The sequence below is a fragment of the Streptomyces sp. NPDC001270 genome (assembly GCF_042896695.1).
Taxonomy (GTDB): Bacteria; Actinomycetota; Actinomycetes; order Streptomycetales; family Streptomycetaceae; genus Streptomyces.
In genome coordinates this window covers 564,414-678,706 of the sequence record NZ_JBIAXM010000001.1, presented here as the reverse complement: position 1 = coordinate 678,706, position 114,293 = coordinate 564,414, and the positions used below count along the sequence as shown (strand labels likewise).

General features: G+C 70.3%; 101 protein-coding genes and 4 pseudogenes (2 of these 105 cut by a window edge). 39 read left to right on the top strand and 66 right to left on the bottom strand.

From position 1 onward, the window contains the following. From ACFY2B_RS03125 to eccD, 6 genes and pseudogenes are all read right to left on the bottom strand, one after another. A protein-coding gene (locus ACFY2B_RS03125; protein ID WP_390761366.1) for a hypothetical protein crosses the window boundary here: on the bottom strand, nucleotides 1-870 show its 5' portion. It extends 15,900 nt beyond the left edge of the window; only the first 870 of its 16,770 coding nucleotides appear in the window; it begins with the start codon at nucleotides 868-870; its stop codon lies off the left edge, out of view. A gap of 230 nt (nucleotides 871-1,100) precedes the next feature. Then, on the bottom strand, nucleotides 1,101-1,442 hold the full coding sequence (locus ACFY2B_RS03120) for a hypothetical protein (RefSeq protein WP_390761365.1): 342 nt from the start codon (nucleotides 1,440-1,442) through the stop codon (nucleotides 1,101-1,103). Nucleotides 1,443-1,510: 68 nt separating this feature from the next. Beyond that, a complete protein-coding gene (locus tag ACFY2B_RS03115; protein WP_390761364.1) occupies nucleotides 1,511-1,786 on the bottom strand; it encodes a hypothetical protein in 276 nt (91 codons plus the stop codon). A gap of 269 nt (nucleotides 1,787-2,055) precedes the next feature. After that, nucleotides 2,056-2,427, bottom strand: coding sequence for a hypothetical protein (locus tag ACFY2B_RS03110; RefSeq protein ID WP_390761363.1), 372 nt, complete (start codon nucleotides 2,425-2,427; stop codon nucleotides 2,056-2,058). 520 nt (nucleotides 2,428-2,947) lie between these two features. Beyond that, nucleotides 2,948-3,100, bottom strand: a pseudogene (locus ACFY2B_RS03105) (type VII secretion protein EccB); the annotation flags it as partial. A gap of 215 nt (nucleotides 3,101-3,315) precedes the next feature. Beyond that, complete coding sequence (gene eccD, locus ACFY2B_RS03100) at nucleotides 3,316-4,725, bottom strand: type VII secretion integral membrane protein EccD (RefSeq protein ID WP_390761362.1); 1,410 nt, start codon at nucleotides 4,723-4,725, stop codon at nucleotides 3,316-3,318. Between the two features lie 574 nt (nucleotides 4,726-5,299). Here eccD and ACFY2B_RS03095 point away from each other — a divergent pair. Next, nucleotides 5,300-6,247: pseudogene (locus tag ACFY2B_RS03095) on the top strand (AAA family ATPase); the annotation flags it as partial. A 109-nt stretch (nucleotides 6,248-6,356) separates the two neighbouring features. Here the strand turns inward: ACFY2B_RS03095 and ACFY2B_RS03090 are convergent. Both ACFY2B_RS03090 and ACFY2B_RS03085 read right to left on the bottom strand, forming a co-directional pair. Continuing rightward, nucleotides 6,357-6,812: a CAP domain-containing protein gene (locus tag ACFY2B_RS03090; protein WP_390761361.1), complete on the bottom strand. Its 456-nt coding sequence runs from the start codon at nucleotides 6,810-6,812 to the stop codon at nucleotides 6,357-6,359. Nucleotides 6,813-7,653: 841 nt separating this feature from the next. After that, on the bottom strand, nucleotides 7,654-7,968 hold the full coding sequence (locus ACFY2B_RS03085) for a hypothetical protein (protein ID WP_390761360.1): 315 nt from the start codon (nucleotides 7,966-7,968) through the stop codon (nucleotides 7,654-7,656). Nucleotides 7,969-8,030: 62 nt separating this feature from the next. Between ACFY2B_RS03085 and ACFY2B_RS03080 the strand changes: the two genes are divergently transcribed. Beyond that, entirely contained in the window at nucleotides 8,031-8,192 is a 162-nt protein-coding gene (locus ACFY2B_RS03080; RefSeq protein WP_390761359.1) for a hypothetical protein, read from the top strand. A gap of 12 nt (nucleotides 8,193-8,204) precedes the next feature. Then, nucleotides 8,205-9,515, top strand: a complete 1,311-nt coding sequence (locus tag ACFY2B_RS03075; protein ID WP_390761358.1) for a M14 family zinc carboxypeptidase — start codon at nucleotides 8,205-8,207, stop codon at nucleotides 9,513-9,515. Nucleotides 9,516-9,727: 212 nt separating this feature from the next. On the opposite strand, the gene ychF is transcribed toward ACFY2B_RS03075, so the two are convergent. Continuing rightward, nucleotides 9,728-10,816 carry a redox-regulated ATPase YchF gene (ychF, locus tag ACFY2B_RS03070; protein ID WP_390761357.1) on the bottom strand — a complete coding sequence of 363 codons (1,089 nt, stop codon included), beginning with the start codon at nucleotides 10,814-10,816 and terminating at the stop codon, nucleotides 9,728-9,730. Between the two features lie 170 nt (nucleotides 10,817-10,986). Here ychF and ACFY2B_RS03065 point away from each other — a divergent pair, with 170 nt between their 5' ends. Next, a complete protein-coding gene (locus ACFY2B_RS03065) occupies nucleotides 10,987-11,511 on the top strand; it encodes a DUF6542 domain-containing protein (protein ID WP_390761356.1) in 525 nt (174 codons plus the stop codon). A 78-nt stretch (nucleotides 11,512-11,589) separates the two neighbouring features. Here the strand turns inward: ACFY2B_RS03065 and ppgK are convergent, their stop codons facing one another. Further along, a complete protein-coding gene (gene ppgK, locus ACFY2B_RS03060) occupies nucleotides 11,590-12,333 on the bottom strand; it encodes a polyphosphate--glucose phosphotransferase (protein WP_390761355.1) in 744 nt (247 codons plus the stop codon). A 52-nt stretch (nucleotides 12,334-12,385) separates the two neighbouring features. Next, the gene (locus ACFY2B_RS03055) at nucleotides 12,386-13,402 is read right to left on the bottom strand and encodes a 4-hydroxy-3-methylbut-2-enyl diphosphate reductase (RefSeq protein WP_390761354.1); all 1,017 of its coding nucleotides are present in this window, start codon (nucleotides 13,400-13,402) and stop codon (nucleotides 12,386-12,388) included. A gap of 95 nt (nucleotides 13,403-13,497) precedes the next feature. On the opposite strand from ACFY2B_RS03055, the gene xseA reads away from it, so the two are divergent. Together xseA and ACFY2B_RS03045 are read left to right on the top strand one after the other, a co-directional pair. Then, on the top strand, nucleotides 13,498-14,706 hold the full coding sequence (xseA, locus tag ACFY2B_RS03050; RefSeq protein ID WP_390761353.1) for an exodeoxyribonuclease VII large subunit: 1,209 nt from the start codon (nucleotides 13,498-13,500) through the stop codon (nucleotides 14,704-14,706). A 9-nt stretch (nucleotides 14,707-14,715) separates the two neighbouring features. After that, nucleotides 14,716-15,018 (top strand): exodeoxyribonuclease VII small subunit, encoded by a 303-nt coding sequence (locus tag ACFY2B_RS03045; protein ID WP_390761352.1) that lies wholly within the window; start codon nucleotides 14,716-14,718, stop codon nucleotides 15,016-15,018. A 161-nt stretch (nucleotides 15,019-15,179) separates the two neighbouring features. On the opposite strand, the gene ACFY2B_RS03040 is transcribed toward ACFY2B_RS03045, so the two are convergent. Then, a complete protein-coding gene (locus tag ACFY2B_RS03040; protein WP_390761351.1) occupies nucleotides 15,180-15,704 on the bottom strand; it encodes a DUF4245 domain-containing protein in 525 nt (174 codons plus the stop codon). 127 nt (nucleotides 15,705-15,831) lie between these two features. Between ACFY2B_RS03040 and glpX the strand changes: the two genes are divergently transcribed. Next, on the top strand, nucleotides 15,832-16,866 hold the full coding sequence (gene glpX, locus ACFY2B_RS03035; RefSeq protein ID WP_390761350.1) for a class II fructose-bisphosphatase: 1,035 nt from the start codon (nucleotides 15,832-15,834) through the stop codon (nucleotides 16,864-16,866). A gap of 224 nt (nucleotides 16,867-17,090) precedes the next feature. Here glpX and ACFY2B_RS03030 read toward each other — a convergent pair whose 3' ends face one another. Both ACFY2B_RS03030 and ACFY2B_RS03025 read right to left on the bottom strand, forming a co-directional pair. Next, nucleotides 17,091-17,468, bottom strand: a complete 378-nt coding sequence (locus tag ACFY2B_RS03030) for a WhiB family transcriptional regulator (RefSeq protein ID WP_390761349.1) — start codon at nucleotides 17,466-17,468, stop codon at nucleotides 17,091-17,093. 174 nt (nucleotides 17,469-17,642) lie between these two features. Further along, entirely contained in the window at nucleotides 17,643-18,344 is a 702-nt protein-coding gene (locus tag ACFY2B_RS03025) for a DUF1707 domain-containing protein (RefSeq protein ID WP_390761348.1), read from the bottom strand. A 231-nt stretch (nucleotides 18,345-18,575) separates the two neighbouring features. Between ACFY2B_RS03025 and ACFY2B_RS03020 the strand changes: the two genes are divergently transcribed. The 6 genes from ACFY2B_RS03020 to ACFY2B_RS02995 all read left to right on the top strand — a co-directional run bounded on the left by ACFY2B_RS03020 (nucleotide 18,576) and on the right by ACFY2B_RS02995 (nucleotide 27,778). Continuing rightward, nucleotides 18,576-20,243: a fumarate hydratase gene (locus ACFY2B_RS03020; RefSeq protein ID WP_390761347.1), complete on the top strand. Its 1,668-nt coding sequence runs from the start codon at nucleotides 18,576-18,578 to the stop codon at nucleotides 20,241-20,243. A gap of 249 nt (nucleotides 20,244-20,492) precedes the next feature. Continuing rightward, nucleotides 20,493-21,410, top strand: a complete 918-nt coding sequence (locus ACFY2B_RS03015; protein WP_390761346.1) for a hypothetical protein — start codon at nucleotides 20,493-20,495, stop codon at nucleotides 21,408-21,410. A 198-nt stretch (nucleotides 21,411-21,608) separates the two neighbouring features. Beyond that, entirely contained in the window at nucleotides 21,609-23,015 is a 1,407-nt protein-coding gene (locus ACFY2B_RS03010) for a class II fumarate hydratase (protein ID WP_390761345.1), read from the top strand. A 71-nt stretch (nucleotides 23,016-23,086) separates the two neighbouring features. Then, nucleotides 23,087-23,788: a DUF402 domain-containing protein gene (locus tag ACFY2B_RS03005; RefSeq protein ID WP_390761344.1), complete on the top strand. Its 702-nt coding sequence runs from the start codon at nucleotides 23,087-23,089 to the stop codon at nucleotides 23,786-23,788. Nucleotides 23,789-24,083: 295 nt separating this feature from the next. Then, the gene (locus ACFY2B_RS03000) at nucleotides 24,084-26,144 is read left to right on the top strand and encodes a SpoIIE family protein phosphatase (protein ID WP_390761343.1); all 2,061 of its coding nucleotides are present in this window, start codon (nucleotides 24,084-24,086) and stop codon (nucleotides 26,142-26,144) included. 170 nt (nucleotides 26,145-26,314) lie between these two features. After that, the gene (locus ACFY2B_RS02995; RefSeq protein ID WP_390761342.1) at nucleotides 26,315-27,778 is read left to right on the top strand and encodes a catalase; all 1,464 of its coding nucleotides are present in this window, start codon (nucleotides 26,315-26,317) and stop codon (nucleotides 27,776-27,778) included. A 119-nt stretch (nucleotides 27,779-27,897) separates the two neighbouring features. Here ACFY2B_RS02995 and ACFY2B_RS02990 read toward each other — a convergent pair whose 3' ends face one another. Further along, a complete protein-coding gene (locus ACFY2B_RS02990; RefSeq protein WP_390761341.1) occupies nucleotides 27,898-30,198 on the bottom strand; it encodes a transglycosylase domain-containing protein in 2,301 nt (766 codons plus the stop codon). 411 nt (nucleotides 30,199-30,609) lie between these two features. Between ACFY2B_RS02990 and ACFY2B_RS02985 the strand changes: the two genes are divergently transcribed. The 4 genes from ACFY2B_RS02985 (at nucleotide 30,610) to ACFY2B_RS02970 (ending at nucleotide 34,864) form a co-directional block, all read left to right on the top strand. Beyond that, nucleotides 30,610-31,134 carry a PadR family transcriptional regulator gene (locus ACFY2B_RS02985; protein WP_390761340.1) on the top strand — a complete coding sequence of 175 codons (525 nt, stop codon included), beginning with the start codon at nucleotides 30,610-30,612 and terminating at the stop codon, nucleotides 31,132-31,134. After that, nucleotides 31,131-31,823 (top strand): ABC transporter ATP-binding protein, encoded by a 693-nt coding sequence (locus tag ACFY2B_RS02980; protein ID WP_390761339.1) that lies wholly within the window; start codon nucleotides 31,131-31,133, stop codon nucleotides 31,821-31,823. The genes ACFY2B_RS02985 and ACFY2B_RS02980 overlap by 4 nt, the downstream gene beginning before the upstream one ends. Then, entirely contained in the window at nucleotides 31,820-34,159 is a 2,340-nt protein-coding gene (locus ACFY2B_RS02975) for an ABC transporter permease (RefSeq protein WP_390761338.1), read from the top strand. The genes ACFY2B_RS02980 and ACFY2B_RS02975 overlap by 4 nt, the downstream gene beginning before the upstream one ends. Nucleotides 34,160-34,333: 174 nt before the next feature. Beyond that, nucleotides 34,334-34,864, top strand: coding sequence for a carboxymuconolactone decarboxylase family protein (locus ACFY2B_RS02970; protein WP_390761337.1), 531 nt, complete (start codon nucleotides 34,334-34,336; stop codon nucleotides 34,862-34,864). A gap of 221 nt (nucleotides 34,865-35,085) precedes the next feature. Here ACFY2B_RS02970 and ACFY2B_RS02965 read toward each other — a convergent pair whose 3' ends face one another. The 7 genes from ACFY2B_RS02965 to ACFY2B_RS02935 form a co-directional block, all read right to left on the bottom strand. Continuing rightward, nucleotides 35,086-36,417, bottom strand: coding sequence for an AI-2E family transporter (locus ACFY2B_RS02965; protein ID WP_390761336.1), 1,332 nt, complete (start codon nucleotides 36,415-36,417; stop codon nucleotides 35,086-35,088). Between the two features lie 169 nt (nucleotides 36,418-36,586). Then, nucleotides 36,587-37,300, bottom strand: a complete 714-nt coding sequence (locus ACFY2B_RS02960) for a transglycosylase SLT domain-containing protein (RefSeq protein WP_390761335.1) — start codon at nucleotides 37,298-37,300, stop codon at nucleotides 36,587-36,589. Between the two features lie 400 nt (nucleotides 37,301-37,700). Further along, complete coding sequence (locus ACFY2B_RS02955) at nucleotides 37,701-39,026, bottom strand: PhoH family protein (RefSeq protein WP_376535980.1); 1,326 nt, start codon at nucleotides 39,024-39,026, stop codon at nucleotides 37,701-37,703. Between the two features lie 362 nt (nucleotides 39,027-39,388). After that, a complete protein-coding gene (locus ACFY2B_RS02950) occupies nucleotides 39,389-40,162 on the bottom strand; it encodes an isoprenyl transferase (RefSeq protein ID WP_390761334.1) in 774 nt (257 codons plus the stop codon). A 799-nt stretch (nucleotides 40,163-40,961) separates the two neighbouring features. Then, on the bottom strand, nucleotides 40,962-41,828 hold the full coding sequence (locus ACFY2B_RS02945; RefSeq protein ID WP_390761333.1) for a methyltransferase domain-containing protein: 867 nt from the start codon (nucleotides 41,826-41,828) through the stop codon (nucleotides 40,962-40,964). Nucleotides 41,829-41,919: 91 nt separating this feature from the next. Further along, nucleotides 41,920-42,465 (bottom strand): GNAT family N-acetyltransferase, encoded by a 546-nt coding sequence (locus ACFY2B_RS02940; RefSeq protein ID WP_390761332.1) that lies wholly within the window; start codon nucleotides 42,463-42,465, stop codon nucleotides 41,920-41,922. A gap of 132 nt (nucleotides 42,466-42,597) precedes the next feature. After that, on the bottom strand, nucleotides 42,598-43,470 hold the full coding sequence (locus tag ACFY2B_RS02935; RefSeq protein ID WP_390761331.1) for an LLM class flavin-dependent oxidoreductase: 873 nt from the start codon (nucleotides 43,468-43,470) through the stop codon (nucleotides 42,598-42,600). Between the two features lie 328 nt (nucleotides 43,471-43,798). Between ACFY2B_RS02935 and ACFY2B_RS02930 the strand changes: the two genes are divergently transcribed. Continuing rightward, on the top strand, nucleotides 43,799-44,323 hold the full coding sequence (locus ACFY2B_RS02930; protein WP_390761330.1) for a hypothetical protein: 525 nt from the start codon (nucleotides 43,799-43,801) through the stop codon (nucleotides 44,321-44,323). Between the two features lie 117 nt (nucleotides 44,324-44,440). On the opposite strand, the gene ACFY2B_RS02925 is transcribed toward ACFY2B_RS02930, so the two are convergent. The 7 genes from ACFY2B_RS02925 to ACFY2B_RS02895 form a co-directional block, all read right to left on the bottom strand. After that, on the bottom strand, nucleotides 44,441-45,406 hold the full coding sequence (locus tag ACFY2B_RS02925) for a hypothetical protein (protein ID WP_390761329.1): 966 nt from the start codon (nucleotides 45,404-45,406) through the stop codon (nucleotides 44,441-44,443). A 53-nt stretch (nucleotides 45,407-45,459) separates the two neighbouring features. Continuing rightward, complete coding sequence (locus ACFY2B_RS02920; protein WP_390761328.1) at nucleotides 45,460-46,119, bottom strand: hypothetical protein; 660 nt, start codon at nucleotides 46,117-46,119, stop codon at nucleotides 45,460-45,462. Nucleotides 46,120-46,540: 421 nt separating this feature from the next. Then, nucleotides 46,541-47,122, bottom strand: a complete 582-nt coding sequence (locus ACFY2B_RS02915; protein WP_390761327.1) for a hypothetical protein — start codon at nucleotides 47,120-47,122, stop codon at nucleotides 46,541-46,543. Between the two features lie 251 nt (nucleotides 47,123-47,373). After that, the gene (locus ACFY2B_RS02910) at nucleotides 47,374-48,036 is read right to left on the bottom strand and encodes a hypothetical protein (RefSeq protein WP_390761326.1); all 663 of its coding nucleotides are present in this window, start codon (nucleotides 48,034-48,036) and stop codon (nucleotides 47,374-47,376) included. Between the two features lie 14 nt (nucleotides 48,037-48,050). Continuing rightward, nucleotides 48,051-48,422, bottom strand: a complete 372-nt coding sequence (locus tag ACFY2B_RS02905; protein ID WP_390761325.1) for a hypothetical protein — start codon at nucleotides 48,420-48,422, stop codon at nucleotides 48,051-48,053. 137 nt (nucleotides 48,423-48,559) lie between these two features. After that, complete coding sequence (locus ACFY2B_RS02900; protein ID WP_390761536.1) at nucleotides 48,560-49,528, bottom strand: hypothetical protein; 969 nt, start codon at nucleotides 49,526-49,528, stop codon at nucleotides 48,560-48,562. Between the two features lie 71 nt (nucleotides 49,529-49,599). Next, nucleotides 49,600-50,259 (bottom strand): hypothetical protein, encoded by a 660-nt coding sequence (locus ACFY2B_RS02895; RefSeq protein WP_390761324.1) that lies wholly within the window; start codon nucleotides 50,257-50,259, stop codon nucleotides 49,600-49,602. Between the two features lie 274 nt (nucleotides 50,260-50,533). Between ACFY2B_RS02895 and ACFY2B_RS02890 the strand changes: the two genes are divergently transcribed. Next, entirely contained in the window at nucleotides 50,534-50,914 is a 381-nt protein-coding gene (locus tag ACFY2B_RS02890) for a DUF192 domain-containing protein (RefSeq protein WP_390761323.1), read from the top strand. Between the two features lies 1 nt (nucleotide 50,915). On the opposite strand, the gene ACFY2B_RS02885 is transcribed toward ACFY2B_RS02890, so the two are convergent. Further along, nucleotides 50,916-51,440, bottom strand: a complete 525-nt coding sequence (locus tag ACFY2B_RS02885) for an ATP-binding protein (protein ID WP_390761322.1) — start codon at nucleotides 51,438-51,440, stop codon at nucleotides 50,916-50,918. 277 nt (nucleotides 51,441-51,717) lie between these two features. On the opposite strand from ACFY2B_RS02885, the gene ACFY2B_RS02880 reads away from it, so the two are divergent. After that, complete coding sequence (locus ACFY2B_RS02880; RefSeq protein WP_390761321.1) at nucleotides 51,718-52,569, top strand: helix-turn-helix domain-containing protein; 852 nt, start codon at nucleotides 51,718-51,720, stop codon at nucleotides 52,567-52,569. 12 nt (nucleotides 52,570-52,581) lie between these two features. Further along, entirely contained in the window at nucleotides 52,582-52,773 is a 192-nt protein-coding gene (locus ACFY2B_RS02875) for a hypothetical protein (protein WP_390761320.1), read from the top strand. A gap of 19 nt (nucleotides 52,774-52,792) precedes the next feature. Here the strand turns inward: ACFY2B_RS02875 and ACFY2B_RS02870 are convergent, their stop codons facing one another. The 14 genes from ACFY2B_RS02870 to ACFY2B_RS02805 form a co-directional block, all read right to left on the bottom strand. After that, a complete protein-coding gene (locus ACFY2B_RS02870; protein WP_376536008.1) occupies nucleotides 52,793-53,425 on the bottom strand; it encodes an OmpA family protein in 633 nt (210 codons plus the stop codon). A gap of 7 nt (nucleotides 53,426-53,432) precedes the next feature. Continuing rightward, complete coding sequence (locus ACFY2B_RS02865) at nucleotides 53,433-54,014, bottom strand: hypothetical protein (protein WP_390761319.1); 582 nt, start codon at nucleotides 54,012-54,014, stop codon at nucleotides 53,433-53,435. 34 nt (nucleotides 54,015-54,048) lie between these two features. Beyond that, entirely contained in the window at nucleotides 54,049-54,657 is a 609-nt protein-coding gene (locus ACFY2B_RS02860) for a pilus assembly protein TadG-related protein (protein WP_390761535.1), read from the bottom strand. Then, a complete protein-coding gene (locus tag ACFY2B_RS02855) occupies nucleotides 54,654-54,884 on the bottom strand; it encodes a hypothetical protein (RefSeq protein ID WP_376536040.1) in 231 nt (76 codons plus the stop codon). Before ACFY2B_RS02855 ends, ACFY2B_RS02860 begins: the two co-directional genes overlap by 4 nt. A 113-nt stretch (nucleotides 54,885-54,997) precedes the next feature. Continuing rightward, a complete protein-coding gene (locus ACFY2B_RS02850) occupies nucleotides 54,998-55,774 on the bottom strand; it encodes a response regulator (RefSeq protein ID WP_390761318.1) in 777 nt (258 codons plus the stop codon). After that, a complete protein-coding gene (locus ACFY2B_RS02845; RefSeq protein ID WP_390761534.1) occupies nucleotides 55,771-57,198 on the bottom strand; it encodes a sensor histidine kinase in 1,428 nt (475 codons plus the stop codon). Before ACFY2B_RS02845 ends, ACFY2B_RS02850 begins: the two co-directional genes overlap by 4 nt. Before the next feature lie 583 nt (nucleotides 57,199-57,781). Next, nucleotides 57,782-58,669, bottom strand: a complete 888-nt coding sequence (locus ACFY2B_RS02840; protein WP_390761317.1) for a DUF5936 domain-containing protein — start codon at nucleotides 58,667-58,669, stop codon at nucleotides 57,782-57,784. Nucleotides 58,670-58,697: 28 nt separating this feature from the next. Continuing rightward, nucleotides 58,698-59,642: a type II secretion system F family protein gene (locus ACFY2B_RS02835; protein WP_390761316.1), complete on the bottom strand. Its 945-nt coding sequence runs from the start codon at nucleotides 59,640-59,642 to the stop codon at nucleotides 58,698-58,700. Between the two features lie 9 nt (nucleotides 59,643-59,651). After that, entirely contained in the window at nucleotides 59,652-60,989 is a 1,338-nt protein-coding gene (locus ACFY2B_RS02830; RefSeq protein WP_390761315.1) for a CpaF family protein, read from the bottom strand. An 18-nt stretch (nucleotides 60,990-61,007) separates the two neighbouring features. Further along, nucleotides 61,008-61,322, bottom strand: coding sequence for a TadE/TadG family type IV pilus assembly protein (locus ACFY2B_RS02825; protein ID WP_390761533.1), 315 nt, complete (start codon nucleotides 61,320-61,322; stop codon nucleotides 61,008-61,010). A gap of 259 nt (nucleotides 61,323-61,581) precedes the next feature. Further along, nucleotides 61,582-61,977, bottom strand: coding sequence for a TadE family protein (locus ACFY2B_RS02820; protein WP_390761532.1), 396 nt, complete (start codon nucleotides 61,975-61,977; stop codon nucleotides 61,582-61,584). A gap of 241 nt (nucleotides 61,978-62,218) precedes the next feature. Next, the gene (locus ACFY2B_RS02815) at nucleotides 62,219-63,466 is read right to left on the bottom strand and encodes a CpaE family protein (RefSeq protein ID WP_390761314.1); all 1,248 of its coding nucleotides are present in this window, start codon (nucleotides 63,464-63,466) and stop codon (nucleotides 62,219-62,221) included. A 12-nt stretch (nucleotides 63,467-63,478) separates the two neighbouring features. Then, a complete protein-coding gene (gene cpaB, locus ACFY2B_RS02810) occupies nucleotides 63,479-64,180 on the bottom strand; it encodes a Flp pilus assembly protein CpaB (RefSeq protein WP_390761313.1) in 702 nt (233 codons plus the stop codon). Between the two features lie 99 nt (nucleotides 64,181-64,279). Beyond that, on the bottom strand, nucleotides 64,280-65,122 hold the full coding sequence (locus ACFY2B_RS02805) for a hypothetical protein (RefSeq protein WP_390761531.1): 843 nt from the start codon (nucleotides 65,120-65,122) through the stop codon (nucleotides 64,280-64,282). Between the two features lie 337 nt (nucleotides 65,123-65,459). Here ACFY2B_RS02805 and ACFY2B_RS02800 point away from each other — a divergent pair, with 337 nt between their 5' ends. Further along, nucleotides 65,460-67,172 carry a chitinase gene (locus ACFY2B_RS02800; protein WP_390761312.1) on the top strand — a complete coding sequence of 571 codons (1,713 nt, stop codon included), beginning with the start codon at nucleotides 65,460-65,462 and terminating at the stop codon, nucleotides 67,170-67,172. Between the two features lie 137 nt (nucleotides 67,173-67,309). On the opposite strand, the gene ACFY2B_RS02795 is transcribed toward ACFY2B_RS02800, so the two are convergent. From ACFY2B_RS02795 to ACFY2B_RS02780, 4 genes are all read right to left on the bottom strand, one after another. Then, nucleotides 67,310-67,978 (bottom strand): hypothetical protein, encoded by a 669-nt coding sequence (locus ACFY2B_RS02795; RefSeq protein ID WP_390761311.1) that lies wholly within the window; start codon nucleotides 67,976-67,978, stop codon nucleotides 67,310-67,312. Between the two features lie 110 nt (nucleotides 67,979-68,088). Further along, nucleotides 68,089-68,499 carry a RidA family protein gene (locus ACFY2B_RS02790; RefSeq protein ID WP_376536048.1) on the bottom strand — a complete coding sequence of 137 codons (411 nt, stop codon included), beginning with the start codon at nucleotides 68,497-68,499 and terminating at the stop codon, nucleotides 68,089-68,091. Nucleotides 68,500-68,675: 176 nt separating this feature from the next. After that, complete coding sequence (locus tag ACFY2B_RS02785) at nucleotides 68,676-69,434, bottom strand: IclR family transcriptional regulator (RefSeq protein WP_376536030.1); 759 nt, start codon at nucleotides 69,432-69,434, stop codon at nucleotides 68,676-68,678. Then, nucleotides 69,431-70,603: a sugar kinase gene (locus tag ACFY2B_RS02780; RefSeq protein WP_390761310.1), complete on the bottom strand. Its 1,173-nt coding sequence runs from the start codon at nucleotides 70,601-70,603 to the stop codon at nucleotides 69,431-69,433. Before ACFY2B_RS02780 ends, ACFY2B_RS02785 begins: the two co-directional genes overlap by 4 nt. A 137-nt stretch (nucleotides 70,604-70,740) precedes the next feature. Between ACFY2B_RS02780 and ACFY2B_RS02775 the strand changes: the two genes are divergently transcribed. Both ACFY2B_RS02775 and ACFY2B_RS02770 read left to right on the top strand, forming a co-directional pair. Further along, the gene (locus ACFY2B_RS02775) at nucleotides 70,741-72,033 is read left to right on the top strand and encodes an amino acid deaminase (protein ID WP_390761309.1); all 1,293 of its coding nucleotides are present in this window, start codon (nucleotides 70,741-70,743) and stop codon (nucleotides 72,031-72,033) included. 119 nt (nucleotides 72,034-72,152) lie between these two features. Continuing rightward, the gene (locus ACFY2B_RS02770; RefSeq protein WP_390761308.1) at nucleotides 72,153-73,766 is read left to right on the top strand and encodes an amidohydrolase family protein; all 1,614 of its coding nucleotides are present in this window, start codon (nucleotides 72,153-72,155) and stop codon (nucleotides 73,764-73,766) included. 58 nt (nucleotides 73,767-73,824) lie between these two features. On the opposite strand, the gene ACFY2B_RS02765 is transcribed toward ACFY2B_RS02770, so the two are convergent. From ACFY2B_RS02765 to ACFY2B_RS02755, 3 genes are all read right to left on the bottom strand, one after another. Continuing rightward, nucleotides 73,825-74,742, bottom strand: coding sequence for a trypsin-like serine peptidase (locus tag ACFY2B_RS02765; protein ID WP_390761307.1), 918 nt, complete (start codon nucleotides 74,740-74,742; stop codon nucleotides 73,825-73,827). 198 nt (nucleotides 74,743-74,940) lie between these two features. After that, nucleotides 74,941-75,192: a DUF1707 domain-containing protein gene (locus ACFY2B_RS02760; RefSeq protein ID WP_390761306.1), complete on the bottom strand. Its 252-nt coding sequence runs from the start codon at nucleotides 75,190-75,192 to the stop codon at nucleotides 74,941-74,943. 99 nt (nucleotides 75,193-75,291) lie between these two features. After that, nucleotides 75,292-75,807 carry a hypothetical protein gene (locus ACFY2B_RS02755; RefSeq protein ID WP_390761305.1) on the bottom strand — a complete coding sequence of 172 codons (516 nt, stop codon included), beginning with the start codon at nucleotides 75,805-75,807 and terminating at the stop codon, nucleotides 75,292-75,294. Between the two features lie 667 nt (nucleotides 75,808-76,474). Here ACFY2B_RS02755 and ACFY2B_RS02750 point away from each other — a divergent pair. From ACFY2B_RS02750 to ACFY2B_RS02725, 6 genes are all read left to right on the top strand, one after another. Beyond that, complete coding sequence (locus tag ACFY2B_RS02750; RefSeq protein ID WP_390761304.1) at nucleotides 76,475-77,686, top strand: pyridoxal phosphate-dependent aminotransferase; 1,212 nt, start codon at nucleotides 76,475-76,477, stop codon at nucleotides 77,684-77,686. 168 nt (nucleotides 77,687-77,854) lie between these two features. After that, nucleotides 77,855-78,313, top strand: a complete 459-nt coding sequence (locus tag ACFY2B_RS02745; protein WP_390761303.1) for a hypothetical protein — start codon at nucleotides 77,855-77,857, stop codon at nucleotides 78,311-78,313. A 314-nt stretch (nucleotides 78,314-78,627) separates the two neighbouring features. Then, on the top strand, nucleotides 78,628-79,713 hold the full coding sequence (locus ACFY2B_RS02740) for a hypothetical protein (RefSeq protein ID WP_390761302.1): 1,086 nt from the start codon (nucleotides 78,628-78,630) through the stop codon (nucleotides 79,711-79,713). Nucleotides 79,714-79,728: 15 nt separating this feature from the next. Continuing rightward, a complete protein-coding gene (locus ACFY2B_RS02735) occupies nucleotides 79,729-80,904 on the top strand; it encodes a toxic anion resistance protein (protein ID WP_390761301.1) in 1,176 nt (391 codons plus the stop codon). Beyond that, nucleotides 80,904-82,457: a substrate-binding domain-containing protein gene (locus tag ACFY2B_RS02730; protein ID WP_390761530.1), complete on the top strand. Its 1,554-nt coding sequence runs from the start codon at nucleotides 80,904-80,906 to the stop codon at nucleotides 82,455-82,457. The genes ACFY2B_RS02735 and ACFY2B_RS02730 overlap by 1 nt, the downstream gene beginning before the upstream one ends. Further along, nucleotides 82,444-83,055: a hypothetical protein gene (locus ACFY2B_RS02725; protein ID WP_390761300.1), complete on the top strand. Its 612-nt coding sequence runs from the start codon at nucleotides 82,444-82,446 to the stop codon at nucleotides 83,053-83,055. Before ACFY2B_RS02730 ends, ACFY2B_RS02725 begins: the two co-directional genes overlap by 14 nt. Nucleotides 83,056-83,073: 18 nt before the next feature. Here ACFY2B_RS02725 and ACFY2B_RS02720 read toward each other — a convergent pair whose 3' ends face one another. From ACFY2B_RS02720 to ACFY2B_RS02705, 4 genes are all read right to left on the bottom strand, one after another. Further along, the gene (locus ACFY2B_RS02720) at nucleotides 83,074-83,784 is read right to left on the bottom strand and encodes a DUF4232 domain-containing protein (protein WP_390761299.1); all 711 of its coding nucleotides are present in this window, start codon (nucleotides 83,782-83,784) and stop codon (nucleotides 83,074-83,076) included. Between the two features lie 309 nt (nucleotides 83,785-84,093). Next, entirely contained in the window at nucleotides 84,094-84,429 is a 336-nt protein-coding gene (locus tag ACFY2B_RS02715) for an antibiotic biosynthesis monooxygenase family protein (protein WP_376524371.1), read from the bottom strand. A gap of 807 nt (nucleotides 84,430-85,236) precedes the next feature. After that, nucleotides 85,237-86,121 (bottom strand): class I SAM-dependent methyltransferase, encoded by an 885-nt coding sequence (locus ACFY2B_RS02710; RefSeq protein ID WP_390761298.1) that lies wholly within the window; start codon nucleotides 86,119-86,121, stop codon nucleotides 85,237-85,239. 48 nt (nucleotides 86,122-86,169) lie between these two features. Then, entirely contained in the window at nucleotides 86,170-86,913 is a 744-nt protein-coding gene (locus ACFY2B_RS02705; RefSeq protein WP_376524369.1) for a GntR family transcriptional regulator, read from the bottom strand. 258 nt (nucleotides 86,914-87,171) lie between these two features. Between ACFY2B_RS02705 and ACFY2B_RS02700 the strand changes: the two are divergent. Continuing rightward, nucleotides 87,172-87,726: pseudogene (locus ACFY2B_RS02700) on the top strand (DUF6415 family natural product biosynthesis protein). Nucleotides 87,727-88,080: 354 nt separating this feature from the next. Here ACFY2B_RS02700 and ACFY2B_RS02695 read toward each other — a convergent pair. Further along, a complete protein-coding gene (locus ACFY2B_RS02695; protein WP_390761297.1) occupies nucleotides 88,081-89,904 on the bottom strand; it encodes a phosphoenolpyruvate carboxykinase (GTP) in 1,824 nt (607 codons plus the stop codon). Nucleotides 89,905-90,228: 324 nt separating this feature from the next. Here ACFY2B_RS02695 and ACFY2B_RS02690 point away from each other — a divergent pair, with 324 nt between their 5' ends. From ACFY2B_RS02690 to ACFY2B_RS02680, 3 genes are all read left to right on the top strand, one after another. After that, entirely contained in the window at nucleotides 90,229-90,942 is a 714-nt protein-coding gene (locus ACFY2B_RS02690; RefSeq protein WP_390761296.1) for a hemolysin III family protein, read from the top strand. Between the two features lie 332 nt (nucleotides 90,943-91,274). Then, nucleotides 91,275-91,952 (top strand): TetR/AcrR family transcriptional regulator, encoded by a 678-nt coding sequence (locus ACFY2B_RS02685; RefSeq protein ID WP_390761295.1) that lies wholly within the window; start codon nucleotides 91,275-91,277, stop codon nucleotides 91,950-91,952. Nucleotides 91,953-91,985: 33 nt separating this feature from the next. Continuing rightward, nucleotides 91,986-92,726 (top strand): Mut7-C RNAse domain-containing protein, encoded by a 741-nt coding sequence (locus ACFY2B_RS02680; protein ID WP_390761294.1) that lies wholly within the window; start codon nucleotides 91,986-91,988, stop codon nucleotides 92,724-92,726. Here the strand turns inward: ACFY2B_RS02680 and ACFY2B_RS02675 are convergent. The 5 genes from ACFY2B_RS02675 to ACFY2B_RS02655 all read right to left on the bottom strand — a co-directional run bounded on the left by ACFY2B_RS02675 (nucleotide 92,723) and on the right by ACFY2B_RS02655 (nucleotide 101,528). Beyond that, nucleotides 92,723-95,137: a galactose oxidase-like domain-containing protein gene (locus ACFY2B_RS02675; protein WP_390761293.1), complete on the bottom strand. Its 2,415-nt coding sequence runs from the start codon at nucleotides 95,135-95,137 to the stop codon at nucleotides 92,723-92,725. The genes ACFY2B_RS02680 and ACFY2B_RS02675 overlap by 4 nt on opposite strands. Beyond that, nucleotides 95,134-96,342, bottom strand: coding sequence for a glycosyltransferase (locus ACFY2B_RS02670; protein ID WP_390761292.1), 1,209 nt, complete (start codon nucleotides 96,340-96,342; stop codon nucleotides 95,134-95,136). The genes ACFY2B_RS02675 and ACFY2B_RS02670 overlap by 4 nt, the downstream gene beginning before the upstream one ends. Next, nucleotides 96,342-98,027 (bottom strand): ArnT family glycosyltransferase, encoded by a 1,686-nt coding sequence (locus ACFY2B_RS02665; RefSeq protein ID WP_390761291.1) that lies wholly within the window; start codon nucleotides 98,025-98,027, stop codon nucleotides 96,342-96,344. Before ACFY2B_RS02665 ends, ACFY2B_RS02670 begins: the two co-directional genes overlap by 1 nt. Continuing rightward, entirely contained in the window at nucleotides 98,024-99,292 is a 1,269-nt protein-coding gene (locus ACFY2B_RS02660; RefSeq protein ID WP_390761290.1) for a glycosyltransferase, read from the bottom strand. Before ACFY2B_RS02660 ends, ACFY2B_RS02665 begins: the two co-directional genes overlap by 4 nt. Nucleotides 99,293-99,485: 193 nt before the next feature. Next, nucleotides 99,486-101,528 carry a thioredoxin domain-containing protein gene (locus ACFY2B_RS02655; RefSeq protein WP_390761289.1) on the bottom strand — a complete coding sequence of 681 codons (2,043 nt, stop codon included), beginning with the start codon at nucleotides 101,526-101,528 and terminating at the stop codon, nucleotides 99,486-99,488. 365 nt (nucleotides 101,529-101,893) lie between these two features. Here ACFY2B_RS02655 and ACFY2B_RS02650 point away from each other — a divergent pair, with 365 nt between their 5' ends. Beyond that, nucleotides 101,894-105,094 (top strand): tetratricopeptide repeat protein, encoded by a 3,201-nt coding sequence (locus ACFY2B_RS02650; RefSeq protein WP_390761288.1) that lies wholly within the window; start codon nucleotides 101,894-101,896, stop codon nucleotides 105,092-105,094. Nucleotides 105,095-105,100: 6 nt separating this feature from the next. Here the strand turns inward: ACFY2B_RS02650 and ACFY2B_RS02645 are convergent, their stop codons facing one another. Then, nucleotides 105,101-105,334 carry a hypothetical protein gene (locus ACFY2B_RS02645; RefSeq protein ID WP_390761287.1) on the bottom strand — a complete coding sequence of 78 codons (234 nt, stop codon included), beginning with the start codon at nucleotides 105,332-105,334 and terminating at the stop codon, nucleotides 105,101-105,103. 1 nt (nucleotide 105,335) lies between these two features. After that, the gene (mca, locus tag ACFY2B_RS02640; protein ID WP_390761286.1) at nucleotides 105,336-106,217 is read right to left on the bottom strand and encodes a mycothiol conjugate amidase Mca; all 882 of its coding nucleotides are present in this window, start codon (nucleotides 106,215-106,217) and stop codon (nucleotides 105,336-105,338) included. Nucleotides 106,218-106,418: 201 nt separating this feature from the next. Between mca and ACFY2B_RS02635 the strand changes: the two genes are divergently transcribed. Continuing rightward, a complete protein-coding gene (locus ACFY2B_RS02635; RefSeq protein WP_390761285.1) occupies nucleotides 106,419-106,817 on the top strand; it encodes a DUF4307 domain-containing protein in 399 nt (132 codons plus the stop codon). Nucleotides 106,818-106,984: 167 nt separating this feature from the next. Then, nucleotides 106,985-107,485: a transcription elongation factor GreA gene (greA, locus tag ACFY2B_RS02630; protein ID WP_390761284.1), complete on the top strand. Its 501-nt coding sequence runs from the start codon at nucleotides 106,985-106,987 to the stop codon at nucleotides 107,483-107,485. A 1,343-nt stretch (nucleotides 107,486-108,828) separates the two neighbouring features. Here greA and ACFY2B_RS02625 read toward each other — a convergent pair. After that, complete coding sequence (locus tag ACFY2B_RS02625) at nucleotides 108,829-110,343, bottom strand: hypothetical protein (protein WP_390761283.1); 1,515 nt, start codon at nucleotides 110,341-110,343, stop codon at nucleotides 108,829-108,831. Between the two features lie 855 nt (nucleotides 110,344-111,198). Between ACFY2B_RS02625 and ACFY2B_RS02620 the strand changes: the two genes are divergently transcribed. After that, complete coding sequence (locus ACFY2B_RS02620; protein ID WP_390761282.1) at nucleotides 111,199-111,444, top strand: hypothetical protein; 246 nt, start codon at nucleotides 111,199-111,201, stop codon at nucleotides 111,442-111,444. 416 nt (nucleotides 111,445-111,860) lie between these two features. Here the strand turns inward: ACFY2B_RS02620 and ACFY2B_RS02615 are convergent. Continuing rightward, a pseudogene (locus ACFY2B_RS02615) lies at nucleotides 111,861-112,382 on the bottom strand (glycoside hydrolase family 18 protein); the annotation flags it as partial. Nucleotides 112,383-112,590: 208 nt separating this feature from the next. Next, the gene (ilvA, locus tag ACFY2B_RS02610) at nucleotides 112,591-113,820 is read right to left on the bottom strand and encodes a threonine ammonia-lyase (RefSeq protein WP_390761281.1); all 1,230 of its coding nucleotides are present in this window, start codon (nucleotides 113,818-113,820) and stop codon (nucleotides 112,591-112,593) included. Nucleotides 113,821-113,980: 160 nt separating this feature from the next. On the opposite strand from ilvA, the gene ACFY2B_RS02605 reads away from it, so the two are divergent. Continuing rightward, a protein-coding gene (locus ACFY2B_RS02605; protein WP_390761529.1) for a MarR family winged helix-turn-helix transcriptional regulator crosses the window boundary here: on the top strand, nucleotides 113,981-114,293 show its 5' portion. Its footprint extends 194 nt past the window's final position; only the first 313 of its 507 coding nucleotides appear in the window; the start codon lies at nucleotides 113,981-113,983; its stop codon lies off the right edge, out of view.

Sequence of the window (114,293 nt, the reverse complement as noted above, 5' to 3'; positions counted from 1 at the left end):
CCCGCCGCCCGTCACGAGCACGTCGGCGACCTGCCGTACGGCGTCCCGGTAGGGGTCCGTGGCATGCCGGGAGTCGGCGAGCACCGGGTGCAGTTCCAGCGGCAGGACCAGTGCCGCGGCGGTGTCCCACGCGCGGGAGGGATCCTGGGCCGGGTTCCCGTTCGTACGGTCCGGCACGGAGTTCGCGAAGTCCGTGTACGACTCCTGCCACAGCCGCCGTGTCGCGTTGGCCGCGATGACATCGAGCGCCGGCTGCCATGGTCCGGGACGCAGCATGAGCAGCCGGGCCTGCTCGTCGGGGGAGAGCCCGCTGCTCCGCAGGGGAAGCTGAGCGCGTTCGTCGCCGAGCATCGTCGCCTGGGCCCGCAGGTCGTCGCTGACCGGTATCCGAGCGGCATCCAGATCCTCAAGACTGAATGCACCGCTGGTGTCGAGAGAGGGCAGGCCGGCGGTGAGATCCTCGGCCGACACCCGCTGGGCGATCCACCGACGCTGGCCCTCGTCACGGGAGACCGTCGGGACGACGGGCGACCGACCGTCCGGGACGGGGGCGTTCGGGTCGACGCCGAGGTCCCGCAGTCGGTCCTCGATCCCCGCCAGCTCCGCTCGGGCGCGCTCGGCATCGGCGATGGACCGCGTGAGTTCGTCGGCGTCGCGGCTGCTTCCCGCGGTCTCCGTACGGTGCCGCAGTTCCGTGACCGTGTGGACGGAGTCCGCGAACGCACGTACCGCGACGGCGTGTTCGTCGCGCAGGACGGCGATCCGGTCGTCGGCGGTGGTGCCGACGGGCTCGCCACCCGCGATGCGGACATGCCCGTCGGCCTCGTCGGCCTCCGGTGCGCGGGACTTGCCCTTGATTGCCGGGGACATGTTCGAGTCCGGGGTCGGAGACTGCCTCAGGTCCCGACTCTGGTGCTGGTGCTGGTGCTGGCCCGGCCCCTGGCCCCGGCTCTCGTCCTGGCCCGGCCCCTGGTCGGTCTGTGGACCCTGGGGCGATCCGGAGGAGGTTGTCGGAACGTTTATGCGGGGCGTTTCGCCACCGACCGTGGGCTGGCGGCCGTTGACGGTGTCCGTGGTGACTCCGCCCGGGTTCCGGCCGGTCACGGGCGGCTGGTGGATCTGGCCCGGCCCCTGGTTCTGGACCGCGTGGTGACCACGTCCTCGTCGGGCGTCGCCGCGGCCCGGCGGTCGGCCTGCGCGGAGGCCGGGCCGCGCCGCATGGAGGTCCTGCCGACCCGGGGTCCCGGACTGGACCGCTCGCGCTCCGAGGGGGACTCGCCGCCGCCGCGCATGCCGCCCTTCGGCGGCATCATCGGGCTTCCGCCGCCGTTCCCGTTCGGCTGGAGCGCCGTCACGTCGTCGAACATGCCGTTGCGGGAGGGCATCGTGTAGCCGGTGAACGATTCGACGGCTCTGGCCCAGTGATCGGCTTCGTCGGCCATGGGGGGACTCCCGGGTGAGGACCGGTGGGTGTGGGGTGGGGGGAGAGAAGCGGCGGGAGACGGGTGTGTTACTTGTCCTTGCCGCCCTTGTCCCCGTTGTCGCCGCCGGAACCGCCGCTGTCGCCGCCGCCCGTCCCGCCCGTGAAGCCGGAGTCGGACAGGACCTCGGAGAACTTGCCGCCGTCGATGCCGCCCAGGTTGTCGCCCTGGGGCGTGAGCAGCTTCTCGACCGTCGTGACCAGGCCGTCGTGGATCTCGTCGAAGGTGTCCGCGATGAACGTCGTCAGATCCCCGTCGATGAACCTCTGGATGGACTGCTTGTCCAGGCGACTGAAGTCCGCCATCGATGTTCCCTCCTCACGGATGTGTCCCCGGTGCCTCGGCGGCGGCTCACCCTGTGTGCCGCGTGTGCCCTGTGTGCCCTGTATGCCCTGTGTGCCGCGTGTGCCGTCGTGGTACCGCCCCGGCCGACGGTGCCCTGCTGCTGCCGGAGGCGGCGCCAGCACGGCACACGGTCAGCTGCCGATGGACACCTCGGACCAGAACTGGCTCAGGTTCTGCTCCGTGTACCGGTAGGTGTCGGAGACGTCGGTCAGCAGGTTCGCGTGCGAGTTCAGCAGCTGCTGCATGGTGATGACAGCGTTGTCCTACTCCGCCTGCTTCTGCTCGTAGACCGCCGCGTCATCGCCGTACCAGGTCTGCTTGAGCTCGTTGAGCCCTGGGCCTTGCCGTGCTCCACCAGGCTCGTGTTCAGCCTGTCGGTCATGTCCTGGAGGTTGAGGATCCTGACCACCTGGTCGTCCCACTGGCCGAGCAGCCTGCCGTAGGCGCCGCCGTCCGAACCCTGGTAGGAGCTCGACAGGTTGTTCTTGGTGCCCTCGACGTTTTGGAGGATGCGCTGGATGCCGCCGTACGCCAGCTCCAGCGACCGGATCCCGTTACGGGTGGACGTCTCCGGTGACTGCTGCGCGCCGGTCTCGCTCACGTTCCCTCTTCTCTGCTCCGCGACGGCGTCACTGGCGACTCCCCGGCCGGCCGAACCGGCGCGCGCCGGACGGGCGGTGTGGCGCTTGCTGGTTCAGGTACCGACGCGGAGATCCGGAGGAGCGCATGACGCAATTCCCGACCACATTGGTTACTCATCCAAGCGTAAAGAACACCAATTTGACTGTGCAACAGTTCTGGCAACTTGACATACAAGCATTAATGCGCACGCCGCATTCGTTCATCTTCCCGTCATGTTCTGGTATCACTGCGAACACGTTTAACGGGGAAAAGGGGCCTGCGGAAAGGGAAGTCGGGGTCACTCCGGCCGCTCGGACGACTCGGCCCCCACGGGCCGCTCCGGCGCATGCGACGCGCCCGGTGCCTGCCTCCCCGTCGCCGAGGCGCCGCAGCCCTCGTCGGTCGGCACCGTGCGTGCACCCGCGGCGGAGGATGGCCGCCACCCGCCAGGAGTCGGTGGTGGACGGGGATATCAGGCCGAAGACGAAGGCTCCGGCCTACACCAGCAGCGCGACGATGATGCCGATGGCCAGGCCGCGGTTGGTGCGGCCGACGGGGCTCTCCGGCGCGTCCAGATCGGTGCGCAGCAGCCCCGAGGTCAGCCGCCCCATGACGAACATGTGCGCCTGGATCTGCTCGCGTCTGTTCTGCACGTCTTGCTCCCTACAGGGGTTGGGCGGGCCGGGGTCGGAGTCGGAGTTCCAGGGGCACGGGCGGCATCGGCCTCACCCGGCGGACGGAGCATGCGCGGCCGTGGTCGGACGGCGCCGCACAGGGGCGCGGGGAACGGCGCGGCCGGCCACGACGCCGTCGCGGACGCCCGGCGACGGATCCCCCGTCCGGCACGGCGCCCGGCGGCGGGGCGGCGTCACACCTCCAGCGCCCGCAGGTAGCCGTACACGCCGAGGATCCACAGCGCCAGCGGGAGCAGGCTGACCGCGGCGGCGGAGTGCAGCAGTTCGGCGGCCCGGCCCCAGTACGGCACCAGCCGCCGCCCCGGCACCGTCCTGGAGGCGATGGCGCACGCCGCCGTCGTCGCGAACAGCCCGACGATCAGCGCCGGCCGCGTGCCGGGCGGGACAGCGAGGGCACCGGCCACCACCAGGCCGGCCACGCCGAGCACGCCGGGGCCGATCAGCGCGAGCCGCTGCCAGAAGCTGCCCATGCCGCGGCCGTGCAGCAGCAGGAGCAGGGAGAGTCCGGCGGCCATGCCGCCGCCGGGCCGGCCGAACGGCTCGACCAGGGCGGCGAGGCAGGCCGTGCAGAGCAGTCCGACGGACCCGAACAGCGCGGTCATCCACACGTCGGCGATCGTGGTACGGGCGGCCGCGTCGGCGCCGGCATGCGGGTCGATGCCCTGCTGGAGTTGCTGGGCGTTGGTCGGCAGCGGCGGGGTGCGCATCCCTGAGAGCCGGAAGGACGGCGCGGGCGTGAACGCCCCGAACAACACAATGACCAGGGTGCTCACGGCGGCCGCCTGCTGCGGGCCCAGGTCGATCAGCACCAGCAGCAGCCCGCCGAGCGCGCCGCCCACCGCGATCGCGGCCATGGCCAGGAACAGCGGGGTGAAGGCCGCCACCACGGCGAGCGCGAGTACCGCGCCGCCCGCCGCCGCGGCGGACGCGGCCAGCAGCCGGGCGCCGAGGACCTGATGGGCCTGGTCGCCGTCGAAGGCTCCGCCGGGCAGCAGCCGGCCCGCGTGCGTCCAGTACACGGTGGCCGGGACGCCCAGCGCGGCGCCGGCCCCGGCGTCGCCGACGGCCCGGGCGGCCGAGGCGGCCGAGGCGGCCCCGGCGAGCATCAGCAGCCCGCCGCCGAAGAGGATGCCGATGCGCAGCCAGAGGTCCAGGCCCGGCAGGGCGAGCAGCACCATCCCGGTGACCAGCGCGGACGTCGCGAGGCCGATCAGTACGCGTCGGCTGACCGTCGGGGTCCGGGCGAACGGACGCCGGTCCATGGTGGTGGCGATGCCGTCGACCAGGTGGTCGAAGTGCGGCTCGGGCAGCGCCTCGGCGCGCGGCCTGAGGTGGAGGGTCTCGCCGTCGCGGACCCCGGCCTCGTCGAGCGTCGCCTCCCCGTCCAGGGGTGCGCCGCCTAGCCGTTGGAGGATCCAGCCGCCGTGTTCGAGACCGGCCTCCTGGGTCTCCTCGCCCGCGTAGTCGAGCAGCGCGGGCAGCAGGTCGGCCACCGGTATGTCACCGGGTACGGCCAGGTCCATGGATTTCTGGGGCGCTCGTACCGTGATCCGGCACAGGTGTGCCACCGTACTGTCGGTCAAGGCTCGCTCGTCTCTCCGAGTGCCGGGCGGTGGGGGCCTTCAGGCAGTGAGGATTGAAGAAAACCTGGTGGCAGTGGGAGCGCCGGGAGGGACGCGCGAGACCGGCGTCCGGAATCGGACGGCTGTACCCTGCAAAACCATTTCCGGTCCCGTCCGGGTGGCCCGTTCCCCGGCGCCTTCCGCCGAAAAGACCGGCCCCGGCCGCGAGTTGCCGCACCGGAGGGCTTTACAGTTCTGCTGCCGGAGGCGCCCCCGTTCCGTCGCCGTTTCCGACGCCGTCCGTCCGGCCGATCGCCTGTCCGACCGACTGTCCGACCGTCCCGTACCTCCGACCGCCCGGCCGCCCGACCGGCCGCCCCGTCCGGCCGCCGGTTCCACTCGTGGACCGTCCGCCCGGCCCTACCGCCCAGGGACCGTCCGCCCGCCCGACGCCCATGGACCGTCCCGCCCGCTCCGCCCGTCCGGCCTGTTGTCCGCCTGACCCGTGCGCCCGCCTGACCGTACCGCCGCCGAGAAGGCTGTCCCTTGAGTGTGGTTCTCTTCCGTCGCCCGGCCCGCCGCCAGCACGGGCCGCCGGCAGGCGTTCCGGCTGGCAGCGCTCCCGGAGGCCAGGGAGCAGGATCTGACGGTGCTGCTGCCGGAGAACGTCGGCGAGGCCGCGGCCGCCGCCGTCAAGGCCGCCTCGTCCGGTCACCGGACGGTCTCGCCACTCGACGAACTCAACGCGGTGGTCGGTCTCGACACCGTCAAGCACGAGGTCACCGACATGATCAACCTGTTGTCGGCGTCCCAGCGGCGGCAGGCGGCCGGGCTGCCCGCCTCCCGCATCAACCGGCATCTGGTCTTCGCGGGCCCGCCGGGCACCGGCAAGACGACGGTGGCCCGGCTGTACGGAAAACTGCTGCGCTCGCTCGGCGTGCTGCCACGCGGACAGCTGGTCGAGGTGTCCCGCGCCGACCTCGTCGCACGCTTCGTGGGACACACCGCCCAGCTCACCCAGGAGGTGTTCGAGAAGGCGCTCGGCGGGGTGCTGTTCGTCGACGAGGCGTACACCCTCCCCCCGCCCGGGTCGCCCTCGGACTTCGGCCGGGAGGCGGTGGACACGCTGCTGAAGCTGATGGAGGACCACCGCGAGGACGTCGTGGTGATCGTGGCCGGGTACACCGCCGAGATGAACCGGTTCCTGACCTCCAACCCCGGCGTCGCCTCCCGTTTCTCACGGCACGTCGAGTTCCCCGACTACCGCTCGGCGGAGCTGGTCACCATCGTCCGGCAGCACGCCGTCGCGTCCGGCTTCGAGTGCGCTCCCGAGGTGCCGCAGGCACTGCTGACGTTCTTCGAGGCGCAGCCCCGCGGCCGGTCCTTCGGCAACGCGCGGCTGGCCCGGCAGACCCTCGAGGGGATGGCGACCCGGCAGGCCCGGCGGCTGGCCGCGATGGACTCACCCGGCCTGGTGGAACTCCAGACCCTGCTGGTCGAGGACCTGCCCGAACCCCCGCCGCTGCCTCACGAGCCGTCATGAGCGCACTCTCGGCGGCCGTCATGAGCGCCTTCTGCTCGCGAGCCGTCATCAGCGCGGACGCGCGAGCGCGCTCTTACGAGCCGTCATGAGCGCGCTCCGCCGCGGTCGGTCAGTGCGCGGCGAAATCCTGCACCCACATGCGGCGGTAGGACGGTCCGCGCACGGCGATACCGGTGTGCCGGTAGGCGCAGTTGAGGATGTTGGCCCGATGCCCTGGGCTGCGCAGCCAGCCCCGGACGGCCTCGTCGGCGTCGTGCGGGCCGAGGAAGATGTTCTCGCCCGCCAGGTGCCAGCGGTAGCCGGCTGCGTGGATGCGGTCGCCCGGACCTGAGCCGTCGGAGCCGACGTGCGAATAGCGGGCGTGCCCGACCAGGTCGCGGGCGTGGCGGCGGGCCGCACGGCCGACCGCCGGGCTGAGCCGGAGCGGACGGCAGCCCGCGTTCACCCGGGCCTCATTGGTCAGTTGCAGCAGACGGGTCGCCGCTCCGCCGCCGCGCGGACCGGCGGTCGCCGGGTTCCCGAAGGCCAGGACCGAGGTCAGCAGCAGGGCCAGAACGGTGATCATTTTTCGCATGGAGACTCTCTTCGCGGCAGGGCCGACCCCCGCGTGGACACGTCGTGGAGCTGGGGCCGGGCGGGGACGGAGCCCGCTCCGACCCGGGGCGCCCGGGTGGGCCGGGACCCCGGAACTCTGGGAGGAAGGGGACGGCACCTGGACGGCACCGGGCCCGCGCAACCGGCCGGGAGCGCCGCCCGGGTCAGGGATTTCCCGACGGTCGTGACGTATGCGCCGCCCGGATGCGGTGCACCGCTGTGGGTGACGTGGTGTCCCCCGGCGAGGGACGGCTCCGCACGTTTGACCCCGGCAGACGAACGGCAACTCCGGTGTCACACACGTGACTTCGTGACCGCCGGGGCCCACACCGGAAGGAAGTCGTGCACCGGCGGGCGCCGGACGCCCGCTCACCGCTCGAACGGGTGCCGTGTACCGACCCGCAACGGGCGGACGCGTCGACCGGCGGGGCAGGTCGGATCGTTTCGCCGCGGAAGCCTTCGGTGACGTGACCACCAGTGGGCGCGGGTGACGCGGGTGAGCGCCAGAGAGGCCGGTCGTCGCCAGTGGCCGTTGGTAGCCGCCGATGGTCCGTCGGTAGCCGCCAGTGGCCACCGGTAGCCGCCGATGATCCGCCGGTAGCCGCCGATGATCCGCCGGTAGCCGCCGGTGGCCACCGGTGGCCACCGGTAGCCGCCGGTAGCCGCCGGTAGCCGCCGGTAGCCGCCGGTAGCCGCCGGTAGCCGCCGGTAGCCGCCGGTAGCCGCCGGTAGCCGCCGGTAGTCGCCGGTAGTCGCCGGTAGTCGCCGGTAGTCGCCGGTAGTCGCCGATGAGCGTCCCTGTGGTGCCGCTGTCAACTGGATCCCGCGGACCTGCGGGACCGGCGGCCACGCCACCGGGTGACCACCCACAGGACGTTGACCCCACCCAGGGTGACCAGCACCGCGGCCGAGTCGGCGTTCTTCGCGAGAGCGTGCTCCGGCCCCAGTCCCCGCGCCGCACGGACCAGCAGGGTGACGTCGACGGGCAGGGTGCCGACGGCCATGAACGTCAGGCAGACCGCCGTACCGACCACGAGGACGACGCTGTAGACGACGCTGCCGATCCGTATGTGACCGTCCACCGTCCGGTAGGCCCGGTGTTCCGGCTTGATCCGGGGCCGTTGCATCGCTCGCACCGTCATCTTCGCACCGATCTCGTCAGCACCGGTGCCTCCGGCAGCAACGGTCGTTGACAACAGTCACGCCCCGCACCAAGTCTGGCAAGAGCACATCAAACCTGCGCACGCCACAGCCGCCACCGAAAGGACAGGGCATGGCGAACAAGATCGAGATCCGTCCGCTGGACAAGAAAGAGACCACCGGCGACAGCGGTGGCAACGGTGGCTCCTGACCGATTCGAACGATGGACCGCTACCCCACGGTCGCGGACGTCACCGAGGCGGCACAGCAGTTGGTCTCCCGGTTCCCCGGAACCGGGAGGCTGCGCCGGATCGGGACGTCCCGTGCGGGACGCCCGATCCTGATGCTGTCCGTGGGGCACGGGCCGCGCCACGTCCTGGTGGTCGCCGGACCCCACCCCGACGAGCCGGTCGGCGGCGGGACCGCGCTCGCGCTGGCCGAGCGGGTGGCACGCGGTGACCGGCTGTCCGCGGCGACCGACCCCGCCGTCGTCACCTGGGACATCATCCTGTGCCTCGACCCGGACGGCGCCGCACTGAGCGGCGTCGGAACCGCGGGGGCGACGGCCGCCGCGGCCGACCACACCCTGAAGCACTACTACCGCACCGCCTACCGCCCGATCGCGGCGGAACAGCCGGAGTGGGCGCCGATCGTCTCAGCGCCGCCCCCGGAGAGCCGCACGCTGTTCCGGGTGATCGACGAACTGCGGCCCGTTCTCCAGTGCTCCCTGCACAGCACCGATGTGGGCGGCAGCTGGGTCCAGTTGACCCGCGCCCTCCCGGGGCTGGCCGCGCCCTTCCACAGGTCCGCCGACCTGCTCGGCATACCCCTCCAGCACGGCACGTACGACGCCCTGTACTGGGAGAACCCCAGCCCCGCGGTCTACGTCCTGCCTCCGCCGGACAGCACCGACCGGCTGGCCGCCGGGTCGGAGAACATAGGGCGGTCCACCTGGTGCGCCCCGGCGCGGTACGGCGGCGTCACGGCGATCGTCGAAGTCCCCATGTGGGCGACCGACCTGGCGGCAGACTTGTCCCCGCACCCGGCGGCCGCTCACGCGCTGCGCGACCTGGCCGGGCTGGTACGGGACGGCGGACGCCGGGTGACCGCCGTCCTCGACAGGGCCCGTGACTTCCTGCCACCGGCCCAGGACGACCCGCTCAGGCGGGTGGTGGAGTGGATGGCCGACGGCCTCTACGACGTGGTCGCCGACTCCTGGGAACCACTCGCCCGGCAGGCGTCCGCGACCCCCGACGACGACCCGCGGCGACTGACGACGGCGCAGGTGTCCGCCCTGGACGTGGTGGCCCGCCGGCAACCGCTGCGCGCGGCGGGTCTGCTGCTACGGCTGCTGAAAGCGGCGGACGACCCCGCTGCCCCGGGGCTCCACGACGAACTGGACGAACTCTTCACCACCTGGTGCACGGACTTCGAGAAGGCCCTCCAGGTGCGCTGGGTCCCTGTGCACCACCAGCTGACCCACCAACTGAGCACGGTCGTCGCAGCCACCGAGAGCGCCCTGAAGGCACTTTGATGAACGTGCCCTGGGGACAGGGGAGTAGTCGTTGCCGGCGAAGAGTGAACAGCGAACCGTAAGAGGTCGCTGGAGCCGACCCGGTCCGACCCGCGGGATCTTCCCAGCGCCGTTCGCACGACCGGTCCCGCACACGAGCCACCCGAATTGCCTCATCTGCCAGCCACTACTCACAGCGACGAGACTCCTCGCCGGATCCCCTACTGCATGCCCTATACGTTGAACCGGAACTCCACGACATCCCCGTCCTGCATCACGTAGTCCTTGCCCTCCATCCGGGCCCTGCCCTTGGCGCGGGCCTCGGCGACCGAGCCCGTGGCCACCAGGTCGGTGAAGGAGATGACCTCGGCCTTGATGAAGCCCTTCTGGAAGTCGGTGTGGATCACGCCGGCCGCCTCGGGCGCCGTGGCGCCCTTCTTGATGGTCCAGGCGCGGGACTCCTTGGGGCCGGCCGTGAGGTACGTCTGGAGGCCGAGGGTGTCGAAGCCGACCCGGGCGAGGGTGGCCAGGCCCGGTTCCTCGGCGCCGACGGACTCCAGGAGTTCCAGCGCGTCCGCCTCGTCCAGTTCGGCGAGGTCCGCCTCCAGCTTGGCGTTGAGGAAGATCGCCTCGGCGGGCGCGACCAGGGCGCGCTGCTCGTTCTTGAAGTCGTCGTCGGTCAGTTCGTCCTCGTCCACGTTGAAGACGTAGAGGAACGGCTTGGTGGTGAGCAGGTGCAGGTCGTGCAGCAGTTCGGCGCGCTCGCTGCCCTGGACGATGCCGTGCGTGAAGAGGGTGTCGCCCTTCTCCAGGATCTCCTTGGCCTCCTCGACCGCCTTGACCTTGGGCGCGACGTCCTTCTTGATCCGCGACTCCTTCTGGAGGCGCGGCAGGACCTTCTCGATGGTCTGGAGGTCGGCGAGGATCAGCTCGGTGTTGATCGTCTCGATGTCGTCCTTGGGCGAGACCTTGCCGTCGACATGGACGACGTTCTCGTCCTGGAAGGCGCGGATGACCTGGCAGATCGCGTCGGACTCACGGATGTTCGCGAGGAACTTGTTGCCCAGGCCCTCGCCCTCGGAGGCTCCCCGCACGATGCCCGCGATGTCGACGAAGTCGACGGTGGCCGGGAGGACGCGCTGCGAGTCGAAGATCTCGGCCAGCTTCGTCAGGCGCGCGTCCGGAACACCGACCACGCCGACGTTGGGCTCGATCGTGGCGAACGGGTAGTTGGCCGCCAGCACGTCGTTCTTGGTCAGGGCGTTGAACAGGGTCGACTTGCCGACATTGGGCAGGCCGACGATTCCGATCGTGAGCGACACGTTGCGACTTCCCGTACGTGAGTGGGCCAGGGGGCCAGGAGACCGGCCGATCCCCCAGTTTACGGCGTGGCGGACCCGGCCCCGGCGCAAGCGTCGAACACAGGGGCAAGCTCCGTTCCCCGGCGTGTCTGTAGGGCCATTCGGCACATTAACCGACCTAAGTTGGTCCAGTGGAGCAACACAGGACGCGACCCTCGCAGCACGGACCGCGACGCGGCACGCCATCGACGCGGCTGCCGCCGCAGGCCAGGCGAGGTCCGGCGGGAGCACGGCCGCCCGTCCAGCGGCCGGCGCCTCCGGCGGGGCCGCCACGCCGGCTGCCCGGCCCCCGGCTGACCGGACTCGGCGCGGGCCTGTTCTGCGCGGTGCTGATGTTCCTGCTCGGCTGCCTCGATGAGTTGCTGTTCGGGGCGTCCCTGACCGGATACGGCGTGCTGTTCCTGCCCGTGTGCGTGCTGACCGCGCTGTGGGTGCGCGGGGCCGACCTGCTGACGGCTCCCGTCGTGGTGCCGATCGCCTTCCCGGTGGGGCTGCTGCCCGTCGCCGACAGCGGCGGCGGGGTGCTGGGCCGGCTGATGGGCCTGGTCACGGCGCTCGCCACGCAGGCCGGGTGGCTGTACGGGGGGACGTTCATCGCGAGTGCGATCGTGATCGTACGGCGGATCCGGCTGGTCAGACGCCGACGGCGGGCCTGAACGCCCACAGCCCCCGGGCCCGGCCCGCCGGACCGACGGCGCCACACCCCGGCGCACGTCGGTCACCCGGACCGCTCCTCAGTGCTGTGAGGCGTGCATCGCCGCGCCCACGATCCCCGCGTTGTTCTGCAACTGCGCCGGGACGATCTCCGCCTGTACACCCTTGATAAGGGGCAGGAACTTGTCCGCCTTGCGGCTGACTCCGCCGCCGACGATGAACAGCTCCGGGGAGAACAGCATCTCGACGTGCGCGAGGTACTTCTGCACCCGGCGCGCCCAGTGCTCCCAGGTCAGCTCCTGGTCGTCCTTGACCTTGCTGGAGGCCCGCTTCTCCGCGTCGTGGCCGCCCAGCTCCAGGTGGCCCAGCTCGGTGTTGGGCACCAGAGCGCCGTCCATGAACAGGGCGCTGCCGATGCCCGTACCGAAGGTGAGCAGGATGACCGTGCCGCCGCGGCCGCGGCCCGCGCCGAAGCTCATCTCGGCGACGCCGGCCGCGTCCGCGTCGTTGACGACCGTGACCTCGTGGCCGCCCAGCCGATCGCTGAACAGGGCGCGCGCGTCCGTGTCGATCCAGCTCTTGTCCACGTTGGCGGCCGTACGGATGGTGCCGCCGCCGGTGACCACGCCCGGGAACGTCAGCCCGACCGGGCCCGTCCAGCCGAAGTGCTCGACGACCTCCTTCACGCCGTCGGCCACCCCGTCGGGCGTCGCCGGGTGCGGAGTGAGCACCTTGAAGCGCTCCTCAGCCAGGTCGCCCCGCTTCAGGTCAACGGGCGCGCCCTTGATCCCGGATCCGCCGATGTCCACGCCGAAGATCTGCATGGCCCCACGTTACGACGGACGACTGACAGTCACTCGCCGAGCGATCCGCCCATCACGCGTCCGCCGTACCCGACCCGCCGCGCTGGGCGACCAGGGTGGCCGCCTCCTCGCGCAGGTCACGGCGCAGCTCCTTGGGCAGCGAGAAGGTGATGGACTCCTCGGCCGCCCGCACGATCTCCACGTCCTCGAAGCCGCGCTCCGAGAGCCATTCCAGGACCTGCTCGACCAGGACGTCCGGAACGGAGGCGCCGGAGGTGACACCGACCGTGGTCACCCCCTCCAGCCACGCCTCGTCGATCTCGCTCGCGAAGTCCACCAGGTACGCCGCACGCGCGCCCGCGAGCTTGGCGACCTCGACGAGCCGCTTGGAGTTGGAGGAGTTGCGGGAGCCGACGACGACGACCAGGTCCGCCTCCTCGCCCATCTGCTTGACGGCGAGCTGGCGGTTCTGCGTCGCGTAGCAGATGTCGTCGCTGGGCGGCGAGAGGAGCTGCGGGAACTTGTCCTTCAGCGCGTCCACGGTCTCCATGGTCTCGTCCACGGAGAGCGTGGTCTGCGACAGCCAGACCACCTTGGACGGGTCGCGGACCGCCACCTTGGCGACGTCCTCGGGGCCGTCGACCAGCTGGATGTGGTCCGGGGCCTCGCCGGAGGTGCCGATGACCTCCTCGTGGCCCTCGTGCCCGATCAGGAGGATGTCGTAGTCCTCGCTCGCGAAGCGGACGGCTTCCTTGTGGACCTTGGTGACCAGCGGGCAGGTGGCGTCGATGGTGGCGAGCCGGCCGCGCTCGGCCTCCTCGTGGACGACGGGGGCCACGCCGTGCGCCGAGAACATCACGATGTTGCCCGGCGGCACCTCCTCGGTGCGCTCGACGAAGACGGCGCCCTTCTTCTCCAGGGTCTGGACGACGTATTTGTTGTGCACGATCTCGTGCCGGACATAGATCGGGGCCCCGTACTGCTCAAGGGCCTTCTCGACAGCGATCACGGCGCGGTCCACGCCGGCGCAGTAGCCCCGGGGGGCGGCGAGCAGGACACGGCGGCCAGGCAAGGCAGTCATGGCACCCATCGTAAGGCCGCGGTCCGGCGGGCCGGAGGTCGCCCGGGTCACGGCCCCCGCGGCGAGGACACGGGATTGTCGGAGGGGCCCGTTACGCTCGCGGCATGGCTGTGAACACGTCCGCTGAGACCCCGCTGCCCGTCGGTGAGGTGTCGCGGCTCATCGGGGGCTGGATCGACCGGCTCGGGGCGGTGTGGGTCGAGGGGCAGATCACGCAGTTGTCGCGGCGGCCGGGCGCGGGTGTGGTCTTCCTGACGCTGCGCGACCCGTCGTACGACATCTCGGTGAGCGTGACCTGCTACCGGCAGGTGTTCGACGCCGTCGCCGATGTCGTCGGCGAGGGCGCCCGGGTCGTCGTGCACGCGAAACCGGAGTGGTACGCCCCGCGCGGGCAGCTGTCGCTGCGGGCCGCCGAGATACGGCCCGTGGGGGTCGGCGAGCTGCTGGCCCGGCTGGAGCAGCTGAAGAAGGCCCTGACGGCGGAGGGGCTGTTCGCGCCGGAGCGCAAGCGCCCGCTGCCCTTCCTGCCGCAGCTCGTCGGCCTCGTCTGCGGCCGTGCCTCCGCGGCGGAGCGGGACGTGCTGGAGAACGCCCGCCACCGCTGGCCCGCCGTCCGCTTCGAGGTGCGCAACGTGCCCGTGCAGGGTGTGCACGCGGTGCCCCAGGTCGTACAGGCGGTCAAGGAGCTGGACGCGCTCGACGCCGTGGACGTGATCATCGTCGCGCGGGGCGGCGGCAGCGTGGAGGATCTGCTGCCGTTCTCCGACGAGCAACTGGTCCGCGCGGTCGCCGCCTGCCGTACGCCGGTGGTGTCCGCGATCGGCCACGAGCCCGACAACCCGCTGCTGGACTTCGTCGCCGACCTGCGTGCCTCCACCCCGACCGACGCTGCGAAGAAGGTCGTCCCGGACGTGGGCGAGGAGCTGGAGCGGGTGCGGGGGCTGCGGGAGCGGGCGCGGCGGTGCGTGCGGGCGCTGGTCGAGCGGGAGGAGCGAGGTCTCGCGCATGCGCTGGCCCGGCCCTCGATCGAGGATCCGCACCGGATGATCGACCAGCGGGCGGACGAGGTCGGCGCGCTGCTCGACCGCAGCCGCCGCACCCTGGGCCACCACCTGGACCGCGCGGACTCCGAGCTGACGCACACGCACGCGCGCGTGGTGGCCCTCTCCCCCGCCGCGACACTCAAGCGCGGGTACGCGGTACTGCAACGGGCCGACGGGCACGTGGTGCGGGACCCGCAGGAGGTGACGGCGGCCGAGGTGCTGCGGGCACGGGTCGCCGAGGGCGAGTTCACGGTACGAGTCGACGCTTAGGGTGAACGGATGACCGGCAAGGTGGAAGAGGCGGCGCTCTCGTACGAGCAGGCGCGGGACGAGCTGATCGAGGTCGTACGGCGGCTGGAGGCGGGCGGCACGAGCCTGGAGGAGTCCCTCGCGCTCTGGGAGCGCGGCGAGCAGCTGGCCAAGGTGTGCCGGCGCTGGCTGGAGGGCGCCCGGGCGCGGCTGGACGCCGCCCTCGCCGAGGAGGAAGAGGACGGGAGCGGCGGCGGGAACGGGCAGGGGGAGCGTGCGGGGGCCCGGGGAGCGGAGGCGGCGGGTCCGGAGAGGTCAGCGAGCGGCGACTAGCTAGCGGGCGGAGCCCGGCGCGGGAACACCACCTACCTCTTCGGCAGGCGGCAGGCGGCAGGCGGCAGGCGGCAGGCGGCAGGCGGCAGGCGGCAGGCGATGATGTCGTGCGGGGCCGGGTCCGTGGGCGGGGAAAGCCCGCGCACGCCGACCGCCGCGGGTCACGACAGCTTCAGCGCCTGCGCCATCTTCGCCAGTCCCTCGAACGACGCCGTCCCGGCGACCACCGTGGTGGAGCCCGGCGTGTCGTCCAGGACGAGGGCGGCGTAACGGCCACCGCTGTAGCGCGTCCAGGTGCGGTCGCCGATCTTCTCCGTCGACTCGGTGGCCTTCGCGCCCTGGCTGGCCTGGTCGATGAAATCGGCGCGCTTCTGGGTCGACTGCTCGACCTGCACGTACTGGCCGCCGGGGTCCTGGAAGCCCAGGTGCCAGCGGTCGAAGCTCTCTCCCTGGTAGCGCACCGACGTCGCCTTCCAGGTGCTCGGCAGGCCCTCGGGCGCGGCCACCGGGTAGGGGGCGGCGCGGCGTGCCGTAAGCAGTTCCACGCGGTAGTCGACCCGCTCGATGTCGGGGGCGTGGTCGTCGTGCGGGACGAAAACGTAGATGACGCCCGCAGCGATCCCGATCAGGCCCAGGGAAAAGATCATGTCCCGGACCGTCTTCTGCTTGCCGTTCGAACCTGCCACGCCCCCTATTGTCGCAGGCACCCTCCGCGCTCATCCGTGGGGGCCCCTGCTCATTTTGTTCACCTGGCGCTAGAGTCGGGACGAACACCCTCATCCGGCCGTCGTCGTATCAGAAAGGTGCGCACCGATGACCGAGCATCATCACTTGCCGTCCGAACTCGACGTCCCCTCCGAGGCTCCCGACCGGAACCTGGCCCTGGAACTCGTCCGGGTGACCGAGGCCGCGGCGATGGCCGCAGGCCGCTGGGTCGGGCGCGGTGACAAGAACGGCGCCGACGGCGCCGCGGTCCGTGCCATGCGTACCCTCGTCTCCACCGTCTCGATGAACGGCGTGGTCGTCATCGGCGAGGGCGAGAAGGACGAGGCCCCGATGCTCTACAACGGGGAGCGGGTCGGTGACGGCACCGGGCCCGAGTGCGACATCGCCGTGGACCCGATCGACGGCACCACACTGACCGCCAAGGGCATGCCGAACGCGATCGCGGTCCTCGCGGCGGCCGAGCGCGGCTCCATGTTCGACCCGTCCGCCGTGTTCTACATGGACAAGCTGGTGACGGGACCGGAGGCGGCGGACTTCGTCGACATCGACGCGCCCGTCTCGGTGAACATCCGCCGGGTCGCCAAGGCCAAGCGCTCCACGCCCGAGGGCGTCACGGTCGTCATCCTCGACCGGCCGCGGCACGAGGGCATCATCAAGGAGATCCGGGAGACCGGTGCGCGGATCAAGCTGATCTCCGACGGTGATGTCGCCGGTTCGATCCTGGCCCTGCGCGAAGGCACCGGCATCGACCTGCTGCTCGGCATCGGCGGCACCCCCGAGGGCATCATCTCGGCGTGCGCCGTGAAGTGCCTCGGCGGCACCATCCAGGGCAAGCTGTGGCCGAAGGACGACGAGGAACGGCAGCGGGCGCTGGACGCGGGGCACGACCTGGGCCGCGTGCTCACCACGGAGGACCTGGTCACCGGCGAGAACGTGTTCTTCGTCGCCACCGGCATCACCGACGGCGAGTTGCTGCGCGGGGTGCGCTACCGCTCCGAGACCGCGACGACCGACTCGATCGTGATGCGGTCGCGGTCGGGCACGGTCCGCCGGATCGACTCCGAGCACCGGCTGAGCAAGCTGCGCGCCTACAGCGCGATCGACTTCGACCGCGCCAAGTAGACCCGGAGGGGAACTCGGACCAGTCGGCGCTCCCGGTGCGGAGGGGGCGCCGACGGCCGTACCGAGGCCCCCGGACGAAAGCTCGCCGCGGGGACTCGGTTCGAGCACTCGGTTCGAGCACTCGATGCGCACGCTCGGTACAAAAGGGCGTGGCGCGCGGGCTCGGCGCGAAGGCACAAGGGCGTGGCGCACGGGCTCGACGCGAAGGCTCGACGCGGGCTCGGTCAGCCCGCCGCCGCGATGCGTCCCGCCGCCCGCGCCGCCTTCTTCAGCTCCATCTCGCGGCGCCTGCGCCGGGCCAGTACCACGCGGCGCTCGGCGGCGGTGAGTCCGCCCCAGACGCCGTACGGCTCGGGCTGGAGCAGTGCGTGCTCGCGGCACTCGACCATCACCGGACAGCGTGCGCAGACCCGCTTGGCCGCCTCCTCACGGGAGAGCCGGGCGGCGGTGGGCTCCTTGGACGGGGCGAAGAACAGCCCCGCCTCGTCCCGCCGGCACACCGCTTCCGTGTGCCAAGGCGAGTCCTGGTCCCGCTCGCTCGCTGGCACCCGCTGGGCCGGAACGGCAGCTACCTGCAGTGACGAATGCGGCGGTTGCAGCACGGTCTACTCCTGACGACGGCTTCGCGAGCGAGAGACGATGCAGCAAGCCCTACCCGCTGTGCGCGCGCCTATGCACTGCGTTCCGATCTGCGGGAGTGCGACGGCCGGTTCACGACCCCGTGCAGCGGATCGCGCAGGACCGGGCCGTTCCGAATCCGGTCCGGTTCACAGCCGTCAACGGTCGAGGTGTTTGCGCAAAGCCTTGTCGACCTTGTGGTGAACGCGGTCGAGGATGTCCGCGACGAGCTTGCCGCGCTTCGGCCGGGCCTCGACGTTGCCCAGCACGGCCCACCCGTCCACGTAGACGACGGGCGCGTCGGACTCGGCCGAATCCAGCATGTCCACCTCGAAGTTGCCGAGGACGCCGCCGCCGGTGCCGCGCAGCGACACGTTCTCCGGGACGCGGATCTGGACGTCGCCGAAGACCGCGACCGCCTTGATGACGACCTGCTGGTACTCGAAGATCGCCTCGCTCAGGTCGATCTCCACGCTGCCGAAGATCGCGTACGCGTGCAGCCGTCGCCCGGCGTGCCAGCGGCCCTTGCGCGTGGCGGCACTGAGCACGGCGACGACGTTGGCGTCCGCCTCGGCCGGTATCGCGCCGGGGGCCGGGCGGGGCGGCGCCGGCGCGTAGGCGGAGGCGGCGGAGCGCCCGTGGGCGGCCGGCAGGTCCTGGATGAAGACCTCCAGTTCGCCGACCGTCTTGGCGGTCAGCACCCCCTCCACGCGCTCGGCGTGTTCGTCGGCGGTCAGGCGGCCCTCGGCGAGGGCGTCGCGCAGGATGTCGGCGATCCGGTCCCGGTCGGCGTCCGAGGCGCGCAGTTCGATGACACGGGGTGGCGCGTCCTGCCGCTGGGCGTGCTTCTGAAGGTCCACGGCAGCAGCGTACCGAAACGCGATAGATCGCGACTAGGGGGTGGGGACGACCGGGCGTGGCGAACCGCACGGGACGCTGAGCCCGACCTCACAGCTCCCGTGTCACCGCCAGGTTCTACGCTGGTGGGCGCCCACCGTCGCCGGTGGGCCGCAGGCGACCGCTCCGCGGCTTGCGCGCCCCGGAGGCGGGCCGCCTGGACACGCTGCCTGTCGAGTGAGGATTGGGCGAGGATGCCTGAGTTCGAGTACACCGATCTGCTACCCCAGGGAGAGGACACCACCCCGTACCGGCTGGTGACCTCCGAGGGTGTCTCCACCTTCGAGGCCGACGGGCGGACGTTCCTCAAGGTCGAGCCGGAGGCGCTGCGCAAGCTGGCCGAGGAGGCGATCCACGACATCCAGCACTATCTGCGCCCGGCCCACCTCACCCAGCTGCGCCGCATCGTCGACGACCCGGAGGCGTCGGCCAACGACAAGTTCGTCGCGCTGGACCTGCTGAAGAACGCGAACATCGCGGCGGCGGGCGTGCTCCCCATGTGCCAGGACACCGGCACCGCGATCGTCATGGGCAAGCGCGGCCAGAACGTCCTGACCGCGGGCGAGGACGAGAAGGCCCTCTCGCACGGCATCTACGACGCCTACACCAGGCTGAACCTGCGCTACTCGCAGATGGCGCCGCTGACCATGTGGGAGGAGAAGAACACCGGCTCCAACCTGCCCGCGCAGGTCGAGCTGTACGCCACCGACGGCGGCGCGTACAAGTTCCTCTTCATGGCGAAGGGCGGCGGCAGCGCCAACAAGTCGTTCCTGTACCAGGAGACGAAGGCCGTCCTGAACGAGTCCTCCATGATGAAGTTCCTGGAGGAGAAGATCCGCTCCCTGGGTACGGCCGCCTGCCCGCCGTACCACCTGGCGATCGTGGTCGGCGGCACCAGCGCCGAGTTCGCGCTGAAGACCGCCAAGTACGCCTCCGCGCACTACCTGGACAACCTGCCGGGCGAGGGTTCGCCGCTCGGCCACGGCTTCCGGGACGAGGAGCTGGAGGAGAAGGTCTTCGAGCTGACCCAGAAGATCGGCATCGGCGCGCAGTTCGGCGGCAAGTACTTCTGCCACGACGTCCGGGTGGTCCGGCTGCCGCGGCACGGCGCGTCCTGCCCGGTCGCCATCGCGGTGTCCTGCTCGGCGGACCGCCAGGCCCTGGCGAAGATCACCGCCGAGGGCGTGTTCCTGGAGCAGCTGGAGACGGACCCGGCCCGGTTCCTGCCGGAGACCACGGACGAGCACCTGGACGAGGGCGACGTCGTCCGCGTCGACCTGAACCAGCCGATGGAGGCGATCCTCGCCGAGCTGACCAGGTACCCGGTCAAGACCCGGCTGTCGCTGACCGGCCCGCTGGTGGTGGCCCGTGACATCGCGCACGCCAAGATCAAGGAGCGGCTCGACGCGGGCGAGGAGATGCCGCAGTACCTGAAGGACCACCCGGTGTACTACGCGGGCCCGGCCAAGACGCCGGAGGGCTACGCGTCCGGTTCCTTCGGCCCGACCACCGCCGGGCGCATGGACTCCTACGTCGAGCAGTTCCAGGCGGCGGGCGGCTCCAAGGTGATGCTCGCCAAGGGCAACCGCAGCAAGCAGGTCACGGCCGCGTGCGACGCGCACGGCGGCTTCTACCTCGGCTCCATCGGCGGGCCCGCCGCGCGGCTCGCCCAGGACTGCATCAAGAAGGTCGAGGTCGTCGAGTACGAGGAGCTCGGCATGGAGGCCGTCTGGAAGATCGAGGTCGAGGACTTCCCGGCGTTCATCGTCGTGGACGACAAGGGCAACGACTTCTTCAGCCCGCAGCAACTCTCTCAGCCGACGTTCACGTCGATCCCCGTGCGGGGGCCGGGCCTCGGCTGACCGGCTGATCCTCGGACCGGGTCCCTCCCCGGCCCGCGCAGAGAGCCTCCAGCCGCATGCTGGGGGCTCTCTCTTCCGCTGTGCCATGGCATCGTTCTCCTCTGTCTCGCAGTCTTCGCTCCAGTGAGGTGGGTCATGGCCGACAGCGGAACACCCCCTGGGGCGACCCCGCCCCCGTCGGCACCGGAGCCAGGGGATCCGCAGCCCTCCGGAGACGACGGCGGGGGGCCGACCGGCACGCCGTCGCTGATGGACGACGTGATCGCCGGCGTCGTACCCGAGGCGGCGGGCACGGACCGCCGGCGGCGGAACCGGCGGTTCGCCGTCGGGCTGGGCTGGCCCGCGGCCACCGCGGTCCTCGCGCTCCTGGTGGGCAGCGGCTGGGCCTGGTTCACCGCCGAACACGACGCCCGGGTCTCCAGCCGGGCCGACGACAAGGTCGACCGGGAGGGGCCCGCGTTCTCCGCGTCGGTCCGTCCGGACACGGAGTACGCCGACGCCACGATCTTCGACTCGCCCTTCTCCGCCGAGGACAAGGCGGAATTACTCGGCATGCGGGCCAAGGACAATCCGATCCCCGCGTTCGCCGAGGCGCATCAAGGACGCCCCGTGTTCATCTCGGACGCCACGGTTCCCTCGATGCAGGTCGCCTCCCCCCGCTACGGATACGCCGAAGCCTGGCTGGTGGACCTCCTCAGCGACCGGAAGGCGAGCCTGGTCATCAACGACCTGCGCGTCAAAGGACTCACTTGCACGCCGGCCAGGGCAGTCGCCGCCATCGAGGAAAAGGGACAGGCCGGGGGCAGCTACGAAGGGATGTTCTTCGACCTGACGGGCTCCACCGCCGTCCCGCGGATCACGGGGGACGAGGAAGAGCACTACGGAGAGCCGTACTTCACCCACAAGAAGATCGACCTCGGCAACGGCGCGGCGCCCGGAGGACTGCGCATCCAGGTCTTCACCGGGACGAAGGACTGCACCTGGAAGGCGTTCGAAGCCACCTACGTCGACTCCACGGGGCAGCACACCCAGGACATCACCGACAACGGAAGGCCCTTCCACGCCCGCGGCTTCGCGGCACAACCGGAACAGGTCTTCCAGCTCCGCTCGTGGGGGCCGTTCGTCACCGAGTGCGGGACGGACACGGAAGTGGTACGCGACTGCTGACTGCCGGCCCCGCCGCACCGCCCCGTCCGGCCGCCCGGACGAACCGGATGAACCGGATGAACGAGACGGACCGGATGGGCGGACCGGACGGGCGGACCGGTTGAACAGACCGGATGAACGACATGGTGCGGGCGCGCGGCAGGTGACGGCCGGGAACATCGTGCCGCCAGGGGATGCTGATCCGCATGGAGGTGTCTCATGACAGATGACCGGAACGAGAGCGGGCAGTACCGCGTGGAGCACGACTCCATGGGTGAGGTGCGGGTGCCCGCGCAGGCGAAGTGGCGGGCGCAGACGCAGCGGGCCGTGGAGAACTTCCCGGTGTCCGGGCAGCGCATCGAGCGTGCGCACATCGAGGCGCTGGCGCGGATCAAGGCGGCGGCGGCGAAGGTGAACGCCGAGCTGGGCGTGGTCGACGAGGACGTGGCCGAGGCGATCCAGGCCGCGGCCGGGGAGGTCGCCGCGGGCGCGTGGGACGAGCACTTCCCCGTCGACGTGTTCCAGACCGGGTCCGGCACCTCGTCCAACATGAACGCCAACGAGGTCATCGCCACCCTGGCGAGCGAGCGGCTCGGCCGGGACGTGCACCCCAACGACCACGTCAACGCCTCGCAGTCGTCCAACGACGTCTTCCCCTCCAGCATCCACATCGCGGCCACCGCGGCCGTCACGCACGACCTGGTCCCCGCTCTGGAGCAGCTGGCGGACGCGCTGGCCCGCAAGTCCGCCGAGTTCGCCGACGTGGTGAAGTCCGGGCGGACGCATCTGATGGACGCCACTCCGGTGACCCTGGGCCAGGAGTTCGGCGGGTACGCGGCGCAGGTGCGGTACGGGGTCGAGCGGCTGCGGGCGGCGCTGCCCCGGCTCGCCGAGCTGCCGCTGGGCGGTACCGCGGTCGGCACCGGCATCAACACCCCGCCGGGTTTCTCCGCGGCCGTCATCGCGGAGGTCGCGCGGGTCACCGGGCTGCCGCTCACCGAGGCGCGCGACCACTTCGAGGCGCAGGGCGCCCGGGACGGGATCGTGGAGACCAGTGGTCAGCTGCGCACTGTCGCGGTCGGCCTGACGAAGATCGCGAACGATCTGCGCTGGATGTCCTCCGGGCCGCGGACCGGGCTCGCCGAGATCCGGCTCCCCGACCTCCAGCCGGGTTCCTCGATCATGCCGGGCAAGGTCAACCCGGTGGTGCCGGAGGCCGTGCTCATGGTCTGTGCGCAGGTCATCGGCAACGACGCGACCATCACGACGGCCGGCGCCGCCGGCAACTTCGAGCTGAACGTCATGCTGCCGGTGCTCGCCAAGAACGTACTGGAGTCGGTCCGGCTGCTCGCCAACGTCTCCCGGCTGCTCGCCGACCGCACGGTCGACGGCATCGTCGCCGACCGGGACCGGACCCGTGAGTACGCCGAGTCGTCACCCTCGGTGGTGACACCCCTGAACAGGTACATCGGGTACGAAGAGGCAGCAAAGGTGGCCAAGCGGGCACTGGCCGAGCGGAAGACGATCCGTCAGGCCGTCCTGGAGGGCGGGTACGTGGAGCGCGGCGATCTGACGGTCGAGCAGCTCGACGAGGCGCTGGATGTCCTGCGGATGACTCGTCCGTGAAGAAGATTTCCGTCACGAGAACCGTGACGCCCATCGCAGCGTCGTATGCCTGCGGCACCTAATATCTGTGCATGGCAGACGGCGGAGCGGTGAGACGCATGACAGGCGGGGGAGTGAGCGGCCCGGCGGGGTTCTGGGCGCCCGGCAGTCACATTCTGTGGCGGTACCGGGAGAACGGCGGCACGCACGTCCACATCGCCCGCCCCGTCACCGTCGTACGGGACGACGCGGACCTGCTCGCCGTATGGCTGGCGCCGGGCACCGAGTGTGTGAAGCCGGTGCTGGCCGACGGCACACCGGTGCACGTCGAGCCGCTGGAGTCCCGGTACACCAGGCCGCGGACCGTGCAGCGCGACCACTGGTTCGGCACCGGGGTGCTGAAGCTGGCCCGGCCCGGTGAACCCTGGTCGGTGTGGCTGTTCTGGGAGCCGGCCTGGCAGTTCAAGAACTGGTACGTCAACCTCGAAGAACCGCTGGCCCGTTGGGACGGCGGAGTCGATTCCGAGGACCACTTCCTGGACATCTCCGTGTACCCGGACCGCAGTTGGCACTGGCGCGACGAGGACGAGTTCGCGCAGGCCCAGCGGGACGGGCTGATGGACGCCGACCAGGCCGAACGGGTGCGGCGGGCGGGGCGGTCCGCGGTGGAGGTGATCCGCGCGTGGGGCCCGCCGTTCGGCGAAGGCTGGCAACACTGGCGCCCTGACCCGTCCTGGGGGGTACCGTCACTGCCGGAGGACTGGAACCGTACGCCCGCGCACGTGTCCTCATGAGACTCTTGATGCGCCCCCGGCCTACAACCGTAGGATCGTCCTCCACAAGGGCGCACAGCAGCAACTCCGGCTGACAACGCCGGGTCTGACCGAACGTCACCGAGGGGCGGCAGGACGTGAGTGAGGGGTACGAGGGCAGTACCGGTCCGGACCTGAGACGGTTCGCCGGTGACACAGGAACAACCTCTGACCACGCGGGAATCCCGTTCCTGGGGCACGTATTGCGGGTATCGGGATTCCTGCGGGACGTACTGCGCGCACGGCGCGCAGCCCCGGACGGATGGATTCGACACGCGTGACGGAACACCCGACGTCCTACGAACGCCCCCAGCCGGGCGCCGACCCCGCGGAGTCCCGCGGGGCGCTGCTGCGTTCCTCGCAGCCCTACGGCGCCGCCCTGCCCGCCCAGACCGCCGGTGAGGCGCCCTCCTCGCCGGGCGGCGCCGCACCCCGCGGCCAGGAGAAGGAGTCCCTGGCGGCCGACCCCGAACACACCCAGCCGGCCACCGCCGAGACCGACCCCCACCGGCCGCGTCCCAGCCCTGCGCCGGAGGCCGTCCCGCCGCAGCCGGGCAGCGAGCAGGAGCGCCGTTCCGGACGGGGAGCGCAGCCCGGCGGGCCCACGCCGATGCGACGGGACGGGGAGCGGCTGCGGTTCGTGGGCGCCGCCACCCGGCGGATCGCCCGCGGCCTGGACCTCGACGAGATCGTGATGGGCCTGTGCCGGGCCACCGTGCCGACCTTCTCGGACGCGATCCTCGTCTATCTGCGCGACCCGCTGCCGGTCGGCGACGAACGGCCCACCGGCCCGGTGGTGCTGCGGCTGCGCCGCAGCGACCGGATCCCGGAGGAACGGGACACCGAGGGCGGCTTCCTGCCCGGGTCGGCGGAGTCCGAGCCGGGCGAGTTGTCCGGGCTGTCCGGGCTGTCCGGGCTCACCGCCGAACTGTGCGAGGTACGGCCCGGTGGCGCCCTCAGCGAGGTGCTGCGCGGTGTGCGGCCGGTGTTCGCGGACGCGCCCGCCGCCCGCGCCGCGCTGCCGGAGCTGCTCGGTGAGGGCAGCGAGTCGGTGGTGCCGGAGAGCCGGCGCGCGATCCTCGCGCCGCTGCGCGGCCGCCGCCGCGTCATCGGCGCCGCGCTGTTCCTGCGCCGTCCCGAGCGTCTGGCCTTCGAGAACGAGGACCTCCTGGTCGCCGCCCAGCTGGCCACGCACAGCGCCCTCGGCATCGACAAGGCGGTGCTGTACGGCCGTGAGGCGTACATCGCCGACGAGTTGCAGCGCACGATGCTGCCCGAGACCCTGCCCCGGCCCACGGGTGTCCGGCTGGCCTCCCGGTATCTGCCGGCCGCCGAGACGGCCCGGGTGGGCGGCGACTGGTACGACGCCATTCCGCTGCCCGGCAGCCGGGTCGCGCTCGTCGTCGGCGACGTCATGGGCCACTCCATGACCTCGGCGGCGATCATGGGTCAGCTGCGCACCACCGCGCAGACCCTGGCCGGCCTCGACCTGCCGCCCCAGGAGGTGCTGCACCACCTGGACGAACAGGCCCAGCGGCTGGGCACGGACCGCATGGCGACCTGCCTGTACGCGGTCTACGACCCGGTCTCGCACCGCATCACCATCGCCAACGCCGGGCATCCGCCGCCGGTGCTGCTGCACCTGGGCGGGGAGGCCGAGGTGCTGCGGGTACCGGCGGGCGCGCCCATCGGCGTCGGCGGGGTGGACTTCGAGGCCGTCGAGCTGGACGCGCCCGCCGGGGCCACGCTCCTGCTGTACACCGACGGCCTGGTGGAGTCCCGGCTGCGGGACGTGTGGACCGGCATAGAGCAGTTGCGGGAGAAACTGGCCGCGACCGCGCAGCTGACCGGCCCCGACCATCCGCCGCCGCTGGAAGCGCTGTGCGACGAGGTGCTGGACATGCTCGGCCCGGGCGACCGGGACGACGACATCGCGCTGCTCGCCGCCCGCTTCGACGGGATCGCGCCGAGCGACGTGGCGTACTGGTTCCTGGAGCCGGAGGACGCCGCCCCCGGGCGGGCCCGCCGGCTGGCCCGGCGGGCGCTGTCCCGGTGGGGTATGGAGGAGCTGAGCGATTCGGTCGAGCTGCTGGTCAGCGAGGTCGTGACGAACGCCGTGCGCTATGCGTCACGACCGGTCACGCTCCGTCTGCTGCGTACCGATGTCCTGCGCTGTGAGGTCGGCGACGACGTTCCGCAGCTGCCGCGGCTGCGCCAGGCGCGGGCCACGGACGAGGGCGGGCGCGGGCTGTACCTGGTCAACAGGATGGCCCGGCGCTGGGGCGCCACCCGGCTGAGCACCGGGAAGGTGGTCTGGTTCGAGCTGAACCGGTCCTAGTAGGGCCCGGCAGGCAGTGTGTGCCTGCCGGGATACCGGGGCCGGCCGGTCCCGGCGTCGGCCGATCTTAGAACCGGTCCAAATGTTGCCGATGTCGTGGCGGCGGAGTTGACTTGCAGGGGCGAGCGAAGCGACCCGAACGAATCCTCATGCACGACGGGAGGAAGCTCGTGACGCAGACACCCCAGCAGACTCCGTACACCACGAACAACGCAGGCATCCCCGTGGAGAGCGACGAACACTCGCTCACCGTGGGTCCGGACGGCCCCGTCCTGCTCCAGGATCACTACCTCATCGAGAAGATGGCCCAGTTCAACCGGGAACGGGTCCCGGAGCGGGTGGTCCACGCGAAGGGCTCGGGAGCGTACGGGATCTTCGAGGTCACCAACGACGTCAGCCAGTTCACCAAGGCCGACCTCTTCCAGCCCGGGAAGCGTACGGAGATGCTGGCGCGCTTCTCGACGGTCGCGGGCGAGCAGGGCTCCCCCGACACCTGGCGCGACCCCCGGGGCTTCGCGCTCAAGTTCTACACGGAGTACGGAAACTACGATCTGGTGGGCAACAACACACCGGTGTTCTTCGTACGCGACGCGCAGAAGTTCCAGGACTTCATCCGCTCCCAGAAGCGCCGGCCCGACAGCGGGCTGCGTGACAACAACATGCAGTGGGACTTCTGGACGCTGTCCCCGGAGTCCGCGCACATGGTGACGTGGCTGATGGGCGACCGTGGCATCCCGAAGACGTACCGCCACATGAACGGGTACTCCTCGCACACCTACATGTGGGTCAACGGCGGCGGCGAGCGGTTCTGGGTCAAGTACCACATGAAGACCGACCAGGGCGTCGACTTCCTCACCCAGGCCGAGGCGGACCAGCTGGCCGGTGTCGACGGCGACGTGCACCGCCGTGACCTGTACGACTCGATCAAGTCGGGCAACGCGCCGAGCTGGACCATGCGCGTCCAGGTCATGCCGTTCGACGACGCCCCGGACTACCGGTTCAACCCGTTCGACCTGACCAAGGTGTGGCCGCACGGCGACTACCCGCTGATCGAGGTCGGCCGGATGACGCTGAACCGGAACCCGGAGGACTATTTCGTCCACATCGAGCAGGCCGCCTTCGAGCCGTCCAACATGGTGCCGGGCATCGGCCCGTCCCCGGACAAGATGCTCCTCGGCCGCCTCTTCTCCTACCCGGACACGCACCGCTACCGGATCGGCCCCAACTACGCGCAACTGCCGCCGAACCGGCCGCACGCCCCGGTCCACTCGTACGCCAAGGACGGCCCGATGCGGTACGAGCCCGCCGCCACCGGTGCCGTGTACGCGCCGAACTCGTACGGCGGGCCGGCCGCGGACGTGGCACGGTTCGGCGACATCGCCGGCTGGCGGACGGCGGGCGAGATGGTGCGCGAGGCGTACGCGCTGCACCGCGAGGACGACGACTGGGGCCAGCCGGGCACCATGGTCCGCGAGGTCCTCGACGACGCGGCGCGGGACCGCCTGGTCTCCAACGTCAGCGGCCATCTGAAGCAGGGCGTCACCCGCCCGGTGGTCGACCGCGCGCTGCTGTACTGGCGGAACATCGACAAGGAGATCGGCGACCGGATCGCCCACGAGGTGAACGGCGGCTGACCGCGGATCGCTGAGCGCCGGCCTCGGGCAGGCTCGGGCCGGTGGGGAACCGCGCGTCCGTCGTGGCGGGGCGCGCAGTTCCCCGCGCCCCTTTCGGGGCGCTCCCGTCGGCGTACGGCCTACTGCTGGTTACCCGGGTTCCACGGCTGGTTGCTGGGGGTGTTCGACGGTGTGTCCGACGGGAACGGAGGTGCCGGGCTCGTCGGCGTCCGCGACGGCGGCGCGGACGGCGGCGTCGGCGACTCGCTCCTCGTGGGCGGCGCCTCGGACGTCGCCGGAGCCGAGGAGGACGGTGTCTGCGACGGGGTCTCGGACGGCGGCTGCGAGGTGAAGGTCGGCGACAGGGTCGGCTGGACGGCCGCGCCCTGCGTGGTGTCCAGGTCGAACTTGGCCTTCTGTGTGACGCCGAACATGTAGGACGCCCAGATCTCGGCCGGGTAGCCGCCACCGTTGACCCGGCCGGTGCCCGGGAGCAGCCCGGTCGCGCCGGTCAGCGTGGTCTGGTTGTGCGTCTTGGCGTCCTCGCCGAACAGGCCCACCGAGGTGACCAGGTCGGGCGTGTAACCGCTGAACCAGGCGGACTTGTTGTTGTCGGACGTACCGGTCTTGCCCGCCACCTGCTGGCCCTTGCGCAGCGGGTTGCCCGCCACCGACTGCTTGGCCGTACCGTCGTCGACCACGCCGGTCAGCACCGAGGTCACCGTGTCGGCGGCCGTCCGGCTGATCACCTGGTCCCCGATCGGGTCGGGCATCTCGACGGTGCCGTCCTTCTTCTCCGCCGACTTCATGATCGACGGCGTGACCTTCTTGCCGTGGTTGTCGAACGTCGCGTAGATGCCGGCCATCTCCAGGGGGCTCGCGCCCATGGAGCCCAGCGTCTGCGCGGGCACCGCCTGCATGCCCTTGGTGTCCATGCCGAGTTCCTTGGCGGTGCTCATCACCTTGTCCATGCCCACGTCGACGCCCATCTGCGCGAAGACCGAGTTCACGGAGTCGTTCATGGCCTTCTGGACCGTGATGTCGCCGTAGCTCTGGTCGTCCTCGTTGGGCGGGGCGAAGCCGACCTTGCTGCCGTTGTCCGTGACCTGGTGGCGGCTGGTGCCGTCGTAGCGCGTGTTCACGCTGATCTGCTTGCCGTCCTGCGTCTGGGAGTCGTTCTCCAGCGCGGAGGCGAGGATCACCGGCTTGAACGTCGACGCGGGCTGGTAGTCCCGGCGGGTGGCGTTGCTGATGTAGTGCTTGTAGTAGTCGACACCGCCGTACAGGGCGACGATCGCGCCGGTCTTGGGGTCGACGGAGACGGCACCGGCCTGGACGTTCCCGTCGACCTTGCGTTTCTTCGGGTCGAGTTTGCCGGTCAGCTGGGCCTTGATCGCCTTCTCCAGCGTGTCCTGCTTCTTTCTGTCGATGTTCAGGGTGATGGTCCAGCCCTGGTCGACGACCGCGTTCTCCGCCTGGGACTGGGTCAGCCCCTGCTGGTCCATCAGCTGCTGTTCCAGCTGCTGGTTGGCCAGGTCGACGAGATAGCCCTTCTGCCCGTCGAGACCGGGTGCGCCCGTGGGGTCCTTGGGCACCGGGAACTTCATGGCGTCACGCTCGGACTTGGGCAGCCAGCCCTCCCCGACCATGTTGTTCAGGACGTAGTTCCAGCGTTCCTGCACCAACTTCTTACCGGTCGGAGAGGCGACCGCCCAGTCGTAGTCGCTGGGCGCCTGGAGCAGCGCGGCCAGGTAGGCGCCCTGTTCGACCGAGAGGTCCTGGGCGTCGACGTGGTAGTACGCCTGGGCCGCGGCCTGGATGCCGTAGGCGTTGCGGCCGTAGTAGCTGGTGTTGATGTAGCCCGCGAGGATGTCGTCCTTGGACTTCTGACGGTCCACCTTCAACGAGATGACCAGTTCCTTCAGCTTGCGCGTGATGGTCTGGTCCTGGTTGAGGTAGTAGTTCTTGACGTACTGCTGGGTGATCGTCGAACCACCCTGCGTGCCCTTGCCCGACAGGGTGTTGAGCAGGCCGCGGGCGGTGCCCCGCAGATCGACGCCGGAGTCCTGGTAGAAGGTCTTGTTCTCGGCGGCGACGAAGGTCAGCTGGACCTTCTTCGGCACCTTCGACAGATCGACTATCTCGCGGTTGACCTCGCCCTTGCGGGCCAGGATCGTGCCGTCGCTGTACTTGTAGACGTTGCTCTGGCGCTGGGCCGCCGCGTTGCCCGCGGGGACGTCCACCACCATGTACAGCACGATGAAGGAGCCGATGCCGAGCAGGCACAGGCCGAAGAACGTGCCGAGGATCTTCTTCCAGGTGAACAGCCTGCGTATGCCCGACTTCCCGGACCCCCGCGCCGCACGCGACGAGCGTCGCCGGGGCGCAGCGCGGCGGCCACCACCGTGCTGTCGCGCTCGTCTCTCTTCCGCTCGTCCCATAGGTCTGCTCGCTCCGCTTCCGTCTCGGTCAGCTCAGAAAGCTAACACCCGTCTCTATGACTGAGAACTGTCGGTCTGTTCCGTTACGGGCGTCTCCATGGGCGCCTCTCTTACCCGAACCGACGACCGACGGGCTCCGAGGGTTGCTCAGTGGGGCAAAAGTGTGCGCTTCGCCAAACCCGTGGCGGGATCCCGCCGCGCCCACCGGGCCGGCGGACGCGGGTCGCCGCCGCGAGGACCGGGCGACCGCTCCCGGCACGGCCGCCAGGGGGCCGGACGGCCGCCCCGGCACGGCCGCCACCTGTATCGGAACCGTGACAATCGGCCCCCACCTGCACGGTCGCAGGTCCGACCCCCCTCTCTGCACTCCGCGTATACATAGCGCGTATACACCGTATGTAGAGTGGCGCCATGTCCATCGGTCACACCCTCCTAGGACTCCTGGAGTCCGGCCCCCGACACGGCTACGACCTGAAGCGGGCCTTCGACGAAAAGTTCGGTCACGACCGGCCGCTCCACTACGGCCAGGTCTACTCGACGATGTCCCGCCTCCTGAAGCACGGCTTCGTCGAGGTCGACGGGATCGAGGCCGGCGGCGGCCCCGAACGCAAGCGGTACGCCATCACGGACGCCGGGATCACCGACGTGGAGCACTGGCTGGCGACGCCGGAGGCTCCGGCGGAGTACCTCCAGTCGGTCCTCTACACCAAGGTCGTCCTGGCGCTGCTGACCCACCGCGACGCCGGAGTCGTCCTCGACACCCAGCGCGCCGAGCACCTGCGCAGCATGCGGATCCTGACCGACCGCAAACGCAAGGGCGACCTCGCCGACCAGCTGATCTGCGACCACGCCCTGTTCCACCTGGAGGCCGACCTGCGCTGGCTGGAACTGACCACCGCACGCCTCGACAGGCTCCGTGAGCAGGTGACCCGATGACCACCGCGCCCGCCGGTTCCCTGCTCACCGCGGAGGACCTGCACAAGACGTACGGGCCGACCGTCGCACTGGACGGCGCCGCGTTCTCCATCCACCCCGGCGAGGTCGTCGCCGTCATGGGGCCCTCCGGGTCCGGCAAGTCGACGCTGCTGCACTGCCTCGCCGGGATCGTGCCGCCCGACTCCGGCTCGATCACGTACGCCGGACAGGAACTCGCGACGATGAGCGACACCCGGCGCAGCCTGCTGCGCCGCTCCGAGTTCGGCTTCGTGTTCCAGTTCGGCCAGCTCGTCCCCGAGCTGACCTGCGTGGAGAACGTCGCCCTCCCGCTGCGGCTGAGCGGCACCGGCCGCAAGGAGGCCGAGCGGATCGCGCTCGGCTGGATGCAGCGGCTGGAGGTCGACGACCTGCGGGGCAAGCGGCCCGGCGAGGTCTCCGGCGGCCAGGGCCAGCGGGTCGCCGTGGCCCGATCCCTGGTCACCGACCCGCGGGTGCTGTTCGCCGACGAGCCGACCGGCGCGCTCGACTCGCTCAACGGCGAGCGCGTGATGGAACTGCTCACCGACGCGGCCAGGTCCACCAACGCGGCCGTCGTCCTCGTCACGCACGAGGCGCGGGTGGCCGCCTACTCCGACCGGGAGGTCGTCGTACGGGACGGGAAGTCACGCGACATGGAGCGCGCCGTATGAGCGCACGGCAGACAGCCAGGGATCTGGCCATGGGGGCCCGCTTCGCCGTCGCCGGCGGACGCGAGGGGTGGACCCGGCTGCTGCTGACAGCCGTCGGCGTGGGGCTCGGCGTGACCCTGCTGCTGCTGGCCACCGCGGTGCCGAACGCACTCAGCGTGCGGCACCAGCGCTCCGAGGACCGCGTGGACTACACCTTCGCCCTCACCGTTCCGCCCCGGGCCGACAACACCGTCGTGGTCGCGGACGTCAACACGACGTACCGCGAGCGGGACGTCCTCGGACGGCTGCTGGACCCGGAGGGACCGCGGGCGCCGCTGCCGCCCGGTCTGACCCGGTACCCGGCCAAGGGCGACATGGTCGTCTCCCCCGCGCTGCGTGACCTGCTCGCCTCGGACGGCGGGCGGCTGCTGCGGGAACGGCTGCCGTACCGGATCGTCGGCACCATCGGGGAGAGCGGGCTCGTCGGCTCGCACGAACTCGCCTACTACGCGGGCGCCGACGGGCTGGCCGCACAGATCAACGGCTTCAGCGTGGGCCGCATACACGCCTTCGGCGACCCGCACCCGACGCCGACACCGAGCGATCCGGTACTGGTCCTGCTCGTCCTCGTGGTGTTCGTCGCGCTGCTGATGCCGGTGGCCGTGTTCATCGCGACGGCCGTACGGTTCGGCGGCGAGCGGCGCGACCGCAGACTGGCCGCGCTGCGGCTGGTCGGCTCGGACACCCGGATGACCCGGCGGATCGCCGCGGGCGAGGCACTGGCCGGCGCGGTGCTCGGCCTGGTCCTCGGTGCGGTCTTCTTCCTGATCGCACGGCAGGCCGCGGGTTCGGTCGAGGTCTTCGACATCAGTGTGTTCCCGAGCTATCTGAACCCCTCCCCCGCGCTGGTCGTGATCGTCGCGGTCGCGGTCCCGGCCGCCGCGGTCCTGGTCACCCTGCTGGCCCTGCGCCGTGTCGTCATCGAACCGCTCGGTGTGGTCCGCACGGCACGCCCGACGCGCCGGCGCCTGTGGTGGCGGCTGCTGCTGCCGCTGGCCGGCCTCGCGATGCTCTACCCGATGATCGGCCAGGGCCGGGACAACGGCAGCTTCAACCAGATCCTGGTCGTCGGCGGTGTCCTGCTGCTGCTGGTCGGCGTCACCGCGCTGCTGCCGTGGGTCGTGGAAGCGGTCGTCGCCCGGCTCGGCTCCGGACCGGTCGCCTGGCAACTGGCGGTCCGGCGGCTCCAGTTGAGCAGTGGCAACGCGGCCCGCCTGGTCAACGGCATCGCCGTCGCGGTGGCCGGCGCCATCGCCCTGCAGATGCTGTTCGCCGGGGTGCAGGGCGACTACACCGAGCAGTCGGGCAAAGACCTCACGCGTGCCCAGATGCAGCTGGACGTCCCGAAGGGCGTCGACCTCGCGGCGGCCGCGGGCCGGCTGGCCGGGACCCGCGGCGTGCGCGGGGTCACGGCGCTGACCAGCAGCCCGGTCGGCAACAGGTCGTGGCGGGGGGACCCGACTCGCACCACCGAACTGCACGTCGGCACCTGCGCCGCGCTGCGCGAGATCGCGACGCTGCCCTCGTGCCGGGACGGCGACGCGTTCGCCGTGCGGGGCGCGAGCTACGACTCGGACACTCCGACGCTGTCCAAGCCCGGCACGAAGCTCTACGTGGACACCGCCTCCGTCGACCGCCAGCGCCAGAAGGACGTCGTGCTGACCGTCCCCGCCGGGCTGAAGCAGGCACGCCCGGCCGAGAGCCCGACCGGCGGCGAGACCGGCGGCTTCCTGCTGACCCCGGGCGCGCTGCCCGCGGGGACCGCGAGCCTGCTCAACGGCACGGTCTACCTGTCCCTCGAAGCGTCCGTGCCCGACGCCAAGGAGTACGTGCGCAACACCGCGGCGCGGATCGACCCGCGGATCGAGCCGTTCGTCTGGGCGGAGACGAAGCAATCCACCAAGTTCACCTCCATCCGCACCGGCCTGTTCGTCGGCGCCGCCTGCGTCCTGGTGCTGATCGGGGTGAGCCTGCTGGTCTCCCAGCTGGAGCAGCTGCGCGAACGCAAGAAGCTGCTGTCGTCCCTGGTCGCCTTCGGCACCCGGCGCCGCACCCTGGGCCTGTCGGTGCTGTGGCAGACGGCGGTGCCGGTCGCGCTCGGTCTGCTGCTGGCCTCGGCGGTGGGCCTGGCCCTGGGCGCGGTGCTGCTGCGGATGTCGGGCGCCTCACTGAGCGTGGACTGGGTGAGCGTGCTGTCGATGACCGGCTTCGGTGCCGCGGTCGTCCTCGGCGTGACGCTGCTCAGCCTGCCGCCGCTGCTGCGGCTGATGCGTCCGGACGGGCTGCGCACCGAGTAGCCGGACGGGCGCAGTGGCCGGACGGGCGCAGTGGCCGGACGGGCGCAGTGGCCGGACGGGCGCAGTGGCCGGACGGGCGCAGTGGCCGGACGGGCGTTGTTCCTCGTCCGGCCGGCCGACGGCGCGGCGGCCGTCCGCTGGACGTGGTCGTGCCGTCGGCCGGAGAGTGGGTCCATGTCCCTCGACTCCCTCAAGGCCCGTATCCCTGACTACGCCCAGGATCTGAAGCGCAACCTCGACTCGGTCGTCGACGGCTCCGACCTCACCGCGCAGCAGCTGTGGGGCACGGTGCTGGCGACGGCCATCGCCGTCCGCTCCCCCGTCGTCCTGCGCGAGCTGGCGCCTGAGGCGCGTACGCGCCTGACGCCCGAGGCGTACCGGGCCGCCAAGTCGGCCGCGGCCGTGATGGCGGTGAACAACGTCTTCCACCGCACCCGCCATCTGCTGTCGGACCCCGGGTACGGCTCCCTGCCCGCGGGCCTGCGGATGAACGTCATCGGGGATCCCGGCGTCGACAGGGCCGACTTCGAGCTGTGGTCGTTCGCGGTGTCCGCGATCAACGCGTGCGGTGTGTGTCTGGACACGCATGAGCAGGCGCTGCGCCGGGCCGGTCTCGGCCGGGAGACCGTGCAGGAGGCGTACAAGATCGCCGCGGTGGTGTATGCGGTGGGGACGACTCTGGATACGGAGGCGCTCCGCTTGTAGGGGTGGGTTTGGGGGCGGCCGTGTTGTGGGGGGGTTGCGGAGTTCCCCGCGCCCCTATTGGGTCGTCGCCCGGGTGCGGCAGCGTTGTGGCTGGTCGCGCAGTTCCCCGCGCCCCTTAAGAGGGGCGTCCGCCGTTGGGCGGGTGCGGCGCCGTCGTGGGAGTTGCGGAGTTCCCCGCGCCCAGCGAGCTTTGGAGGGGCGCTGTGGGGGGGGAATTGCTCTCACTGTTGGGGGGTGGGGGTTTCCGTATCGGTCGGGGTTGGTTCCTCTCGGGGGGCCGGGGGGTTGGGGCGGGTCTGGGGGGCGCTGCGCAGTGCTTGTTCCTGGGAGTACGCCCGCAGGTAGCCGACCACCGTGTTCGTGACCGCCACCAGGGGTACGGCGACCACGGCGCCGCCGATGCCCGCCACCATGCCGCCCGCGGTGACGGACAGCACGACCGCGAGGGGATGCACCCGCACCGCGCGGCCCAGGATGAAGGGCTGGAGGATGTGTCCCTCGATCTGCTGAACCGCCAGGATCACCACCAGCGTCATGCCCGCGGTGAACACGCCCTGGGTGACCAGGGCGACCACCACGGCCAGCGCGCCCGAGGCGACCGCGCCCACGAGCGGGATGAAAGAGAACAGGAAGATGAAGACGGCGAGCGGCACGGCCATGGGGACGTTCAGGAAGAAGATCCCCAGACCGATGAAGATCGCGTCGATCAGTGCGACCAGCACCGTGCCGCGGACGTAGGCCGTCAGCGTGCGCCATGCCCGCGGGCCCGCGCCGGCCACGCCGGGCCGGGCCGCGGCCGGCACCAGTTTCAGCGCCCACTGCCAGATGCGTTCACCGTCGTAGAGCAGGAACAGCGTCGAGAAGAACACCAGCAGTATGCCGGTCAGCGTCTCGACGACGACCTGCACGCCCTCCAGGCCGGCCGACGTTATCTGGTCGGTGTTGGCGCCGACCGCCTCCCGCAGGGACTTGGCGATCTGGTTGATCTGCTTGTCCGTGACGTGGAACGGGCTCTGCAGCAGCCATTTGCGCAGATCGTCGATGCCGCTCTGGACCTGGTCGGAGAGGTTGTCGATGTTCTCCATGACCTGCCAGGTCACGAACCAGCCGATCAGCCCCATCACGACGAAGCCGAGGATCCCGGTGAGGGCGGTGGCCGGGCCGCGCGGCACGCCGTACCGTTTCAGCCTGGCCACCGTGGGCTGGAGCAGCGCGGTGACCAGGAGCGCGATGACGAACGCGAACACCACCAGCTCTATGGAACTGATGACGCGCATCAGCACCCACACCGTGCCCGCCAGCACCAGCAGCCGCCAGCCGGCCTCAGCGGCGACCCGCACGCCCCAGGGCACCGCCTGCGCGGGATCCGGACGGACCACGGTCGGGACCTCGGCCGGATCCCGGTGGCTGACGGGCAGGGGCTCGGTCTCGGGTGCGTCCGGTGGATCCTCGGTGTGCTGTTCCGCCGCCGCCACCCTGCGCTCGTCCAACCGTTCGCCCATCTGCGTCAGTCCGGCTCCGACCCGGCCGAGCCATCCTGGCACTCGCGACATGATGCGTCCTTCTCCCGCATGTCCCCGGGTGCGCTCCACCACTCCTCCCAGGAATCGTCCGTACGACCGTACATGGCAACAGCCCCTCCCCGTAGGACGGGAAGGGGCTGCGCCGGGTTGAGCGGGACGGCCGGCAGTCGTACTTGTGCGGGCGGCTGCCGTACGTGTCTCAGTACCAGTTGTTCGCCTGCCAGAACGACCATGCCTCGCACGGGCTGCCGTAACGGCTGTTCATGTAGTTGAGGCCCCACTTGATCTGGGTGGCCGGGTTGGTCTGCCAGTCCGCGCCCGCGGAGGCCATCTTGGTGCCGGGCAGCGCCTGGAAGAGTCCGTAGGCGCCGGAGGAGGCGTTGACGGCACGGTAGTTCCAGCTGGACTCGTGGTTCACGATGTTGCTGAAGCACTGGAACTGGCCGCTCGCCACCATCTGGCGTGCCATCGCCTGGATCTGGGCGACGGTGTAGGAGCCCTGGACGGCGAAGCTGGAGCTGGAGACGGTGCTCTGGCTCTCCTGCTTCTTCTTCGCCTCGGCGCGCTCCTTGGCTTCCTTCGCTTCCTTCTCGGCCTTCGCCTTCTTCGCGATCGCGGTCTCTGCCGCTGCCTTGCGGGCCGCCGCCTCGGCGTCCTTCTTGGCGCTCGCGTCCGCGGCGATGGCCTGTGCGTCCGCCTGCTGTGTCAGGGAGGCGGTCTGCACCTGGGCCTGGTGTCCCGCGGGGATGTCTGCGAGGAGCGTCGCGTCGGTGGCCGTCGGGTCGGCGTCGTTGTTCTGTGCGACGCTGCCCGAGGCAACTCCGACAACGCTTCCGACGGCGGTGACCGCGGTGGCCGAGGCCACTGCGAATCCCCGGACCGAAATCCGGCTCACACGGTTTCCTTCCAGCATCGCCCGCTTCGGTGACCCTGGCGGACGCAATCGTGCCCCTGGCACTGGCCTCCCAACTGCGGGGTCACGGGAGGCGCGGGCCCGGTGGGCAACTCCCGGCTCGGGAGCGCCGCGTGGTGCTCGGGCGGCATACGACGACGCTATGGAGTTGACCATGGTGCTGTTGGTGTGCCGTTGTGCTGGGGGCACAGGTGTGTCGTATGCGGGGCCTGACAGGACTGAGACTCTGCCGTAACCCGACGCCGGTAGGCAATTCCGAGTTGCGTGTGAAAGCTCACATCCCGTTCGGCCCTGGAATTTCTCCGGATCCTCCGGACACCGCGGCGCCGCCCGGCTAGGCTCAAGCCTTTGCCGGACGGCGCCAACCAGCGAGTAACCGACCCCTAGTTGAACAGTCGGGTCAGATGCGTCCGTCCTCCAGCATTTCGGTCACAAGCGCGGCGATCTGGGACCTTTCGGATCGCGTCAGGGTGACATGCGCGAACAGCGGATGCCCCTTCAGTTTCTCCACCACGGCGACCACACCGTCGTAGCGACCGACCCGCAGATTGTCCCGCTGTGCCACGTCATGGGTCAGCACCACCCGAGAATTCGCACCGATCCGGGACAGAACGGTCAGCAGTACGTTCCGTTCGAGTGACTGCGCCTCGTCCACGATCACGAACGCGTCGTGCAGAGAACGTCCGCGGATGTGGGTCAGCGGCAGGACCTCCAGCATCCCGCGCGCGGTGACCTCCTCGATGACCTCGCGACTGGTGACCGCGGAGAGCGTGTCGAAGACCGCCTGCGCCCACGGGCTCATCTTCTCGGCCTCGGTGCCCGGCAGATACCCCAGCTCCTGCCCGCCCACCGCGTACAGCGGCCGGAAGACCATCACCTTCTGGTGCTGGCGGCGCTCCAGGACCGCCTCCAGACCCGCGCACAGCGCCAGCGCCGACTTGCCGGTGCCGGCCCGGCCGCCCATCGACACGATGCCCACGTCCGGGTCAAGCAGCAGATCGAGGGCGATCCGCTGTTCGGCGCTGCGGCCCTTGATGCCGAACGCCTCCCGGTCGCCGCGCACCAGGCGGACCGTGCCCTCCGCCGTCACCCGGCCGAGCGCGTTGCCACGCTCCGACAGGATCGTCAGACCCGTGTGCACCGGCAGGTCGGCGGCCTCGGGAACGTGGGCGTGCCCCTCTTCGAAGAGGATGTCCACCTGTTCGCCGGCCAGCGTCAGCTCGGACATTCCGGTCCAGCCGGAGGAGTCCGTGATGGCCAGTTCCGCGCGGTACTCCTCGGCGAGCAGGCCGACGGAGGATGCCTTGATCCTGAGGGGCAGATCCTTCGAGACGACGGTGACGTCGAACCCCTCGGCCTGCAGATTGCGGGCGACCGCGAGGATGCGCGAGTCGTTGTCCCCCAGGCGGTAGCCGGTGGGCAGCACGCTGGGGTCCGTGTGGTTGAGCTCGACCCGGATCGTCCCGCCGAGGTCCCCGATCGGGATGGGGGCGTCCAGGCGGCCGTACCGGACCCGCAGGTCGTCCAGCAGACGCAGGGCCTGCCGGGCGAAGTAGCCGAGTTCGGGATGGTGCCGCTTGGCCTCCAGCTCCGTGACCACCACGATCGGGAGCACTACCTCGTGCTCGTCGAAGCGGGTCAGGGCATTCGGGTCGGCCAGCAGGACGCTGGTGTCGAGAACATAGGTGCGCCGGTCGGGCTTGTGGCGCTTTGTGCTGGTCACCACGGAAGGACGTACCCCCTCGGATGAGGTCGGGGAGCGACGATGGAGCTGGGCCGGTCGTCGGCCGCGATGCACGCGCGCGGGCCGAGAACCGGCCCTCCGCGGCTTTTCCGTGCAGTGACCGCACGGTCGGGCTGGTGCAAAGGGCCTCCCGGGCGGGCAGCCCCGTGCCGCCCGCTGAGATCCGACACCCGTGGTTCGGGCGTCGGCCTGCTTGCCTTATGCCCTCCACGATGCATCGCCATGCAAATGCATGGCACGGCGCACCGATGAACTCCTTGTTACTTCCACCACAACAACGGCGAACCGGACGTTTGCCGCATGGATGGTCCGAGGGCCTTGCGCAGCCCTGCCCGGCCCGTCGTTCAGCCGCCGTAGCGCCGGTGTCGCGCCGCGTAGTCACGCAGGGCGCGCAGGAAGTCGACCTTGCGGAAGGCCGGCCAGAAAACCTCACAGAAGTAGTACTCGGAATGGGCCGTCTGCCACAGCATGAATCCGGACAGCCGCTGCTCGCCGCTGGTCCTGATCACCAGATCGGGATCGGGTTGGTCACCCGTGTAGAGGTGGCGGCCGATCATGTCGACGTCGACGGAGTCGGCCAGGTCGTCCATGGCGACGCCCTTGTCGTGGGCGTCCAGGATCATCGAGCGGACGGCGTCGGCGATCTCCTGCCGGCCGCCGTAGCCGATGGCGACGTTGACCAGTATTCCGTCGACGTGGGCCGTGGCCTCCTCGGCCTCCTTCAGCGCCAGCTGCATCGGGGAGGGCAGCAGGTCCGGGGTGCCGACGTGGTGCACGCGCCAGCGGCCGTCCGCCGCCAGGGAGCGTACGACGTCCTCGATGATGCCGAGGAGCGGGACCAGCTCCTCCTGGGCGCGGTCGAAGTTGTCCGTGGACAGCAGCCACAGGGTGACGACCTCGACGTCCGTCTCGGAGCACCAGCCGAGGAACTCGCCGATCTTGTCCGCGCCGGCGCGGTGGCCGTGAACGGTGCTGGATCCCGCGGCCTTCGCCCAGCGGCGATTGCCATCCATGATGACGCCGATGTGCTTGGGCACCTGAGCGTGGTCCAGGTGACCTTCCACCCGGTGTGCGTACAGCCTGACGAGGAGGCTGCGCAGCTTGTCGCGCAGGTTCACGTATTGTCAGCCCCTCCATACGGTGCGGGTACGTCCCCGCGGGCCCGCAGCCTACTCCTGCGGGGCTTCAGCTCGGTTCCGGGGTGCGCTTCGTGGGCGGGTCGCGCGCGCCTCTCCTGAGGACGGCGTACGCCCGCGGAACGGTTCCGCGCGTACCCCGCGAAGAACCCGGACAAACCCGCGAACCAGCACGTGGACCGGCGTACGGAAGGCGCATGAAAAAACGGGCCGGTCCGTGGGGGGGGAGACGGACCGGCCCGAGGGGGGGTTTCCACCATAACCCTTCGTGAGGGATTTCGGGTGCATCGGCGTGCCACAACTACTCTCCGAAGTCGCCCGGCGACACCCAGACGCCGCTGGAACCCGTTATTCAGATGATTTCCATGGCTGATTCACAGCGGATTCCCAGGCAATCGGACCGCGCGTCGATGGATAGACAGGCACCGGGCGTCACCGCGTCCGACCCGCCGGGCGCCGCGCCGTCCCTCCGACGGGCGACCCCCGACAGCGAACGGTGGCTTGACGGGCGCACAGAAGCATTCCGGCACCGCGCAGCCCCCTCCACCGCACGGTGCCGACCGCGCGGTTTTGCTCACGCGAATTACCTTGGTCTGAACTTAGGGGAGAGGTTCCGCAGATGCGAGACGCTCGCGGTAACGATGTGGAAACCTCATGGGCACGCGCCGCCGGAGACCGTCCGGGGACGACGCGCCCGGAACCCGGTCCCGCGCCCGCCCGCGCCCCCGACGTGAGCGGCGGTTCCCGGCCAAATCCGGGGCGCGCCCCGTGGGCCGGGCCGTCAGCGGCCCGGTTTGCGGGCGTCGAACAGGTGCCTGGTGCTGTGCGCGACGAAGGAGCCCTCGGCTTCGATCCGCTCGTGCAGGGCACGGAGCCGGGGTTCGTACGCCGCCACGGTGAAGCCGGGGACGATCCAGACCACCTTGCGCAGGAAGTGGACCACGGCGGCGATGTCGTGGAACTCCATGCGCAGCCGCTCCGCCCGCAGGTCGACGATCTCCAGCCCGGCCCGCTCGGCGCCGGCGCGCTCGTGGTCGGGGTGGCGGCCGCCGCGGGTCCGCTCCGGCTGCGGGCCGAGGAAGTACTCGACCAGCTCGAAGACGCTCGCCGGGCCGACGTGCTGCGCGAAATAGATGCCGCCCGGAACCAGCACCCGGGCGATCTCGCCCCAGTGCGGCCGTACCGGATGCCGGCTGAGGACCAGGTCGAAGGTCTCGTCGGCGAAGGGCAGCGGGGCGTCCTCGGGCGACGCGACGACCACGGCACCGCGCGGGCGGAGCAGGGCGGTGGCCTTGGCGACGTTGGGCGGCCAGCCCTCGGTGGCGGCGAGGAGCGCGGGCCGGGCCGGGGCCGCCGCGCCCAGCGCGAAGTCGAATACCTCACCGCCCCCGGTCTGGATGTCCAGCGCCGCGGTGGCCGCGGCCAGTCGGCCGGCCGCCGTACGGGCATACCCCCAGGACGGCCGCTCTTCGTCGGCCCGCCCCTCGAACCAGGAGAAGTCCCAGCCCTCGGTGGGCACGGCGGCGCCTTCGGCGACGAGTTCTTCGAAGGAACGCCCACGGCCGGCGCGCGGTGTCCCGTCACCCGCAGCCGCACCCGCACCCGCAGCCGCACCCGCTGCCGCCGCGCTCACGCCCGTCTCGTCCATGGGGAGATCGTCGCAGGATCCCCTCCCCGACCGCTCCTGATTTTCTCCCCGGCCCGCGACCGGCCCGCCCTCTCGTGTTCCGTAGGTTCCGTCATCTCCCCGCCCGCAGATCCCCCGAGTCCCCCGTGCCCTCCGTACCGGCCGGGGTCCGCAGGACGAGGAGGACGTGTCCCGCGTCGTCGCGACCGCCGCCGGAGTCCTCGAAGCCGTGCCGCTGGAGGAGGCGGACGGATGCCGTGTTGCCCGCGAACGGGTCGGCGTACAGCGGCCGGGTGCGCTCCTGCCGGAGGAAAAGGCCGAGCGCGCGGGACCCGACGCCCCGCCCCCAGTACGCCCGCCCCAGCCAGTACCCGACGAACCGCCGTCCGTCGTCCCCCCAGGAAACGATGTTCCCGGCGATCTCACCGTCCTCCGTGACGGTCCGCACCAGGGAGTCGGGATCACCCAGCACCCGCCCGCGCCAGTGCGTCAGGAAGGCGTCCCGCTCCCGGGGCGTGAACCTCGACCGCCGGACGGCCTCCGGATCGTGCTCGTAGGCGAGGAAGATCTCCAGATCGGCATCGACCACCGCACGCAGTTGGACGACCCCCGTCTCCGCATGCCTGCCACGCCCTTCCCCCAACCGCCCCGTACTCATTCCCGTACTCATCCCCGTCCCCCTCCCGGTACCGGACCTGTCTCCGGCTCGGACTCCGTCTCGGCAACCGAGTCTGGCAGGCCCCACTGACAATCCCCGGGGTCGGACGCCTACAGCCGGACAGCCGGATGCCTACGGCAGAAGGGGCCGGACCTTCTCGGCGGCGAACCGCACGAAGCCCTCGGGGTCCGGTTCGTCCTCCGTCGGCTCCAGGACCACGGTGTCGGCCCCGGCGGCCGCGTACTGCCGTACGGCGTCGGCCACGGCTGCCGCGTCGCCGGCGACACCGACGTCGGTCCCGGCCCGCGCTCCCCGGGCGGCCAGTTCGGCACGCACCCGGGCGGCGGCATCCGCGCCGGTGGCCGTGAGCAGATAGACGACGACCTGGTGCCGCCCGCTGCGCCCCGCCGCCGTACGTCCCTCGTCGATGAGCTGCCGGGCCCGGCGGACGCCGTCCGGCGACGTGTCCGACGTGAGAATCGTGCCGTCGGCCGCCGCGCCGGTCAGCCGCAGCGTACGAGGGCCGGTGGCACCGGCGAACACGTCCACGGCCGTCTCCGGCGGCCAGTCGAGTGCGACGTCGTCCAGCTTGACGTACCGCCCCTCGACGTTGAGCCGCTCACCGCGCAGCAGGGCGCGCAACGCCTCCAGGTGCTCCCGCAGCAGTGTCATCGGGGACTCGGCGCGCACCCCGACCTGCCCCATCCACTCCTGCACACCGTGCCCGACACCGACGACGGGCCGGCCCGGGAACATCCGGTGCAGGGCGGCCACTTCCATCGCCGTGATGGCGACGTTCCGCAGCGGCACGGGCAGCAGTCCGACTCCGATCCGCACCCGCTCGGTCCAGGCGAGCGCGGCAGCCGCGGTGGAGATCCCGCCCTCGCGGAAGCAGTCCTCCCACAGCCAGAGTTGTTCAAGACCGGCCGCGTCCGCCAGCCGCGCCACCGCCTGAAGCCGCTCCGGGGGAAGTTGGGGCCGGAAGACAGCGCCGAGTTCAGTCATGGGGAGTTCCTATCCTGCACGCGAGTGATCGAAAACCTGTTTTCGTCTGCGCGTCAGCCGTGAGTTTGCCGGATCCGCTCTCCCCTCCACTCCCCTGCCTTGCCGCCCTGCCCTGCCCTGCCCTGGCAGACGAGCGGACGAGCCCGTGCGCTCCACACACAGCGCGCCAGGTCGGCATTGAACCTCTGGATGGTCGCGACCGTTGTAGGGACACGCGCCGAGGCCGCCTCATACCGCCGGAGAGCCTTCCACCTCTTACGGTGGCGTGAGATCGGCGATGTTCTTCGGCGTTGTGTACGGATCCAGTCAACTCACCACAGGAGTGAATGTGGCAGACGAGATGTCCATGCCGGATTCTCAGGAAGACCCTTCCCAGAATAATCCCCTCTGGCACGACGAATACATGAACCTTAGGGAATTTGAAAACTTCGATGCCATGCAGCAAACATATCTCAGCCTGCAAATGGCCAATATGAGCCTCGACGAAAACTCGCACGCATATGCCGTCAATGCGAACGAAATGTCAGAAATGTACCCCCAGTACATACAGGCATACAATTACCACTATCGCCCGGAAGAATATCGGCCAGAATTGATTCCGCCGGTGGTGCGCGTGCAGAACACCACGCCCCCTGAGCGGCAGTCACCGCCCCGCCAGTCTCAGGTAGCCGCTGCTGCTCACTCGCACCCGGAAGGCCTTTCGGCTTCCTGGACACGGCGCCCGCCGGAACAGGGACAAGATCGAAGGGGCGGTTCAAGTCAGAGCACTGGAACAAATCAGAGTGCTAGTGCAAGTCAGGGCTCCGCTTCAAGTCAGAACGCTGGTGCAAAGAAGAAGCAAAGGAGGAAGTGACTGTCCTCGCAGGGCGGCGTCCAGGATGAGGGCGGCGTCAGGGCTTCGGCTAGGCGGTATGCCGTCCGTTTCGTGATCGCGTGAGTCCGGCGTCGTTTCCGGACCGCTTCCGGTTCGTCAGCGGTTGACGGCTTGGATCTCCTGTACGACCACGTCCTGCGTCGCGCCGAACGAGCCATCGGGCAGATCACCGCCGGCGCCACCGGTACCGGTCCAGGTGATCTTCCAGGTGACCGTGGCCCTGAGCGGATACGAACCCCCACCCGAGGAATGCAGGTACTTCACGCCGCACGGCGGAGTCCGCTCGGCCTTGCCCCGCGCATAGGGCTCCCCGATGCTGCCACTGCCGCTGATCTCGCACACACCGGATGCCGGATAGGTGACGGCGTCCGCGGTGCCCGGCTCGATCTTCAAGGAGAGCGGCTCCGCCGTCGCCGTCGCCGTCAGGTCGAGCACCGGAACGGACGCGGTGACAGAGACCGGCTTGAACTGGGCACCGTCGAGCCAGGCCCAGGTCGGCAGGTTCACCTTGGTCTGCCCGGCGGGCGCCAACGTCACCTTGGTACCCGGGACACGGATCTCGTTGTAGGCCAGTCCGGCCAGAATCTCCGGAGTGATGACGTTCTTTATGTCGGCGGGTGGGACGTCGCCCTTGTCCACCCAGAAGTAGTCCTCATCGCAGGCGTCCCAGCCCGGGGGATAGCTCTTGTTGACGTATGAGCCCCACCAATAGCCGTCACCGGTCTTGTCCTTGTTGAAGCCCTTGTCGGGATCGAGAGCGTTGTACTTCTCACGCTGCTGGGCATCCCACTCGTAACCCGTGGAATCAGCCGCCCAGATCGGCTCCAAGTACGCCTGCAACTGTGCCGGTGTGTACTTCGGGGCATACCAACACGCGGGGGGAGTCCAGGACGTGGTCGACGCCAATGGGCCCGCCGAGTTTCCGGTGCCGTTCTTCGAATGGTCGAAGACGACGCCGGCCACGGTCACCGAGAGATCGCCTTTCCCATTGGTGTTGGCCTGCTGTTCGGACTGGCGATTTCCGTCCTCTCCACGTCCACCGGCATACGCCACGGGAGCCATGAACACAGCAACACAGGCACATACGAGAACACTTGCGCCTCTTGCACAGTTCACTACGACTGGCACGCCTTGTCCCCCCGAGTAGATGAAACGACAGTGGTCTGCCAAACCCCCGCGGAGTTCTTCACCAGCTTGGTGTGGTACAGCACGTAGCTATCCGCTGTCGTCGGCGTGTTCTTCACCTTGTTGGTCTTCTTGTCCTTGATGAACGACTTGCTCTCGTCGGAGCAGTAGGTGACGTACGCCCCGTCGTCACCCGAGAGAGACACCTTGTAGTCGTAGTAGCGGGTCTCACCGACCCACGTATGCCCCTTGTCGATGTATCCGAGCGCATAGGAGATCGACCCGCTCAGTGCCTTGTCCCGGTTGTAGAAGCCGAGCGCCTTCGTGTCGGTGGTGCCCTTGAGGATGGCTTCGTCAACGGAGTTGACGCTCAACGTGCTGTCTGCGAGCGCCGCGTCCTTCGTCGCGTCGCCGGTCTTCTCGTACTCGAAGACGTTCTTCGCGTCCGACGGGAAGGTGATCTTCGGACGAGCGGCGGAGTCCGAAGCGCTCGGGCTCGGGGAGGCCGACGTCTCCTTCCCCGTATCTGCGCCCGCGATCTTGTCGTTGTCCTTCCCCTTGGGACTGTCATCGCTCCCGCACGCGGACAGCGACAGGGCCGCAGTGGCGGTCAGCGCGATCACTGCGAGCAAGGTGGGGCGGCGGTTCACGGTCGACTCCCGGTGACTTGAGACTTCTCTTCAGCGAACCAACGCTATCCAGGGACCACGGCACCACACCAGGATGACACCGCTCGACTGACGCCGCGTATGAGCTCAAATCATCTCTTCACCAACTCTGTTGCGATGCAACCGTTACCTCGGATGCCAGCCCGTTCGCGATGCACTGCGGCGAATCCTAAGTTCCAGTTGTGTACAGAAAATGGCCAACGCCCCTGCATACACGTTCGGACAGCGTGGAAGCTACGGCCGAGGCAACGCCTGTCTGTACCTTGAGACGGGCGCTCAGTCAGCCTCTTCCAACCTGACGGGTGGTTGGACTGGCAACCCCGGCGACGGACATGAAGCAAGCGCCGTCGTGACTCTCGAACTCGCCAGATGATCAAGATGGAGAGTGCTCAAATTTGCGGGGTCAGGTCACCGAGATTCGCCACTTGCCGTGGTCGGACAGGGTGACGTATCCGTGCTGCGGGAGACGCAGGGTGCCCTTCTGGTTGACAGCGGAGGTGAAGCGGATCAGCTGCTTCCCGCCGTTGGCCGGCGTGTAGATGATGGTGCCGGGGGAGTCGATGAAGTCGTAGTGCACGACCGGGGCGTATTCAAAGTAGGGCTTGGGGCTGAAATAGCCGAAGGTCTTGGTTCCCTTTCCCTGGGCTGTTTTGATCGGGAGCCGAGGCAGCGCATCACTGTCCACGATGCGCAGCTTCCACCGGCCCAGGCCGCTGGCGGCGTCGTCGCCCACCATGACTCGCCAGATGGCGAGGGCGTCACAGTCGGCAGGCAGGACGATGTGCGACGGCCCGGTCCAGCCGATGGTGACGAGCGCGTCCTGGGCCCGTTGGTGATAGGGGCCCTTGCGCACGGTCGATAGGTTGAAGCTCGTAGTCCATCCCGCGCGGAACTCCAAGAGGACCGGCTTTCCGTCCCCTGCGCCGGGTATCTCGACAGTCCGGCTGCGCCAGCCGGACCATTTAGCAGACGTGGTGCTGCCCACGTTCCCTCCCCCGTGTCGGTTGCGAAGCGCTCGGGAGGCATGGTGGCACGCGGGTCCGGGCACTGGCTCCGGTTGCTGCGCAAGAGGCGAATTTGGCAATCTCCTGCGTGCCGGGCATCGCCGACGTCGGGGCGGCCTCCGTCATCGGAAGACCGGCTTCTGCACCTGGCAGGGTACCGACCGAGGAGGGTCAGGGAGCTTCGCGACCTCGCCCCTGTTGAACCACCCGTCAGGTGGGTAGGGGCTCAGTTTCAGCGAGTAACACGCGCACCGATTACGGAGCGCTTCACGCCGGCTAGCTGGGCTCGGGAAAGTGCCTCAGGCGAGATCTCTTGCTCGCCGCCGGTCCGCGCTCCAACGAGCTGGTAGAGCAGAAACAGACGCCTCGGGCCAGGAACCGCGACTACTCCAGCAAAACGTGGGTCGCCGGCGAACCAGACTGTCGCCACTTGAGCGGTCTTCTCGGTGTCATAGCCACGGCCGAGACGACGCCGCCACCACACGGATCGCACATGACCGTGAAGGATGACCCGAACCAAGGTGTCTGGTTGGTCAGGATTAGGAAACGCAAGCCAGACATCACCGAGCTTCGCCCCGGGGATTTGCCCAATCCCGCTCTCAGGAGTCTCTTCACTCCACCACGGGTACACCTTCAGGATTCGGCGCATCTGCACGGCTGAGACAATGTACTGACGCTGGATAAAAGCTCGGTACAACGCGTAGAGGGAGACTGGCAACAAGAACCACATCGACCATTTCCCCAGAAGTATCATGGGCACGAAGGCGCCGAGGCTCATTACTGGCCAGAGTACCTGACCAAGAACGGCGAAGGTGAATAGTTTTGTCCAGGCGTCTTTAGTTGCGGCATCGTCCCACGCGACGGAAGACGCTGGTGAGTTTGACGTGGAGGACATGTCACATATCGCCATCATGGGGCAGTAGCGGATTGTCGAAGGTAACCATGCGGGCAGTCTCCCGTAGCAGAACCTGCTGACTTGCCCTTGCCTGCCGCGGCCTTCTTCAGCGCCTCTTCGAGGGCCTTGTCCACTTCGTTGTAACTGTCCTTGCTCTGGCCGATGATCTTCGCAAGGCCCTCGGTCTGCTCACCGATCTGTTCGGTGCCGTACTTCCAGTCCTCCTGGAAACTTTCACACGCGGCATCCAGGTCGTCCGTGCCCAGTCCTGTGACGGTGGCATCACTCAACGCCCTACGGAGCCCCTTCAGGGAGTCGCTCGATTTCCTCAACATCTTCATGAAGTGGGCAAGTTCATCGTCGTCAACGGCCAGCCGGTCCGCCATTCGGTCTGCTGCCTCTCCCCGTTGCTTACGGCGTGCATGAGCCTGCCAGCGTATCCGTTTCCCCCAGGACGAGCCGGACGATCCCCCGCGCGGATGGCGGGAGTTCGCCTGACTGCGCCCCTTCCGATCCAAGGCGGTCAGCGGTTGACGGCTTGGATCTCCTGTACGACCACGTCCTGCGTCGCGCCGAACGAACCATCGGGCAGATCGCCACCGGCGCCACCGGTGCCGGTCCAGGTGATCTTCCAGGTGACCGTGGCCCTGAGCGGGTACGAACCCCCACCCGAGGAGTGCAGGTACTTCACGCCGCACGGCGGAGTCTGCTCGGCCTTACCCCGGGCATACGGCTCCCCGATGCTGCCACTGCCGCCGATCTCGCACACACCGGATGCCGGATAGGTGACGGCGTCCGCGGTGCCCGGCTCGATCTTCAAGGAGAGCGGCTCCGCCGTCGCCGTCGCCGTCAGGCCGAGCACCGGAACCGACGCAGTGACAGACACCGGCTTGAACTCGGCCCCGTCGAGCCAGGCCCAGGTCGGCAGATTCACCTTCGTCTGCCCAGCGGGCGCCAACGTCACCTCCGTACCCGGAACACGAATCTCGTTGTAGGCCAGACCAGCCAGAATCTCCGGAGTGATGGCATTCTTCACATCGGCAGGTGGGGCATCGCCCTCGTCCACCCAGAAGTATTCCTTGTCGAAACAGGCGTCCCAGCCCGGAGGGTAACTCTCGTCGACGTACGAGCCCCACCAGTAACCCTTGCCCGCCTTGTCCTTATTGAAGCCCTTGTCAAGATCGAGGGCGTTGTACTTCTCACGCTGCTGGGCATCCCACTCAGAACCCGTCGAATCAGCCGCCCAGATCGGCTCCAGATACGCCTGCAACTTTTCCGGAGTGTATTTCGGCGCATACCAACAGGCCGGCGGCGTCCAGGAAGTGGTCGACGTCAGCCGACCCGTGGAGTTGCCGGTGCCGTTCTTCGAGCGGTCGAAGACTACGGCGCCGACGGTGACAGAGAGGTCGCCTTTGTCGCTGGCGTTGGCTTGCTGTTGCGTATCAGTCGACTCCAGCGTGCCTCCGGTAGGTGAATCGTCGGCGCTCGCCATGCCAGGGCAGGCGAAGAACGACAGACACGCGCAGGCAGCAACCACACCAGGAATCTTCTTGCTTCCATTTGTCAGGGCTGGCACTTGGCGCTCCCCCTCTGTGAGTCGATCCTCTGGATCGCCCAGACGCCCTTGTCGTTCTTCTTGAGTGAAGTGTGATAGACCACGTAACTTTCAGAAGTGACCTTGGTCTTTCTGGCCTCGTTGGTCTTCAGATCCTTCACGTATGCCTTCCCCTGATCCTCGCAATAGCTGAGGGAAGCACTGCCGCCCTTTTCGACGGCCACTTCAGGGGCATAGAAGCGGTAGGCTCCCGTGATGCTGACCTTGGCGTCCACATATTCCTGAATGAACTTCTGCGCGCCGGCGGCCGCTTCACCCTCGTAGTAGTAGAGGTACGCCTTGTCAACTGCGTCCTGGTTCACGATGGCAAGGTCCACCGCCTTGATGGACTGCTCTCCATCAGCCAGGATCGCGTCCTTGTCCTTGTCGCCCGTCCTGGGCCAGTCGAAGGTATAGGAAAGGTCGGACGGCAGTTCGATCTTCGGGCGGCCGGCGCTCATCGAAGCCGACGCGGTCGGGGACGCCGACGCCTCACTCCCCGTGTCCACGCCCGCGATCTTGTCGTTGTCCTTCCCCTTGGGACTGTCATCGCTCCCGCACGCGGACAGCGACAGGGCCGCAGTGGCGGTCAGCGCGATCGCTGCGAGCAAGGTGGGGCGGCGGTTCACGGTCGGCTCCCGGTGACTTGAGACTTCTCTTCAGCGAACCAACGCTATCCAGGGACCACGGCACCACACCAGGATGACACCGCTCGACTGACGCCGCGTATGAGCCCAAATCATCTCTTCACCAACTCTGTTGCGATGCAACCGTTACCTCGGATGCCAGCCCGTTCGCGATGCACTGCGGCGAATCCGAAGTTCCAGTTGTGTACAGAAAATGGCCAACGCCCCTGCATACACGTTCGGACAGCGCGGAAGACTGCCGCAGGAGGTGTCCGGGATGGGGCGATGGCGGGACGGGCAGGGGACATTGATTGTTCGGGGGGAGAGAGGTGAGGTCTCGGTTCCGTTGGAGATCGCCGCCTCTTATCGGGCTCGCACCCGAGGGCTGCTCGGGCGGGACGCCGTCAACGGGGCGATCATGCTCTCGCCCGCCGGCAGTGTGCACACCTTCGGCATGCGCATCCCCATCGACGTCGCCTACCTCGATCGCCGTCTGAACGTCATCGCCGTACGCACCATGAAACCGGGGCGACTCGGGCTGCCCCGGCTCCGATCCCGGCATGTACTGGAAGCGGAGGCCGGGGTGATGGCGGTGTGGGACGTGCGGGTCGGGGGGACGGTGGAGATCGTGGCGGGAACGGGCACGGAGGGCGGGTGAGTCAGGCGGGTGGACTGCCCGTCGGCCGCTTGCGCGGGTCCGCCAGATAGGCCCGTGCACCGTCCCTCGGCAGCACCGCCCACATGCGCGTACCCCAGGCCGGTTCGCGGGCGTCGTCGAAGCCCCAGGCGCCACAGCACGCTTTCACCACGCAGGACAGCACGCGCAGCGCGGCTCGGCGGCGGGCTTCGCAGGCCGATGCCGCGTGGCGGCCGGAGTGGTGGGGGTGGCCGTCGTAGAGGGTCACGCGTAGGGCCCTGTCTCGGTAGCGGAGGGATACGTACACCTCCGTGGTGGTGAAACGGCAGGCGCAGGAGGCCAGTTCACCCACCACCTGGACGGCAGCGTCCGTCACGTCCTCCAGGCCGTGGGCGCGCAGGATCGTGCGGGTCGCCGCCCGGATGATCGACGGGCTGTACGGCGCCGCCGGGAGCGTGAAGCTGTAGGCGAGCGTTTCGGGGGTGGGAGGAGCGGGAGGACGGTCCACGGCGGGTGGTGGCGGACAGGTGGTGATGGGTGCGGGCATGGGAACAACTCCCTTGGCATGCAGGTGGATTGGTGTGCGTACCGGCCGGTGGCCTGTCTCCCTGACGCGGGCCCGCCACTCCCAGGGCAGGAGGATGCGGGCAGGCTCGCGCGATGCGCTTCCGGCGGGCGGATCGTCGTAACTGACCCATCACTGACTGTAGAGGCATCAGTGGCACATGTGCCACTGAACACAGAACATTGCCTCCATCGGGTTGGAGCGTTGTGACCCCCCAGGGCAGACTGACCACCGACACCACGCGGGGAGGAAGGTGCCGATGCCGACACGGCCCACACCGACCGAGCGCCAGCGGCGGCTGGGCGCCGAGTTGCGAAAGATGAGGCTCGCGGCCGGCCGGACCACGGAATACGCTGCCGGATTGCTTGGGCTGGACCGTACGAAGGTCTCCAACATGGAGTCGGGAGTACGCGCCATCTCGTCCGAGCGCGTTCGGGTACTCGCCAGTAATTATGACTGCGGGGACACGGCCTATGTCGACGGTCTGGTCGCCATGGCCGACTCACGGAATCGAGCCTGGTGGGATCAGTATCGCGGCAATCTCCCCCAGGGCCTCCTGGATGTCGCCGAGTTGGAGTGGCACGCCACTCGACTGCGCACCTTGCAGACAGTCCACGTACCGGGGCTGCTTCAGCTGAGCGGATATGCCCGTGCCGTCTTCGCCGCCGCGCTGCCACCACTCAGCAAATCGGAGATCGAACTACGCGTGTCCCTTCGCGTGCAGCGGCAGCAGGTCCTGGAGTCCAAGGAACCCGTCCCGTACGTCGCCTACGTCCACGAGTGGGCACTTCGCATGCAGTTCGGTGGGCGGCGGGCGACCCGGGAGCAGCTCCTTCATCTGTGTGAGATGTCGGAGCGTGAGAATATCGAGGCCCGCGTCCTTACCGTCGAGGCCGGCGCATTCCCCGGGGCAGGGCACGCCGTGTTGTACGCAGGTGGTGCCGTTCCCCGACTGGACACAGTTCAACTGGACTCCGCGCACGGCGGAGAATTCACCCACGCCGAGGCTCAGCTCGCCAAGTACCAGGCTCATATGGATTGGTGGCATGCCAAATCGTTGGAGCCGAAAGCCTCGCGTGACTTCATCCACAGCATCGCCCGTCAACTCTGAGGAGTCACAACGATGACCGAGATCACCTGGGAAGCTCCGTTCTGCGCCGAAGGCAACAACTGCTTTCGCATAGGCACCGACGCCGCCGGCAACGCCTATATCGCCGTCGCCGGGCAGGAGGAGCACTTCGTCACGGACAGCCGTGACGCGCTCCGTGCCCTTGTCCAGGAGATCAAGGCGGGCAAAGTGGATCACCTGCTTTAGGGGGCGCCCTCCCCCGGCGTCAGCCCCCCGTCCGCGGGAACGTCACCTCCACGCGGCGGTTCTTCTTGCGGCCCGCCTCCGAGGAGTTGTCGGCGATCGGGTACTGCTCGCCGTAGCCGCGTACCTCGAAGGTGACGGTGGGGTCGTTCAGGTCCTGGTCCAGTACCGCCTGTACGGCGTTGGCCCGTTGTTTGGAGAGGACGTCGCCGTGGGCCGCGGAGCCCAGGTCGTCCGTGAAGCCGAACACCCGCACCTGGGTCGCGTGCTGGTTCCTGATCTCCTCCGCGATCGTCGCGATCCGGGCCTTCGCCTCCGCGCTCAGCTTGGCGCTGTCCTTGCCGAACAGCACCTCGGCCTGGAGGGCGAACGTCACGTCGGCGTTGGTGTCCTCGCGGCGTTCGTCGCCGCTCTGGTCCTCCACCACCGACTTGATGTCCAGCACCTTGGGGGAGGCGAGCGTGGCGCCCTCGGGGAGTTTCAGATCCGGGTCGTTGGGATCGACCTCGACCGGGGCGGAGGGCGATGCCTCGGTGCCCGGCGGGACGCTGGGGTCGGTCGCGTCGGCCGCGGCCGTGGTGGCGCCGTGGAGGGTCGCGGCGACGAGGAGGGCGGCGCAGGCCGCGGCCAGCGGGAGGCGGGGTCTGGTGGTCACGTGTGCCTCACCCGGAGATCTGGATGATGGCGGTGGAGAACGTCGGCAGTTGGAACGTCACTTCGGCCGTGTCCGCCGGGGGCGACGGGAACTGCATGAAGATGGGCACGGTGTCGCCCGCCCTGACCGTCTGGACACCGGTGGTGGTGAGGGGGCGGCCGTCGGTGTCGCGGAGGACGTAGTAGCGCTTCCTGCTCTTGGAGTCCACCAGCGTGGCTCCGCCGAACGACTGGCCGTTCTTCATGATCTCGGTCTCGTTGCCGGTGAGCTGCGAGGAGAGCACGGCGTCCTGGCTGCCGTCGTTCTTCAGCTCCGCGTTCACGGTGACGAATCCGCCCGGGTCGCGGTCGGCCGAGGTGACCCTCAGGTTCAGGCCGTCCGGGCCGCGGAGTTCGGCCAGGGGCTCCTGCGACCGGCCCTCCTGCGCGCTCGGGTCCGATCCGCCGTCCCGTGAGGCCGCCGCCGATGTCCGCGGTTTCCCGTCGTCGCCCCCGCCCCCGCCGCAGCCGGCCACGCAGACGGCCAGCCCGACCGCGACGGCCAAGGCAGCCACACCTCTGCGAGCCTTCGCAGTGCCCCGAATGCTCATCGTTCCGCTTCCTTCTCGACTCGTCGTTCGCTTGTCAGTCAGCCAGGTGCACGTCAAAGAGATCTTCCGGTCCCGGAAGGTCGAGGGGATCGTCCGGGTTCAGCTCCCAGTCCCGGTGGCCTTCGCAGGTGAGCCGGGGCGGTACGGCGTCCGCGGCGCCCGTGGCTGCGTCGCCGGGAAGTTCGAACGTACAGAGCGGTTCGATCACCGCCTTCGCGGACGCGGTCGACCGCACGTTCTCCGTACCGGGAACGACGGAGCGCCCGACGGGTTTGTCGGTCCGGACCTCGACGTCGTACGTCAGTGGATCGGGCGCATCGCAGTTCCGCAGCGTCGCGTCGTTCTGCGCGGCGAGCTGCTCGGCACGCCAGCACGAGGGGTTGAGGGCCACGCGACCGTCGAAGATGTCCTGCCAGGTCGCCGGGTCCAGCACGTCCTTCACCCAGGCGCCCGCGAGCTGGTCACGGGTGTTCTGGGCCGCCGCGAGCGCCGCGGCGTCGGCCGCCGTCTGGGCGCCGTTCCGGTTGACGCCCGCCTGGCCGACCGCCAGGTAGGCGAACGCGAGAAAGAGCAGACCCGCCACCACCGTGAGGTAGATGGGGAAGGCCTGCCCTGCGTCGCCCCGCCTGCGCCGTCGGGTCAGGTGAGCTGGGCGATCTTGGCCTTGATCTTGTCGAGGATCGTCTTGCCGATGTCCGTGCCGGTCATCGCCAGGACGATGGCCACCACGACCGCGATGATGCCCAGATACTCGACCGCGGTCTGCCCCCGGTCGCCGGCCCGCCGCCGAACGGCTTCGACCGTCGTGTTCTTCCAGCCGGTGACGCGGACCTTCGCCGCCACGGACGCCCTCAGCATCAGATCGCTCATCGTGCCCCCCTCCGGATCCGCCTTCGATCCGGGCAACGTACGACGCCGCGCTCCGCTCCGCACAGGGTCCCAGGACCCATTGCCGGGCCCAACCCCCGCCGTGGTCCGGCATGTCAGGCCACCCCCAGCCATTTGGCGGCGGCCTGGGCGCGGCTGGTGCTGTGCAGCTTGGCGAAGATGCGGTTGATGTGGTTCTTGACCGTCTTCTCGCTGATGAAGCACAGGGCGGCGATCTGCTGGTTGTTCAGACCGGACGCGATGAGGTCCATGATCTCCGCCTCCCTCGTACTGAGCTGGAACCGCGACCGTATCGACTGTCCCATATCAGATTGCGATTGCGAAAGGTTCTGTGGAGAAACAGCCGGTGAATTGGTGGGTAGTTGAGGGGCGGTGTGTGCAGTTGCAGGGATTGGGGAGCGTAGCTGGGCGATGAGGGCGCCGACCGCCGCGGGGGTGAAGTGCGGGCGGCCCCTGGTGATGTCCCTTACCGCCGCGAGCAGTTGGTCCGCGGTGAACTCGCCGTGCACCAGATAGCCGCCCGCGCCCAGCCGTACCGCCTCCTGGACGGTCTCCGCCTCGTGGCTGTAGGTGAGCATCATGACCGGGGCCAGCCGCGCCAGGTGCGGAAGTGCCGCCAGTCCGTCGACGCCGGGCATGCGGACGTCCAGGAGGACGACGTCGGGGCGGTGCTCCAGGGTCGCCTCATAGGCTTCGCGGCCGTCGGCGGCCTCCGCCACGACGGTGGTGTCCTCCCGGCCGGCGAGGAGGGCGGTCAGGCCCGCTCGGACCACCGGGTTGTCGTCGGCGACCACGATCCGGAGCGGTGCGGCGGGAGCGGTCGGCGGGAGGTTCTCGAAGGGGTTCGCCGGCATCGGGGGGCCTCCTCTCATCTGTCTCGGGCCTCTGGGGCCGCGTCTGGGGTACGGGGCGGTGTCGTCGGCCTGGTCAGCGGCAGTTCCAGGACGACCTCCGTGCCCTGGGAGTACGGGCCCGGTCCGATGCGCAGGCGGGCACCCACCGACGCGGCGCGCTCGGCCATGCCGACCAGGCCGAAATGGCCGAAGCGGCGCAGCTGTTCGAGAGTGGTGCCGGGGGGCAGGCCCCGGCCGTCGTCGTGGACGCTCAGCCGTAGCAGGCCGGCGTGCGCGTCCGCCCGTACCTCCACGCGGGCCGGTGCCCCGTGGCGGTGGGCGTTCTCCAAAGCCTCCGAGACGATGGAGAGGAGGTGGCGGGCCACCGCCGCCGGAACCGGCGGGAGTTCCCGGTCACCGGCCCGGCAGAACCCGGCCGGGAGGCCGGTACGGGTACGGAAGTCCGCGACGAGCGCCGCCAGGTCGTTCAGCAGCCCGGCGCCGGGGATGGGCATGGGCATGGGGGTGGGGATGGGGGTGGGGGTGGGAATGGCGGCGGAGTTGGAGGTGGGTGCGGGGGCTGCGTGGTCGGGTGCGGAGGTGTCGCCGGGTGCGGGTGCGTCGCCGGGCGCGAAGGTGTCGGTGGGCGCGAAGGTGTCTCGGTACGCGGGTGCGTCGCCGTAGGCCGGATCGTCGCCGTACCCGGGAACTCGGTCGCGGCGCAGGTCCGTGAGCAGTTCGCGGGCCTCGGCCGCCGCCCTGCGGGCCGAGCGGGACACCAGTTCCGCCTGCTGCTCGATCAGGGCGGGGTCGGTGCGGGCGCCCGCGGCGGCCGAGGCGGCCAGACCGTCGGCCGCGAGGGCCACCCCGTACAGGGTCTTCGCCACCGAGTCGTGCATCTCCCGGGCCAGCCGGGCGCGTTCGGCGGTCACCGCCTCGGTGGCGGCGAGCCGGGCCTTGACCGCCGTCAGGGTCTGGGTCGCGGCGCCGAACCGGAGCAGCACGTTGCGCAGGGCCGAGCCCATGGCTCCGGTGATGACACACAGGCCGGGCAGGAGCAGCGACTCGGCGAGGTCGGTCTGGTGGTCCTGGCGCAGGGTCGCGTGCACCAGCAGCAGGATCAGGGACTGGAGCGAGGCGAAGCAGGCCGCGCCGCGCCAGTTGTAGAGGAGGCCGGCCAGGAGCGGGGTGCAGACGCTGACGTAGGCGAGGGTCGTGTCCGGGCCCGCCGAGACGAGCAGGAGCGAGCCGATCAGGGTGTCCGCGGCCAGCAGGGTGGGGTGACGCAGGAGGAGCGGGCCGAAGCGCTGCCAGTCGCGGAACAGCACGTACGACACCATGAACGTGACGACCACCGCCGCGCCGACCAGGCGGGCGCCCAGGCCGGGGGACGCGTTCAGCAGGGCGGACGGGGCGGCCAGGGCGATCATGGCCAGCCGGAACCCGAAGACCTGCCGGCACATCGCCTGGAGGGCGCGCAATTGCAGCTTCTCCGGCGCGGGCGCGCCCGGCACGGCGATGCCCTCGGTCCCGGGGTCGGCCGGGGGCGGCACGGCCGTGATCTCGGGCGCGCCGCCCTGCCGGGTCAGCGGGCTTTCCTGCCCGGCCGGAACGCCCCCCTGCCGGGTCAGCGGGCTCTCCTGCCCGGCCGGAACGCCCCCCTGCCGGGTCTGCGAGTTCTCGGAGCCGGTCTGCGGGCTCTCCGGCGCGGTCCGCGAGTTCTCGGGCCCGGTTTGCGAGTTCGCGTGCCCGACCTGCGCACTCCCCCGCCCCGTCCGCCCGCCCTCCGACCCCGTCTGCGCACTCCCCCGCCCCGCCTCCGAGGGCTCCGGCCCCTCCTCCGAAGGCCCCGTCTCCGCCTGCGAGGGCTCCGGCCCCGTCTCCGTCGGCCTCCGCCCCGGCCCCATCGCCCGCGGTCCGCTCTCCGTCGGCTCGGGCCGGGGCGCCGTGCCCTTCACCCATCCCGGCAGGCGTACGCGGCGGCGTCGGTCCATGCCGCCTCTCGTCGTCGTCACCGCCCTCATCCCCGGCCCCGCCCGTCCCCGTCTACTTCCCCGCGATGGCGCCGAAGTCCACCCCGGAGCCGAGCAGGAGTCCGGCGCCCAGCAGCAGCATGGTGGCCGGGACCATGAACGTGGTGATCATCAGCGTGGCCTTGGGGACCGCCCGGGCGGCCCTGCGGCGGGCGTTCTGCGCGTCCGTACGGCGCATGTCCTTGGCCAGGGCCACCAGGGTGTCGACGATCGGCGCGCCCAGCTCCTCGCCCTGCTGCAACGCCGTGACGAACATCGCCACCTGCTCCGAGTCGTTGCGGCGGCGCAGTTCCGCGAACGCCTGGCGGCGGCTCATGCCGAGGTCCATCTGGCGCAGCGTGATGCGCAGTTCGTCGGCCCACGGGCCCTCGTACCTGACCGAGACCCGGTCCAGCGCCTGCCGGAAGCCGAGTCCCGCGCTCACCACCACCGCGAGGACGTCCAGGAAGTCCGGCAGGGTCCGCTCGATGACGTCCTTGCGGATACGGATCGCCGACCAGAGGCCGACCTCCGTCCAGAACGCGCCGAAGGCGAGCAGCAGCAGCGCGACGACGTACTGGTCGCGCATCACCATCACCAGGAAGCCGACGCCGCCGAGCGCCCCGTACACCGCGCGGCGGGCCGCGTACCGGTCGATGGTCAGGCCGCCGGGGTTGCCCGCGAGGTCGATCCTGCGGCGGTACCTGGCGACCCGTCCGGGTCCCATCAGGCGCAGCACCAGCGGGGCGTAGCGCATGCCCATGCGGTCGATCAGCGAGCCCACCGCGCCGGTGCGGGTGGCGCCCACCTCCAGGGCCACGGCCAGGTCGCGGGGCAGCCTGACGTCCGCCCGGTACATCCGGATCCCGGCGAAGACGCCGAAGACGCCGAGGCCGATCACCGCCGCGAACAGCAGTCCCATTCCGATCCCCTCCTTCCGTGCCCGGCCGTCAGACGTCGATCCGGCTCATCCGGCGGATGAGGACGAAGCCGACGGCGTACATCGCGAACGCGACGAGCACGCAGAGTTGGCCGAGCGCCGAACCGGTCAGGCGGTCGAGCGTGCCGCCCCTGACCCCGTTCATCAGGAACAACGCGCCCACCCCGAGTGCGGGAACGGCGTACGAGGTCATCGTCACCTGGGAGAGCTGGGTGCGGATCTCGCGCCGGGTCTCCTTGCGCTCCTCCAGCGTCTCGGTCAGGTTGCGCAGCGCGCTGACCACCTGGCCGCCCGCCCGGTTCGACAGGACGAGGGTGGTGACGAGGACGACCAGTTCGCGGGAGGGGAGGCGGTCGGCGAGTTCGCCCAGCGCGTCGTCCATGGAGTGGCCGATCGCCAACTGGTCGGAGACCTTGCCCAGTTCCTGGCCCGCGGGCGCCTCCAGCTCCTCCGCTGCCAGGCCGATCGCGGTGCGCAGGGCGAGGCCGGCCTGGGTGGCGTTGGCCAGGATGCGGGCGAGTTCGGGTAGCTGGTTGATGAAGCGTTCGATGCGTTTCTGGCGCTGCCAGTTGAGGAAGAGGAGCGCCGCCCACACTCCGGCCAGCCCGGCGATCGGGCCGAAGAAGGGGGCGAGGACGGCCTGGCCGATCAGCCAGAGGGCGGCGACCACGGCGAGCATGTACGCGAAGAACTCACCGGGTGTGACGTCCAGACCGGTCGCCAGGAGCCGGAGTTCCAGCTTCCGGCCGAACCGGGTGCGGCGCAGTCTGCGGTCGAGGGTGCGGAAGCGGCGCCGGCGGCCCGTGTCCGGGAGCTGGCCGGCGCTGCTGAGGCGTTCGACGAGGGCGGCGCGCTGGGCCCGGCCCGAGGCGTAGGTGTGCACGCCGACGACGGCCAGGACGCAGGTCAGCAGGGTGACGCCGGTGGTGAGCGTGACGAGCGTGGACAGATCCATGGGTGCCGTCTACCTGGCCTCTCGGGTGGCGAGCTGGTCCGCGCTCCGGGCCACACCGAAAGCCTGGGGCAGTGGCTGGTTCGCCATGTAGAGGCGGTCGGCGGTGCGGCGCGGGAGGGGGAAGTACTGGAAGGTGCCGTGGACACGGCCGTCGGGGGTCATCGGCCGGGCCTCGAAGCGGGCGGCCGTGGCCAGCCGGTACGGCTCGCTGCCGTGGCTGTCGAGCAGGGCGATCTCGGTGATCCGGCGGGCGCCGTCACCGAACCGGGTGAGCTGGACGAGGACGTCGACGGCGCTGTTGATCTGGTCGTGCAGGGCTACGAAGGGGACCTCGACGTCGGACATGGAGGCGAGGGTCTGCAGGCGGGTGAGGGCGTCCTCGGCGCTGTTGGCGTGCACGGTCGCCAGGGAGCCGTCGTGGCCCGTGGACATCGCCTGGAGCATGTCCAGGGACTCGCCGCCGCGGACCTCGCCGACCACGATCCGGTCGGGGCGCATGCGCAGCGAGTTGCGCACCAGGTCGCGGATGGTGACCTGGCCCTTGCCCTCGACGTTCGGCGGGCGGGACTCCAGGCGTACCACGTGGGTCTGCTGGAGCTGGAGTTCGGCCGAGTCCTCGATGGTGATGATCCGCTCGTGCGCCGGGATGAGTCCGGACAGGGCGTTGAGCAAGGTCGTCTTGCCGGTGCCGGTGGCCCCGGAGACGATGATGTTGAACTTGGCCTGCACCAGGCCCGCGAGCAGGAACAGCATGGGCTCGTCCAGGGAGCCGAAGCCGATCAGCTCCTTGAGGGTGAAGGAGCGCGGGAAGCGGCGGATGGTGAGGATGGGGCCGGTCAGGGACAGCGGCGGGATGATGACGTTGACGCGCTCACCGGACGGGAGACGGGCGTCGACCATGGGGTTGGACTCGTCCACCCGGCGGTTGACGGTGGAGACGATCCGTTCGATGGTCTGCATCAGCTGGTCCGCGGAGACGAAGCGCAGCGGCAACTGCTCCACCCGGCCGCCGCGTTCGACGAAGACCGCGTCGGGGCCGTTCACCATGATCTCGGTGATGGACGAGTCCTCCAGCAGCGGTTCCAGGATGCCGAGCCCCAGTGCCTCGTCGACGACGCGCCGGATCAGCTGGGCGCGTTCGGCCGTCGACAGGACCGGGCCCTCACGGCTGATGATGTGCCCGAGCACCCGCTCCAGGCGGGCCCGGCGCTCGGCGGCGACCAGCGAACTCATCTCCGCGAGGTCGATCTCCTCCAGGAGCTTGGCCCGGTAGGAGGCGACCAGGTGACCGTCCTCGCCCCGGCTGCCCTGCTCCTCGGGGGAGTTGATGCGTGCCCGCAGGCTCATGGCTTCGCTGCTCCTCGGTCAGTGGTCGAGCGGCATGGTGGCGGACTTGCGGGCGTCCCCGAAGTTCCAGCCGAAGACGACCGTGGGGATGTGGACGGTGGCGGTGACCTCGACCGAGTCGCCCATCTCCGCGGTCGCGCACCGCGTGCCGCCGGCGAGCCAGTCGCTGACCGCGGCCGTGCAGGCCCGGCCGACGTCCTGCCGCAGCGAGGCGGCCCGCGCGCCCGCGCGTGCCGCCGTCCCCGCCTGCTGCGCGGTGTACGCGACGAGACCGGTCTGGATGCCGGCGAGGGCGACGATCAGCAGGACGGGGATGAACCCCAGGTATTCGATGGCTACCTGCCCGCGGTCGCGGCGGGGTGATCGGGGGCTGCGGCGGCGGACACGGTGGCCGCCGGCCCGGAGTCGGGTGCCGCCGGCCCGGCGCCCCGTGCCGGTGTCCGGGAGTCCCGCGCCCCGGAGCCCTGTGCCGCCGTCCTGGAGCGCAGTGCCGCCGTCCCGGAGTCCGCCCCGGAGTCCTATGCCGACGTCTCCGTCGCCGCCGCTCGTGCCGCGTTCGTGGTCACGGTCGTGGTCGTGGTCGTGGCGCATCTCAGTGCTTCGCCTCCTCGACCGCGCCCGCGTGACCGTGCACGGTGACCGGGAAGGCGACCGTCCCCGGGAACAGGACGGGCACCTTCAGGGACACGTCGGCGGTCACATAGCCGCTCCCCCCGCACGTCACCGTGGCATTCCCCCTCCACGCCCCCGACAGGTGCCGAAGGCCCGCCTGCTCGCAGGCGGCCTGCCGCCCGGCCGGGGCCGCGGCCGTCCCGGCGCGTACCGCCTCGTCCGCAGCGTTCCCCGCGAGCGTGTAGGTGTACCCCACCAGAACGCACTGCCACATCAGCACCAGGGTGAGCAGGATCAGCGGGGTCATGCCGAGGAGTTCGACAGTGACCTGGCCCCGGTCCCGGTCCCGGTCCCGGTCGTGGCCCGGCCGGGCCAGGGGGCGCGGCAGGCTCGAACGGCACGGCCAACTCGGCCAGTTCGGCCGGTTCAGCCGGTTCAGCCGGTTCAGCCGGTTCAGTCGGTTCGGACCGCACAGACGGCGCGACCAGGTCCGGCGACCCAGCCGGTCCAGCTGGTGCAGCCGCGGGATCATCCGTTCCATCGGGATCACCCGCATCGTCGGGACCACCCGTTTCGGCAGGGTCATCCGCTCAAGCCGGCTCAGGCGGGCCATGCCGTCACTCCTTCCGGCGCCGGAAGCTCACCGCGCCGCGGTCTCCGCGCGGTCGGCCGCCGCGGTGGGCCGGTCCGTCGGGGGCGCGGGCCAGGGTCAGTTCGCCCGCGAGCGCCCACAGGGCCTGTTTCACCGTGCTCCGGCTGTCGAGTTCATGAAGACGCCCGGCGTCCACGACGCCCTGGAGTTCCTTGAAGGCCGCCGGGACCGCCGTACGGGCCAGTGCGGTGCCGGTGATGCGTTGGATGAGCTGCGGCTGGATCTCCGTACTCCGGGTGAGCCGGTTGACGACGACGGTGGTCTCCTCCGCCTTGCGGATCTGCAACCGGTCCCACATGCGCACCGTGCGCTTGGCGCCCCGTACGGCGACCACGTCCGGGGTGGTCAGCAGCAGCGCGGTGTCGGCCGTCTCCACGGCGGTCGCGCCGGCGCCGCTGAGCTGGGCGCCGCAGTCCACGACGACGACCTCGTAGTGGGAGCGCAGGACCCCGACGATCTGGCGGGCGGCCCGGTCGGTGACCTCCTCGCCGCGTTCCCCCTCGCCGGGGGCGAGCAGCAGGGCGAGGCCGGTGTCGTGGCGGAAGACGGCCTCGGCGAGGACGCGCGGGGTGATGTCGGCGATGGCGGCGAGGTCGACGACGGAGCGGCGGAACTGGATGTCCAGGTAGGAGGCGATGTCACCGGTTTGCAGATCCAGGTCGACCAGGGCGGTGGGCCGGCCGGACGCCTGGGCGGCGAGGGCGAGCTGGATGGCGGTGAGGGTGGTGCCGACGCCGCCCTTGGCGCCGCTGACGGTGACGACGGTGCCGCCCGCGCCGGCGCTCGTCTCGGCGCCGTGGCCGAGGTGACGGCGTACGCCGCGCGACCACTGGGCCACCGCCTGCACCCGGCTGGCGAGTTCGTCGTAGCTGAGCGGCAGGGCGACCAGGCCGCGGGCCCCGGCGTCCATGGCGGCGGAGAACAGACCCGGGCCGGCGTCGCCGGTGACGAGGATGACGCCGACGGCGGGGAAGCGCAGAGCGACCTCGCGGACCAGTTCGAGCGCGGGCACGGGGCCGATGCGCTCGTGGACGACGACGGCCTCGGGCAGTTCGTCGATGGACTCGGCGGCGAGCCGGGCGAGCGCGTCGACGAGCTGGGTGGAGTCGGCGACCGGCGGCAGCGGTTCGGCGTCGGGGAGCTGGCTGAGCAGGGTGACGAGGGAGCGTGCGGCGTCCGGGTCACCGACGGCCGGGAGGATCCTGGTGGGCATGCGGGCCGCCTCTCACTTGTCCGTGGCGAGTTCGTACGTGCGGTCCTTGTCCGGGACGGTGCTCTCGCCGCCGGGTGCCACCAGGGCGAGCCGGACCCGCTGCGCGAACGACTCGGCGTACGTGATGCGCTGGGCGTCGAGGGTGGACAGCGCGAAGGTGATCGGCACGGCGTCGGTCGGCTGCCGGCTCTTGTCGTCCGGTTCCAGGGAGGTGAGCCTGCCGACGTCGATGACCCGGGCGCCGGTCACGATGATCTTGGACTGGTCGGGGTCGCCCTGCTGCTTGCCCTCGAAGGTGGCGTAGACGTTGACCCGGGAGCCCGGGGTGATCTTGCCGGCCACGCCGGTGGCCGCGTCGATCATGATGGCGACCTCCTGCTGCCCCGGCTGGAGCGCGGGCTGGTCGACGATCATGTCGTTCTGCAACAGGGAGCCCTTGCGCAGGGTGGTCACGGCGATCTTGCCCTGGATCTGCCGCAGGCTGGTGACGGCGTTGGCGGACAGCCACCGCTCGGGCATCCGGATCTTCTCGAACTGGCCGGTGTCCAGCGGCGTGTACGGCGCCACGTCGGACTTGACCTGGTACGCGGTGACCTCGGGGCCGACCTTGGACTTCACGTCGTCGATGACGGAGAGCACGCCGGCGAACGCGCCGAGGGCGCAGACGACCGACAGGATCAGGAGTATCACGCCGCGGCGCTGACGGGAGTTCATGAGCCGTGCAACCTCATTGGGGGAATCGGTCGTGCGCAGTCGTATGGGTGAGCGGTGTGGCGGTGAGGCGGTGTGCGGGTGGGGCGGCAGGCCGGGCGGTCACGCGGGTGCGCGTTGTTCGAGGGCCCGTGGGGCGGGTGGTTCGTGGCCGGGCGGGATCGCGGAGCAGAAGACGCAGCGGTCGCCGATGACGTCGATGCCGCACCAGTGGCAGGTGCTCTGCCGTACCGACGTGACCAGTTGGTAGAGGACCGACAGGTCGGCCAGGTAGCTGCAGAACTCGATGATCCGGCCCGTGCCCCACCAGCTCGTGGACTCGGCGGGCAGCGGGGCCTCGCGCAGCCCGTGTGCGCCCCACGCCTCGGAGAGGGTGCCGAGCCAGTCGGACTGGAGCTGTCCCTTGGCGACCAGCATCCAGGTGCTGAACTCGGGTCCGGGCAGGGTCGCTTCGGGTCCGACGCGCACGAGCCGCGGTTCGGGGTGGGCGACCACCGCGAACTGACTGCCCGGCACCCAGGACTTGGCGTGCGCCCGCAGGCCCACGGGGACCCGGTCCAGCCTGGCGACCGAGCCGAGGACCGCACCGGCGTGGATGTAGTGGGTGAGCAGGCGGCCCGCGGAGGCGAGCACGCCGGGGCTGAGGTCGCAGGAGGCGAGCTGCCTCAACTGGCGGGCGAGGACGGCGATACCGAGGGGCGGCAGGCCGGGCCGGAACAGGGCGATGCGGTCGCTCTCCATGAGGGACCTGAGGGTGTGCAGCCGCTGTGTCACCGCCGCGGGTACGGCCTGCGAGCCCACGACGATCACATGTCCGTGCTGCTCGACGAGGTTCTGGAGGTCCGCCAGCGCATGGTCGAGCGGCCGCTTGTCGAGGTCCCCCAGGACGACGGCGGGCACGGTCCGTTCGTCCTGCGCGGGCAGCGCCAGGTCGGCACTGGTCACGGCAATGGCAGTTGGCACGCGCAGCTCCCCGATCCTCGCATCCGCGGGCCCCTCGGTGTTGCTCCAGTGCTCCGGGACGACTTCACTGCGTGACTACGTGAGCACTGTAACCACGCCGCTGTGGCCGGAGAACACCGTTTGTGCGGCCGGACGCGATCCGCCTTCACACAACTCACTCCAAATCCGGACAGGTTGCCCTTCTCTCCCCCACGGACTTTGGTCTGGACCTCTTGACAGCAGGATTGGTCTGGACCAAATTGTCAGGCCAGCGGTGGCCACCGTCCCCCACTTCTCTCCCCGCCCATCTCCCCGCCCACTCCCCCACCCGGAGGCCCCAGTGGATCGCGCACCAGGCACGCCCAGACGCAGCCGACGGCGGATCCGGACCTGGTCCGTGACCGCCGCGCTCGCCCTGTCCGTGGCGGGACTCGCCGCCGCCCCCGCATCCGCGGCGGACGTCAACAACGCCAAGAACGCCGGCTTCGAGTCCGGCCTGACCAACTGGACCTGTTCCGCGAACAGCGGTACGACCGTCTCGTCACCCACCCACACGGGCGCGAGCGCACTGAAGGCCACGCCCGCCGGGCAGGACAACGCCCAGTGCACCCAGGCGGTCGCGGTGCAGCCCAACTCCACGTACACGCTGAGCGCGTGGGTGCAGGGCGGCTACACCTACCTGGGCGTGACGGGCACCGGCACCACGGACGTGTCCACCTGGACGCCCGACGCGTCGTCGTGGAAGCAGTTGTCGACGACGTTCACGACGGGTGCCGCCACCAAGTCCGTCAACGTCTACACGCACGGCTGGTACGGCCAGGCCGCGTACCTCGCGGACGACGTGTCCGTCTACGGCCCGGACGGCGGAGGCGGCGGCGACCCGGCCCCGACGGTCCCGGGCACCCCGGGCGGCCTGGCCGTCTCCGGTACGACGTCCTCGTCGGTCTCCCTGTCCTGGAACACGGTGTCCGGCGCGACGGGCTACAACGTCTACCGCGACGGCACCAAGGTGACGGCGGTGACCGGCACGTCGGCGACGGTGTCCGGCCTCGCGGCGGCCAGCTCGTACTCCTTCCAGGTGACGGCGACGAACGCGGCGGGCGAGTCCGGCAAGTCGGCCGCGGTGACCGCCACCACCGGCACGACCGGCGGCGGGGGCGGCGGGACGGTGCCCAAGCACGCGGTGACCGGCTACTGGCAGAACTTCAACAACGGGGCGACCGTCCAGAAGATCTCCAACGTGCCGTCGGCCTACGACATCATCGCGGTGGCCTTCGCGGACGCCACCTCGACCCCCGGCGCGGTCACCTTCAACCTGGACTCGGCCGGTCTCGGCGGCTACACCGTCGACCAGTTCAAGGCCGACATCAAGGCCAAGCAGGCCGCCGGGAAGAAGGTCATCATCTCGATCGGCGGCGAGAAGGGCACCGTCTCGGTGAACGACTCGGCCTCTGCGACGAACTTCGCCAACTCGGTCTACTCGCTGATGCAGACGTACGGGTTCGACGGCGTCGACATCGACCTGGAGAACGGGCTGAACGCGACGTACATGACGCAGGCGCTGCGCTCGCTGTCCACGAAGGCGGGCTCCTCGCTGGTGCTGACGATGGCCCCGCAGACGATCGACATGCAGTCCACGTCGGGCTCGTACTTCCAGACGGCGCTGAACGTGAAGGACATCCTCACCGTCGTCAACATGCAGTACTACAACAGCGGCACGATGCTCGGCTGCGACGGCAAGGTGTACGGCCAGGGCACGGTGGACTTCCTGACCGCGCTGGCCTGCATCCAGCTCGAAGGCGGCCTCGCGCCGTCGCAGGTCGGCCTGGGTCTGCCGGCCTCGCCGAGCGCGGCGGGCGGCGGCTACGTCTCCCCGACGGTGGTCAACAACGCGCTGGACTGCCTGGCGAAGGGCACCGGCTGCGGCTCCTTCAAGCCGTCGAAGACGTACCCCGACCTGCGGGGTGCGATGACCTGGTCGACGAACTGGGACGCGGCCTCGGGCAACGCCTGGTCGAACACGGTGGGCCCGCACGTGGACGCCATGCCGTGATGACGGGGACGGGAACGCCCTGCCGTAGCGGCGGGGAGCGGTAAAAAGCAGAGAAGAGGGGCGGTGACTTCGGTCGCCGCCCCTCTTCCGTACTGCCCGTACCGTACTGCCCGTACCGCGTACCGCGGGCCTCGGCGCTACTCCTCGAAGTAGGCGTCGAGCACCGCGTCCAGTTGGTCCTCCCACTCCTTGAAGCGCGCCCTGGCCGTGGCCTCGATCTCGATCGGGTACCAACGGTTGTCAGGGGTGTGCACCGTGATGGTGAACCGCTTCCCGAAGCGGGGCGACTCCGTCTCGACCGCGCCGATCTCGTCCCAGCGGAACTCGCAGGACTCCTCGTCGAGGCGGAGCCGGACGCCCTCCTGGTCGGCCACTATCCGGGCGCGGCGGTCGGCGGCCTCGAAGACCGGGCCGTCCGACGAGTCCTCGCCGCCCTGCTCGTCCTCATCGTCCGCCACGGACTCCGCGTCCTTCTCGGAGACCGCGTCCTTCTCGGACTCCGGGTCCGTGTCGGATTCCGGGTCCTCCACGGACTCCGTTTCCGTCCCGGACTCCGGGCCCATCGCGGACTCGGACTCCTCCTCGGACTCCTTCGTCTGCTCGGTGGCCTTCCCGGAGACCGGCTCGGAGACCTTCGCGGCGGGCGCCTCCGCGTCCGCCGAGGCCGGGTCGTCGGTCTCGGCGGCGTCCGCGGGCTCGGTGCCCTGCCGCTCCGCCGGCACGGGCGCGGTGATCCCGGGGATGAAGGCCGGGTCGAATCCGGCGCCCTCAAGGGGCTGGCTGCTCGATCCTATGCGCTGCTCCACGCGGGCAGTATGGACGACATTCCTGTGCCGGAACCAGTCAGCCCGCCCGTCACTCCGGTTTCAACCTGGTGACGCTCTCGCACACACGTGCGCTCAACTCCCTGATGCGGTCAGCCGAGTACCGCGAGCGCGTCGATCTCGATCAGCAGTCCCGCGGGCAGCCCGACGTACACGGTGGTGCGCGCGGCGGGCGGCTGGGTGAGCCGCTGCTCCTCGAAGTAGGCGTTGTAGATCTCGTTCAGCTCGGCGAAGTGGGCGACGTCGGTGAGGTAGACGCGGATCATCAGCACGTCGTCCCAGCTCGCGCCGCCCTCCTCCAGGATCGCCTTGACGTTGGCGAGGGTCTGGAGGGTCTGCTCGCGCAGGGCGGGACCGGCCGGCGTGGGCGGCTTGCCCGGCTCGGCGGGGAGGAAACCGACCTGCCCCGCGACCTGGAGGATGTTGCCCTTCCGTACCCCGTGCGAGAACTGCGCGGGCGGCGTGGTGTGGGTCGCGGGGGTGAGCGCGATCTTCTCGGTCACGGTCTTCTCAGTCATGCACATGTCCTTCGCTGGGTCTCGGGGGTCTCGGGGGTCTCGGGGGTCTCGGGAGGCAGGGGGGCACGGGGAGCACGGAGAGCACGGGGGTCTCGGGGCCACCGGGGTCGACGGGGGCGACCATGTCCCTGGGGGCAACCAGGACCCTGAGGTCGACGGGGTCACTGCGGTTCGGCCGGGGTGCGGCCGGAGTACTCGCCGCTGATGGCGTCGGCGGTGCGGCGCACCTGCGGGAGCAGGGTGAGGAGTTCGTCGGCGGTGACGACGACGTTCGGCGCGGAGACGGACATCGCGGCGACCACCCGGCCGTCGGCGCCCCGGATGGGCGCGGCGACGCAGTTGATGGACTCCTCGTGGCCGCCGAGGTCGGTGGCCCAGCCCTGCTCCCGGACCTTGTCCAGCTCCCGCAGGAAGGCGGCGGCATCCGGGGTGGACCGGGCGGTGTACAGGGGGTAGTCGAGCTGTTCCGCGAGCACGCGGCGCTCGGCGGCGGACAGGTCGGCGAGGAGCAGCTTGGCCACGGCGGCGACGGTGATGGCGACGGGCTTGCCGATCCGCGAGTACATGCGCACCGGGTAGCGGCTCTCCACCTTGTCGATGTACAGCACCTCGTGCTCCTCGTACACGGCGAGGTGGACGGTGTGTCCGCAGTTCTCGTTGAGGCGGACGAGGTGGGGGTGGGCGATCTCGCGGATGTCGAGGTTCTCCATCGCCTCCTGGGCGAGGGCGAAGAGGCGGGCGCCGAGCCGGTAGCGCTGGTCGCTCTGGCGGTAGACGAGGCCGTGTTCGTGCAGGGTGCGCAGCAGGCGCAGGGCCGTGGACTTGTGCACGCCGAGCCGGTCGGCGACCTGGCCGAGGTCGGCGGGGCCCTCGGCGAGCAGCGGCAGGATGGTCAGCGCCCGGTCGACGGTCTGGCTCATGGTGTGGGTACCTCCTCGTCGGCCCGGCCCGGGGCCCGTGTCCAGCCGGGGCCGAGTCGAAGTCTCCCCCACGCCGCGTCGTCCAGCGCGAGCAGCCGGTCGGCGTGGTCCCGGGCGGGGGGTGCGGCGAGGTCGCCGGGGACGGTGAGGGCGGCGGCGGCCATCAGGTGCCCGGAGCGGATCCGCTCCCGTACGGGCAGTCCGCGCAGCGTCGCGGAGAGGAATCCGGCGGCGAAGGCGTCACCGGCCCCGACGGGCGCGACGACGTCGACCCGCAGGGCGGGCACGGAGGTACGCGTGTCCGGGGTGCTGCCGCCTCCGTCGGCGCGCCCGGCGGACCCGACAGGCTCCGCGGACTCGACGGACGCGGCGGCCTCGGCACGCTCCGCGGGCGCGGCGCGTTCGAAGACCGTCGCCCCGTGCGCGCCCTCCTTCACCACCAGCACCCGCGGCTCCGGCAGAGCGCCGCGGATCGCCTCCGGGCCACCGTCGACGCCCCAGGCCGCCTCCGCCTCGTCGGCGCCCACGAAGACCAGGTCGCAGCCGCGGGCCAGGTCCAGCAGCACGCGGGGCGCGGCGGCGTCCCGCCACAGGGCCGGGCGGAAGTTCACGTCGAAGGAGACGAGGGGGCCACCGCCGGGCCGGGGCGCGGTGAGCCGCCGGAGCAGATCGAGGCAGCCGCCGGACAGCGCGGCCGTGATCCCGGACAGATGCAGCACCCGGGCGGCCCGCAGGGCGGCCAGGTCCACGGTGTCGACGGTCATCGCGGAGGCCGCCGACCCGGCCCGGTAGTAGGCCACCTCGTGGTCACCGCCCGCCCGGTCGCTCGCCGTGCGGAAGTAGATCCCGGTGGGTCGCGCCGCGTCCCGCCGTACCGCGGCGACGTCGACGCCGTAGCCCCGTATCGCCTCGACGAGATGGTCGCCGAAGCCGTCGGTGCCGACCTGGCTGACCCAGCGCGCGGTGTGTCCGGCGGCGGCGAGCACGCAGGCCACGTTGGATTCGGCGCCGCCGATGGCACGCTCGAAGGAGGGCACGTCGGCGAGCCGGCCGGCCCTGGTGGGCAGGAACGTGACCATGGACTCGCCGAGCGCGACGACATCCACGGTGTTCACGGTGTTCACGACATCCACGGCGTCGGGAGCGGTGCGAGGTCCGGTGACTGTCACGGTCGTCGTGGCTCCTCGGTGCGGGCGCGGGTCCCGGCGGCTCCGTTGACCCACGATGGGCGAGATGTTAGACAGCGGTGAGCGATATACGCAACGGTAGTTGCAATGTGTGCAACGCACCTGATCGGGGAGGTTCCATGAGCACGGAGGCGCTCGCCCGCCTGGCCGAGGACCGCGTCGACCACCGTTTCAAAGGGCTCCCGCCGGACGCCGCCGGGCTGACCGTCGGCGAGCTGGCCGCCCAACGCCGCAACCTGTTCACCGACGGGTTCGCCACGCCCGTCCTCGCGCTGTCCGCCGAGCGCCTGGAGCACAACCTGAAGCTCATGGAGACGTACGCGGCCCGGCACGGTCTCGCCTTCGCCCCGCACGGCAAGACGTCCATGGCCCCGCAGCTCTTCCACCGGCAGCTCGCGCACGGCGCGTGGGGCATCACGCTCGCGATGCCGCACCAGGTGCGGGTGGCGCGGGCCTTCGGGATCGGGCGGATCTTCCTCGCCAACGAGCTGGTGGACGCGGCGGCGCTGCGCTGGATCGCCGCGGAACTCGCCGCGGACCCGTCGTTCCGCTTCGTCTGCTACGTCGACTCCGTGCGCGGCGTGGAGCTGATGGACGCGGCGCTGCGCGGGGCCGTGCGTCCCGTGGACGTCGTCGTCGAACTGGCCGCGGGCGAGGGCGCCCGTACCGGCGTCCGTACGGAGGTGGAGTGCGCGGCGGTGGCGGACGCGGTGGCGGCCGTGCCGACGCTGCGGCTGGCCGGGGTCGCGGGGTACGAGGGCGAGGTGCCGGACGCCGACCCCGAGCGGGTGCGCGCGTGGCTGCGCCGGCTGGTGGCACTGGCCGTGGACTTCGACCGGGCGGGCCGGTTCGCGGACGCCGGGGAGGGCGGAGAGGCCGGGGAGGGCGGGGAGATCGTCGTCAGCGCGGGCGGCAGCGCCTGGTTCGACACGGTGGCCGAGGTGTTCGCCGGGATCCCCGACCTGACCCGCCCGGTCCTGAAGCTGCTCCGCTCCGGCGCCTACGTCTCGCACGACGACGGCCATTACCGCAGGCTGACTCCCTTCAACCGCGTCCCGCAGGAGGGCGCCCTGGAGCCCGCCTTCCGGCTGTGGGCGCAGGTCGTCTCCCGGCCGTCCGCCGGGCAGGCGTTCGCCAACGCGGGCAAGCGGGACGCGGCGCACGACCTCGACCTGCCCTTCGCCCAGGTGGTACGCCGGGACGGCGCCGAGCGGCCGGCCACCGGCGTCTCGGTGACCGCGCTGTCCGACCAGCACGCCTGGCTGCGCACGGAACCGGACGCGGACCTGGAGGTCGGCGACTGGATCGGGCTCGGCCTGTCCCACCCGTGCACGTCCTTCGACAAGTGGCAGCTGATCCCGCTTGCCGAGGCGGACGGCACGGTCGTGGACTACATCCGTACGTTCTTCTAGCACTGTCCGTACCTCCACTATGGGCGGTACATCCCATGCATCCGTTCCATGCATCCGTTCCATGCATCCGTTCCATGCATCCGTTCCATGCATCCGTACGTGCTTCGAGGAGGCAGCCGGTGGACGAGCTGGTCATCAGGGACGCGGACGTCGTGGACGGCAGCGGCGGGCCGGCGTACCGGGCCGACGTGGTGGTCGACGGCGGCCGGATCGTCTCCATCGTGCAGGAGGCGGCGCAGGCCGGCTGCCAGCGGCCCAGGGCCCGCCGGGAGCTGGACGCCGAGGGACTGGTCCTCTCCCCCGGCTTCATCGACATGCACGCGCACAGCGACCTCGCCCTGCTGCGCGACCCCGACCACAGCGCCAAGGCGGCGCAGGGCGTGACGCTGGAGGTCATCGGACAGGACGGGCTGTCGTACGCGCCGGTCGACGACCGCACGCTGGAGGAGGTGCGCCGGGCGATCACCGGCTGGAACGGGTACGGCGACGACATCGACTTCGACTGGCGGTCCGTCGGCGAGTACCTGGACCGCCTCGACCGGGGCATCGCCGTCAACGCCGCCTATCTGATCCCGCAGGGCACGGTCCGCGCCCTCGCCGTCGGCTGGGCGGACCGTCCGGCCACGCCCGCGGAGCTGGACCGGATGCGGCAGCTCGTCGCCGAGGGCCTGGAACAGGGCGCGGTCGGCCTGTCCTCGGGGCTCACCTACACGCCGGGCATGTACGCCGGGGACGCCGAACTCACCGAACTGTGCCGGGTGGTGGCCCGCTACGGCGGCTACTACTGCCCGCACCACCGCTCCTACGGAGCGGGCGCGCTGGCGGCGTACGCGGAGATGGTGAAGCTGGCCCGGACGGCGGGCTGCGCCCTGCACCTGGCGCACGCCACCATGAACTTCGGCGTGAACGAGGGCCGCGCGCCCGACCTGCTGGCCCTCCTGGACCGGGCCGCCGCCGACGGGGTGGACATCAGCCTCGACACCTATCCGTACACCCCGGGCTGTACGACACTCGCGGCGCTGCTGCCCAGTTGGGCGAGCGAGGGCGGTCCCGCGGAGGTCCTGCGGCGGCTCACCGACGAGGCGACCGCGGAGCGGATCCGGCACGACCTGGAGGTCGTGGGCGCGGACGGCTGCCACGGCGTGCCCGTCGACTGGGACACGATCGAGATCTCCGGGGTGACCGATCCGGCCCTGGCCGACCATGTCGGCCGCACCGTCCTGGAGTCGGCGCGGCGGCGCGGCGAGGCCCCGTGGGCGACGGCCCGCCGGCTGCTGGTCGAGGACGAGCTGGGTCCGACGATCCTCCAGCACGTGGGCCACGAGGAGAACGTCCGCACGATCATGCGGCACCGGGCGCACACCGGCGGCTCGGACGGCATCCTGCGCGGCGCGAAGCCGCATCCGCGGGCGTACGGCACCTTCCCGCGCTATCTCGGCCACTACGTACGGGAGTTGGGGGTGCTCTCCCTGGAGGAGTGCGTCGCCCGGCTCACCTCGCGTCCCGCGGCCCGGCTGCGGCTGCCGGACCGCGGTCTCGTCCGCGAGGGCCACCGCGCCGACCTGGTCCTGTTCGACCCGGCGACGGTCGCCGCCGGGTCCACCTTCGAGCAGCCGCGCACGCTGCCCGTGGGCATTCCGTACGTCCTCGTCGACGGGCGGTTCGTGATCGAGGACGGGCGCCGTACCGATGTGCTGGCCGGGCGGGCGGTCCGCCGGACTCCGGTCGGCTGATCGTCGTCGGGCACGGCCGGGCGGGCGCCGAGGCAGGGGCGACCGCCCGGACCGCCGGCTACGGCTTGGGCAGGGTGCAGCCGCTCGCGCTCAGGTTCAGCTTGTTGCCGGTCGTGAAGCAGGCGGGGATCTGGTAGATCTCCTGGGCGTAGTTGATGCCCTGGCGGACGGTCACGGCGCCGTTCTGGTCGACCTCGCAGGGGTTGTTCACGGTGCAGCGGGCGCCGTCCTCGTTGCCGGTGTTGTTGACGGCGACGACCGAGCCGGTGGCGTTGTCGAGCACCGGGGAGCCCGAGGTGCCGCCGATGGTCTGGCACGCCGAGGTGTAGCGGACGGAGTCCTTCCAGGTCCAGTCGCCCTCCTTCAGCCGGTAGACGAAGCCGTCGATGGTGCAGGCGTAGGTCTTCTTCCAGTACCCGGAGACGACCGTGATCGCGGTGCCGGCGGTCGGGTGCGTGTTCTGCACGGTCAGCGGGCTGATCCCGTACGAACTCTTGATCTGCGCGTACGTGGTGGTCAACTGGTAGATCGTGACGTCCGTGTCGGTCATCGTCGAGTACGCGACCTTGCTGGCGCGCAGCGTGCCGACCTGGGTGGCCGACGCGTTGAGCAGGCCGAAGGTGCGGCTGGACGCCTGGTCGACGATGACCTGGCCGGCCGCCGGGAAGCCGGTCTCCAGGCAGTGGCCGTTGGTGAGCACCAGGGCCGGGTCGGCGTCGGTGGAGTTCGGGAAGCGGATGACGGAGCCGGAGCAGTTGCTGAGCGCGACGGTGCCGGCGAAGTTGACGGCCCGGATCGCGGGCGCGGACTTCGCGGGGGCGGACCGCACGGGGGCGGACTGTGCGGTGGCGGCCTTGCCGGGTGCGGCCTGCGTCGCCGCGCCGGTGGCGGCGTCCACCGTGGCGGCGGCCGCGGGTGCCATGCCCGCGCCGGTGATCACCAGGGTCGCGAGCACGGCAAGGAGAGGCTTCTTCATGTGGGGGTCCCCTCTGACGAGTTGGGCGACCGGACATCTTCCGGCTGCCCTTGCTTGTCATGCGCATTCTCAGCACACGGAGGGGCGGGAACAAGAAGCCGGATCAAGACATAGGGGTTTCCCTCTACGGAGAGACCGGGGCGACGCATACGGAGGGACCGGGGCGAAGCGCACGGAAAGACCGGGGCGATGCGCCCGTCATCCGCCCCGGACAAGACGGGGGGTGGGTGCCCGGTCCGCCACCGGGGAGTCCCTGGGCCCGGGTTCGGGCAGCCCGCGCACGGCGACCGCCACTCGGCCGGGCGCTCGGTCGCGGTGCACCTGATCGAGCCGGCCGTCCGACTCGTCCAGCACCGGGCGGCCGTCCGTCACGGCGGCCCGCACCCGCTCGACGACGCGCTCCCGGCCGTCGTCGGAGGCGAACAGGCGGAGTGGGGCACGGTGTCGCACGGCCTGGGAGCCGGGCGCCGGGCGGCGGCTTCCGGCGCCGCCGGGTGGCCGACGCCGAGGCCGTGGTGCGGCCTTGGGCGGAGAGCCTCTTGCCCTTCGCTACCTTCCGTGACCGCCCCCGCGTGGGCGATTACTGTCGCGGCGGCCCCGAGTCCTCTGATCGGTGTACTGAAGTTCTTGCCGCCGCCTGTCGGTTGTTCCGCCGGGCAGCAATCGGTTGGCTGCGACCGCCGCACGCTGGCCTGTTTCCGCCGCTCGTGCGGCGTCACGCCGAATGGACTCCTGTCGCGCCCGCTCGCTCCCTATCCGCTGCTCCCTCACCTGTTCGTGAAAGTTCACGGCTGCGATGTAGGTGTATCCCGCATCCTCCATCGTGTCGATGTCCAGGCGCCCGGCCCCATACTCCCTCCTTTGGTTCGTGTAGTCGTTCGCTGCCGCGTTCTCGGCCGCAGACGCACCCCTCAGCTCTGAGTCGCGGACGTAATCCAGGGCACTTGCGAACTGCCATGCGTCCTGGGCGTTCCCCTGCCTCCTCTCGAATGCTCTGCCAATCGCCGCCTCCATCCGGTTGAACCGCCCGGTTGCGGTGTTGAGCGAGAACTCGTCCTCATCCATGCCGACTCCCTTCTCCCGAGATCGGTGAACAGCCGGTCAACCTCGGACACGCCTCGTCGTCCGTCCATTCGATGAGGTCCGACCCGGCCTTCTTGCGGAGGACGACGGGCCCATGGCGCCGGTGGTTCCTCCGAAGGCTCGGGCTGCACGAGACCCACACCCCGGTCGACGGCCCGTCACCGTCCTCTCAGCGGCCCCGCCCGGACGGGCCGGCTCCGCCGGACGGGGCAGTCGCGCGTGTCGCGGGTACCACTCCGCCGGCCGCGGGCGGCGACCCGGGACAGCACACCCGAGGGGGCGCACCCGAGGAAGCACACCCGGGGCAGCACGCCCGAGGGGCGCAGCCCCGCACCCGACCCCCTCCCCCGGGTGCCGGATCCGCACCCGCGGCACCGCGGCCAGTCGCTCCGCCGTCGGGCAGGAGGCGAAAACCCCGCAGGGCGGGGGCGGCGGTCCCTGAGGGCAGCCGCCCGGCACCCGCGTGCCGCACGCCCTCGCCCCGTATCTCCGTTCCATGGACTTGGAGGGACATGGAGGGACATGGAGGCGGATCGCGCGGGCCACGAGCGATCCCGCTGCTGCTTTCGGTGATATCTGGGCAAACCTCTCGTCTCACGTGGTGGAAAACACGGCACGGGAGGCGTTACCGGGTCGTAAGCTCGCGGACATGCAGGTGATCCAGTCGACCAAGCTCGCCAACGTCTGTTACGAGATCCGGGGCCCGGTGCTTGAGGAGGCGATGCGGCTGGAGGCGGCCGGACACCGGATCCTCAAGCTGAACACCGGCAACCCGGCGGCGTTCGGCTTCGAGTGCCCGCCCGAGATCCTGGAGGACATCCTCCGCAACGTGTCGTCGGCACACGGCTACGGCGACGCCAAGGGCCTGCTCGCCGCGCGCCGCGCCGTGGTGATGCACAACCAGACCATCGGCATCGAGACCGACGTCGAGCACGTCTACATCGGCAACGGCGTCTCCGAGCTGATCGTGATGGCGATGCAGGGGCTGCTCGACGACGGGGACGAGGTCCTCGTACCGGCGCCCGACTACCCGCTGTGGACGGCGGCGGTCTCGCTCGCCGGCGGCACCGCCGTGCACTACCGCTGCGACGAGCAGTCCGACTGGATGCCCGACCTCGCCGACATGGAACGCAAGGTCACCGACCGCACCAAGGCGATCGTCGTCATCAACCCGAACAACCCGACGGGCGCGGTCTACGACCGGGCGATGCTCAAGGGCATCACGGACATCGCCCGCCGGCACAACCTGCTGGTCTGCTCGGACGAGATCTACGACAAGATCCTCTACGACGGTGCCACGCACACCCCGACCGCCGCGGTCGCCCCGGACCTGCTGACGCTGACCTTCAACGGCATGTCCAAGGCGTACCGGGTGGCCGGCTACCGGGTGGGCTGGATGTCGATCTCCGGCCCGCGCGCGCACGCGGACTCCTACATCGAGGGCCTGACGATCCTGGCGAACATGCGCCTGTGCGCGAACATGCCGGGGCAGCACGGTGTCGTGGCCGCGCTCAGCGGACGCCAGACGATCAACGAACTGGTGCTGCCGGGCGGCCGGCTCAAGGAGCAGATGGACGTCGCCTACGAGCTGCTGACCCAGATCCCGGGCGTGTCCTGCGTACGGCCGAAGGGCGCGCTGTATCTCTTCCCACGCCTGGACCCGGATGTCTTCAAGATCAAGGACGACCGCCAGATGGTCCTCGACCTGCTGCGCCGCGAGAAGATCATGGTCGTCCAGGGCACCGGCTTCAACTGGCCGGAGCCGGACCACTTCCGTGTGGTGACGCTGCCGACGGCCGGGGACCTGCGGGACGCGGTGACCCGGATCGGTACGTTCCTGGACGGCTACTCCCAGCCCTAGCTAGCCCGTCCCCACCGGCCCCGGCCCGCCCGCTCCCCGCCTCGGTCTCGACCCGCCGCCGGGGCTCACTCCGTGTGACCGACATCACGCACTTTCGGGACCAGAGCCAACTTTAGACGAAATCTAAGCTAGGATGGTCTTCTGTCAGCGCACAGGAGGCCATCTCCCATGTACGAACCGATCCGCACCGGACCGTCCCCCCGGTCCGTCCACAGTGGCCCGATGGCCGGCACCCCCTCCGACTTCCCCCACCGGTCGCGCGAGGAGGAGCTGGACATCCAGCTCGCCGGACACCTCGCGGCGCTGCTCGCCGTCACGGACGAGCTGCGTGCCCTCGCGCCCGCCGGCGAACTGGACGCGGCGTCCGCGCGGCTCGCCGAGCAGGTGACCCGGCTGCGCGGCGGAGCCGCCCCGGCCCGCGCCACCGGTACCGGCACCGAGCGGCGCCCGGCCGCCCTGCACCGGCGGGCGCACGCACTGGCCGGCCGCGCCCTCGTCGTCGCGGCGTCCCGGGCCGACACCACGGCGGCGATCCTGTCCGCCGAGCGGATGGACGCCCACGCCGCCGCCCTGACCGGCCTCGCGGAACCCGGCGCCGGCCAGAAGGAACTCAGCGCGGCCCACTGACCCCGGCCAGGGTCCCCCGGACGGCCCCGGTCCGCGCGCTCCCGCAGCGACGCGCGGACCGGGTGCCACCAGACCCGTATCCGCCCCGCACGGACCGTGCACGACCGCGCGCCCTGCCGCGCACCGACCCGCACGCAGGGCCCCGCACCGAGCACACACCGGGCCCCGCACCGGGCCCCGCACCGGCCCCCGCGCCAACTCCCCACGGCAGCAAGGGGAATGACCGATTCCCGTTGCATAACGGGATCGGTCCGACACCCTCCGTTCACCCACGCACCTACTGAACGTTGAGTTCCGGGAGCAGTGTCCCCGGCGTGAGACGTATAGCGGGAATAGTCCTCGCGGTGCTCCTGATCGGCGGTGTGGTGGCGGCCGTCGTGCTGGGCCGACAGGGTGGACACGATGGGGACAAGGGCACGGCAACGAAGACCGTGCAGGGAGTGATCGGATCGGAGAAGGCCGAGTTCTTCGCCGATCCGGCTGTGGTGAAGGCCCTCGCCGCCAAGGGCTTCACCGTCAAGACCGAGTCGTCCGGGTCATGGGCGATGGAAAACCTCGGCCTCAAGGGGTACGACTTCGCCTTCCCGTCCAGCCAGGCCCCGGCCGACGCGCTGGCCGAGAAGTACCACGCGCGCCAGCCGCTGCCCCGCCCCTTCTACTCGCCGCTCGTCGTCGTGGCGCACCGCAACGCGGCCGACGTGCTCGCCGCAGGCGGGCTGGCCACGCTCGACGGCAAGAGCCGCGGCACCCTGAAGATGGGTGCCTACCTCGGCGCCGCCGCCCACGACCGGACCTGGCAGCAGCTCAAGGGGGCCGACAAGCACACCGAGCTGACGGGCACCCTCTACATCACCAGCACCGACCCGGAGTCCTCCAACTCCGGCGCCCTCTACCTGGCGGACGCCTCCTACGTGGCGGGCAGCGGCAAGGTGGCCGCGAACACGGCCGACATCGACCGCACCGCGCCCCTGCTGCACAAGCTCATCACCGTCCAGGGCGCCCAGCAGTCCAGCTCGGACGGGCCCTTCCGGGACTTCATCAGCGGGGCCGGCAACCCGCTGGTCCTGGTGTACGAGTCCCAGGTCGCCACGCTGCTGCGCGAACAGCACTCGGTCGACGACCTGGTCGTCCTCTACCCGGACACCACCGTCAACAGCGACCACACCGTCGTACCGCTCACCGACGCGGGCCGCGAACTCGGGGACCTGCTCAGCACCGACCCGGCCCTGCGGGGGCTCGCCGTCCAGCACGGCTTCCGCCCGCAGGGCGACACCGCCGAGTTCGTCTCGGCCACGGCCGACGACGCCGCGTATCTCAACCAGAAGCTGACCGGAGTCCGGCAGGCGCCCGTGCCCACCTCCGAGGTGCTGCACCAGATGGCGCGCCGGGCCCGCGGATAAGGGGGAACCTTCCAAGTGACCAGCGCCGACAGCGATTTCACCCTCACCCCGCCCGAGGCCGTGGCCCCCGTGCCGCGGGAGAAGGCCGGCGGTCTCGTGCCCGTCGACGACAGCGTCCGGGCCGACATGGCCCGCAAGGCCGCCACGTACATCGAGGGGCTGGCCGCCCTCGACTCCCGCTCGCCCGAGTTCGCGGGCAAGGTCGGGGAGATCACGGGCCTCGGCGCGGGCGAGATGCGCAGCGCCGCCGCCCAGTCCAACCGCATGCTGGAACGCGCCGTCAACAGCCTGCCGAGCAAGGGCGGCGACGCCCAGTCCAAGGTGGCCGGGTCGCTCGTCGAACTCCGCCGGGTCGTCGAGGACCTGGACCCCCGCGACCTGCCCGTGAACAAGGGCCGCAAGTTCCTGTCCCGGCTGCCCGGCGGCAACAAGCTGCGCGACCACGTCGCCAAGTACGCCTCCGCACAGGGCACCCTGAACAGGATCGTCGGCTCGCTCCGCGGCGGCCAGGACGAACTGCGCCGCGACAACGCCGCGTTGCAGACCGAGCGGGTGCGGCTGTGGGAGACCATGGGCAAGCTCCAGGAGTACGTGGTCCTGACCGAGGCCCTGGACTCGGCCGTCGAGTCGCACATAGCGGGTGTGGAGGCCGCCGACCCGCAGCAGGCCGACACCCTCCGCGCGGACGTGCTCTTCCCGGTCCGGCAGAAGCACCAGGACCTGCTGACCCAGCTCGCGGTGTGCGCCCAGGGCTACCTGTCCATGGACGTCGTACGCCGCAACAACGACGAGCTGATCAAGGGCGTCGACCGCGCGGCCACCACGACCGTCTCGGCACTGCGCATCTCCGTGATGCTGGCCTCCGCCCTGGACAACCAGAAGAAGGTCATCGAGCAGGTCAACGCGTTGCGCGGGACGACCGAGGACCTGATCCGCGGCAACGCGGAGATGCTGAGCACGCAGAGCGGGGAGATCCAGCGGATCGCCGCCGACCCGGCCGTCGGGGCCGAGACCCTGCGCTCCGCCTTCCAGCAGATCTACCGCACGCTGGACGCGATCGACACCTACAAGGTCCAGGCCACCGAGGCGATGGCGACGACCGTCGAGAACCTCACCGCCGAACTCCAGCACGCCAGCGGCTACCTGGAGCGCAGCCGCACCCGCGGCGCCCTGGACGGGGGCCTCGCGTGATACGGCACCGCACCGTCCTGACCGCCCTCGCGACCGCCCTCCTGCTGACCGGCTGTACGTCCGGCCAGGGCGACAAGGACGGCAAGGACACCGCCGACGGCGACCGGGCCCGGCCCGGCACCGTCCGCGTCCTCGCCTCCAGCGAACTCTCCGACATGGCGCCGGTGCTGGACCAGATCCGCGCGGACACCGGCATCACCGTCAAGCCCACCTACATGGGCACCCTCGACGCGGTCACCCTGGTGGCGAAGGGACTGACCGACGGCAAGTACGACGCGCTGTGGCTGTCGTCCGACGACTACCTGCGGCTGCGTCCGGAAGCGGCGAAGAAGGTCGTCTCCGAGACGCCGATCATGTCGAGTCCGGTCGCGATCGGCATCCCGCAGCCGGTGCTGACCCGGCTGCACTGGAATCCGTCGGACGTCACCTGGGCCCGGGTCGAACAGGCCGTGCAGCACGGGAAGCTGACCTACGGCATGACCGACCCGATGCGCTCCAACTCCGGTTTCTCCGCACTGGTCTCGGTCGCCTCCGCCCTCTCCGGCGCCCAGTCCGCGCTGACCGACGCGGACGTGGCGAAGGCGGCGCCGCGGCTCAAGGAGTTCTTCAAGGGCCAGCAGCTGACGTCGGGTTCGTCGGGCTGGCTCGCGCAGGCGTATGAGCGGCGGGGCAACGTCGACGCCCTGCTCAACTACGAGTCCGTCCTCAAGGGCATCCCGGGCCTGACCGTCATCCGGCCCACCGACGGTGTGATCACCGCCGACTACCCGCTCTCCTCGCTCGCCTCCGCCGGTGCCACCGCCCGGCAGGACGTACGGAGGCTCACCGACGCGCTGCGCACCGACTCCGCGCAGCGCATGATCACCGAGAAGACGCACCGCCGTCCGGTCGTCCCCTCGGTGAAACCGGCCGCGGGCCTCGACACCGGCCGGCGGCGCGAACTGCCCTTCCCCGGCACCCGTTCCGTCGCCGACGGGCTGGTCGACGCGTACGAGAACAAGCTGCGCCGCCCCTCGCGCACGGTGTACGTGCTCGACACCTCGGGCTCGATGAAGGGCGACCGGCTGGACCGGCTGAAGAAGGCGCTGACCGATCTCACCGGGGACTTCCGCGAGCGCGAGGAGGTCACCCTGATGCCCTTCGGTTCGGACGTGAAGGGCGTGCGCACCCATGTGGTCAGCCCGGCGGACCCGCGGCGTGGCCTCGACGGCATCCGCACGGACACCGACGCGCTGACCGCGCAGGGCGAAACCGCCGTCTACACCTCGCTGGAGAAGGCGTACCAGCACCTGGGCAGCGGCGCCGATACCTTCACCTCGATCGTGCTGATGACGGACGGCGAGAACACCACCGGCGCCAAGGCCGGGGATTTCGACGCCTTCTACCGCGGGCTCACCCAGGCCGAGCGTGAGACGCCGGTCTTCCCCATCCTCTTCGGCGACTCCGACCAGGCGGAGCTGGCGCACATCGCCGACCTGACCGGCGGCCGGCTGTTCGACGCCCGTACGGGCTCGCTCGACGGCGCCTTCGAGGAGATCCGTGGCTACCAGTAGGACCAGCAGATTCGTACGCTATCTGGAGTCCCGCAAGAACATCGCGGGCGGCGCCGGCGGCCTCGCGGGGCTCGTGCTGACCTTCACCGGGGTGGCCGGACCGTACTGGCCGGTCGTGGTGGCCGGGCTGTACGGGGCGGGCGCGCTGATCGCCCCGCCGGAGCGGCCCGCGGTCCCGGACTTCCCCGACCCCACCGCCCAGCTCGACGAGTTGCGCGGCGACTACGAGAAACTGCGCGGCTATCTCGCGGACATCGAACTGCCGCCCGCGGCGGCCGGACGCCTCACGGAACTCACCGAGCTGCTGACCGCCCTGCTGGACCCGGGCTGGGTCACCGAGGTACTGGCCCAGGACCCGGAGGGCCTGCACGCGCTGGCCAGGGCCGTACGGCAGGACATCCCGGAGGCGGTCGACACGTTCGTCCGCACCCGGTGGTGGACCCGGCTGACGCCGGGCACCGAACCGCCGGAGCGGCACCTGGAGCGCCAGCTGACGCTGCTGCACGAGGAGGCCGAACGGCTGGCGTCGGCGCTGCGCGAGGCGGAGGCCCGGCGGCAGGAGTCGCACACCCGGTACCTGGAAGACCGCTCGAACTGAAGTCGGCGTGCGGCCCGGCTACTTGCCCGCGCCGACCGCGTTGACGGTGATGCCACCGTTGCTGGGCGCGTCAGGGTTGTCGACGGGGACGTTGATGGCCACGCTGAGGGTCTTGGAGTGGGTCTCGTTGGGCGGCGTGACGATCAGGGTGGTGAACGTGAAGCCGGTGCCGCCGCTGTTGTTGAACGGGTAGTTCAGGACGAACTCGGTCTTCTCGCCGGGGGCCAGCTTGACGGTGGGTACGTCGGAGTTGCTGCAGTCGGCGCTGACGGTGGTGTCCGAGCCGTTCGAGAGGTCGACGCCCGGGAAGCCGTGCATCGTGCAGGTGCTGGAGCCGCTGTTCTTGAGGCTGACGATCTCCTGGCCCTCGCCCGAGATGCCGTGATAGGCGGAGAAGGTGAGGTTCGCGGTCTTGCACATGCCGCCGGATGCGGAACCGGACCCGGAACCAGAACCGGAAGCCGAAGATCCAGAGCCGCCGCTCGTGCCGCCGCTGTTGGAACCGCTGCCGCTGGAACCGCTGCCGGCGGATCCGGTCTGGGAGCCGGAACCCGCAGTCGTGCCGCCGGTGCTGGAACCGCCGCCGGAGGAGCCGGCCTGGTCGGCGACGGAGCCGGACGCCGACACGGTGCCGGAGGCGTTGGTGGTGCCGGGGTTGCAGGCCGTCAGGGACAGGCCGGCCGCCGCAACGACGAGGGCGAGAACCGGAAGCTTCTTGCTGCTGCGCATGTCTTCTCCGTAGGTCGGGGATCCGGCCCACCCGGTGCGGGCCCTTCTGCGCTGTTGGAGGACCGCGGAACCGGAGTTGTTCGCACACGGGCCGGGCCAGGACACTCCTGTGACATAAGCGCGGTCTGCTCGCGACATACCGAACGCGGTGGCCGGCACGATGGCCGGCAGCCAGCCGTGCCCGCACCCCGCACCCCGCACCCGGGCAGGCGAACTGCGCACGTTGTTCCATCGATCGGGCCGGTGTCCGTGGCGTGGCACCGTGAAAGCAGCCACCGAGGGTACCGATCCCGAGCCCCAGAACCGCCCTCAGCCGTGGAACGCGGAATCACCTTCGACAAGTACCAGATCCTCGGCTACCTGAAAAGTTTCCACGACATTTCCCGTGACGTTCCGGGCTATCCCCCGGTTCCGCGCGTGTGCCTGCTTGAACGAATCTGATACGACCCACGCCCGGAAGTCATCCTCACTGTCGAACTCGTTGATCGAAACGTACGGATGTTCAGCGCTGACAGGGCGCAGGAGTGTGCTACGTCGCAGACCCTTCACTCCCGCAAGATAGCTGTTCATGTTGTTGCGGAAGAGCGCTTCGAATTCCTCGGACTGGTCAGGTGACACGAACAGGCGGTTGGTGGCGATGAACATGTCTCCGGTATCTCCTCTTGAGTTCCGATGCACTGCGCACCAGCGGCTTGTGCACGCGCGCGTGTCGGGATTCATAGCCGCGACCTCAGGACAGGAAGTGAATCTTCATGCAGTAGTGAGCCTCCAGCAATAGGCGGCTCAATGTCAACAAGCTTCCGGGGGCAGTTGCAAAGTCCTATCCGTCAAGAATCCGTTCCGGTCAGGGCATTATGACGGTGGTGTGACGGGCTGCCGCGCATGCAACGAAGTCCCGATTAGTGCCGGTGGCTAACAAGTTGCCTGAATCGTCTGGAGCTTCTGCGGCATGGAGGTCGTCCAGCCCGTCTGCACGGACCAAGTAGCCTGCCCAGACGACAGTTCGGATACACCTGGAGTTTGACCGGCACACTGACGGCAGGGTGGTGAGCACATCGGCCGGATCGAGCCGGGACTCGTCGGCCACGATGCAGGTGGCGCCGTGGCGCCCCCAGCGCACCCTCGAAATTCTCGTCGGCTTCAGCACCCTGGGGCGCCGGTTCGCCAAAAGCCCCCAGGTCCCCGGCAGAGACCGCTGCCGGACTCCCGTACTTCTTCCCCGGATTGAGGCGAACTCACCGGGCTGAGCCTTGTAAACGCCCGACCGCCGCCACCGCTATTCATCCTTCCGGCCGCTCACAAATGCGGAAACTATCCATGCCGCCAGCATGACGAGGAAGAACATACAATGATTGCCGGAAGCGCTGACATAACTTTATGGCCCTATGAGATGTGTCCGCTTCTGCCCGAAGTGTGCGGTACCTGGAGCGAATTGAAGGTACCGAGAGCTTCCTACCGGCCTCCACGCCCGGCAGGGCCGACCGGTTCCCCTTGTCCGTGCTTCGGCCACTGGCCGTGACCCGGCCCCGGCCGTCGGCCGACAGCCAGCAGATGCGAACTCGCCGCCAGCAGCTCCGGGTACGGCTCGGCCATACGCGCTGCGGTCAGCGCCGACTCGAACAGAGGGCTGTCGCGGAAGTCGTCGCCGGTGTTCCGCTCGGCCGCCGCGAGCATGGACCAGGCCGGGCCCTCGACACCGAGCACCTCGGCGGCCTCGAATCCGGCCGCGGCGACTTCCTCCCGCAATTGCTCGCCGCTGTGGAAGTACGCGGCGGTGAACGCCTTCTTCCCGTCGTGGATCTGGGAGGCGAGGATGCCACCGATACTTGTCCGCATCTGGTCCTTGTGCAGGTGCGCGAAGGCGGCGTGCTCGAACAGGCTGGAGTAGCGGTTGATACCGGCTGCGGCCAGCAGACCGCCAGGCTTGAGTACGCGGTATGCCTCCGCGAGCGCCTGCCGGCGGTCTGCGCCGTCGATCAGGTGATAGAGCGGGCCGAGCAGCAGGACGACGTCGGCCTCACCGTCTTTGGCGGTCAGCTTGCGGGCATCGCCGACTTCGACCGTGGCACCGGCGGCCTTGGCCTGTTCGACATGCCGTGGGATCGGGTCGACCAGGTGCACGCTGTATCCGTCCTGGACCAGCCATCGGGCGTGGGCGCCAGGACCGCCGCCGACGTCGAGGATACGGGCCGGCGGGACCGGTAGGTATCGGCGCAGCAACTCCTGGGTGCGCACCATCTCCAGGCGCCCGTCGGCCGTGGTGGTCAGCCGGTCCGCCTCGTCGATGGTCTCGCTGTAGAACCTCAGGATCTCCGGCGCTAGCTCAGGAAGGGGCATGCGGGCATTCTGGTGGTGGAAGCCGGACGGTGGAGAGTGCATCCAGGATCAGGCATCCGGCGCGGCATCGAAGGAGTACTCGTAGCCGACGGCCAGCCGGTAGGGCAGGCACCACTCGCCGTACTCGATGACGCCCTGCTCGTCCCACAGCCGATGGACACCGGCCAGGATGGGCGACCCGATACGCAGCGCAAGGAAATTAGCCTCGCGCGCATCCGCGTCCCTGCCGTGCAGGTCATCACGGCCTGCGATCACACGTCGGCCGGTGGCCTGCTGGATACGCACCAGCAACCCTGGCGACGACTGCCGGGACGTGGACAGCAACTCGGGGACCAAGGCGGCGAAATGCGCGGGGTACCAGGTGACGAACAGGCCGGTGCGCTGCTGGCCCTTGCCGGTGTGCCACTGGCGGCGCACCACCTGGGCACCCTCATCGAGGTCGAAGATCTCCGCGACGTACTGCGGCGGCTTGATCAGCTCGGCCGCTGTGACCACCATCGTTTCGCCCTCGGCGAGGACGGAACCGGTACGAAGTACGCGAGTGATCCGGTCATAGCTGGAGGGGGCTACCTCCGGCGCGTTGGCCACGAAGGTGCCTCTGCGTGAGGTGGTGATGTAGCCCTCGACCTGGAGTTGGTCGAGCGAACGGCCGAGGGTGGCGACGGACACACCCTCCTGCTTGGCCAACTCCCTTATGGGAAGGAGCTTTTGGCCCTCCTTGAGCGCGCCGTCAAGGATGCGGCGCCTGATGCGCTCGGCAACTCGCATGTAGGGGTACTCAGGGTCCGGCATGACACCTCCCAGTCGGTGTCCTAGGGCACGACTGACTGTACTAGGACACAGGTAATCCAGGCGAGGGTAATTGCACAAAGTCGCTGACTCACTGTCCTAGGACACGCTAGTTTCTGCCCTAGGACGCAGAAACCCCGGCGGCCGGTCGCAACGGCCCCGGGGCATGGCCAACGCCCAACCTGAGAGGGAGCGTCAACATTGACGAACGATATCGCCCGGCCCCCGGCACCGGCCCCGGCCGATCCACAGACCGGCGGCATGACCATCCGCGTCTACACCGTGAACCGCCACGGCACCGTCATCCGGGAGCGCGGCACGGTGACCGTCCCGCCCGGCAGCAGCCGGCCCCTGCCGTTCAGTTCGGGCTTTCCGCCGTGCGACTGCCTGGGATGCCGGAAGTCCCGGACGGTGAGTGTGGATCCGGTGCGCGCCACCGCCGGGAGTCGCAGCGCCACCTCGCCACCCGACATCGCGGCCGTGCTGAGGACCACGGCCCTCCTGCTCGGCCCGGACGGAGGGGCCGGGGGACTGCCCCCGGTCCCCGAGGACCTGGGCGTCCTCACCACGAAACTGCGAAGCCACCTGGAACTGCTGATCCCCGAGGTGGAAAGGCAGGCCGGGTGACTGCCGGATGACAGCGTTCCCCGGCACTGCGCGCTCGCCTGTATCGGTGAGGCGCAGCGCAGGCTCGACGCCGGGCCCAGCCCCCGGTACGGCGGAGACCCTGGCCACGCCCGCCGCCTGGCACGCGTGCTGCTCGCGCTGCGCGGGCACTACGAGGCCGCGTCCAGGCAGGCTCCGCAGGCCCCGTGAAGCCAGGCACCGTAAAAGCTGCCGCCGGACTGCTACTCTGCGTGGCCGCCGTATCCGCCCCGGCTCTCGCGCCGGTCCTCGCCCTGGTGCTGGCGCGGACGTCCGGCTGACGCACCCCCATGGCGACCGAGGGGTCAGGGTCGTAGCCGGGCAAACCCTCGCCTGAGCCGGGTAGGCGAAGGCCCGCCGCCGTCCTTCCGCCGGGGCGGGCGGAAGGGCGGCGGCAGGCCGCGGCCCCGTACGCCGTTGTACGGAACCTCGCCGGTCCGTGTACCGCGGCCGGCCGGGACGTTCGCTGTCCAGGGCAACGCCTGCCGGCCGCGGAGTCGGTGGTGGAACCGGAACCGAGCTGGTTCAGCCCAGGCGCTGCACCAGCGCCCGGTACTCGTCCCAGAGTTCCCTCGGGGTGTGGTCGCCGAAGGTGTTGAGGTGCTCGGGGACCAGGGCGGCCTCCTCGCGCCAGACCTCCGGGTCGACCGTGAGCAGGAAGTCCAGCTGGGCGTCGGTCAGTTCGAGGCCCGCGGTGTCCAGCGCCGCCTTCGACGGCAGGATGCCGATGGGGGTCTCGACGCCTTCCGCCGTGCCGTTCAGGCGCTCCACGATCCACTTCAGGACGCGGCTGTTCTCGCCGAAGCCCGGCCAGACGAACCGGCCGTCGCTGTCCTTGCGGAACCAGTTGACGTAGTAGATCTTCGGCAGCTTCGACTGGTCCTTGTCCTTGGCCACGTCGATCCAGTGGGCCATGTAGTCGCCCATGTTGTAGCCGCAGAAGGGCAGCATGGCGAACGGGTCGCGGCGCAGCTCGCCGACCTTGCCCTCCGCGGCGGCCGTCTTCTCGGACGCCACGTTCGCGCCGAGGAACACGCCGTGGTTCCAGCCGAGGGACTCCGTCACCAGCGGCACCGCGGTGGCCCGCCGGCCGCCGAACAGGATCGCCGAGATCGGCACGCCCTTCGGGTTCTCCCACTCCGGCGCGATGATCGGGCACTGCGCGGCGGGGACGGTGAAGCGGGCGTTGGGGTGGGCCGCCGGGGTGCCGGACGCGGGCGTCCAGTCGTTGCCCTTCCAGTCCGTCAGATGGGCCGGGGTCTCCTCCGTCATGCCCTCCCACCAGATGTCGCCGTCGTCGGTGAGCGCGACGTTGGTGAAGACCGCGTTGCCCCACAGCGTCTTCATCGCGTTGGCGTTGGTGTGCTCACCGGTGCCCGGCGCCACCCCGAAGAAACCGGCCTCGGGGTTGATCGCGTACAGCCGCCCGTCCTCGCCGAACCGCATCCACGCGATGTCGTCGCCGATGGTCTCCACCGTCCAGCCGGAGACGGTGGGCTCCAGCATGGCGAGGTTCGTCTTGCCGCAGGCGCTCGGGAAGGCTGCGGCGACGTACTTCGCCTCCCCGGTGGGCGGGGTCAGTTTCAGGATCAGCATGTGCTCGGCCAGCCAGCCCTCGTCACGCGCCATGACCGAGGCGATACGCAGCGCATAGCACTTCTTGCCGAGCAGCGCGTTGCCGCCGTAGCCGGAGCCGTAGGACCAGATCTCGCGGGCCTCGGGGAAGTGCGAGATGTACTTGGTCTCGTTGCAGGGCCAGGGGACGTCCGCCTGGCCCTCCTCCAGCGGGGCGCCGACGGAGTGCACGGCCTTGACGAAGAAGCCGTCGGAACCCAGCTCGTCGAGGACGGGCCGGCCCATGCGCGTCATCGTGCGCATCGAGGCGGCCACGTACCCGGAGTCGGTGATCTCCACGCCGAGCGCGGACAGCTTCGAGCCGAGCGGCCCCATGCAGAAGGGCACCACGTACATGGTGCGGCCCCGCATCGAGCCGCGGAACAGGCCCTTCTCACCGCTGAAGACGTCCCGCATCTCGGCGGGCGCCATCCAGTGGTTGGTGGGACCGGCGTCCTCCTCCTTCTCGGAGCAGATGAACGTCCGGTCCTCGACCCGCGCGACGTCGGTGGGGTCGGAGGCCGCGTAGTAGGAGTGGGGGCGCTTGACCGGATCCAGTTTCCTGAACGTGCCCTTGCCGACGAGCTCCCCGCACAGGCGCTCGTACTCGGCCTCGGATCCGTCACACCAGACCACGCTGTCCGGCTGCGTCAGCTCGGCGATCTCGTTCACCCACGAGATCAGTTCCTGATGTTCGGTGGGGACGACGGGGGGAGCAGCGATGTCGCGCGCCACGATTGCTCCTAAATGAGGGGTTTTTTTGTTGTGGCCCCATGGGGGCTGCGGCCCGGACGCTTCGTAGCCGCTCATCCGGTACCGACCGCACTCATTTGATCATCCGCCGCAACTGCGCATCTGTCCAGAGGGCCGCACAGGTGAGCGGCGTGAGGAACGCCACGATCAGCGGATCCCGGCGCGTTTCTTTACATGCACGTAGCGTTCGTCTGACGGTCCCTTTGCGGTCCCGGCCCGGTGATCCCGTGAGAGGATGGCCACTATCGCGTGGGCATGAGAGTTCATTGGTCCGCAACTTACGGTTCCGTAGGTACGATGCCGGGCATGACTGCGTCCGTCCCCGACGCGCCCCTGGAGCCGCCGGCCACCGGTCGGCGTTCCGCCGCGCTCTCCCTGCCGCACCCGGTCAAGCCCAAGCTCCGCGGCTGGCTGCATCTCGGCATGTTCCCCGCCGTCCTCGTCGCGGGCCTCGTCCTCACCGCACTCGCCGACTCCCCGCGGGGCCGGGTCGCCTGCGGGATCTACGTCCTGACCGCATGCCTGCTGTTCGGCGTGAGCGCCCTCTACCACCGGGGCAACTGGAGTCCGCGGGTGGGCGGCTTCCTGCGCCGCCTGGACCACGCCAACATCTTCCTGATCATCGCGGGCACGTACACCCCGCTGACCCTGCTGCTCCTGCCCGGCACCAAGGGACGCTGGCTGCTGTGGGGCATCTGGGCCGCCGCGGCGGCGGGCATCGTCTTCCGGGTCTTCTGGGTCGGCGCCCCGCGCTGGCTCTACACGCCCTGCTACATCGCCATGGGCTGGGCGGCCGTCTTCTTCCTGCCGGACTTCCTGCGCACCGGGGGCATCGCGGTCCTCGTCCTGGTGATCGCCGGCGGGCTGCTGTACAGCGCGGGCGGCGTGGTCTACGGCATCAAGCGGCCGAACCCGTCGCCCCGCTGGTTCGGCTTCCACGAGGTGTTCCACTCGTTCACGCTGGCCGCCTTCGCCGTCCACTACGTCGGCATCTCACTGGTGGCGTACCAGCACACGTAATACGCGCTGACCCCCATCGACCCCCGCCCTTCCGGTCCCGGCGGCCACGGCTTGCGAGCCGTGGCCGCTTTTTCGAGCCGGAACGCTGTTCGGCGCCGGGGAGCGGGTCGCCGCGCACCCGGTCGCCGAGCACTCCGGCGCGGCCCGTCCGGTGGCCTTCGCGCACAGGTCCCACGGGCACGCCACCGGCCTGGTCCTGGTGGTCCGCGGCATCGTGTCCCGCTGGCCGCCGCGCCGCTGACCGCTGCGTTCCCGCCGAGTGCCGCGGCCGTACCGCGCACCGCGGATGCCCAAGGTCAGGCCATGGCCACACCCCGGGCGGATGTCCGACAATGACCACCATGACGGCCGCACGCTCCCCCAAGCTCTCCCCGCCGCCCGACCGGGCCGGTGCGTCCTGCTCCCCCGCCGACCGTCCCCGGCTCAGCCTGCGGGAACGGAAGAAGATCAAGACGCGTGAGGCGATCAGAACCGCGACCTACCGGCTGGTCGAGGAGCAGGGCTACGACGCCACCACGATCGAGCAGATCGCGGAGCGCGCGGAGGTGTCGCCGTCCACGGTCTTCCGCTACTTCCCCACCAAGGAGGACATCGTCCTCACCGACGAGTGGGACGCGCTCATCATGGCGGAATTGCGCGCCCGGCCCGTCGACGAGCCCTGGCAGCAGTCCCTGCGGTGCGTGATGCACCGGGCCGTGCGACTCGGCGGCGAGGACGACGCCGAGGTGGCCCGGCTGCGGTCACGGCTGATGGTCGAGGTGCCCGCGGTGCGCTCGCGGACCATGGAGGGCTTGTCGGTCACCGGCCGCCTGCTCTGCCGGGCCATCGGCGAGCGGACCGGCCGGGACCCCGGCTCCCTGGAGGTGCGGGTCCAGGCGATGTCCCTCATCGGCGGACTCCTGGAGGTCTCCCTGTACTGGGCCGAGAACCGCCACGAGGACGAGCTGGTCGACCTCGTCGACCGCGCCCTGGACGTCCTGGAGCACGGCCTGCCCGCCGAAAACCCCTGAGGCCCGCGCCCCGGCCCGTGCCATCCTGGCCGGGTGAACGGTCCCGAGATCCACGTCGAAGTCGCCCCCGAGCTGCGGCTGTTCGTGACGCCCGCCCGGCGCGCGGGAAGCACCCCGGTCGGCACCGACGGCGTCTCCACCCTCGGCCATCTCGTCGAGTCCCTGGGCGTCCCGCTGACCGAGGCCGGCGGCCTGCTGGTGGACGGCCGCACGGTGCCGGTGTCGTACGTACCGGAGGGCGGTGAACGCGTGCTGGTGCGGGCGGTGGCGCGGCCCCAGCGGGTCCCGGGCGCCCCGTTGCGGTTCCTCCTCGACGTGCATCTGGGCACCCTCGCCCGGCGGCTGCGGCTGCTCGGCGTGGACGCGGCGTACGAGTCGACGGACATCGGCGACCCGGCCCTGGCCACCCGCTCCGCGACCGAACGACGGGTCCTGCTCAGCCGCGACCGCGGCCTGCTGCGCCGCCGCGAGCTGTGGGCGGGCGCCTTCGTCTACAGCACGGCGCCCGACGACCAGCTCCGCGACGTCCTGGGCCGGTTCCGGCCCGAGCTGCGCCCCTGGACCCGCTGCACCGCCTGCAACGGCGTGCTGCGGGCGGCCGGCAAGGACGAGGTCGCCGACCAGCTGAAGGGCGGGACCGAGCGGTCGTACGACGTCTTCGCGCAGTGCCGGGCGTGCGGCCGCGCCTACTGGAAGGGCGCGCACCACGAACAGCTGGAGGCCATCGTGGAGCGCGCCCTCGACGAGTTCGCCGACCGGGCCGAGGGAGCCTAACGCCCCCTCACGTCGCCCTTGCCGCAGGCGATGCCGTCCCGGTCGGGGTCGAGACGCAGCGGGTCGTCGGCGCCGTTGACCTCCAGCCGCCCGTAGTCGTTCTGCGCCAGCCAGCCGCACCGGGCGGCGGTCGTCCGCTTCACCTGGGGCGGGAAGACGGTCGGCACGCACACGTTGGCCGAGCCGTAGTGCCGGTCGCAGCCGGAGACGGTGCTGCTCACCGGCTGGGCGGCGCGCTTCTTGCCGGGCCCGGTGACCTTGCCCGCGGGCGCGTCGGCGAAGGAATGGACGTGCGCCGACGCGTCGGACGCGCTCAGCGCCGCCGGGCCCTGGAGGTGCACCCACTTCGCCACGGACGGCACCCCGTTCGCGTCCACCGCGAACAGCATGTACCAGCCGGGCGGGGCCAGGTTCGGGTTGCTCGTCACGTTCAGGTCGACGTTGTTGCCGTCGACGGACAGCGGCAGGTCGACGAAGCGCTGGTTGGGGTCGGAGGAGTGGGTGACGGCGGCCGGACGGATCAGCTCGGCCTTGGCGATCGGCCGGTCGACGGTGATCCGCTGCGTGTCGCCGTAGGTCCACTCGGTGTCGATGACGGAGGTGATCGTCGGGCGGGTGCCCTTGTACAGGTAGGGCGGGGTGTAGATCGACACGTTGTGGTTCCAGGTGCCGTTGCCCGGGTTGTCGCCGGTGGACATCACCCGGCCGTCCGGGAGCAGGAACGACGAGGAGTGGTAGCCGCGGGCCTCGGGGTCGGCGGCCACCGGGTCGAAGGTGCCCTGCCCCGGGTCGTAGATCGAGGACTCGTGGACCGGGTTCGCGCGGTTGTGCAGCGCGCCGCCGGTCTCCAGCACCGAACCGTCGGGCAGCAGCACGGCCGAGACGTACATCTTGCCCTGGCCGCCGGTCTCCGGCTGAGGCCCGTTGCCCAGGTCGACCGTGCCCTGCGGCAGCGGCGGCCCGGCCACGTACGACGGGTTCGCCTCCTTGAGGTCGATCACGTCGGTCAGCCGGTTCGCGTCCGGGTTGGCGTCGATGTTGCCGCCGCCGATGGTCAGCACCCGCTGGTCCTGCGCCGGGGGCAGCAGCACGCTCGCCGACTGGTCCCGCACGTCCTTGTCCTGGAGGCCCGGGACCTGGGTGATGGTGTTGGCCCCGTAGTCGTAGATCGCCGCGCCGGTGCCCGGGATGTTGTTGCCGAAGACATGGCTGCCCGTGTAGAAGAGGCGGCCGTCCTGCATCAGGATCATCGACGGGTACAGGCCCCAGTACGACCAGGTCTGGTTGACCTTCCACAGCGGCAGCCACTGCTGCTCGGCCGCGGACCAGTACTCGGTGGTCACCGATCCGGTGGAGTCCTCGCGCAGCCCGCCGAAGGAGATGACGTCGCCGTTGCCCAGCTCGGTCGCGGACGGGTACCAGTGGCCGTCGTTGAGGTCGTTGGTCCTGCTGTAGGTCTCGGTCGCCGGGTCGAAGACGTACGAGTCCTTGTAGCCCTCGTAGCCGTGCGAGCCGTCCGCCGCCGGATAGGCCAGGTTGCCGCTCATCACCAGCACCCGGCCGTCCTGGAGCTGGACGTGCCCGGCGCAGAACATGTCCTTCGGGGTGGGGACGACCTTGTAGGTGCCCTTCGCCGGGTCGTAGACCGCCGAGGTGAAGGTGCCCGCGGCGAAGTTCTCCTCGCTGTTGCCGGAGCCCGCGATCAGCAGCACCTTGCCGTTGTTGAGGACGACGGAGTGCATGGAGCGGACCGGGTTCTGCGTCGGCAGGACCTGCCAGCTCCCGTCCGCGCACTGCGCCTGCGTGCCGGTGCACCCGGCGGGCGGCAGCGTGTCCGGGACCTGTTCCATGGCGTAGTCGTCGGTGGTCGCCGAACCCGTGCCGTACACCGACACGCCCCAGGTGATCCGGTCGGTGCCGGCCGGCACCTCGGGCGTGCGGACCGTCGCCCGGGTCCAGCTCGCCGCCAGGTCCAGGGTCTTGAGGTCGGTCCAGTACTGCCAGCCGGCAGTCGGGTCGTGCCGGAACAGGGTGAGCGAGGTGTCGGGCGTCGTCGACTTGTACCAGAGCGACAGGTCGTACTGCTTGCCCACCGACACCACCGGCGCGCACTCCGCGGACTCGGTGATCAGTGCCTTCCGGTCGCCGTCGACCCGGCGGGACAGCGTGACCTTCATCGCCTTGGCACCGCTGTGCGCGTCGCCCGTCGTCTCGAAGGCGAAGTCGTTGTCGCCCCAGCCGGACTTCTCCCAGCAGTACGGCATGTCGTCGCCCGCCCCCAAGGCCGCGGTCTCGAAGCCGGGGTTCTTCACGAGGTTGGCGGCCGCGGCGGGCTGCGGGGCGGTCAGGAGCAGACCGGCGGTCAGGGCCCCCACCCCGACCAGCGCGGTTCTTCTGCGGTGGAGTTTCACACGGCTCTCCTTGCGGCGGAGGTACGGCTGGACCGCCCGGCGCCCTCCGGGACGCGCCGGCGCGGCAGGTAGACCAGCGCTTCCGTGCCGAGGAAGCGCAGGACGAACGTCGTCACCAGGGCGAGCGCGGTGGCGGACAGCGCGCCCATCCCGAACCGGTGGACGAACAGCGCGATCAGCGGGATGCGCAGCACGAGGTCGGCGTTGGCGAGCAGCGCGAACCGGCCGGCGCGGTCCCACCAGCGGCGGTGCCGGCGCCGGTCGCGGAACAGCAGGTGCTCGATGAGCAGGAAGTTCCAGGCGACGCCGAACTGGTTGGCGAGGATCTCGGCGGGGACGTAGTGCACGCCGAGCGCGGTCAGCGCCACGAGGCCGGCCAGGTTCGGCACGAACCCGGTGGCGCCGATCAGACCGAAGGCGACCATGCGCGCGACAGGTGAGGAGGTGCGCAGGCCGAGCAGGTGCCGCAGGAAGCGGAAGCCTTCCCGCGCACTCGACTTGGACTCGCCCGCGAACCGCTCCTGGAAGACGAACGGCACCTCGGCGACCCGGCCGGGCCTGGTGCGCACGGCCAGTTCGAGCAGGATCTTGTAGCCGAGGGGCCGCAGCGCGTCCGCGGTGACCGCGCTGCGCCGGATGGCGAAGAAGCCGCTCATCGGGTCGCTGATGCCGTGCAGCCGGCGCGGGAAGAGGGACTTGGCGAGCCAGGTCGCGGCGCGGGAGACGGCCACCCGGTAGCCGCCCGCGAGTCCGGCGCGGCTGCCGCCCTTGAGGTAGCGGGAGGCGACGACGAGCCCGGCGCCGGTCCGCTCGCCGGTGGCGACCAGCTCCGGCACCAGCGACGCCGGGTGCTGGCAGTCGCCGTCCATGACGACGATCCAGTCGGAGGCGGCTGCCCGCAGCCCCTCGACGACCGCCCCGCCGAGCCCGCCCGCCGGCTCCTCGCGGTGCAGCACGGACACCGGGAACGGGCAGTCCTGCGCGGCCCGGCGGATGACGTCGGGTGTGTCGTCGGTGGAGTCGTCGACGAAGACGACCTCGCAGGGCAGCCGGGCGGGCACCGCGTCGGTGATCTGCCGCAGCAGCGGGCGGATGTTGGCGGACTCGTTGAACGTCGGTACGACGATGGTGACGGCGCCCGGCTCGGCCAGAGAGGCCGTGAGATCACCGAGGTCGCCGGGGGCGGTGTACTCGTGGCCGCTCATCACTCGCCTCCCGTGGTCGGCTGCCTCGGCTGCTGGAACTGCTGGAACTGCTGGGCCTGCGGGATCTGCCGGATCTCGATGCGGTCGGCTCCGGTGCCGAAGGTCGCGACCGGCGTGGAGTGCTGGATGGCGGCCCGTACGTTCGGCAGGTCGCGTGCGTCGCGCCGGACCGTCGGCGAGGCGACCACGTAGTCGATGTCCCGCCAGCCGTGCGGCATGGTCTTCGTCACGGCCGGGTCGAGGTCGGCCTTGTAGAACCAGATGGCGCCGAGCCCGGGCTCGTACCCGGCGTGCACCAGGTCGAGCCAGAGCGCGTCGTCGACGAGGACGCGGGTGTCCGCCGGGTCGTCGACCTCGGTGCTCAGCCATGCCGACGCCTGCCGGTAGGGGGCGTTGGCGTCGGCGGTGACGGCGGTGCGGTCGCCGTCGTACCACTGCGGTACGACATGGGCGCCGGCGGCGACGGCGAGGACCGCGGCGAGCGCGTACCGGCCGCCGGTGACGTACCGCTTCTCGTGCTCGGATCGCCGTCTGCGCAGCACCGCGTGGGTGACGGAGGCGGCGCCGCCGGCGAGGACGAGGGCGAGGAAGGGCAGCGCGCCGATGATGTACATGGCGGGCAGATAGCCGTTCGGGCGCAGGGCCATCGCCGCCAGGATCGCCACGGTCAGGGCCGGTCCGGCGAGCGCGCGGGCGGTGACCGACCAGCGCCAGGTGACGAGCAGCAGCAGCGCCCCCGCGAGGCCGCCGAGGGGAAGCACCCGGTCGTAGTACAGCCAGGAGTGGAAGACCGCGTACGAGCCGGAGGAGGGGTCCAGGATGAATCCCGAACCGGGCCGGGACAGCTGGTAGGTGATGCCGTCCCACAGCGAGACGTGTCCGCTGCCCGGCAGCAACTCCCCCTTGAGCAGGGCGAACAGCGGATAGGAGAAGCCGGCCAGGGCGCAGGCGGTGACCGCGCCGGTGAGCGCGAACTTCCGGGTGTCGCGGTGGCTGTGGCGCCACATGGTGACCAGCAGGGCGGGCAGGACGATGAGCATCGTCTCCTTGGTGAGCACGCCCGCGGCGGCGGCGAGGCCCGCGCCGAAGTGGTGCCAGAGGTGCCTGCTGGGCGAGGCGGCGAGGCAGAAGGCCAGCAGCAGCCACATCACCGCGATGTTGTCGAGGAAGATCTCCCGCTGGAGGACGACGGCCAGCGGCGACAGGCCGATCAGGGCCATGCCGAGTGCGGCGGCCCAGCGGGGCAGCGCGAGCCGCCGTCCGAGGACGTACACGAGGACCGCGCTGACGCCGCTGACCAGCAGCATCGCCAGGCGCATGGTGCCGACGGTCATCACGCCGGGGTCGAGTGCGGAGGGGATCCAGGTGAGCAGGGCTATCTGGAGCCAGCCGAGCGGCGGGTGGTCGTACCAGTAGGTGTAGTGGGCCAGGCCCTCGCCCTGCTGCACGGCCCACGCCTGGGCCAGGTAGGTGCCCTCGTCGTCGCTGAAAGTCGGGTAGGCGGAGATGTTCCAGCCCTGGACGACGAGGATCGCCGCCAGCAGCAGCCCGCACAGCAGCAGGTCGGAACGGGAGGAGCGGAGCCGGGCCGGCGGCCGGGCCCGGCCGGTCGAAGGATCCGTCAGGGCATGGCGGGGCGGCGCGGGGACCGTCGGAGGGGTCACCGCGGGAAGGGTGGAGGTCACGCGGGAACGTCCTCTCGGATCGGCTCGGCCGCGGTGAGGTGCGCGCCGACGTGAGTGGTCAACTCCCAGTCGTTGCGGCCGCGTTGCTCACGCCATACGGCGCGGACGGCGGCCCCCGCGAGGAGCACCTGGTAGAAGGGGCCGCCCACGATGAGCTTCGCGTAGTGGACGAGGCGGACGCGCAAGCCGTACTGCTTGCCGAAGTCGTGCAGTCCGACCACTTCGAAGACGAAGGTGACGGCGGCCGTGACCAGCGGCAGGAAGGTGAGGAAGGCGATCCCGACGGGCACGTCGAGGAAGATCGCGACGGCCGCGTTGACCGGGATGACCACGCCGGAGAAGGCTTGCAGGAACGGCGTCATGAGCGTGTACCGGGCGAGCAGCCGCTGTCCGAAGCCGGGCAGCCCGCGCCAGTCCTTCTTGCGGTAGACCTGGAGGAAGCCCTGGTTCCAGCGGGTGCGCTGCTTGAGCAGCGACATCAGGGAACCGGGTGTCTCCTCCCGGGTGACCATGTCGGAGTCGTAGGCGACGACCACCTTCTTGCCGACGCTGGACAGCCGGACGCCCAGGTCGCAGTCCTCGGCCAGGCAGTCCGGGTCCCAGCCGTCGGCCTCGCGGAGCACGTCGGTGCGGACGAAGACGGTGTTCCCGCCGAGCGGGATGAACCCCTTCTGGGCGTGCAGGTGCAGCCGGGAACGGAACCAGAAGAAGTACTCCAGGCAGTTGCGCAGGCTGTACCAGCTGGAGTGGAAGTTGATCAGCTGGACGCCGCCCTGGACGACGTCCGCGCCGGTGGTCAGGAACGCGTGGTCGACGTGGGCGAGGAGTTCCGGGTGGACCTGGTCCTCGGCGTCGAAGACCCCGACGACGGCGCCGCGGCAGTGCGGCAGCGCCGTGTTCATGGCCTTCGGCTTGTTCTTCTTCTCGTGGGTGTCGACGACGACGCGGACGCGCGGGTCGCGGGCGGCGGCCCGCTCGGCCACCGCCGCGGTCCCGGGGTCGTCGTGCCCCACGATGACGATGATCTCGAAGTCGGTGTGCGTGGACTCCAGCAGCCGCTGGATGGTGTGGTCGAGCACGGCCTGCTCGTGCCGCGCGGGCAGCAGCAGCGAGAACGACACGTGCCCGTCGCCGTCCGGTCTGCGGAAGCGGGTGGACGCGAGCACTTCGGGCGTACGCCACGCGTGCATCTGCCACCACAAGGTGAAGGCCGCCATCCAGAACAGCGCAAGCGAAACGGCAGCGATGAAGACAGACGTCAGCAACAGATCCCCCCAGATCCCCGATGCCCCCCTGACGCGGCGGTGAGTCAGAGCCGCCGCGTCACCTTGCAGAGATTATGCGCGATCTGTGAAGCGCGTAGGCACTTTGGGTGAAGAACTTGTTTCCACACAATCGGGTCGCGGGTGAACGAATGCGTCGAGCACGAACGTTCGGGGCACTGCGGGACATGTCCTTTCAGCCGCTCAGCACGGTACGCAACCGCTCCGGATCGGTCGTCGGGGCGTCGCAGGTGAAGTTGCGGCAGACGTACGCGGCGGGCGCCCCGTCCACGAGGGACCGGCCGGCGAGAAGCGGGAACTCGGTGCCGTCCGGGGTGCCGGCGGCGACCACGGCGCCCGGAGCGGTGCCCTGCAACGCCGTACGGTGCAGGACCCCGGTCGCCCCGTCGGCCAGGTCCGGGCCGACGACCGCGATCTCCCGCGGGCCGTCGAGCAGGGCCTCGGCGACCGCCAGCCCCCAGCCGATGAACCGCGGGACCCGCGGCCCGAGCGCCGTCACCACCCCGAGCGCCCGCTCCGCGGCGGCGCGCAGGGGTTCGGAACCGGTGTGCGCGGCATAGCCGAGCAGGGCGCCCGCCGCGGCGGTCCAGCCGGCCGGTGTGGCGTTGTCGGTGGGGTCCTGCGGGCGGCGGATGAGCCGCTCGGCGTCGGCCGCGGTGTCGTAGAGGGCACCGCTGTCCACGTCCGTGAAGCGGGTGAGGACCTGGCCGAGGAGCAGCCCCGCGAAGTCGAGCCAGGCCCCGTCGCCGGTGACGGAGGCGAGCGCGAGGAAGCCCTCGGCGACGTCGGCGTAGTCCTCCAGCACGCCCGCGTTGGCGCCGGCCCGGCCGTCCCGGCTGGTGCGGAGCAGCCGGCCCTGGTCGTCCAGGTGCAGCCGGACCAGCAGGTCGGCGGCGGCGGCCGCGGCCTCGACCAGGTCGGGCCGGTCGAAGTAGGCGCCGGTCTCGGCCAGCGCGGCGATCGCCAGGCCGTTCCACGCGGCGACGACCTTGTCGTCGCGGCCGGGCGCCGGGCGCTGCTGCCGCGCCCGCAGCAGCCGCTCGCGGATCGACGCGATGCGCTCCGCCTCGAACACGCCCTCGTCCTGCGGGAGCCGCAGGACGGACCGGCCGTGCTCGAAGGTGCCTTCCTCGGTCACGCCGAAGTGCTGGGCGGCGACCTGCGCGTCGTCGTCCCCCAGGACCTCGCGCAGTTGCCCGGGCGTCCACACGTAGTACGCGCCCTCCACGTGCCGTCCGCTGTCGTCGTCGCTGTCGGCGTCGAGGGCGGAGGCGAACCCGCCCTCGGCGGTGCCCAGTTCACGGACCATGAAGTCCGCGGTCTCCACGGCGACCCGACGGGCCTGCTCGGAGCCGGTGGAACGCCACAGGTGGGCGTGGACGCGGCACAGCAGGGCGTTGTCGTACAGCATCTTCTCGAAGTGCGGCACCAGGGGTCCACCGGGCCTGGGCGTGAGTACGTACCGGTGGAACCCGCCTCCCACCTGGTCGTACAGGCTCGAACGGTCCATCGCGCCGCACAGCCCTTCGGCCATCTCCAGCGCCGCCACGGAACCGGCCCGCGCATGGTGGCGCAAAAGGAACTCGATCACCATCGAAGGCGGGAACTTGGTGTCTCCCTTGAACCAGCCGCTCGCGGGATCGATGTCCCGGGTCAGCTGGAGGAGGGCCAGGGCCTGGGTCTCCTCGGTGGGCGTCCCGGCGCCCCCGATGCTCAGCTCCTGCGCGGCGAGGTCCCGAGTGATCTTCCCCGCAACCTCTCCCACCTCGTCCCGTCGGCTCGTCCAGGCGTTGTGCACACCTTCGAGCACCTGACGGAAGGACGGCATGCCGTGCCGGGCCTCGGGCGGGAAGTACGTACCGAAGTAGAAGGGCTCCCCCTCCGGCGTCATGAACACCGACATCGGCCAGCCACCCTGCCCGGTGGCCGCCTGCACCGCCTCCATGTAGACGGCATCGACGTCGGGGCGCTCCTCACGGTCCACCTTGACGGACACGAAACGCTCGTTCATGTACGCGGCGGTGTCGTCGTCCTCGAAGGACTCGTGCGCCATGACGTGACACCAGTGACAGGCGCTGTAGCCGACGCTCAAGAACACAGGGACATCACGCCGCCGGGCCTCTTCGAACGCGTCGCTCTCCCAGGGCCGCCAGTCGACGGGGTTGTCCGCGTGCTGGAGGAGGTACGGGGACGTGGCCTGCGCAAGTCGGTTGGGCATACCCCCATCCTTGCGCACCCGCCTGCGCCCTGGCCACGCGCCACAGGGGCAGCGCACGACCGGGACGGAAGCGGGCGAAACCGCCGCCGAGCTGGTCGTGGATCCCGCCGCGCGCCATCCACTCGCAGGCGCCGCGGGCCATCCACTCGCAGGCGCCGCGGGCCATCCGCTCGCAGGCGCCGCGGGCCATCCGCAACGCGCCCTCGGACCCAGTGCGGGCGCGGCATCGATTCCGACCGCCGTGAAAATGATCGAACGCCCTGGACGTCACGAAACCGTCCCCGATGATCGCGGCCCCCTCGCGTTCGTGCCGCGTCCGAAGGACACTCGTAGCCCTGAGAGTTACGGCCGGAGGGGGACGGGACATGCGGGACAGCCATCGCACCGAGGCCGAGCGGCTGGTGGTGCGGGCGGTCGAGGAGGAGGTGCGGCGTTCGGGCGGGCGTGTCGACGGGCAGGTGCTGCTGACCCGGGCGCGCGGTTCGCTGGACGCCATGGCGCAGGCCGCCGCCGAGGAGTACGCCGCGTACACGCGCGCCCTCGACGAGACGGAGGACGGCCGGCTCACCTTCGCCCAGCGGTACGCGAAGGACGGCGCCGGAACCCCGCTGCTGGTGGCGGGCGTCGCCGCGGTCGCCGCCCTGGTGGCCGACCTGTCGCTGGGCACCGGGACGGGCACGGCGCTGGGCGCGGGCGCGGCCGTGGGCGTGGTGGGTGCCGCCGCCACCGTGGTGAAGGTGGCCGGCGTCCATCTGCCGGCCGCCCACCACCGGGCGGGCGCGGTGAGCCAGCCGGGCGGCCCCGAGCAGCTGCGGTTGCAGTGGCTGACGGCGCTCGAAGTGCGCGGCATCCGGCCGTTCCTCGACCAGCAGCGGGTGCTCAGCGCCTCGACCGGCCCGAAGCAGCAGGGCCCCAAGCTGCGCGGCGCGGACAAGAGCGCGGCGGCCCGCAGGCGCACGGTGCTCCGGGAGTCCTTCGGTCAACTCCCCGAGCCCGAGGGCCCGTTCGCGGGACGCCGGGCGGAGACGGCACAGCTCAGGCAGTGGGTGCGGGCGGCCCGCGCGAACACCGAGACCCGGCCGACGGTGGTCGTGCTGCACGGCCGTCCGGGCTCGGGCCGCACCACGCTCGCCGTCCGGGCCACGCACGAACTGCGGGACCACTTCCGCGGCGCGGTCGTCGTCGATCTGCGCGGGGGCAGCCGCCACGAGCCGCCGCTGCCGACCCGGGACGCCCTGCTGCATCTGCTGAACCGGCTCGGGGCCCCCCGCGAGCAGTTGCTGTTCCGCGAGCGTTCCTCCCTCGACCAGCAGGTCAAGCGGCTCAGCGAGCTGTACCAGCAGCACCTGACGGGCCTTGCGGTGACGATCGTGCTGGACGACGCCTCGGACCCCGAGCAGATCCGCACCCTGGTCCCCGAGCGCTCCGACAGCCTGGTCCTGATCACCGCCGCGGAGCCCCTCGAACTGCCCGCCGACCTGCCCGCCTGGGTGCACCACCTCCCGGTGGAGGCCCTGGACGAGGCGGGCGCGGAGGAACTGCTGGGCGCCGCCGCCCAGGACTCCTCGGGCCCCTACGACGCCGAATCCACCGACCGGATCCGGCAGTTGTGCGGCGGTCTGCCGCTCGCCCTGCGCATCGCCGGCTCGTCGCTCGGCCCGCGTTCACCGCGCCGGCTGGCCACCGACCTCGACGCGTACGGCCCGGTCGATCCGGTCGAACGCGTCCTGTGGCTGCGCTACACCGACCAGACCGAGGCGGCCCGCACGCTGCTGCGCAGGCTGGCCCTGGCCGGCCGCGCCTCCCTGGGCGCCGCCGCGGCCGCCGCCCTGCTCGGCACGGACGAGTCGGAGGCGGCCCGGCAACTGGCGAAGCTCGCGCAGGCGGGCCTGATCGACCATGTGCGGGGCCGCCGGTACCGGATGCACGACCTGGTCCGCGCGTTCGCCCAGGCCCGGCTGCTCGACGAGGAGGAGCAGGCCGGGCGCACGGCGGCGCAGGAGCGTCTGATCGTGAACTACGGCGAGCTGGCCGACTCCGTGCTGCGCCTGGTCGACGGCAACATGTCGACCCGCTCGGACCGCTTCGGACCGCACGGCTTCACCTCGCTCGAAGAGGCCCTGCGCTGGCTGGACGACGAGTCCAGCTTCATCACGGCGGCGCTGCGCCACGCGGAGGGCGTGAACCAGACCGCCGTGCTGAACCTGCTCGGCGCCCTGTGCGACTACTGCCTGCTCCGCGGCGACCTGTACCGCCTCGGCGAGATCAGCGAGCTGGCCCAGGCCGTCGACCAGGGCCTGCTGATCCGCTCGGTGCAGTGGCGCACCGGCATCGCCGCCCGCCAGCTGGGCGAGCTGGATAGGGCCCGGACAACGCTCAGCTCGGTCGTCGACCTCTACCTGGAGGCCCACCACGACGCGGGCGCGGCCCGTGCGCTGTGCTCCCTGGGCATCACCCTGCACCATCAGGGCCAGCTCACCGAGGCCGCGGCCAAGCTCCAGGAGGCGCTGGACCTCCAGGCGGCGCCCGAGCTGGCGACCGACCGGGCCTGGACGATGCACGCGCTGGCCGCCGTCCAGCGGGACCGCGCCCGGCTGGCGGAGGCCCTGGACCTGCTGACCAGGTCCCTGGTCCTGCACCGCGAGGGCGGTTCGGTGCACGGCGAGGCGTGGGCCCACTTCCAACTGGGCCAGCTGGCGCTGCGGATGGGCGACGTGCCGCGTGCGGAGCGGGAGCTGGGGGCCGCCCTCGACCGCTACCGCCGTACCCGTGACGCCCGCGGGGAGGCATGGGCCCTGACCCAGCTGGCCCGGACCCGGCTCGTCGGCGGGGACGCCCCCGAGGCGGCCGAGGCGCTGCGGCAGGCCGCCGTCCGGCACCATGACAACGAGGACGCACGCGGCGAGGCGTGGACGGCCTACTACCTCGGCCAGGCCCTGGAGGAGACCGGCGACCTGGACCGGGCCGTGCGCGAGCTGGAGCGGTCACGCACGATGTTCTCCCGGATGCGCGACGTGTACGGCCTGGCCTGCGCCCGCCACCACTCGGCCCGTGTCACCCGCGACCAGCGCGCCACCCAGACGGGCTCGCTGCGCAACTCCGGCTTCGCCCGTCAGCTCCTGATGGACGCCCGCGCCGACTTCCAGCGCATCGGCGTCACCCACGGCGAGGCCTGGACCTGCCTGGAGCTGGCGGTCGTCGACGCGGGCAACACGCGCACCCAGCAGGCGCTGGCCCTGTGCGACGAGGCGATCGGCCTGTTCACCTCGTACGGCGACCAGCGGGGCGAGGACTGGGCCCGCTTCCTGCGCTGCACCCTGCTCCCCTACGCCGCCCCCGGCGGTGTGGAGATCGGCACGGCGGTGGCGCAGGAGGAACTGGCCCAGCTGGTCCGGGCCGCGCACGGCACCCGGGACGAGAAGCTGGCCGAGTACCTGACGGCGTACGCGCTGCTGCTGGAGCGCGGTGTGCAGTTGGAGGCCGGGTGGCAGGCGTGGCGTCTGGGCATGGTGCCGAACCGGCACGCCCGCGAGGTAATGGGGGTGCCGGTGCCTGCCGCGTCGTGAGGCCGGTCAGCCCCGCCCGGTGTCCGGGCCGGCGGGGGCCGCCTCCCCGGACTCCGCGCGGGAGTCCGGGGACTCCTTGAAGTCGACCTTCTGCATGTGCTTGCTCATCGACTTCATCAGACCCCACACGGCCAGGGCCATCACCGCGAAGACGATGAAGCCGAGGACGCCGGGGGTGACCTTGTTGTCGTCGATCTCCGCGAGGGGGACGACCTGTGTCAGTGCCTGGCTGAAGCTCATGTCAGGCATTGTCGCGGATGCCCGCAAAGAGGTCGTCCTCGGGTAGGGAGGTGTCGACGAGCGACTTCGCCAGCTCGTACTCCTCCGTCGGCCAGACCTCCTTCTGGAGGTCCATCGGCACCCGGAACCAGCCGCCGTCGGGGTCGATCTGCGTGGCGTGCGCGATCAGCGCCTTGTCGCGGATCTCGAAGAAGTCGGCGCACGGGATGTGCGTGGTGAGGACGCGCTCGACGCGCTCGATCTCCTTCCAGCGCTTGAGCCAGTCCCCGTAGGGCGACTCCAGACCGCGCGCCAGCAGCGCCTTGTGCAGCGCCTCGGTGCGCGGACGGTTGAAGCCCTGGTTGTAGTAGAGCTTGCTCGCCTGGAAGGCCGGGCCGTACTCGGACTCCGGGTACTTCTCCGCGTCCGCGGCGCCTTCGAAGGCCACCATCGTGATCTTGTGGGTCATGATGTGGTCGGGGTGCGGATAGCCGCCGTTCTCGTCGTACGTGGTGATCACCTGGGGACGGAAGGAGCGGATCTGCTTCACGAGTTCCCCGGCCGCCTTGTCGACGTCCTCCAGGGCGAAGCAGCCCTCGGGCAGCGGCGGCAGCGGGTCGCCCTCGGGCAGGCCGGAGTCGACGAAGCCGAGCCACTCCTGCTTGACGCCCAGGATCTCGCGGGCCTCGTCCATCTCCTTCTTGCGTACCTCGTGGATGTGTTCCTCGATGTACGTGTCACCCTTCAGCTTCGGATTGAGGATGGAGCCGCGCTCCCCGCCCGTGCAGGTCACGACCAGCACGTCCACCCCCTCCGACACGTACTTGGCCATGGTGGCCGCGCCCTTGCTCGACTCGTCGTCGGGGTGCGCGTGGACGGCCATCAGTCGCAGCTGGTCAGTCAAGACTCAATCCTCGGTAGGTCGGCGCCCGGATCTTCGGACGCAATCCAGTTAGGGCCGTGCCGCAAGCACCTCCTTGCGGGGTGGCGGTCAGATGGCCGACGGGCGGCTTCTATAGTGACCGAATCGGGGGGCGAATAATTCCACGGGCCGGTCCGGGCTCCCGCCGGGGCTCCTGTCCCCGGTCCTGCCGAGAGGACGATCATGAGCACGGTGAGCACGCGGTTGCCCGAAGGCCGCTACGGGCGTTCCTCGGACGACCGCGCCGACCACAAGCTCAAGATCATCGGTGCGGTGCTCGGCGCGGCCCTGCTCGCGCTGGTCGGCTACTTCGCGTACCACTACGTGGTGCGGAGCGAGATCAGCGCGGAAGTGATCACGTTCCAGGCTTCGGACAGCTCGGTCTCCGTGCATCTGGAGGTCCACAAGGACGCCGGGACCGACGGCTACTGCACCGTGCGCTCGCAGGCCGCCGACGGCGCGGAGGTGGGCCGGGCCGACTTCCGCTTCACCGGGTCGGCGACCCGCATCGACCGGGTCGTCACGCTGCGTACGACCTCTCAGGGCACCACGGCCGAGCTGCTCGGCTGCCACGCCGACTGATGCGGTCCGGATACGTCCTCCCTGACCTGCGCTGACACGATTCTGATGGCTTATGTCCTCCCCCTTCCGCCGTTGAATTGTTAGGCTCGTGGTTTCGCCCTTCCGTGAAGGAACATTCTTCTGGGTAGGGCGATGCTTTGTATCCCCAGTACCGACGAGGAGCACCTGTGACCCAGACCAGCGAGAACGTCACCTGGCTGACCCAGGAGGCGTACAACCAGCTCAAGGCCGAGCTGGAGTACCTGTCTGGTCCTGCGCGCACGGAGATCGCCGCCAAGATCGCGGCCGCGCGCGAGGAGGGCGACCTGCGGGAGAACGGCGGGTATCACGCGGCCAAGGAAGAGCAGGGCAAGCAGGAACTCCGTGTACGACAGCTGACCCAGCTCCTGGAGAACGCCAAGGTCGGCGAGGCCCCCGCCTCCGCGGACGGTGCGGTCGCCCCCGGCATGGTGGTGACGATCGCCTTCGACGGTGACGAGGACGACACCCTGACGTTCCTCCTCGCCTCCCGCGAGTACGCGAGCGCCGGCATCGAGACGTACTCCCCGCAGTCCCCGCTGGGCGCCGGCGTGACCGGCCACAAGGTCGGCGAGAACGCGGAGTACGAACTGCCCAACGGCAAGAAGGCCACGGTGAAGATCCTCAAGGCCGAGCCGTACTCGGGCTGATCCCAGGCTGTACGCGAACCGGTCCCAGCCGTGCGCGGGCCGGCTCCGAACCGTGCGTGAGCGGTCACCAGCCCGTACGCGAACTGCTCCGTACAGCACACGCCGATCGGACCGTCTGTTCCGAACCGTACGGGGACCGACAGGACCATCTGTTTCGAACCGTACGCAGACCGACCGGATCGTCTGTCTGTTGCGTTGCCCTGACGAGGCCCCTGGTTTCCCGTCGATGCCATCGACAGGACGCCGGGGCTTCGCCGTCCACCCGGAGAACGACGGGACGGGGCGCCGTCGATCTCCACCGTGGCCACACGCCGGGCGCCCAGCCGGGCGGTCAGGAGTCCGGCGTTCCACCGGGTACCGGTCTCCGAACGACCGGGCGAGGGACGTGAGGGACTCGCCGTCGCGGTAGGGGGTGGTGAACGCGGCGCGGCTGCCGATGAACTCGGCCTGGGCCGCGCGCACGCCATCCGCCCTCGGAAGAGGCGCCTGGCGGGGCGGCGGCGCGGATGTGCTTCGCAGCGCCGGCGGCGCGGGACGCCCCATGCGTCGAACCGGAGGTCAGCCAGGCGGCCGTCACGCCGTACGCGTCGGCGATCCGGCTCACCGGCCCGGTAGCGCTCGATGACGGTGTCCTTGTCCGCTCGGGCGGCTTCCCGTGCGGCGGCCTTCCCGGGTGGAACGGCGCACGGTCCTACCTCCAGGAATCTTCTGCCGGTACGTACAACGGGTACGGCAGACCACCGATACGGTGCGTACGCACTGCGGGCGACGGTGGGGCCGGATCGCGGTCGGGGAGCCGGGCGGGCCGGACGGACAGGGTGAACGTGCAGTCCACGTCGGGAACTCCGACGGTCAGCGGGCACCCACCCCTGACATGCTCGTGTGCCGCACGCTGCTCACCGGGATCGGCGGCTCACACGCGCATCTGCGAGGGACAGCCGGGCGCGGGTAGGCCGCGGTCCGCATGGCCCGCCGCACCCACGCCGACCGCTCCGGATCGGGATCCAGCCGGTCCGCCAGTCGCAACGCCGCGCCCCGCAGCCGGCGCAGCGCAGCACCGGGGCGATGGTCCGGAAGGCACCCCAGCAGGTACGGCACGATCTCGCCGGTACCGAACACCGGCCCGGCGGCCCGCACTTCGGCCCGGTACCCCTTCGCCCCGGCGCCCGTCTTCGAGGAGTCACCCTGGCCGTCCTTCGTCTCGGCACGCCGACTCGGCGAGGTCCGACGGCCCGGCCTTCAGCTCTTGCCGAAGTACACCGCCGCTCGAACAATCCTGATCACGGCAACGACTCCGGGCCAGCGGCCGGTCACCGGTCCGGAGCCGATACCCGGCCTCACTTCTACCGGGAATGCCCGGCCGACCGCTCAGCCGGTGGCTGGTACACCCCGCCCCGCACCGTCCCAACCCCCGGAAACCCGGAACCATCCCCCCACACACCCTGCCCCTGCCCATACCCCATCGAGCCGTCAACCGGATCACTCACCCGCGTATACGCCACACCCGAGAACCCCACCACAGGATTCACCACATCCCCCGCCGCCGGATACCCGAAACCCGCACCCGCCACCCCGTCCATCCCCTGCGACAGCACATCCACACCAGAACCCGGAAATCCACCCGCCATGTAGAACCCAGCAGGATTGACCGGAGCAGCAGACCAAGAACCAGAAACTCCCGGAACCCCGGAAACAAGGTCAACCACCGGGTCATCCATCACCGCACGCACCAACGGATCAGTACGCATCATCTCGTCCAAGTCCCTACCCGCAAACTCCTCATCGGCGAAAGGCAACGCCTCCTCGGACTCCACCCACCCCGCAGACCGCAACGAGGACCCAACACCCGCACCACCACCGTGATCTTTGCGAGGCAGCCACCACCGCCCGTCCTCACCTTGAAAGAATTTCAGGCCATGCCGCCCTGCCGCTTTAACCAGATCCTGCGAGGGAGGAGCCAAGCGCCCCCTGTTCCTCATGTTGCTCAGGAACCTGGTTAGGCGACGACCGGAAGCCACACCGTCCACCACGCGTGGATTCTTCCGATCTCCAAAGAGATCACCTATTTCCCGCCGGTTCAATTCTTCCACACAGAGAGAATCCACATCCTTCATACCTCTACGCCCAATGAGCGGCAGCCGCCACCGCCCGTCCTGACCTTGAGAGAGCTCCAGGTCATGCCGCCGCAACGCAGCAATCAGATCGTCCCCGGGATTCTCTATCCCCTGATTCCGTAGGTTTTTCAGGAAAACGGCGGTAGAATGGTGAGGCGCCTCGCGCTGCTTCTCCGGATCGTTTGTCCTCTTCGGCAGGTCACCTTTTTCCCGCGCATTCAATACCGTTACATGCTCGGCGACCGATGCGACAGGATTGACCGGAGCGGCAGAAAAGGAAACTGAAACTCCCGGAACCACCGGAACCAGGTCAACCACCGGGTCAGCCATCACCGCGCGCACCAACGGATCAGTGCGCATCATCTCGTCCACGTTCCTACCGGCGAACAACAACACCTCCTCGGACTCCACCTGCCCCGCAGACCACGACGAGGGCCCAGCCTCCGCCCCGACCGACCAGCCAGCGAACACACCATCCTGCCCAAAACGTGCACCCTTGATGATTGACAGCCGCCACTTCCTGTCCTCACCGGGAGAGAGCTCCAGGTCATGCCGCCGCAACGCAGCAATCAGATCGTCCCCGGGATTCTCTATCCCCTGATACCGCAGGTTATTCAGGAAAACGGCGGTAGAATGGTGAGGCACCTCGCGCTGCTTCTCCGGATCCCTTTCCCTCTTCGGCAGGTCACCTTTTTTCAGCGCATTCAATACGGCTATATGCTCGGCGACATTCGTTTTCCCCACCAAGAACCCCTTTCCTCGAACCGGCGAACACATTTTTCAACAACGGCTCCCAGGCCCCCGCAGTTCACCCCGGATCCCCCCAGTCGCCCGGCCTCACTTCTACCGGGAATGCCCGGCCGACCGCTCAGCCGGTGGCTGGTACACCCCGCCCCGCACCGTCCCAACCCCCGGAAACCCGGAACCATCCCCCCACACACCCTGCCCCTGCCCATACCCCATCGAGCCGTCAACCGGATCACTCACCCGCGTATACGCCACACCCGAGAACCCCACCACAGGATTCACCGCATCCCCCGCCGCCGGATACCCGAAACCCGCACCCGCCACCCCGTCCATCCCCTGCGACAGCGCATCCACACCAGAACCCGGAAATCCACCCGCCATGTAGAACCCAGCAGGATTGACCGGAGCAGCAGACCAAGAGCCAGAAACTCCCGGAACCCCGGAAACAAGGTCAACCACCGGGTCATCCATCACCGCGCGCACAAACGGATCAGTACGCATCATCTCGTCCAAGTTCCTATCCGCGAACTCCTCATCGGCGAAAGGCAACGCCTCCTCGGACTCCACCCGCCCCGCAGACCGCAACGAGGACCCAACCTCCGCCCCGACCCCCCTGACAGCAAACACACCCTGCCCAGGACCCAGCACCGCCTCACCACCCGCACCACCACCCACACCACCAGCACCAGTACCAGCACCAGCACCAGCACCAGCACCAGCACGACTCACCCGACCCGTGCGAGGCAGCCACCACCGCCCGTCCTCACCTTGAAAGAATTCCAGGCCATGCCGCCCTGCCGCTTTAACCAGATCCTCCGAGGGAGGAGCCAAGCGCCCCCTGATCCTCATGTCATGCAGGAAATTGGTGAGGCGACGATCGGAAGCCACCCCGTCCACCATGCGACGATTTTTCTTACCTACGGAGAGATTACCTATTTCCCGCCGGTTCAATTCTTCCGCACAGAGAGAATCCACATCCTTCGAACGTGGACCCCCGATGAGCGGCAGCCGCCACTTCCCGTCCTGACCTTGAGAGAGCTCCAGGTCATGCCGCCGCAACGCAGCAATCAGATCGCCCCTGGGATTCTCTATCCCTGATGCCGCAGGTTATTCAGGAAACTGCCGATAGACCGGCGAGGCGCCTCGCGCTGCTTCTCCGGATCCTTTTCCCTCTTCGGCAGGTCACCTTTTTTCAGTGCATTCAATACGGCTATATACTCGGCGGCATTCGTTTTCCCCACCACGAACCCCTTTCCTCGAACTAGCGAATACACTTTTCAACAACGATTCCCAGGCCCCCGCGGTTCGCTCCGTACCTACCACTCGGCAGCCGGTCCACAGCCGGCAAAACACGGAGAGGAGCCCGCTGAACTGGAACAACGGGAGCCTCTATGGACTCATCAGTCCCAGGGAACCACACCGCCATCCGGCCCTGTACTCCGCTCTGGCAGGAGGATGCCACGTGGGCCCGGCACATGTGGTGTGTGTGCCGGGCCCGGTCATCTGGTAGTCGATCAGCGGTCGTTGAGTCCCTTGTCCACCGCCGCCGTCAGCTCGCCGTCGGCCGTGTCGCCGTCCAGCGACCAGAACATCGCGCCGCCCAGGCCCAGCTTGCGGGTGTAGGCCGCCTTGGTCTTCAGCACCTGCGGGTCGTCGTACGTCCACAGCGTGGTGCCGTCGAAGAGCCACGCGCTGCCGTTCCGGCGGTCCCGGTGCACGGTGTACGTACCGGAGGCGGCCAGGCCCTTGAGGACCTTGTAGTCCTCGGAGCCGTCCGCGTACGTGCCCTTCGCCGGACCGGTGGCCGGCTGGCCGAGACCGTCGCCGCCGCCGCTGACCCCGGTCCAGCCCTGCCCGTAGAACGGCATGCCGACCACCAGCTTGCGCGGCTGGGCGCCCCTGCGCACCCAGTCCCGGACCGTCTGGTCCACGCTGAAGTCGCCCGGCGCGAACAGAGCCGACTGCTGGGCCGTCGTGGCCTGGCCCGACACGTGGTAGTCGTACCCCTGGAGGTTCACGAAGTCGACGTCCCGCATGAAGGAACCCAGGGGAATCCAGAGCAACCCACAGCAACCCACAGCAACCCAGGGAAATTCAGAGGAATCCGGGAGAATCCTGAACGAGTTCCGAAGGTACCCGACACACCATAACGCGATGTATCGCGTCTCTCAACGGATTTCCCCGAACGAGTGATGCGGACGTTCCTGACCTGGTGAAACGGCTGACGCGGCGGTCGGCGCCGGCTCAGTCCATGACGGTGTAACCCGCCTCGCGCAGGGCCTGGCCGACCTCGACGCAGTGCGTCGGCCCCTTCGTCTCCAGGTGCAGCTCCACCTCCGCCTCCGTGAGCCCGAGCCGCGGATCGGTCCGTACGTGACTCACGTCGAGCACGTTAGCGTCCACCACTGACAACACCCCGAGAAGCGTCGCGAGGGCGCCCGGCCGGTCCGTCAACCGCAGCCGTACGGCCAGGTAGCGGCCCTGCGCGGTCATGCCGTGGCGCAGCACCCGCTGGAGCAGCACCGGGTCGACGTTGCCTCCGGACAGCACGGCGACGACCGGCCCGGCGAAGGCGCCGGGCTCGCCGAGCAGCGCCGCGACCGGGCTCGCCCCGGCCGGCTCGACGACCAGCTTGGCCCGCTCCAGGCACAGCAGCAGCGCCGCCGACAGCTGGTCCTCGGAGACCGTACGGATCTCGTCGACCGATTCCGCGATGATCCGGAACGGCACGTCGCCGGGCCGCCCCACCTTGATGCCGTCCGCCATCGTCGCCGGGCCCTCGATGGCCACCGGCCGCCCGGCCGCGAGCGAGGGCGGATACGCCGCCGAACCCGCCGCCTGCACCCCGACGATCCGCACCTCGGGCCGCAGCGCCTTCACCGCGACGGCGATACCGGCCGCGAGCCCGCCGCCGCCGACGCCGACGACGATGGTGCCGACCTCCGGGCACTGCTCCAGGATCTCCAGGCCGACGGTGCCCTGGCCCGCGATGACGTCGGGGTGGTCGAAGGGGTGGATGAACACGGCACCGGTCCGCTCGGCGTACTCCTGCGCGGCGGCCAGCGTCTCGTCGACCACCTGGCCGTGCAGGCGCACCTCCGCGCCGTACTCCCGGGTGGCGCTGATCTTCGGCAGCGGGGCGCCCTTGGGCATGAACACCGTGGCGTGCACGCCGAGCAGCGACGACGCGAGCGCGACGCCCTGCGCGTGGTTGCCGGCGCTCGCGGCCACCACGCCGGCGGCCCGCTCCTCCGGCAGCAGCCCGGCGATCCGTACGTAGGCGCCGCGCAGCTTGAACGATCCGGTCCGCTGGAGGTTCTCGCACTTGAGGAGCACCGGCGCGCCCACCAGCTGGGACAGATGCCTGCTGCTCTCCAGCGCGGTCACCCGGGCCACACCGGAGAGCATCTTCTGGGCACCGCGTACGTCGTCGAGGGTGACGGGGCGCAGCGAGCCGGCCGTGCTGTAGCTCATGGCTCAAGTCTCGCAGTTCACAGTCGCGGGCAGCCGGTGTGACCAAGCACCGAGACCGGTTCGTGCAGCGCCGGTACGGCCTGCGTCCCTTCCGCGTACCCTGTCCCCCAACCCAGCAGCCCTCATGAAGTGAGCCCCCGCCATGCCCACAACACCTGAAATGTCGATGGACATGACGACCGTAGGTGACACCGGTCTTCTCGACACCCTTCAGCACCAGGTGGCGCTGTTCGCCCGTCGTGCCGAGCAGACCCGGCTCGGTGGCGTCGGGCAGGTGCGCAATTCCATGGACCGTGCCGCGTACCTGCTGCTCAACCGCCTCGACAAAGAAGGCCCGATGGGGGTCAAGGCGCTCGCCGCGAGCATGGGGATCGACTCGTCGACGGTCACCCGGCAGGTGGCTCCGCTGGTCGACACCGGGCTCGTCAAGCGGACCTCGCACCCCGAGGACGGGCGCGCGGTGGTGCTCCAGC

What these genes read in the sequence shown, in the direction of transcription:
- ACFY2B_RS03090 (WP_390761361.1), bottom strand. Translation starts at nt 6,812, where the DNA reads ATGATCACCGTTCTGGCCCTGCTGCTGACCTCGGTCCTGGCCTTCGGG.
- ACFY2B_RS02865 (WP_390761319.1), bottom strand. Translation starts at nt 54,014, where the DNA reads ATGAGCATTCGGGGCACTGCGAAGGCTCGCAGAGGTGTGGCTGCCTTG.
- ACFY2B_RS02750 (WP_390761304.1), top strand. Translation starts at nt 76,475, where the DNA reads ATGCAGGTGATCCAGTCGACCAAGCTCGCCAACGTCTGTTACGAGATC.
- ACFY2B_RS02755 (WP_390761305.1), bottom strand. Translation starts at nt 75,807, where the DNA reads ATGGATGAGGACGAGTTCTCGCTCAACACCGCAACCGGGCGGTTCAAC.
- ACFY2B_RS02970 (WP_390761337.1), top strand. Translation starts at nt 34,334, where the DNA reads ATGTCCCTCGACTCCCTCAAGGCCCGTATCCCTGACTACGCCCAGGAT.
- ACFY2B_RS03015 (WP_390761346.1), top strand. Translation starts at nt 20,493, where the DNA reads ATGGACGACGTGATCGCCGGCGTCGTACCCGAGGCGGCGGGCACGGAC.
- ACFY2B_RS02990 (WP_390761341.1), bottom strand. Translation starts at nt 30,198, where the DNA reads ATGGGACGAGCGGAAGAGAGACGAGCGCGACAGCACGGTGGTGGCCGC.
- ppgK (WP_390761355.1), bottom strand. Translation starts at nt 12,333, where the DNA reads ATGCAGATCTTCGGCGTGGACATCGGCGGATCCGGGATCAAGGGCGCG.
- ACFY2B_RS02945 (WP_390761333.1), bottom strand. Translation starts at nt 41,828, where the DNA reads ATGGACGAGACGGGCGTGAGCGCGGCGGCAGCGGGTGCGGCTGCGGGT.
- ACFY2B_RS02935 (WP_390761331.1), bottom strand. Translation starts at nt 43,470, where the DNA reads ATGACTGAACTCGGCGCTGTCTTCCGGCCCCAACTTCCCCCGGAGCGG.
- ACFY2B_RS02940 (WP_390761332.1), bottom strand. Translation starts at nt 42,465, where the DNA reads ATGAGTACGGGGCGGTTGGGGGAAGGGCGTGGCAGGCATGCGGAGACG.
- ACFY2B_RS03055 (WP_390761354.1), bottom strand. Translation starts at nt 13,402, where the DNA reads ATGGGTGCCATGACTGCCTTGCCTGGCCGCCGTGTCCTGCTCGCCGCC.
- ACFY2B_RS02650 (WP_390761288.1), top strand. Translation starts at nt 101,894, where the DNA reads ATGCGGGACAGCCATCGCACCGAGGCCGAGCGGCTGGTGGTGCGGGCG.
- ACFY2B_RS02720 (WP_390761299.1), bottom strand. Translation starts at nt 83,784, where the DNA reads ATGCGCAGCAGCAAGAAGCTTCCGGTTCTCGCCCTCGTCGTTGCGGCG.
- ACFY2B_RS02715 (WP_376524371.1), bottom strand. Translation starts at nt 84,429, where the DNA reads ATGTTCATCGCCACCAACCGCCTGTTCGTGTCACCTGACCAGTCCGAG.
- ACFY2B_RS02925 (WP_390761329.1), bottom strand. Translation starts at nt 45,406, where the DNA reads ATGGCTCCCGTGGCGTATGCCGGTGGACGTGGAGAGGACGGAAATCGC.
- ACFY2B_RS02845 (WP_390761534.1), bottom strand. Translation starts at nt 57,198, where the DNA reads ATGTGCCGGCAGGTCTTCGGGTTCCGGCTGGCCATGATCGCCCTGGCC.
- ACFY2B_RS02875 (WP_390761320.1), top strand. Translation starts at nt 52,582, where the DNA reads ATGACCGAGATCACCTGGGAAGCTCCGTTCTGCGCCGAAGGCAACAAC.
- ACFY2B_RS02900 (WP_390761536.1), bottom strand. Translation starts at nt 49,528, where the DNA reads ATGGCGAGCGCCGACGATTCACCTACCGGAGGCACGCTGGAGTCGACT.
- ACFY2B_RS02840 (WP_390761317.1), bottom strand. Translation starts at nt 58,669, where the DNA reads ATGGGACTGCTGTTCGCGGCGGTGATCGGCCTCGGCGTCTTCGGCGTC.
- ACFY2B_RS02710 (WP_390761298.1), bottom strand. Translation starts at nt 86,121, where the DNA reads ATGCCCCTTCCTGAGCTAGCGCCGGAGATCCTGAGGTTCTACAGCGAG.
- ACFY2B_RS02980 (WP_390761339.1), top strand. Translation starts at nt 31,131, where the DNA reads ATGACCACCGCGCCCGCCGGTTCCCTGCTCACCGCGGAGGACCTGCAC.
- ACFY2B_RS02690 (WP_390761296.1), top strand. Translation starts at nt 90,229, where the DNA reads ATGACTGCGTCCGTCCCCGACGCGCCCCTGGAGCCGCCGGCCACCGGT.
- ACFY2B_RS02965 (WP_390761336.1), bottom strand. Translation starts at nt 36,417, where the DNA reads ATGTCGCGAGTGCCAGGATGGCTCGGCCGGGTCGGAGCCGGACTGACG.
- ACFY2B_RS03120 (WP_390761365.1), bottom strand. Translation starts at nt 1,442, where the DNA reads ATGGCCGACGAAGCCGATCACTGGGCCAGAGCCGTCGAATCGTTCACC.
- ACFY2B_RS02850 (WP_390761318.1), bottom strand. Translation starts at nt 55,774, where the DNA reads ATGAGAGGAGGCCCCCCGATGCCGGCGAACCCCTTCGAGAACCTCCCG.
- ACFY2B_RS02655 (WP_390761289.1), bottom strand. Translation starts at nt 101,528, where the DNA reads ATGCCCAACCGACTTGCGCAGGCCACGTCCCCGTACCTCCTCCAGCAC.
- ACFY2B_RS03010 (WP_390761345.1), top strand. Translation starts at nt 21,609, where the DNA reads ATGACAGATGACCGGAACGAGAGCGGGCAGTACCGCGTGGAGCACGAC.
- ACFY2B_RS02620 (WP_390761282.1), top strand. Translation starts at nt 111,199, where the DNA reads ATGCAGGAAATTGGTGAGGCGACGATCGGAAGCCACCCCGTCCACCAT.
- ACFY2B_RS03005 (WP_390761344.1), top strand. Translation starts at nt 23,087, where the DNA reads ATGGCAGACGGCGGAGCGGTGAGACGCATGACAGGCGGGGGAGTGAGC.
- ACFY2B_RS02785 (WP_376536030.1), bottom strand. Translation starts at nt 69,434, where the DNA reads ATGAGCCAGACCGTCGACCGGGCGCTGACCATCCTGCCGCTGCTCGCC.
- ACFY2B_RS02885 (WP_390761322.1), bottom strand. Translation starts at nt 51,440, where the DNA reads ATGCCCGCACCCATCACCACCTGTCCGCCACCACCCGCCGTGGACCGT.
- ACFY2B_RS02855 (WP_376536040.1), bottom strand. Translation starts at nt 54,884, where the DNA reads ATGAGCGATCTGATGCTGAGGGCGTCCGTGGCGGCGAAGGTCCGCGTC.
- ilvA (WP_390761281.1), bottom strand. Translation starts at nt 113,820, where the DNA reads ATGAGCTACAGCACGGCCGGCTCGCTGCGCCCCGTCACCCTCGACGAC.
- ACFY2B_RS02645 (WP_390761287.1), bottom strand. Translation starts at nt 105,334, where the DNA reads ATGAGCTTCAGCCAGGCACTGACACAGGTCGTCCCCCTCGCGGAGATC.
- cpaB (WP_390761313.1), bottom strand. Translation starts at nt 64,180, where the DNA reads ATGAACTCCCGTCAGCGCCGCGGCGTGATACTCCTGATCCTGTCGGTC.
- glpX (WP_390761350.1), top strand. Translation starts at nt 15,832, where the DNA reads ATGACCGAGCATCATCACTTGCCGTCCGAACTCGACGTCCCCTCCGAG.
- xseA (WP_390761353.1), top strand. Translation starts at nt 13,498, where the DNA reads ATGGCTGTGAACACGTCCGCTGAGACCCCGCTGCCCGTCGGTGAGGTG.
- ACFY2B_RS03075 (WP_390761358.1), top strand. Translation starts at nt 8,205, where the DNA reads ATGGACCGCTACCCCACGGTCGCGGACGTCACCGAGGCGGCACAGCAG.
- ACFY2B_RS02635 (WP_390761285.1), top strand. Translation starts at nt 106,419, where the DNA reads ATGAGCACGGTGAGCACGCGGTTGCCCGAAGGCCGCTACGGGCGTTCC.
- ACFY2B_RS03085 (WP_390761360.1), bottom strand. Translation starts at nt 7,968, where the DNA reads ATGCAACGGCCCCGGATCAAGCCGGAACACCGGGCCTACCGGACGGTG.
- ACFY2B_RS02905 (WP_390761325.1), bottom strand. Translation starts at nt 48,422, where the DNA reads ATGGCGGACCGGCTGGCCGTTGACGACGATGAACTTGCCCACTTCATG.
- ACFY2B_RS02745 (WP_390761303.1), top strand. Translation starts at nt 77,855, where the DNA reads ATGTACGAACCGATCCGCACCGGACCGTCCCCCCGGTCCGTCCACAGT.
- ACFY2B_RS02960 (WP_390761335.1), bottom strand. Translation starts at nt 37,300, where the DNA reads ATGCTGGAAGGAAACCGTGTGAGCCGGATTTCGGTCCGGGGATTCGCA.
- ACFY2B_RS02975 (WP_390761338.1), top strand. Translation starts at nt 31,820, where the DNA reads ATGAGCGCACGGCAGACAGCCAGGGATCTGGCCATGGGGGCCCGCTTC.
- ACFY2B_RS02815 (WP_390761314.1), bottom strand. Translation starts at nt 63,466, where the DNA reads ATGCCCACCAGGATCCTCCCGGCCGTCGGTGACCCGGACGCCGCACGC.
- ACFY2B_RS02890 (WP_390761323.1), top strand. Translation starts at nt 50,534, where the DNA reads ATGGGGCGATGGCGGGACGGGCAGGGGACATTGATTGTTCGGGGGGAG.
- ACFY2B_RS03045 (WP_390761352.1), top strand. Translation starts at nt 14,716, where the DNA reads ATGACCGGCAAGGTGGAAGAGGCGGCGCTCTCGTACGAGCAGGCGCGG.
- ACFY2B_RS02985 (WP_390761340.1), top strand. Translation starts at nt 30,610, where the DNA reads ATGTCCATCGGTCACACCCTCCTAGGACTCCTGGAGTCCGGCCCCCGA.
- ACFY2B_RS03020 (WP_390761347.1), top strand. Translation starts at nt 18,576, where the DNA reads ATGCCTGAGTTCGAGTACACCGATCTGCTACCCCAGGGAGAGGACACC.
- ACFY2B_RS02830 (WP_390761315.1), bottom strand. Translation starts at nt 60,989, where the DNA reads ATGAGCCTGCGGGCACGCATCAACTCCCCCGAGGAGCAGGGCAGCCGG.
- ACFY2B_RS02910 (WP_390761326.1), bottom strand. Translation starts at nt 48,036, where the DNA reads ATGTCCTCCACGTCAAACTCACCAGCGTCTTCCGTCGCGTGGGACGAT.
- ACFY2B_RS02765 (WP_390761307.1), bottom strand. Translation starts at nt 74,742, where the DNA reads ATGAAGAAGCCTCTCCTTGCCGTGCTCGCGACCCTGGTGATCACCGGC.
- ACFY2B_RS02775 (WP_390761309.1), top strand. Translation starts at nt 70,741, where the DNA reads ATGAGCACGGAGGCGCTCGCCCGCCTGGCCGAGGACCGCGTCGACCAC.
- ACFY2B_RS02670 (WP_390761292.1), bottom strand. Translation starts at nt 96,342, where the DNA reads ATGAGCGGCCACGAGTACACCGCCCCCGGCGACCTCGGTGATCTCACG.
- ACFY2B_RS02685 (WP_390761295.1), top strand. Translation starts at nt 91,275, where the DNA reads ATGACCACCATGACGGCCGCACGCTCCCCCAAGCTCTCCCCGCCGCCC.
- ACFY2B_RS03115 (WP_390761364.1), bottom strand. Translation starts at nt 1,786, where the DNA reads ATGGCGGACTTCAGTCGCCTGGACAAGCAGTCCATCCAGAGGTTCATC.
- ACFY2B_RS02705 (WP_376524369.1), bottom strand. Translation starts at nt 86,913, where the DNA reads ATGCCGGACCCTGAGTACCCCTACATGCGAGTTGCCGAGCGCATCAGG.
- ACFY2B_RS02835 (WP_390761316.1), bottom strand. Translation starts at nt 59,642, where the DNA reads ATGGATCTGTCCACGCTCGTCACGCTCACCACCGGCGTCACCCTGCTG.
- ACFY2B_RS02880 (WP_390761321.1), top strand. Translation starts at nt 51,718, where the DNA reads ATGCCGACACGGCCCACACCGACCGAGCGCCAGCGGCGGCTGGGCGCC.